The following is a 114,804-nucleotide window of genomic DNA, read 5'->3' on the forward strand; positions in this document are numbered from 1 at the left end:
CTCGAGGAGGAATTGGGGGTGGCGCTGTTCGAGCGCTCGCGGCGACGCGTCTTCCTGACGGCGGCCGGGCGGACATTCCTCGCGCGCGCGCGTCAGATCCTCGCGGATGCCGATGCGGCGCGCCGGGAAGTTCAGCAGATTGCCGGGCTCGATGCCGGGGAACTGCGCATCGCATTCACGACCTCGGCGCCGATGACGAATCTGATGAAGCGCGTGCTGACCGCTTATCGGCAACGATATCCGCGCGTGACACTCACGTTGAGCGAGTCGCCCTCGGAGCGCCAGCGCGATGCCTTGACCGAGCGCACGCTCGACATCGGTCTGCTGCGACAGGCGGAGGACGCACCGCCCATGTCAGGGTTGCATTTCGAAACGTTGATCGACGAAGCGCTGGTGGTCGTATTGCATCAGGGGCATGCACTGGCGCACCGGGAGAGCCTGTCGATCGCGGATCTGGCGAACGAGGCGTTCATCATGCATCCGCCCGACGTCGGGACGGCAGTCGATGGAAAGATCCGTCGCATGTGCGAGCGTGCGGGCTTCGCCCCGCGCGTCGTGCAGGAAGCGCGCGAGTCGACGACGATCGTCGCGCTCGCCGCCAGCGGCCTGGGCGTTGCGGTATTGCCCGAGGCGGTGCGTTGCATCCAGATCGAGGGCGTTCGCTTCAGGGCCCTGAGCGAGCCCGACGCCCATACCCCGCTGCTGCTGGCAAAGCGTCGCGACGACACCAGTCCGCTCGTTCAGGCCTTCGCGGCAATGTGCCGCGAAGTGGCCGGGCAGCTCGACGCGACGTCGCAGCAGGCAGACTGAGACGATCAGCCGCGCAGCGACGCGGCCAGCCCGATCACCACCACGCCGAGCACGAGATTGAGAATCACGAGGCGGCGAATGCCGTTCACCGCCGCCGCGCCGTCCGGCCACGACTGCGCCTGCACCGCCCGCTGCAGGCGCGGAAACAGGGCAAACCGGATGTGACCGAAGACGAGCATCATCACCACACCGATGCCGGCCATCGCATGCACTGGCCAGCGCGCGTGAAGGCCGCCCATGCCGAGCATCATGTGACCGCCCGAGAGCAGGATGACCACGATGGCCACCCCGACCCAGGTGAAGAAGCGCGTGAGCGCCGCCTCCCACAACGGCAGGCGCTGCTGCGGCGAGAGCTCCGACGACGCCGGGCGCAGGCACACCAGCGCGAAGAACATGCCGCCGATCCAGACGGCGACACTCACCAGATGCAGAAACAGACTGAAGGCATAAACGCTCATGCGTGACTCCCGTCAGGATGCCGAGGGCGCGGCGGGCAACACCGGCTCGAGCGAACGTGGTTTGAACGTCGCGAACTTGACGCCCGGCGCACGCCCCTTGCGCGCACGCTTGCCGATGTTCGGCGCTAGCGATGCGCCCGAGAGGGCCTCCGATTGCAACTTGCCGCCACGCACTTCGCCATGGACGATCACGCCGGCTTCGCTGATCGGCACTGCCGACACCAGCGTTTGCTTCGCTTCCAGTCCAATCAGCGTAACGCCGCGTCCACCGCCGGTGAGCGACTTCATTTCGTCCATGCCGAAAACGAGCAGGCGACCGTCGCTCGACAGGCACGCCACGGCGCTTGCCCCCTGCCAGATCGGCGTCGGGGCCAACGGCTCGGCGCCCTCGTCGATGGTCATGAACGACTTGCCCGCCTTCACGCGACTGACCATGTCGCCCAGTTTGGTGGTGAAGCCGAAGCCCGCCGTCGTGGCCAGCAGCAATGGCTGCTCGCCCGACGCCGCGTAGTAGTGCAACAGCCGGGAGCCCGATTCGAGCTCGATCAGCGACGTCAGGGGCACGCCGTCGCCGCGCCCGCCCGGCAGTTGCGACACCGCCACCGAGTAGACACGGCCGTTGCTGCCCCAGGCGATGAGCGGATCCACGGTACGGCATTCGAATGCGCCGTACAAGGCGTCGCCCTGCTTGAACGAGAAGCCCTGTGCATCGAGCCCATGCCCCTTGAGCGCCCGGACCCAGCCCTTGGCGGAAACGACCACCGTGACGGGTTCATCGACCACGCGCGCCTCGGCCACCGCACGCTTCTCCTCCTGGATCAGCGTGCGCCGCTCGTCGCCGAACTGCTTCGCGTCGGCTTCGATTTCCTTGATGATCAGACGCTTCATCGCGCTGTCGTTGGCCAGCAGCTCCTCGAGCCTGGTCTTTTCGTCGCGCAGCGAGGCGAGTTCCTGTTCGATCTTGATCGCTTCCAGACGCGCCAACTGACGCAAGCGAATCTCGAGGATGTCCTCCGCCTGACGCTCGCTCAGCTTGAACGCGTTCATCAGCGCGGCCTTCGGCTCGTCCGACTCGCGAATGATCCGGATGACCTCGTCGATATTCAGGAAGACGATCATGCGGCCTTCGAGAATATGAATCCGGTCGTCGACCTTGCCCAGACGGTGGCGCGAGCGGCGCGTGACCGTTTCGAAACGGAAGCCGATCCACTCGGTGATGATTTCGCGAAGCGACTTCTGTCCCGGGCGCCCGTCGGCGCCGACCATCACCAGGTTGACCGATGCGCTCGATTCGAGGCTCGTGTGCGCGAGCAGCATCGTGATGAATTCCTGCTGGTCGATGCGGCTCGACTTCGGCTCGAACACCAGGCGCACCGGCGCGTCCTTGCCCGATTCGTCGCGAACGGCGTCGAGCATGCCGAGCACGGACTGCTTGAGGTTCTGCTGCTCGGGCGTGAGCGACTTCTTGCCCAGCTTGACCTTCGGATTGGTGATTTCCTCGATTTCCTCGAGCACCTTCTGGCCGGACGTGTTCGGCGGCAGCTCGTAGACCACCGCCTGCCACTGGCCGCGCGCCATCTCCTCGATCTTCCAGCGTGCACGTACCTTGAGACTGCCGCGCCCGCTTTCATAGGCGGAGCGAATCTCCGCGGCGCTCGAGATCAGCTGGCCGCCACCCGGGAAGTCCGGGCCCTGCACGTGCGTCATCAACTCCGCGTCGTCGAGCTTCGGATTGCGGATCAACGCCACGGCCGCCGACGCCACCTCGCGCAGGTTATGCGACGGAATCTCCGTTGCCAGGCCCACGGCAATGCCCGAGGCCCCGTTGAGCAGCACGAACGGCAGGCGCGCCGGCAACAGACGCGGCTCTTCGGTCGAGCCATCGTAGTTCGGCACGAAATCGACCGTACCCGCGTCGATTTCATCGAGCAGCAGTTTCGCGATCGGCGTCAGGCGCGCTTCCGTGTACCGCATGGCCGCCGCGCCGTCGCCGTCGCGAGAACCGAAATTGCCCTGGCCGTCGATGAGCGGATAGCGCATCGAGAAGTCCTGCGCCAGGCGCACCAGTGCGTCGTACGCGGACTGATCGCCGTGCGGATGGAATTTACCGAGGACGTCGCCGACCACGCGCGCCGACTTCACCGGCTTGGCGTCGGCCGCGAGGCCCATTTCGTTCATCGCAAACAAAATCCGGCGCTGCACCGGCTTCTGACCATCGCAAACGTCAGGCAGGGCACGGCCCTTGACCACGCTGATGGCGTAATCCAGATAAGCACGCTCGGCGTATGCGCCGAGCGTGAGCGTGTCGTCATCCGACGGTTGCGTAAAGAGATCTTCTACTTGTTCCATAAAACCTGTGGGTTTGCTGCGAACGTTTGGCGAATGTTCGGGGAGACGTCGACCGCGAGATCATACCAAGCTCGTCGGCACATTTCGGCAAAAAGCATGGGCGAACGGCAAAGCAAGTCGCGAATTCAGATTCGTGCGGGGTTGGCATCCGGACGGCGTCGCCGACCATCCGTCGTGGCCCGGGGTCGGGACGTGCGCTAGTCCGTGGCCGGCGGCGACGACAGCGCCGACGCCGGCGCCCGTGCCGACGCGTTGGGCAGCGTTGCCGGCACGACCGGCAGACCGGAGGGCGCGCCGAGGATGACGTGAATTCGCCCGTCACGAGATCCGCTCACCCGCGCCCCGCCGACCTTCGCCGCGCCCGCACGCAGTGGCGCGCCGGCGGCAGCGATGACGGGCGCGTCCGGATTGAAGCGGCGGTAAAGCTCGAGCACCGCGGCGACGTAGTCGCGCGTCTCGGCGTAAGGGGGAATCTGATTGGCGTGGCGCGCCACGGCCCCTTCGCCGGCGTTGTAAGACGCGAGCACGAGTTCGAGACGATTCGGATAGCGCGATTGAAGATCACGCAGGTAACGCGCCCCCGTCAGGACATTCGTCCGCGGATCGGTCAGCTTGTCGGCTACTGTGCGTCGTGCGTCGGCACGCACGCCGTAGCGCTCGCCCGTGGTCGGCAGCACCTGCATCAGCCCGACGGCGCCCTTCGGGGATACGGCGTCGCTGTCGAAGCCCGATTCGGCGGCGATGACCGCCTTGAGCAGCGCCGCATCGACGTGAAACTGCTTCGACGCCTGCGCGATCAGGGGCGCGAGTTTCTTCAGGTTGGGATGGCGCGCCAGCGCGTCGTAGAGGCGCGACCGGTCCGCGCCGCTGACGACACCGCCTTGCGACGCACGCAGGTCCACATTGCCGCTCGTGCCGAGCACCAGGCGATAACGTGCATCGAGCTTGCGCGCCGCAAGGTGCGCGACACCGTTCTCGTCGACGTAGCCATAGAGTTCGGCGTGCGCGAGCGGTGTCGCGGCAAGCAGCGCGGCTGCCAGCGCGACGCCCGCAAAACGCCTCAGGGACGCGGGCCGACAGATCGCGCGAAGCCGATCCGTCACCGGAAGTTGATTATTGCTGGCCTTTGACATGCACCTTGATCGTCTGGCTCATGGCCGGACCGTACGACCGGTGCGCACCGTCGGCGAACTGCATCGTCAACGCGTGGTCGCCCGGCGTGAGATTGACGGTCGTCTCGGTCTGGCCCTTGCCGAAATGCAGATGCGAGTCGTCTGCGGGTACGACCTGACCTGCCGGAATCGGATCGCCGTCGATGATGAGATGGTGATGGCCGGTGTTGGCCACCACTTCCCCAGCCGGTTTGACCGTCATGCCCTCGACGCCGAACTTGACCACCACCGGGTTGCTCACCACGGCCCCATTGGCGGGCGCTACGAAGAAGACGCGCGGCTGGGCCGACTGTGCCAGAACGGCAGTGCTTGCGCACGCGAACGCCAACGGCACGACAATGCAACGCATGGAACGCAACATAACGCGACTCCCGGTAGGGTGGAGGTTGGATTATCCCATTATGTGAGCGCTCACGCTCGCCTGGACGTGCGCGAGGCTCCTATCGTGGGAAAGATTGCGAGCCGCTCAGATGTCGGCTTCGACTTCGTTGCCCTTGGCCTCGAGCCAGCTGCGGCGCTGGGCCGCCTCGCCCTTGCCCATGAGCATGTTCATGCGTGCGACCGTGGCATCGAAATCGAGGCCGCCGAGCGCCACCGGGCTCAGCCGGCGGGTATCGGGGTTCATGGTCGTTTCCCAGAGCTGCTCCGCGCTCATCTCGCCCAGCCCCTTGAAGCGGCTGATCGACCAGGCGGTCTCGCGCACCCCGTCCTTGCGCAGCTTGTCGAGAATCGACTCGAGTTCGCCTTCGTCCAGCGCGTAGAGTTTCTGCGCGGGCTTCTTGCCACGGGCCGGCGCATCCACGCGATACAGCGGCGGACGCGCAACGTAGACGTGGCCCTTGGCGATGAGTTGCGGAAAATGCCGGAAGAACAGTGTGAGCAGCAGCACCTGGATATGCGAGCCATCGACGTCAGCATCGGAGAGGATGCAGATCTTCCCGTAGCGCAGGTTCGACAGGTCAGGCGTATCGTTCGCGCCGTGCGGATCCACACCGATGGCCACGGCGATATCGTGCACTTCGTTGTTGGCGAAGAGGCGGTCGCGCTCGGTCTCCCACGTGTTGAGCACCTTGCCGCGCAACGGCAGGATCGCCTGAAACTCCTTGTCACGCCCCATCTTCGCCGACCCACCCGCCGAGTCGCCCTCCACGAGGAAGAGTTCGTTGCGCGTGATGTCCTCGGTCTCGCAATCGGTCAACTTGCCGGGCAGCACCGCCACCCCTGAGCTCTTCTTCTTCTCGATCTTCTGACCGGCGCGCGTGCGCGCCTGGGCCTGACGGATCACGAGCTCGGCGAGCTTCTTGCCGTGCTCGACATGATGGTTGAGCCACAGCTCGAGCGCGGGGCGCGTGAACGACGACACGAGACGCACGGCATCGCGACTGTTCAGGCGTTCCTTGATCTGCCCCTGGAACTGCGGATCGAGCACCTTGGCCGAGAGCACGAACGACACGCGCGAGAAGACGTCCTCAGGCAGCAGTTTCACGCCCTTGGGCTGGAGATTGTGCAGTTCGATGAAGCCGCGCACGGCCTGGAACAGCCCCTCGCGCAGGCCGGATTCATGCGTGCCGCCGGCAGGCGTGGGAATCAGGTTGACGTAAGACTCGCGCACTTGCGCACCGTCTTCGGTCCAGGCCACGACCCACGCGGCGCCCTCGCCTTCCGCAAAGCTGTCTTCGTTGCCGTCGGCGAAACGCTCGCCTTCGAACAACGGAATGAGCGGCTCCGCGCCGTTGAGCGATTCGACCAGATACCCTCGCAGGCCATGCTCATAGAACCAGCTCTGCGCTTCGCCGTTCTTCTCCTGGCGCAACGTGACGCGCACGCCCGGCAACAGCACGGCCTTCGAGCGCAGCAGGCGTTGCAACTCGCCCAGCGGCAATGTGGGGCTATCGAAGTATCGGGCGTCCGGCCAGACCGTGACACGCGTGCCACTCCTCTTCTCACCACGTTGCGCCGCTCGCGAATGCAGCGCCACGCTGACGTTGCCGCCGTCGGCGAATTCGAGCTCGGAGACCTGGCCATCGCGCCAGACCGTCACGGCCAGCCGCGTGGCCAGAGCGTTCGTCACCGACACGCCCACCCCGTGGAGACCGCCCGAGAAGGTGTACGCGCCCCCGGCAGCCTTGTCGAACTTGCCACCGGCGTGCAGCCGCGTGAAGACGATTTCGACCACCGGCACGCCTTCTTCCGGATGGATGCCGACCGGAATGCCGCGACCGTCGTCCTCGACGCTCACGGAGCCATCCCGGTTCAGGGTGACGAGAATCTCCTTGCCGTACCCGCCAAGCGCTTCGTCCGACGCGTTGTCGATGACTTCCTGAATGATGTGCAGCGGGTTTTCCGTGCGGGTGTACATGCCCGGGCGTTGCTTGACCGGCTCAAGGCCCTTGAGGACCTTGATGGACGCTTCGCTGTACTGGGCAGGCGTATTTTTTTTCGACATAGCGTGACTGAATTGGGGTTCGGCGCCCGCCGATTATCCACACTTCCTGTGGACAACCACGGGGAAAACCCATTAACACATGACAAAAGTGACGCCGGATCAACGACTTGAGTTGCGGCGCCCACATAATGGGCACTCGGTGCCCGTCCGACGTGCGGACGGCACCGCATGAATCGCGGCCTATTGTACTGTCACTCGCGGCGCCTTCGGGTTAGCGCGCCACGGTGCCAACGCAAGACGGCCGGACAACCGGCCGCCTGCGTGTCTTTCGTGTCGCGAAGGGAACCCCAACGCGACGAGCGCGATCAGGCGCTCTCGCCGCGCTGCTTCGCCTCGAGCACTTCCCAGCGTTCGAGCGCCTCGAGCAACTCCAGTTCAATCGCCTCGAAACGTTCGGACAGCGCCGCCCCGGCCGCCGGATCTTTCACAAAGATCGAACCGTCCTCGAGCCTGGCGGCCGCGTCTTTCTGCTCGTTCTCGAGCGCGGCGATGCGCTCGGGCAGCCCGTCGAGTTCACGCTGCTCCTTGTAGCTGAGCTTGACCGTGCGGTTCGTGCCGCGTCGGGTTGCGCTCGCGGCTTCCTTCGGCGCAACGTCCGCCGGCGCATGCTGTGCCGAAAGCGCCGCCGCGCGCGCGCTCTGCACCTGCCAGTCGGTGAAGCCGCCGACATATTCGCGCCAGTGGCCGTCGCCCTCGGCGGCGATCACCGAGGTCACGACGTTGTCGAGGAACGTCCGGTCGTGACTCACCAGGAACACCGTGCCGCTGTACTCCTCGAGCAATTCCTCGAGCAGTTCGAGCGTGGGGATATCGAGATCGTTGGTCGGTTCGTCGAGCACGAGCACGTTGGCCGGACGCGCGAACAAGCGCGCGAGCAGCAAACGATTGCGCTCGCCGCCGGAGAGCGACTTCACCGGCGAGCGGGCGCGCTCCGGCGAAAACAGGAAATCGCCCAGATAGCTCATGACGTGCTTGCGCGTGCCATTGATTTCGATCCAGTCACTGCCCGGGCTGATCGTGTCGAGCAGATTGCGTTCCGGGTCGAGTTGCGCGCGCATCTGGTCGAAGTACGCCACCTGCAGGTTCGTGCCCACGCGAATCTGTCCGCTGTCCGGCGCGATCTCGCCGAGGATCAGCTTGAGCATGGTGGTCTTGCCCACGCCGTTCGGTCCCACGAGACCGACCTTGTCGCCACGCATGAGCGTCGCCGAGAAGTCGCGCACGATCACGCGACCGTCGTACGACTTGGTGACGTTGGTCAGCTCCGCGACGATCTTGCCCGACTTCTCGGCCTGCGCCACGTCCATGCGCACGTTGCCCTGGATCTCGCGACGCTCGGCCCGTTCGTTGCGCATGGTCTTGAGTCGTTCGATGCGCGACACGCTGCGCGTGCGACGCGCCTCCACTCCCTTGCGGATCCAGACTTCTTCCTGCGCGAGCAACTTGTCGAACTTCTCGTTCTCCACGCGCTCGACCTCGAGCTGGGCCGCCTTACGTTCCTGATATTGCGTGAAGTTGCCCGGGTAGGAGAGCAAATGTCCGCGATCGAGTTCGACGATGCGCGTGGCAACGCGATCGAGGAAGCTGCGGTCGTGGGTAATGAACAGCAGTGCACCGCGATAGCCGATCAGCAACTCTTCGAGCCAGCGAATCGCCTCGAAATCGAGGTGGTTGGTCGGTTCGTCGAGCAGCATCACGTCGGGCTTCGCCACCCAGGCCTGCGCGAGCGACACGCGCTTTTGCATCCCGCCGGAGAGCGCGCCCACGCGGGCATGGCCGTCGAGGCCGAGCTGCGCGATGGTGGTCTCCACGCGCGTCTTGAGCTGCCAGGCGTCGGCGGCGTCGAGCGACGACTGCAAACTGTTCAGGCGGGCGAGCAGCGCGTCGTGCTCCGCGCCCTCGGGTGCGTCGGCGAGCGCCTCGGCCGTGTGGTCGTAGTCGGACAGCAGCACGTGCAGATCGCCCAGCCCGAGTGCAACGGCGTCGAACACGCTTTGCGCCGGATCGAACTGCGGCTCCTGCGGTACATAGACCGTATTCAGGCCGGCCTGACGCGCAACGAGGCCGTCGTCGGGCGCGGTCAGCCCCGCCACGATCTTGAGCAGCGACGACTTGCCGGCGCCATTGCGTCCGATAAGCCCGACGCGCTCACCGGCTTCGAGCGAAAAATCGGCATTGTCGAGCAATGCCACGTGACCGAACGCCAACTGGGCGCCGGTGATGGAGTACAAGGCCATGTGTCGGGAAACGCGTGAACTGCGATGGAAGATATTGTAGTGCCGGGTGCATTGCCCCGGCCGAAATTGCGGCACCCGCGGCGACAACATCCGCCGCGCCGCCTTGCCGACGCGCGTCTAGGGGCTCGCTGGCGCACGCAGCATTTCGATGTGCATGATGCCGTCTTCGTCATAGGGCTCGCTCGCCTTGACGAATCCGAAGCTACCGTAAAACGCCTCGAGGTGGGCCTGCGCACCGATTCGCAGTGGGGCTTTTGGCCATTTCGCTTCGGCGATGGCCACTGCGCGCGCAAGCAATTCGCGCCCGAGCCCGGTGCCCCGGTGCGACGCCGCCGTGATCACCCGCCCGATCGACGCTTCGTCGTAGGCCAGCCCCGGAGGTAACAGCCGCAGGTACGCGGCAATCTGTGGTTGATTCGACGCGTCACGCGATTGCGCGACAAGATGCAGGCTTTGAGGGTCGCGACCGTCGATGTCCTGATACGGGCATTGTTGCTCCACCACGAACACCGCGTTGCGCGCGGCCAGAATGCGGTACAGCAACGTGGCGCCCAGTTCATCGAACGACTTGCACATCCATTCCATTCCCGACTCTCCAGCCTCGCGACGCAAAGGCGGGACTATAGCACCGTCGCAAAACGGCGATGCCGCATCTCGCACACAAGGGGGAAGGGAAAAACCGGCTTACTGATAATAGACGATGCCCTGCTCGATATCGGCACGGGCGTTACGCTCCGCGTCGTCGAGGGCGTTGCCCTGCGTGGCGAAACCATAGGCGGTCTGCACCTGGTACGCCCCTACCTTCTCCAACCCCTGACGGGTCGGGCGATGAATCTCGTAGAACGCGTCCCAGCGAGCATTGTCGCGCTCGACGGCATGGACGACGTACTGGAATTCCTGATATTGGGTTGTTTTCATTTTGTATTCTTCCTACTGCAAAAAAATTGACTAATAACTATTCCTCTCGAATCGGCTTACGGTGGTGAGAGTGCAAATTTGCACAAATGTTTCCGTGAAGTGCACGCAGCGTAGCGACCGAATGTGACAAAGACACGACATTCGCATGACCGACACAAGCGACACAGGCCCACGGGGCTCACTGGGTCAGGCCATGTCGGACGCGCCTGAGCGCGAATTCGATGCAAGACGGTGCAGGCCGCGTGCGCACCTGAATTGCGCAAACCTGACGCAATGCGGGTGATCTGAACGACTTCCTGTTTCGGGGAACGATGACCGCGCATCCGGTACGGACGGCGGCGGGAGCGCCTGAGCGCTCGGAGCGGCGGCCACAACGCGTCGCGCGACACCTCTGTAGTGGTTTTCGTGTCGTGCGCTCGCTTTCGCCGGACAGGCAACGCTTTTGCCCGGCAAGGCATACCGCTGAAGACTGCCCTCAGGGCTCCCGGAATTAGCGGGAAATCGAGTGCAGTTGACGAATGATAGCAGAAATCGACGCACCGTGCCGTTTGACGCGTCGACTCGATGCCAAACGCCCGACGTCAGCGGCTTGCCGAAGGCTCGTCCATCTGCCGCAGGATCCAGTACATGTAGCCGGCGAACGCGCCGAAGATGACGTGTCCGGCGAGCATCGTCCAGCCTCGCGATTCGATGAACCACGGGAAAAGCTGCGTCATGACGTAGAAGTTCACGGCATACACGGCCAGACCGAACACGGCGCCCGCGACCGATACGGTCACTACGTCCGAATCCAGCCGGAACGGGGCGACGATCGCGCCCAGCACCACGCCGAGCACCACACCGATGGTGGCGTGGACGACCAGCGCCATGGCGACGATGGAAAGATCGAACGTGGCGGGCTGGGTAATGATGCCCGGCCCGAGGACGATGGCCGCCACCATGCGCGGCGGCACCCAGGGACTCTGGCCGGAGACCAGCAGCACCATGAGCATTTCCACGGCGGAGAAAAAGGCGCAGGCGACGAAACCGGCCACGGCGGCGGCGGCCCAGTCGGGCGAGCGGTGCGTGTAGCGATGCGAGTGGAGGTGTAGTTCCATGATGTCCTCCCGGAAGGGTCACTCACAGAGCCGCCGGTGGGACCGGCAGTGTTTTCAGGATAGGACAATCCAGCCGCGGTGAAGGGCGGGCGTACCGGGCGACGCTATATACTGGGTCACAACCCGCCGCCGGCGGGACTTCAGGGAGATATCGTATGTCCAGTCTGATTGGCTTGCTCGTCGCTATCGTGCTCGTCGGAATCCCCGTCTGGCGCATTCTGACCCGGCTGGGCCTGTCGCCGTGGTTCACGATATTGGCCTTCATTCCGGTGATCAACATCATTTCGCTGTGGCTGCTCTCCTATGCCAACTGGCCGGGGCAGCGCGCGTCCGCGCAAGCGCCGACGGTCTAGTCCCGCCGCGCGGGTGCCTCGCATGCGCGGGGCATCGCGCGGGCGCCCGGGGCGCCTGCGTGTCGGCGCATCGATGCTCGCCCGTGGTGCAGTGCGGTACGGTAGAATATTCGCCAAACTCCGAACACTGGACTGGCATGAGCACAGAGCTGAACGCGGCATCCAATTTCATCCGCAACATCATTGACGAAGACAATCGCTCGGGCAAATGGGGCCAGCGCGTCGAGACGCGCTTTCCGCCGGAGCCGAACGGATATCTGCACATCGGTCACGCCAAAGCGATCTGCCTGAATTTCGGCGTGGCGCGCGACTACGACGGCGTGTGCCATCTGCGCTTCGACGACACCAACCCCGAAAAGGAAGAGACCGAATACGTCGACTCGATCATCGACATGGTCAAGTGGCTCGGTTTCAGCTATCAGACGCCGCAAAAGGAACACCTGTACTTCGCGAGCGATTACTTCGAGCAGCTGTATCAGGGCGCCGAAATCCTGATCCAGCGCGGCAAGGCCTATGTCGACAGCCAGAGCGCCGAAGACATGCGCGCCAATCGGGGCACCCTCACCGAACCGGGCAAGGATTCGCCGTTCCGCAATCGCACCGTCGAGGAAAATCTCGACCTGTTCCGCCGCATGCGCGCGGGCGAATTCGCCGACGGCACGCACGTGCTGCGCGCCAAGATCGACATGGCGTCGCCCAACATCAACCTGCGCGACCCGGCGATCTACCGGATTCGGCACGCCCACCACCACCGCACGGGCGACGCGTGGTGCATCTACCCGATGTACACGTACGCCCACCCGCTCGAGGACGCCATCGAGAACATCACGCACAGCCTGTGCACGCTGGAGTTCGAAGACCAGCGCCCGTTCTATGACTGGGTGCTCGGTGAGCTGGCCGATGCGGGCATGTTCACGCGCCCCACGCCGCAACAGATCGAATTCGCACGCCTGCAACTGACGTATGCGATCACGAGCAAGCGCAAGCTGCGTCAACTGGTCGACGAGAAGTTCGTCGACGGTTGGGACGATCCGCGCATGCCCACGCTGGTCGGCCTGCGTCGCCGCGGCTTCTCGCCCGAGAGCCTGCAACTGTTCTGCGAGCGCATCGGCGTTGCCAAGTCGGCGTCGTGGATCGACATGAGCATTCTCGAGCAGGCATTGCGCGATGACCTCGATCCGAAGGCACCGCGCGCGACGGCCGTGCTCGATCCGCTCAAGCTGATCATCGACAACTACCCCGAAGGCCAGCAGGAAGACTGCCAGGCGCCGGTGCATCCGCACTTCCCGGAGCGCGGCATGCGCACGTTCCCGATCTCGCGCGAGCTGTGGATCGAGCGCGAAGATTTCCAGGCCGAGCCGGTCAAGGGCTTCTTCCGGCTCTTCCCGGGAAACAAGGTGCGTCTGCGCTACGGCTACGTGGTCGAGTGCACCGGTTTCGACACCGATGCCGACGGCAATGTCACGGCGGTGCACTGCAACTACTTCGAGGACAGCCGTTCGGGCACGCCGGGCGCGGACAACTACAAGGTCAAGGGCAACATCCACTGGGTGAGCGCGGCGCACGCGCTGGCCGCGGAAGTGCGCATCTACGACCGCCTGTTCCTGGACCCGCATCCCGATGCCGGCGAGAAGAACTTCCTCGACGCCCTCAACCCGAATGCGAAGCGCGTCACGCAGGCGTACATCGAGCCGGGGCTGGTGAGCGCGGCGCCGGAAGATCGCGTGCAGTTCGAGCGTCACGGCTACTTCGTTGCCGACCGCCACGACGCGGTCCCGGGCAAACCGGTGTTCAACCGCATCGTCTCGCTCAAGGACAGCTGGGCAGTGAAGCCGGCCAAGGGTGGCGGCAAGTAAGCCCAGGCGTCCCGCCCCTCAACGCAAAACCCGCGCTCCCGAGCGCGGGTTTTTGCTTTGTGCCTTCGCTCTCGCCTTCGCCTGAAATATCGACTATAAGGCGCGCGCACGCCCGTCTGCGTCGGTTCGGCGTATGCTCGCGACCGACATCGCCGGATACCCAGTCCGGCCTCGACTCACCGAATGCGCGTTCTCATTCGCCAGCCGCCGCTTCCGACGCCCGTCCATGCCCACGCTCCGCCCTTCGTCAATGCAGCCCGCTACGTCGACCTCGCCGGGGGCGGCGCCCTCACCGAGCTCACCGAGCTCACCGAGCTCACCGACATCACGGAACGCGTCGATCTCATCGACCGCACCGACCTTGCCGTCCGGCGGTGGGGTCCTCCAACGCCTGGCGGATGAGCTGCATGGACTGGCCGCGAACTTCGCGCAAATCTACTTCATTCCGTCGGCTGGCGCCGGTGTGTTGCTGCTCGCGGTCCTCGCGCTCGCCGATCGCCCTGCCGCCCTCACCGGGCTGGCGGCCAGCGCCATCGCCTCGGCGATCGCCATCGCGCTGCGACTGCCGGCCGAGCAGCGACGAAAGGGGCTCGTGGGTTACAACGCGGCGCTCACCGGCATCGCATTCGGCGCGCTTTGGCAACCCGGCGTCTCCGGCTTCGTCTGGCTCGCGGCATGCGTGGCACTGACCGTCGTCGTGTCCGCCGGACTCGCGCGCCGCCGGTTTCCAGCGCTCACAGGCCCCTTCATCGGCGTGATGGCGCTCACCTGGGTCGCACAGTCCTGGGTCGGTCTGGTGCCACGCGCGGGCGCGCTGGCCTGCGACGCCGCCACGCCCGGGTTCGTATTCTGCTCGGTGGGACAGGTGGTCTTCATCGCGCCGCTGGTGCTCGGCCTGCTGACCTGGTACGTGCTGGCACTCTGGAACGTTCGCGCCACGCTTTGGGCGCTCGCGGCGGCGGTAGCCGTCTGGGCAGGCCTCGTATCCGCCACCTCGCTCGTTTCACGGACATTGCCGACATGGCTGGCCTCGCTCAGCTCGCTCACCTCGTTCGGCCTGTCCTGGCCGTCGATCGCGGCGCAGGCCGGGGGCATGGGTGTCAATGCGTTTCTCGCCGCCCTGGGCCTCGGTGCCTTCGGTCGCCCGGCCTCCCAGCGCTTCGCGGGCGCTTGGCTGGCCAGCATCCTGTGTGTCGTGCTCGGTCACGCCCTCGCGCCGATCGGCTGGCCCTACTTCACCCTGCCGTTCAATCTTGCGGTGTGGACGGTGCTCGCCGTCTCACGAGCGCAGCCGTCGCCGGAAAGCGCATAAAAAAATGCCCGGAACGGTCGACGTTCCGGGCACTCGCTCATCGCTAACCCCGTTTCGAGAAGCTGCCGTCTGCGCGGCCGTGGAGATGACTCAGCTTCCCTGTGTGGTTTTGGCCTGCCCTCGCTCACGTTCGCGCCCTTTCGGGCGCCGGAGCATTTTCAACTACGGCTTGTTGTTATCGCTGCTTCTTCCCTGACGCCCGCCAACGCCCCCCGACGTTACGAACCGCTGCCGAAGCCCAGGCCTCTTGCGTGCCATACCTGTATCAACGGCTGTTGGCGGGAAAAGTTGACCGGGGTATACACCGATCCCTTCGCGGATACCTCGCCCGATCGGCGGTATCACCCGGCACCAGGCGCGCCACTCGCCTCGGCCGATGTCGCCGGCGATTTCACGACTGCATACCGCGTCAGCGTCTCCTGACGCGCCACGTCGTGCGCGACCAGCGGCTCCGGATAGTTTCGCCCCAACACCACGCCGGCGTCGCTCAAGGTCTGCGCATCGGCGCGCCAGGGCGCATGCAGCGCCTTGTTGGGCAGATCAGCCAGTTCGGGCACGTACTTTCGGATGAATCGCCCTTCGGGGTCGAACTTCTCCGACTGCGTGACCGGGTTGAAGATGCGGAAGTACGGCTGGGCATCGCAACCGGTCGAGGCGGCCCACTGCCACCCGCCATTGTTCGCCGCCAGATCGAAATCGTTGAGGGCCTGCGCGAAGTACGCCTCCCCGCGCCGCCAGTCGATGCCCAGATCCTTGACCAGAAAGCTTGCCGTCACCATTCGCAGGCGGTTGTGCATATAACCGGTCTGATTGATCTGACGCATCGCCGCGTCGACGAGCGGATACCCGGTGCGCCCCTCGCACCAGGCCAGGAACGCAGCGTCCGCCGCCTTGCCCGTCGCCCACTCGATCGCGTCGTACGCCGGCTTGAACGCCCGGCCGTCCACGTGCGGGTGATGATGCAGGATCATGAAATAGAAGTCGCGCCAGATCAGCTCGCCGAGCCATGTCTGCGCGCCGCGGCCGGCCTCCCCGCCGTGCTGCATGGCAGCGTGCGCCTCACGCGCGAGCGTGCGGATCGACACGGTGCCGAAGCGCAGGTGCACGGACAGATAGCTCGGTCCACGCACGGCCGGATAGTCGCGTCGTTCGTGGTAGTGCGCCATGCGTGGCAGGAAGTCGTCGAGCAGCTGCTGCGCGCCCGACTCCCCCGCGGGCACCGCGATGCGGCGCGACTCGGGCACATCGAAGCCCAGCGTCGCCAACGACGGTATCGCCCCGTTCCCGGCGCGCGGCGGTGGGGCCAACCGCTGGAAATCGGACGGCTTGCCGTGCGGTGCAAGGTCGACCGGCCTCACCTGCCTGAGCCAGGCACGCTGGTACGGCGTGAATACGCTGTAGGGCTCGCCCTGAGCGCTCAGAACCTCGTTCATCTCGAAGATCACGTGGTCCTTCACGAGTTCGAAAGCGATACCCTGATCGCCCAGCGACCGGGCGACGGCACGGTCGCGCCTGAGCGCAGCCGGCTCGTAGTCCCGGGCGGCGAACACCGCCTGCACGCCGAGCGTCTTCGCCAGTGCCGGAATCTCATGCGCCGGGTCGCCATGGCGCACGACCAGCCCGCCACCGCGCGCCCTGAGCGTTTCGTCGAGTTCGCAAACACTGTCGTGAAGGAAAGCGACACGCCGATCGTTGCGCGGCAGTCCGTCGAGAATGGTCGTGTCGAAAACGAACGCGACATAGACCTCGGCGCAACTCGCGAGCGCCTGCGCCAGCGAAGCGTTGTCCGCGCAGCGAAGATCGCGCCGCAGCCATACCAGACCTTTGTGGAATTCGCTCATGTCAGTTCGGCGCGACACATGCACGCCCAATTCGGTGGAATGCGAGGACGTCCCCGCCAAATCCCGTACCATAGCGAGATCGCGGACTTTTTGCCATCGGCCTCGATCACCTCATGATTCGGAAGTTTCCGATTTTGACTCAAATGCGCGCCGCTCCGCTCCTGGCGTGTCTCGCGGCGGCCCTGCTCGTCACCGGCTGTGCCAGCCCTTCAAAAACACAAGCCGGTGCGACACCCGCGCATGCCCCGGCGCCCGACGCCGCTACCCTGCGCGAGCGTCACCTGGCCGCCGCCGACGCCGCGGCCACCCAATACCGCTCCTGTCTATACGGACACGTGGCGCGTTACGTCAATCTCGTGCCCGACGCCGGCCGTTTGGCCGACGAAGCTACGGCGGAGTGCGCCCCCATCACCGAGCGCTTTCATCGGGAACGTCAGGCGGCGGTGCTCACGTACACGTCGCCGTCGGAGGCGTCGCAGCAAGCCGATGCCGCCACGCTCACGCTCCAGGCCGACGGCTTGCGAGTCGCGCGCGCACGTGCCACGGAGCTTCGGGCGCTGCGGTAAACCGACACCACGGGTCGATACGATGGGTCGCTGCGGTGTGCCTTACGTAGTCTCCCGAACGTGCTTTCCCTAATCGGGCAAGCCCCGATTGGCGAAAAACCGGCAGGTCACCAAAATGAAATCGCCCTCTTACGTCCTTTTGGGGGTACTGCGACAACGTCATTTGCCCGCTTCGGCGGGCATTTTTCTTCGGTATCCGCAACAATCGCGCCGCCAGTGGTCAGCGCGCGGGGAGGCCGCGATGTGCATCTTTTGCCAACGCACGATGGAGGTCACTTGTCGTCGCGCTCGCGCGGCGCCGGCGCGTCCGCATCCGCATTCGCATCCGCCAGGCCATTGCGGGGTTCGTCGTGTCCCAGCCATCGGTGCGCGAGCGCTTCGACCCGCCCGCCGACCGCCAGCACGATAAGCAGCAGCACCATCGCGGCCACGGCAATGTGCCAGCGGCCCAGACCGCAGATGATGCCGATCCCCGTGGTACTCCAGAGCGCCGCCGCCGTGGTGAACCCATGAACTGAGGCGCCTCGGCTGGGCCGGACGATGCAACCCGCGCCGAGAAAACCGATCCCCGCGACGATCCCCTGCACGACACGGCTGACCGACGAGTTGTCGTAGGTCAGCGCCGAGCCTGGAAACGGCACCACGGCCAGCACGAACAACGCCGAGCCGAACGACACGATCGCCAGCGTGCGCAAGCCGACTGACTTGTGATGCAGATTGCGGTTCAGGCCCACGAGCCCGCCCAGAATCAGGGCCGCGGTAAGCCGCAATGTGACTTCGATGATCTCCGTCATCCTTCACCTCGTCTGGGTGCGCATTGCTGCGCGAGTCATAAGTCCTGTGCGCTGTCGCGCGACGCGGCCATGGCAAGCCGCGCGCGTGCCACGTTCCCGTCATCGCCAGCGCGTCATCTACGCCTGTGATGCCGCATTATCGCCCGCGTTCGTGGGCATGGTGCGCTCAACGGCGTCCCAGTCGTCGAACAGTCGCAGTTGACGCGTCGCTTCGGCGTCGAGCATCCGCACGCCCACGCCCAGCAATCGCACCGGCCGACGCTTGCGGCCCACGGCTTCGGCCAGCAGTTCGCGGCATTGACGGGCGTCCACACCCAACGCCCCGGCCTCGGCCGTCGTGCGTGAGAAGTCGGCGAAACGAATCTTGACGAAGACCTTCGCAATGGCGAACGGCTCATTGCGGCGCGCGCGCTCGATACGCTCGGCAAGCAAACGAAGCAGTGGATCGAGGGCCGCCTCGCAGTCGGCCAGCGTGCGCAAGTCGCGCGTGTAGGTGGTCTCCACGCTGATGGATTTCCGCTCGCGATCGGGGCTGACTTCGCGCGTGTCGATGCCACGGCAACGCTCGAACAGCCGCTGCCCGAACACGCCGAAACGCTCGATGAGCTCGGTCAGCGAGTGGCTTCGCAAATCCGCGCAGGAATCCACGCCCAGCGCGCGAAGCTTCTCCGCGGTCACCTTGCCGACGCCGAACAGGCGCTCCACCGGAAGCGCCGCCACGAACGCGTCCACCTCGGCGGGCTTCACCACGAACAGGCCGTCGGGCTTGCGCCAGTCACTGGCAATCTTGGCAATGAACTTGTTGGGCGCCACGCCCGCCGAAACGGTGAGTCCCACTTCCGCGGCCACACGTGCGCGAATCTCGCGAGCCATCAGCGTGGCCGAGCCCTCGCAGCGATCGCCAAGGGTGACATCGAGATATGCTTCGTCGAGCGACAAGGGTTCGACGAGGTCGGTGTAATCGCGATAGATCGCCATGATCCGCCGCGATGCTTCCTGGTACCGCGCCATCGAAGGCGGGATGATGCGCAAGTCGGGACACAGCTTGACGGCCTGCGCGGAGGGCATGGCCGAGCGCACGCCAAAGGCGCGCGCCTCGTAATTGCAGGTGGCGACCACCCCGCGCTGATCCGGCTGGCCGCCTACCGCCAAAGGAATCCCGCGCAGCGACGGGTCGTCCCGCATCTCAACGGAGGCGTAGAAACAGTCGGCGTCGCAGTGAATGATCTTGCGCGTGGCGGGTGACATGGCGGGCAGCGAAAATACTGTGCAAATATACAGCATCCGCGTGAGATTTGCGCCCCATCAGCGTCTCCCATCGCACGCGTCACGCTCAGCGCACGGGCAGGAACTGGAGAAACTGGGCACCCAGCAAGTTTTGCACGTAGCCGATTCCGGCGCGGCGGAATTTTTCGTCCAGCATCTCGGCGAGCAGGTCGAGCCGGCCGACGATCTTGCCGAACTCGCGCTCGAAGCTCACGTTTCGCACCTCGGCGATTTCGTTCGCGAGCAACAGCGGATGTCCGGCCGTGTCCTGACGGCTCGCCAGCAGCCACGCCGCGATTTCCACGTTTCGCGCCGCGTTATAGATGCGCTGCGCATCGAGGCCGTCGCTCAGGTAGAACACCGTCGAGCCGCCATGCGCCGTGATGATCGTGTCCGACAGGCTGAAGATGAACGCGGCCACCCGATCCCCCTGGAACGCCGGGTCGAGCGACAGCGACAGCGCGCGCACGTCGCGCAGCGCCTTCAGGTCGGTCAGCGTACGGCGTCCTTCGACCGCCGCGCGAAGTTGCGCCATGGCCTGCGCTTGCGACGCGGCCCCCGACTTTCGCCATTCTCTCGGATTGCGCTTGTAGAGCTTGTCGGCCAGCCGATACAGGCTCTCGAGGTTGGCACGCATGCCCAGCGTCGCCATGCGATTGATGTCGGTCTGCGCCAGATCGCCGGTCGTCATCGGCGTGGAGCGCACCGCCCCGCGATCGGTCGGGACGTCCTGATACGACGCACAGCCGCCACACAATGCAGCGCCCGTGACGACGCCGAGCACGGTCATGGCGGTCCACGGGCGGGGCGCGAGTCGTGCGAAGTCCGCAAGCCAGTGTCGTCGTTCGGGAAGTGCAAGCCGTCGGGTCATCGGAGGTCGGGGCGCCAGGCGGTAAAGTCAGCGACGACTCTACGCGATCGCGCCCTGGACTTCGCAACTCCGCGGCCCGAAAAATTGTGACATTCGGTAACGCGCCGCCGATCAGGGCATCAGTGCATCGCGCACCTGCGCGAACAACGGATGCACCATCGCTTCCTCGAGCCGGAGCACCGGGGTGACGCAACAATCGGCGTGGGCGAAGCGCTCGACCCACTCGCGCTGCGACGCGCTCGCAAAGACCGCCGCCAACTCCGCCTGCAGCGCGCGTGCGTCATCGCCGCCCACGACCTGACCGAGCGACCAGTGACGCGACTTCCATTCGTCGCGCCCCAGTACGTCGCACAGGGTCTGCCAGAACTTGAGTTCGAGCGCCCCGACTGCCATGAAGCGATTGTCGCGCGTGCGATAGACCTGGTAACAGGGCACGCCGCCGTTGAGGAGATCGCCGCCGGCGCGCGCCGTGCCCCCCTGGCGATGCATCGCCACGGCGGGCACGATGTTCGAGCGAAATACCTCGTGCGTCATGGAAATATCGAGCCAGCGGCCACGACCGGTGCGTTGCGCCGACACCAGCGCCGCCAGCACGGCCTGCACCGCAGCCTGGCCGCCTCCGTAGAGGTCGCCGATCTGGAAGTTCGGGACGATCGGCGCATCGAGCGCGTCGCAGAGCTGATCGAGCACCCCCGCGTAACCGATGTAGTTGATGTCGTGCCCCGCCGCCTGCGACATCGGCCCCTGCTGCCCGTATCCGCTGATCGACGCCATCACGAGCGACGGGCGTCGCCGCGCCAGCGAGGCGTAATCGAAACCGAGCCGGGCCATCACGCCGGGACGAAACCCTTCGAGCAGGATGTCCGCGCGCGCCACCCAGTCGAGGAAAGTCGCCCGGTCGGTGTCGTCCTTGAGGTCGAGGCGCACCACGGTCTTGCCGCGATTGAGTAGCCGCCAGAACCCGCCCGGCGGCGTCTCCCCGTCGCCCAGCATCATCTCGCGCGCATAGTCGCCCGCGCCCTTGTCCTCGATCTTGACGACGTGCGCGCCCAGCGCGGCGAGTCGCATGCCCGCGAGCGGGCCCGGCAGCAAACGTGTGAGATCCAGCACGGTCACACCGTCGAGCGGCGCATCCGCGCCTGCATGGGAACCATCGGCTTCGGGCGTGGTGGTGGTGGCGGTGTCGGTCATGGCGTGGTGGCTGTCGGCGAACTCGGAGGCTCAACCGTACCGCGCCGCGTGGTTTGACCGCAACCGGCCGGCGAGCCGCTTTCGTTCGGAAAATGCCGATTGCGCGCGGCCCAGCGTTGACTTCTCACAAAACGGGACCTGCGCCGTCGCCCTCCCCGCCCTCCTTGCCCGCCTCGTTGGCGTCACCGGCGTCACCCGCGTCGCCGGCGTCTCGCTGTGTCGATGGGTGCGCGGGCCCGGCCACCACCCCCTCGTCGAACAGTCGGGCGATCTGGCTGTCGAGGTACCCCAGCTCGCGCAGAATTTCGGCGGTGTGCTCCCCGGTCGCGGGCAGCGCTCGGCGCGCCGGCAGTCGCTGGCCCGACATCGCGATCGGCAGCAGCGGCACGCGCGTGTGCTCGCCGTGCTCCGTCACCAGATCGCCCAGACCGCCGCTCGCGAGCAGATGAGGATCGTCGAACAACGCCTGCGGCTTGACGATCGGCGCGAACGGCAGGCCGTGGCGCTCGAACGCCGCCGCCAGATAGTCGGCGTCGAAGCCCTGCATCATCTCGCGCAGCAACGGCAACAGCCAGTCTCGCGCCAGCACCCGGTCGTTGTTGGTGGCGAGCCGCGCGTCCTCGGCCAGATCGTGACGGCCGAACACGTCGCAAAAAATCCGCCACTGCGAATCGCTCACCACGGCCAGAAAGATCTGCACACCGTCGCGCGCGGCGAAGACGTCGTAGATGCCCCACGCCGAGACCCGCGCCGGCATCGGATCGGGCGCCACGCCGGTGACGGCGAACTGCTGCATGTGCTGCGCGGCGAGCAGCACGCAATTCTCGAAGAGTGCACCCTGCACTTCCTGCCCGCGTCCGGTGCCCTTGCGCTCGTAGAGCGCCGCGAGCGCCGCGAGCGCACCGAACACGCCCCCCATGATGTCGTTGACCGACGCCCCGGCGCGCAGCGGCTGCCCGGGCGGCCCTGTCATGTACGCCAGCCCTGCCATCATCTGCACGACCTCGTCGAGCGCCGTACGCCCCGCATATGGCCCCGACAGAAAGCCCTTGAGCGAAACATAGACCAGCGCCGGATTCAGGCGCGAAAGCGTGGCGTAATCCAGTCCGATCCGACGCATGCGGCCGGGTTTGAAGTTCTCGGTCAGTACGTCCGCCCTGGCCGCCAGACGCAGGATCAGCTCGCGTCCCTGCGGCCGTGTCACGTCCACGGCAAGGCTGCGTTTGTTGCGGTTGAACGCGCGGAAGAAGCCGGCACCGGTCCCAAGCAGACCCCGCGTCGCATCGCCGCCGACCGGTTCCACCTTGATGACGTCGGCGCCGAGGTCGCCGAGCACCATGCCGCACGTGGGTCCCATGACCATATGGGAAAACTCCACGACACGAATGCCCTTCAATGGCATCGGTGCCGCCGGGGACGCGTCCTGCATCGCCTATCCTCCCCAACCCGTATGCGACGCCTCACGGTGCACCCGGTCCGGCACGCTCGCGGGGTGCGACGGGAATCCGCCGCACCGCGGTTGATCGAATCCGGCGATGTGCCCTGCCGGGGCACTCGCCGCCACCGTGGCCGGACGGCTCAGCCACCTCTGTCCAGGCCCCGAATTCAAACCTCCGTTCGTGGTCCGATGCTCAGGGATACTGGCGATTCGCCTGCACGGCGAAGGTATTGGTCCAGGTGTCGCCCAGCCGGATCTGCGACGGTTTGACTTCGGGCGAAAACGAGGCCAACGCCCTGAGCGCCGTGGCCGGGCCGCCGGCGGGCATCATGCCGTCGGGCGAGAACGCCTCGCGGCAGTTGGCAAACGCCTTCAGGTAGAGCGCCTGATTGCCGAGCAAATACGATTCCGGCACGGTCTTGATCAGATCGGCCGCCGACGCGTGCTGGAGCCATTTGTCCGCGCGCACGATCGCATTGGCGAGTGCCTGCACCGTGTGCGGATACTTCTGGATGAAGCCCTGCGGCGCGTACATCACGGCGGCCGGCATTGGGCCGCCGAACACGGCGCGCGTGCCCGCCTGAGTTCGCGTGTCGACGAGCACCTTGAGATCCCCCGACTCTTGCAGCAGCGTGATCATCGGATCGACGTTCGAGACGGCGTCAACCTGCCCGCCGCGCGCGGCGGCGACCACCGTTGCGTTGCTCCCGACGCCCACGATCGACACGTCGCCCGGCTTGAGTCCCGCCTTGGCCAGGGCGACATTGACGAGCATGTGCGTGCTCGAGCCCGGTGCGCTCACGCCGACGCGCAGGCCCTTCAGATCCTTGACCGACTTCACTTCGCCCGCCTTGGCCTTGACCACACCCAGCACCAGTTGCGGCGCCGCGCCCAGCACCACGAACGCCTGATACGTCAGGCCCTTGGTCTGCATGAGCAGCGTATGTTCGAACGCGCCGGCGCCCACGTCGGCGCTGCCGCCCACCACGGCCTGCAAGGCTTTCGAGCCACCGGCGAAGTCGTCGATGGTCACCTCCAGGCCTTCGTCCCGGAAGTAGCCGAGTTGTTCGGCGATGGTCAGCGGCAAGTAATAGAGCCCGGGCTTGCCGCCCACGGCGATGGTGATCTTCGGCTTCTCCAGCGGCTGTACCGACGCAGCGGACGCGGCTGTCGCGGCAGGCGCGCCGGGACTCAGGCTCAATGCCACGAGGCCCAACACCATCAGCGTGAGAACGAGGATCAGTCGTCCCACGGCATCGCGCACACGGCGCGTGTCGGCTTCTCTCATCGCGTGTCTCCTCCCGCCCGATGCGGGACACAGGCGCGCTCCGGCTCGCCGGCCGGAATCGCTATCGGCCTCGAAAGCATCGCCGCGCGATGCCGGGGCGACAAGTTGTGTTTCGGCATGCCACGCATCGCCGTTCGCGATGTCTCGAAGCACGCCTGCCGCCTCGACGCCTTTGCTCGATGCGTCGCCCTCCCCCCGCCGCAAACCCTTCGACCGTCTCGGTGACGCTTCGCGCCCCCGCACCCGGGCGAGGACTGCAAGGGTCGGGTTACGTCGCCCGACCGCTCGTGCCGTCATCGGGTGGGCTCGTGCGGCACATTTGCTCCGTCGGTTACGTTACGCGCGCACAAGTGATCGACCAGCATGCGCGAGGCTACCGGCAAAGCGTCGTAGCGTCGCACGCACACAATCAGCCGACGCTGCGCCCACGGGTCGGTAAGCGGCACGATACTCAGCGCCTCCCCGTCCGTCACCTGCGAGTAGATGCCCACCGCCTCGCGCGGGACCACCGCCAGACCGAGGTTGGCGCGCACCATGCGACACACCGCTTCGAAGGTCGAGACATGGATGCGGAACTTCACGGTCTTGCCCTGCTCGGCGGCCAGACGCCGCAGCACGGTGTACATGGCGCTGTCCGGATGCACGCCGACGTGGTCGTAGTCGAGCGTCTCCGCAAAGGCGAGTTGGGCAGCGCCGGCCAGCGGGTGATCGCGGTGGAGCACGGTGACGATCTGGTCGTGGCGGTAGGGAAAGACTTCGACGTCGCGGGTGTCCACGGCGTCCCAGCAGATGCCGATGTCGGTGGCGCCGTCGGCGACCCCGCGCACGACCTGCGCGCTGGTGTGCTCTTCGAGATCGACCTTCACGCCTTCGTGCCGGCGCAGGAACGCACCGAGTTCGTCGGGCAGCGTCTCCACGATGGACGACACGTTGGCGAAGATGCGGATGTGGCCGCGCACCCCGCTGGTGTATTCGGACAGATCGCCCTGCATCTTCTCGAGACTGCGCAGCACGTTGCGCGCGTGGTGCAGCAGCGCTTCGCCGGCGGGCGTGGCGCGCACCCCCCATTTATGGCGTTGCAGCAGCGCCGACCCCACCAGTGATTCCAGGTCGTTGATCCGCTTGCTGACCGCGGAAGGCGCGATGAACTCGCGCTCGGCCGCGCGCGCGATGCTGCTTTCCTCACACACCGCCACGAACAGCCGCAGCGACACCAGATCGATCCGCCATAGCGCCATGCCTGTCTCCCGGAGGCACTGCATTGACAGCGAAATTGCGACGTGTGTGGCAAAAACGCCACGCGGCGCCGCACCCGACGACACAGGAAAACACCACCGAACACACAAGGACAACCGCCGCCGACGGCATCCGCCTCGTGCAACGGCTCAGGAGGAAGGCGCCCTCGGCGCCCGGTGACACGAATCCGACTTCAGCCCGACAGGTTGCACGCCACCATCGGGCGTCTTGCGCCCGTGTCGACGTATCGTGCCTGTGCCGGTCCCTCCCAGGACCACCGCTAGCGCATCGCCCCCGCGAGCAGTACGGTGCTCCAGCCCCCGTCCGCCGTGTTGAACGATACCTCCGGCGGCGGTGCCGACGCCAAGGCCATGAACAGCCAACATTTGCAAATGATGATCGCAATCATTTTGTCGCCGCTCGGATATCCCGGTTTCGTCGCCGGGTCTGATTTGACTATAGTGCGGCGCTATCGGGGCGGCAACTCCCAATCGTTTCCGGAAACGACAGCGACAACGTGCGCGCCGCCGGTCGGGCTGTGGGTCTGGCGGGTCAGGAACGTCGGGCGATCGCGCGCGCGAGCACCAGTACTGGCAGCAGACCGACCAGCACGAGCGTGAGGGCCGGCACGGCGGCCTCGGCGAGCCGCTCGTCGGCGGCGAGATGGTTAGTGACGACCGCGAGCGTGTCCATGTTGAAGGGGCGCAGTGCGAGCGTGGCAGGCAGCTCCTTCATGACATCGACGAAGACCAGCAGCGCCGCGGTCAGCACGCTCCCGCGCAGCAGCGGCAGATGCACGCGACGCAGCATCGACCAACCGCCCACGCCGAGGCTGCGGGCGCTCGCGTCGAGATTCGGCGCAATGCGTGCGAATCCGGCATCGACGCTTTGCAGCGCCGCCGGCAGGAAACGCACGAGATAGGCGTAGATCAACACGCCGCCCGTGCCTGCGAGGACCAGGCCGTTGGCACCGAACATGTTGCCGAGCCAGGTGTCGAGGTGCAGCACCGGCGTGAGGATGCCCAGCGCGATGACCGCGCCCGGTATCGCGTATCCCACGCTCACAAGGCGCACGGCGATTCGCGTGACACGTCCCGGCGCCAGCCGCTTCGCGTAGCCCAGCACCACGGCAAAGACGCTGGCGACCAGCGCGGCGACCGCCGCCAGACGCACGGTGTTGTAGACCCATTCGCCATAACGGGGCCAGGGCACCTGATCGAGTTCGGACACCGCCAGCCGCAGCATGATGAACGCCGGCAGCACGAAGCCGATGACCAGCGGCAACGCGCAAACGACGGTGGCGAGCGCGGCCCGCGCGCCGCGCAGCCGGGTGCGGCGCATGGTCGTCGGCGCCCGGCCGGGCGTCCCGTAGTACCTAAGCCTTGCCCGGCTGCGTGCCTCCGCGATCAGCAGAACGAGCACCGCGAGCAGCAGGCAGGCCGAGAGCTGCGCGGCCGCCACACGGTCGCCCATCGAAAGCCAGGCGCGGTAAATGCCCGTGGTGAAGGTGGGCACGCCGAAGTACGCCACCGCGCCATAGTCGGCCAGCGTCTCCATGAGCACCAGCGCCACGCCGGCGACCAAGGCCGGTCGCGCCAGCGGCAACGCCACCCGCACGAAGGCCTGCGCCGGTGTGCAGCCCAGGGTTCGCGCGGCTTCGAAGAAGCGCTGGCTGTGCTCGAGGAACGCCGTACGCGCCAGCAGGTACACGTAGGGGTAGAACGCGCCGGCGAAGACCCAGGCCGCCCCGTACCACGAGCGCACCTCGGGGAACCATGCAACGCGATCGACGGCCAGCCACCGACGCAAGACACTTTGCACCGGCCCGGCGAACTGGAGAAAGTCGGTGTAGGCGTACGCGGTGACGTAGGCGGGCATTGCCAGCGGAAGGATCAACGCCCATTCGAGTACGCGCCGCCCGGGAAACGCGTAGTGCACCACCAGCCAGGCACTCGCCACGCCCATCGCCAGCACGCCCGTGCTGACGGCGAGTGAAATGCGCAGCGAGTTCAGGGCGTACTCCGGCAGCACCGTGTCGAGCATATGGGTCAGTACGGCCCGCGTGTCGGCATCGCCCGTCCCGAGCGCCGCCACGATGCCGATCATCGGCACGAGCACGATCAGCGCGGCGCCCCATGCCACCAGCCGCCACGTCCATTGACCCGCCCCATGTCGCGCACGCCGATGCGGTGCGAGAGGCGACACGCGCATTGGCGAGGCCGCGATCGGCGCCGCCCCTTCCGAGGGAACGGCAGGACAATCGGCGGAGACAGGCTCGGAGGCGGCGCGTGACACAGGCGTCGATGACATCGGCAATTCGGTAGTGGAAAACGTTGATCGGGGCACGGCGCGCGAAGGCCTAACACCTGACGCGGGCCCGGCAATTCGAACCTTGCCGAACCTTGCGTCGCCGTTTGGCATCGCCTGACGGGAACCGGCGCAGACTCATCGGTCTAAAGCGATGTAAATTATACGCATTCGCAATTGTGACTCTGACGCGGTGAGGTACGGAAAGTGCCCCGCCGGATTTCCGACACGTCGGCCCGCCCTGTCGAGCATCTGCCTCTCCCGCTTTCACGCCCATGCCGCTGCCTTATCTGTTGCTTGACCATATCTCGGTGAATTACGACACCGCCGGCCGCACCCACACCGCCGTGCGCGATCTGTCGCTGTCGCTCGCGCGCGGTGAGATCGGTTGTCTGCTCGGCCCCTCGGGCTGCGGCAAGACGACCGTGCTTCGCGCCGTGTGCGGCTTCGAGCCGCTGGCGGGCGGGCGCATCGTGCTCGACGGGCACGAAGTGGCCAACGCGCAGACGAGCGCGCCGCCGGAGCGGCGCCACGTCGGCGTGGTGTTTCAGGACTACGCGCTGTTTCCGCACCTGAGCGTCGCGCAGAACATCGGCTTCGGACTCACGCGCCTGCCGCGCGCCGAGCGCGAAGCTCGCGTGGAGATGCTGGCCGAGCGCGTCGGGCTGGCCGGGGCGTTGCGCAAGTATCCCCATGAATTGTCGGGCGGGCAGCAGCAGCGGGTGGCACTGGCCCGCGCACTGGCGCCGTCGCCGGCGCTGTTGCTGCTCGACGAGCCGTTCTCGAATCTCGATCTCGATCTGCGCGAACGCCTGGCGGTGGAGGTGCGCGAGATCATTCGCGCGAGCGGCGCGACGGCGATCCTCGTCACGCACGACCAGCACGAAGCGTTCGCCATGGCCGATCGCATCGGCGTGATGCATGCGGGCGCGATCGCCCAGTGGTCGCCCGCCCGGGAACTGTGGCGCACACCGGCCAATCGCGTGGTAGCCGATTTCATCGGGCGCGGCGCGCTGATCCCGGGCACCTTCCGGGGCAATGCCGACGGTGGCGGCATCGCGCTCGAACTCGGCGAAATCGCGATCCCGCCGTCGATGGCCGACAAGTTGCTGCGCAGCGCGCCGAAGGGCGCGTATCCGGTCGATGTCGACGTGCTGCTGCGCGCCGACGACGTTTCCCACGATCCGGCCAGTCCATTCGAAGGCACGCTGGTGCGGCGCGCCTTTCGTGGCGCCGACCAGCTTTACACGCTGCGATTGGCGTCGGGCCGCGAAGTCGTGGCCCGCGTCGACGGCGAACTGACACATGCGCCCGGCGAGCGGGTGGGGCTTCGCCTGACGGTGCAGCACCCGGTCGCCTTCACCACGCGGGACGCCACCGTCTGAAGGCCCTGGGGCGCCTTGGCGGGGCGCGCACCGCGCTCGTGACGCACGCGTGACGTGCCGCGCAGCACGCCGGCGCGCGGAGGCTGGTAGAATCCGCCAAAACGGATGGGCCTATGAAACAGTACCTCGACTTCATGCGCCATGTACTCGAACATGGCACAGACAAGACCGACCGAACGGGCACGGGCACGCGCTCGGTATTCGGTTATCAGATGCGCTTCGACTTGCAGGAAGGCTTCCCGCTCGTCACCACCAAGAAGGTGCACATCAAGTCCATCGTGCACGAACTCCTCTGGTTCCTTCAGGGCAGCACGAACGTGCGCTATCTCCAGGAAAACGGGGTATCGATCTGGAACGAATGGGCCGATGCCGACGGTGAACTCGGTCCGGTCTACGGGGCGCAATGGCGCTCGTGGCCGACGCCGGACGGCGGTCACATCGACCAGATCACGCAGCTGGTCGACCAGATTCGCCAGACGCCGGACTCGCGTCGCCTGATCGTCTCGGCCTGGAACGTGGGCGAGATTCCGCGCATGGCCCTGCCGCCTTGCCACGCATTCTTCCAGTTCTACGTCGCGGACGGCAAGCTGTCTTGCCAGTTGTATCAGCGCAGCGCCGACATCTTCCTTGGCGTACCGTTCAACATCGCCAGCTACGCCCTGCTCACGCACATGATGGCGCAGCAGACCGGGCTGGACGTGGGCGACTTCATCTGGACCGGCGGAGATTGCCATCTCTACAACAATCACCTCGAGCAAGTGAATACGCAGCTCGCGCGTGAGCCGTTCCCATTGCCCCGACTCGAGATTGCCCGCAAGCCCGATTCGATCTTCGACTATCGCTTCGAGGACTTCCAGATCACAGGATACGAAGCGCATCCGCACATCAAGGCGCCGGTGGCCGTATGACGATACTGACGCTGGTCGTCGCCCGCGCCGAGAACGGCGTGATCGGGCGCGACAATCAATTGCCGTGGCGCCTGCCCGAGGATCTTGCCCACTTCAAGCGCACCACGCTCGGCAAGCCGATCGTGATGGGTCGCAAGACCTACGACTCGATCGGACGTCCGCTGCCCGGTCGCCGCAACATCGTGGTCTCGCGCAACCCGGCGCTGACGATCGAAGGTTGCGACGTGGTCGGCTCGCTGATCGACGCGATGCGCCTGTGCGTGGGGGCCGAGGAAATTTGCCTCATCGGCGGCGCGCAGTTGTACAGGGAGGCCCTGCCGAGTGCCGACAAGGTGGTGGTGACGGAAATCGCCAAGGCCTTCGAGGGCGACGCGCACTTTCCCGACCTGCCTGCGGCGCAGTGGCGCGAAACGGCGCGCGAGACGCATCGCTCCCCTGCCCCCAACGACTTCGATTACGCGTTCGTGACCTACGAGCGGATCTGACATCCCGGCGCGCGCCACGCTCGCGCGCCTGCGCGATCCGGGGCGTTCCCGTTTTTCTGCTTCCCCCGCTCCCCCCACTCCCCCCGCTTCCCCCGCTTTCCCCACTTCCCACGCCCCGCTCCGCGCTTCGCGGCCCCGCTCGCGCGTTCAGGCGCTGAGATTTTCGTGCGGCGCGGCCGTCCCCGCTTCAAACGGACCGGCCACGGACGTCGACATGGCGCGCGAGACGAACACGCGATCGCGGCCCAGGCGTTTCGCCGTGTACAGGGCCTCGTCCGCAACACAAACGAGACGCTCCGGCGTGTCATTGAGCGCCCCCTGTGCTGGCACGTGCGTCGCGCAACCGATGCTGACCGTGACGAGCCCCGTCGGCCCTGTGCAGGGTTTGGCCAGCGCACGCACGCTTTGCGCCACGCGTTTTGCCACGAAACCCGCGCCGTCCGCGTCCGTTTCGGGCAGCACGATGACGAATTCCTCACCGCCGTAGCGAGCCACCATGTCGGCGGGCCGATGCGTTGCCCGCAGCAGGGCCAGCGCCACTTGCGCGAGACACTCGTCACCCACGACGTGTCCGAATTCGTCGTTGTAGCGTTTGAAGTGATCGACGTCGACCATGAGAATCGACAAGGGGTGCCCCGAGCGGCGTGCCTGTTCGAACTCGCGCGGGAAGCGTTCGTTGAAGTAGCGACGATTGAAGATGCCGGTCAATGCGTCGCGGTTGCTGTATTCGATCAGGCGCAGATGGGCACGCGTGAGCTCACGATACAGGCGCGTGACCTCCCATACCAGCACGCATACGAGCACGCCCGGCGCCGACATGCTGAACAGACGCGCGAGATACCATCCCAGCGAGAACTTGACGGTGCTCATCAGGCTGAGCACGGTGTCCGTCACACAGGCGAGTACCGCGAGCGCCACCCACAAGTCAAGCACCGTTCGCAGGCGTCCGAGCGCGAGCACGGCGCCCAGCGCCACGAGGTTGACCGCGAGCAGCACGACGCCCGCGCCGCTGGCGGAGAACGCGCCCGGCACGCTTGCGGGCGTCAACGCCGGCGGCAGCGGCACCGCCAGCGCCGTCAGGCATAGCAATATGCCCACGGCGACCGGCAGGCCGACATGGATCCAGACGGCGCGTCCGGCCGATGGCAATGGGGTGACGACCTGCGGCGTGAAGCGATGCCGCGCGATCATCGCGATCAGCACGAGCAGGGGGAACCCGGCGTGCCAGAAGACCCAGATCCAGCCCGATGTCGTCGGATGCGCGGCCAATAGGCCCTGTGGGGCGAACAGGCCGGGATAGGTGAGCAGTTGCATGGCGACGGTCAGTGCCATGAAGGCATAGGCGCCGGCCAGCCAACCAAACGCTGGCCAGCGATTGACCTGGAACTGGGCGCCAAGCAGGAACGCGGCAATGGAGGCGGTCGTGAAAACGGTCAGGCCGCACATCGGGAGAAAAGGCGCCACCGCGGGCAACGCCATCGTGGCATTGGGCGCGGCCAGTATCAGGGCGGCGAAAACGACGATCGCCAGGCAGCCGGCCAGCGCCCGCTGCCCGCGCGACGCTCGCTGCATCAGAAAGCCGTCCATGAAGGCCCCTCCTGCCCGCCGCGGGTCGGTGTCTGGATAGTGGTTGGAATGACACGCTTCTACGCAACGCAATCGAGTCCCGAACGGGACCGATGATTCGGGAAGGATGCACCAATTGCTGGTGAATGCCAACCGCCGAGACGGTGTGGGCACCCGCCGATGGCGCCGCTCGCCTCATGGTCTTCGTTCTCGCGACGCCCCCCCGTCCGGGAATCGCGTCGCAGGACAAGCGCCACGCTTACAAAAGCAAAGCGCGCCGCCCCCTGCTCCCAGGTGGGTCGACGCGCTTGCGTTGGGTTGCGTCAGCGAGTTGCCATGCGAAAACCGCCGGCCACTCGATCGGAGATCACCCGCCCAGGTACGCCTCCAGCACGCGAGGGTTGCCGAGCAGATTCCGCCCCGTGTCGTCGAGCACGACCTTGCCCGTCTCCAGCACGTAGCCGTGCTGGGCAATCTTCAGCGCCTGCCGCACGTTTTGCTCCACCAGGAAGATGGTCAGCCCATCGGCATTGATCTCCTTGAGCGTATTGAAGATGCCCTGCACGATGATCGGCGCCAGCCCCATCGACGGCTCGTCGAGCAGCAGCAAACGCGGGCGGGCCATCAGCGCGCGACCAATCGCCAGCATCTGCTGCTCCCCGCCCGACAGGTTACCCGCCATCTGGTCGATCCGTTCCGCGAGGCGCGGGAATCGCTCGAGCACCTTGTCCAGGTCCGGCTTCACGTTCTGCTTGTCACGACGCGTGTACGCACCCAGTTCCAGGTTCTCGCGCACGCTCATGGTCGTGAGCGTGGCGCGCCCCTCGGCAACCTGCACCAGGCCGCGCTGCACGATCTTGTTCGGCGCCAGCCCGCCGATCTCCTCGCCCTCGAACAGGATCGATCCCGCCTGCTTCCGGATGAGACCGGACAATGCGAGCAGCGTGGTCGACTTACCCGCCCCGTTGGCGCCCACGAGCGAGGTAATCTCATGCTCGCGCAGCGCAAAATCGACGCCCTTGACCGCCTCGATATGCCCATAGGCGACCTTCAGGCCCTTCACTTCGAGCAGCGCGCTCATGCCTTGTCCTCCGCGCCGGCCGCCAGTGCGGCCACATCGTCGTCGTCATCGCGCCCGAGATAGGCTTCGATGACTTGCGGGTTGTTCTTGATCTCGTCGGGATTGCCCTCGGCGATGATGCGCCCGAAGTTGAGCACCGCGATCCGCTCGCACAGGCCCATCACGAAACGCATGTCGTGCTCGATCATGAAGATCGTGTAACCGCGCGCCTTGATGTTCTCGATCTCGCTCATGAGATCGACCTTCTCGCCCGTATTCATGCCGGCGACCGGCTCGTCGAGCAACAACAGCTTGGGCTCCGTCGCCAGCGCGCGCGCCAGTTCGAGCTTGCGCTGATCGCCATACGACAGGTTGTCGGCAATGTCGTACGCCTTATGGTCGAGCTTGACCCAGGAGAGCAGCTCATGCGCGCGCTCACGCGAACGCTTTTCCATGTCGCGGAACCCCGGCAGCGAGAGCAGCAAACCGGCGGGTCCGTAGGAGAGATGGCGATGCATGCCGACCACCACGTTCTCGATGAGCGTCATCTCCTTGAAGATGCGGATGTTCTGGAACGTGCGCGCAATTCCGCGCTGCGTGATCCGGTGCGGCTTCTCACCCACGAGACTCTCGCCGTCGAACGTGATGCTGCCGCCCGTGGGCTGCAACAGCCCGGTGATCAGGTTGAATACGGTCGTCTTGCCGGCACCGTTCGGGCCGATCAGCCCGAAGATGGTGCCCTGCGGCACTTCGATGTTCACGTCCTGCAGCACGTGAAGACCGCCGAAACGCTTGGAAATGTTGGAAAGCTTGAGCATGTCGTGTCCCCTGTCCGCTTACGTGGAAGAGGCCGAGCGCGCCTTGCCGGCACGGAACCAACGGCGAAAACGCATCGGATCCCAGATACCCTTGGGCAGAAACAGCACGATCAGCACCAGGATCAGGCCGTTGACCACAAGACGGAAGTCATTGAACGCACGCAGCAACTCGGGCAGCAGCGTGAGAATGGTGCTGCCGAGCACCGGGCCCACCAGGCCATTGATACCACCGAGAATGGCCATCGTCAGAATTTCGACGCCACGATCGAAGCCAAACTCGTTTGGCCCGATGAAGAACGTCAGATGCGCATTGAGCGCGCCCGCCAGACCGGCCAGCACGGCGCCCAGCACGAAGGCGAGCATCTTGTAGCCGGTAACGTTGATCCCCATGAGACCCGCCGCCGTTTCATCTTCCTTGATGGCCTCGAACGCACGGCCCACCTTCGAGCGGCGCAGGCGCCACAGGACCGCGAGCGTGATCACCACCGCACCGGCGACGTGCCACCACTGCGTGAGCTGCGGAATGCCGTTCAGGCCCAGCGCGCCGCCGGTCAGGTCCTCCGTGTTCAGGATGAGCACGCGCACGACTTCGCCGAAGCCAAGCGTTGCCATCGCCAGATATACGCCGGACAGGCGCAGCGTCGGCTTGCCGATGATGAAGGCCACGATTGCGGGTGCGGCCATGCCGCCCGCGAGCGACACGGCAAACGACGTCTCGTAGTTCATCGTGAGCAACGCGGCGGTGTATGCACCGATGCCCATGAACGCGGCGTTGGCCATGGCCAGCATGCCGCACGAGAGGGTGAGATAAATCGACAGGGCCAGCAGCGCATTGGTGCCCAGAGTCAGCACCAGATTGCTGTAAACCGCCCAGAAATTATTGAACCAGTCCATTGCGCCCCCGTGATTACGCTTTGCGTTCGAGCACTTTGCCGAACAACCCCTGCGGACGCACCAGCAGGATCAGGAACAGCAGGCCGAACGCCACGGCGTCGCGCATGTTCGAGCCGATGTAGGCCACCGAGAGCACCTCGGCAAAGCCGAGGAACAGGCCGCCGATCATCGCGCCGCGAATGTCGCCCATGCCGCCCAGAATGATCACCGCGATCCCCTTGTGCAGCATCGGCTGCCCCATGAGCGGGAATACCGCATTCGAATACAGTCCGATCAGCACCCCCGCCATGCCCCCCAGGCCCGCCGCCGCAAATGACGTGGCCAGGAACAGACCCTCGACGTTGATGCCGAGCAGGTACGCCGCCTTCGGTGATTCGGCAATGGCGCGCAGCGCGCGCCCCAGTTGCGTCTTCTTGATCGTGGTGATCAGCACCGCCATGAGCGCGAACGAGATGAAGATGATCGCGAGCTCGAGCACGGTCATGTGCACGCCTGCCACCGTCAGGGTGTCCTGCGACACGACGTCGTAAGGAAAACGCAGGTTCTCGGCGCCGAAGATGCCCTGCACACCGTTGTTGATCAAGATGCCCACGCCGATGGTGGCGATCATCGGAATCAGGTGAGGCGCGCCGCGCTTGCGCAGCGGTTTGAGCACCAGCACGTCGATGAGCAGGCCGAGCAGGCCCGCGACGATCACCGCGGTGACGATGGCCGCCCACAACGGCAGGTGCAGACGTACGACAGCCTGCAGGGCGGCGTAGGCGCCGACCATGAAGACCGCGCCGTGCGAAAGATTGATGACGCCGAGGATGCCGAACACGAGTGTGAACCCGAGCGCGAACAAGGCGTACACGCACCCGAGGGAGAGCGCGTTGACGAGTTGCTGTTCCAGCATGGTGTGTATTCCAGCATGAGGGACAAAGGCGTGCGCCGCGCGGGGGTGCGGCGTGCGCCAGAAACGCCGATGGGCGTAGCGCCTTTCGGCCCTACGCCCATGCGGACTTCTTCAAGTACTGCCGGGCTGCTTACTTCTCGATGACGTACTTGCCACCCTTCGTCACGCTGACGATCGGTGCCTGTTGCGCATCGTAGCCGGCCGGCTTGCCGTTCTTGCCCATGGCCTGACGGAAAGCGAATTTGCCCGTCGCGCCGTCATGCGTGACCTTCGGCAGTGCGTCGCGCAGCGCCTTGCGGTCGGCTTCCAGGTTGCCCGAAATCTTCACGTTCTTGATCGCACCGGCGGCGATGTACATCGCGTCGTAGGCCTGCGCGGCGAACTGGTCAGGGGCCACGTTGTACTTGGCCTTGTAGGCACCGATGAACTTCGTGTTGGCCGGCGTGCCGTTCTCGATCGACCACGGGCTACCCACCCACAGGCCGTCCGAGCTGCCCTTGGCCAGGTCGAACACCTTGACCGAGTTCATGCCGTTGCCGCCGATGAACGGCACGTTGATGCCCAGTTGACGGGCCTGCACCATGATCGGCGCACCTTCGGCGATCAGGGCCGACAGCACGATGGCGTCGGGATTGCTTGCCTTGATCTTCGTGAGCTGTGCCTTGAAATCCACATCGCCCTTGGCGAACGTCTCGGTCGTCGTGACCGGGATCTTCAGGTCGGCGAGCGCCTTCTTGAAGTTGTCGTAACCGCTCTTGGTAAAGACGTCGTCGTTACCATAGAGCACGGCCACCTTCTTGATGCCGGTGTGCTTGGCCGCGACCTTGATCGTCTCGGGCAGCACATCGGCTTCGGTCACCGAATTGCGGAAGATGTAGTCGCCGATCGACGTGATGCCGTCAGCCGTATTCGAAGTGCCGAACGCCACCGTCTTGCCCGCCTGGGCGATCGGATCGGCAGCCTGTGCCGAGTTCGACAGCGTCGGGCCGAAGACCATGAGCACCTTGTCCTGGAAGATCAGCTTCTTGAAGACGTTGATCGCTTCTTCCTTCTTGCCCTGCTCGTCTTCGATCTGCAGCACGAGCTTGTTGCCGTTGATGCCGCCCGCGGCGTTGATTTCATCGGCGGCAAGCTGGAAACCGTTCTTGATTGCCGCGCCGTACTGCGCAGCGCCGCCCGACAGCGCTTCGGCCACGCCGATCTTCAGATCGGCTGCGTGAGCCGCGGCCACCATCCCCGTGGCGACAAGTGCGCTCAGCAACTTGGTCATGGTGCTTTTCATGAGTCCTCTTCCTCCAATACCTAGTCTCTAGTTATGAGAAGGCGCGCCTTATGAGCGCGCCCATTACCCTAACCACCGCATCCACTCTTAAGCCGTGGCTTAAGAAAACCCCTAAGCATAACGCAAACTGCTTGCAACGGACACGACAAATGGGGTTTTGCCCCGTTCTGGCGCATAAATGCAACGTGTTTATGGCGCCGAAATCGACTTTTGCAGCATCAATGACCGGCGATGGTCATTTGTTCAATCAGGATTGACCCGACTTCCTTGGTTCCGCGCACGAGCGCGTCGGCGCCAATGGCCACGATTTGCCGGAACATGTCGTTCAGATTGCCGGCCAGCGTGATCTCCTCCACCGGGAACTGAATCTCGCCGTTTTCGACCCAGAAGCCCGAGGCGCCCCGGGAATAGTCGCCGGTGACGTAATTCACCCCCTGTCCCATGAGCTCGGTCACGAGCAGGCCCGTGCCCAGCTTGCGCAGCATGGCACGGAAGTCGTCGGTCGGCGCGGTCAGCTTGCTGAACATGCGCAGGTTGTGCGATCCGCCTGCGTTGCCGGTCGTCTGCATGCCGAGCTTGCGCGCGGAATAGGTCGACAGGAAGTATCCCTGGACAACGCCGTCGCGCACCACGTCGCGCGCGCGCGTCTTCACGCCCTCCTCGTCGTAAGGCGCACTGCCCATGGCGCGCGGGACGTGCGGATCCTCGTGAATGCTCACGTGATCGGCAAACACCGGCTTGCCGAGCGTGTCGACGAGGAATGTGGCCTTGCGGTAGAGCGCCCCGCCGCTCACGCCCTGCACAAAGGCGCCGAGCAGGCCTGCCGCGAGCGGTGCTTCAAACAGAACGGCACATTTCCGGGTGGAAAGCTTGCGGGCATGCAGACGCGCCAGCGCGCGCTCGGCGGCATAGCGGCCAACCGCTTCGGGCGACGCGAGGTCGCTGGCCGCGCGCTTGGACGAATACCAGTCGTCGCGCTGCATGTGGCTGCCCGAACCCGCGATCGGCGAGACCGAAAGGTAGTGACGCGAATACGGATAGCCCGACAGGAAGCCCCGCGTCGTGCCCAGCATGAACTGGGAGTGCTGCGCCGATACGCCGGCGCCTTCCGAGTTGCGGATGAGCGGGCTCACGTCGAGCGCCGCCTTCTCGGCGCGTCGCGCCAGCTCCACGGCTTCGTCGGCGGTGATATCCCACGGATGGAACAGCGACAGGTCCTGCGGATGCATCTCGAGCAGTTCGGCCTCGGCGAGGCCCGCGCAGTCGTCCTCGGCCGTGAAGCGGGCGATGTTGAACGCCGCGTCGACGGTGTCGTGCAGCGCCTTGCGCGAGAAGTCCGACGTACTGGCGTTGCCGCGTCGCTGCCCGATGAAGACCGAGACGCCCACCAGCTTGTCGCGATTGCGCTCGATGGTCTCGACCTTGCCGCGTCGCACCGAGACCGACAGCCCGTCGCCCTCGGAGATCTCGGCCGCCGCGTCGGTGGCGCCGAGCGAACGGGCGTACTGCAATACGTCGCTGACGATTTCCTTGAGTTGATCCTGGGTATGCGTGAAGTGCTGGGTCGCTTGGGACATCGGCGCGATTCGGTCAGTGGCTGATTAGGAACCGCCATCTTAGCGCGAGTTGCGCGCCGTCGTGCACAGGCCGGGTAACTATTTGGACGCCGCGCGCCGCGCTACAATAGCGCCCATGACGCACATTCAACGCTTTAACCGTATCGCCCACAGCGAGCTTGCCGACGAAGGCCCGAGCAAATCCCAGCGCAAGCGCGAGTCGCATGCCTTGCAGGATCTCGGCGAGGAACTGGTCAACCTGGCCAAGGACGCGCTCGCGCGCGTGCCGATGCCCGAAAATCTCGAACAGGCGGTGCGCGACTGCCGCAAGATCACCGCGCACGAAGGCCGCCGCCGGCAATTGCAGTACGTCGGCAAGCAGATGCGCACCCTGCACGAGTCCGAAGTCCAGGCCATCAGGCAAGCCCTCGACGTCATCAAAGGGGTCTCGAAGGCGGAAACGGCCAAGCTGCACGCGCTGGAACGCTGGCGCGAGCGGCTGCTCGCCAAGGACGAGGCGCTTACCGAGCTGGTCGCCCAGCACCCGGGTGCCGACGCCCAGCAACTGCGCACGCTCATTCGCAATGCCCGGCGCGAACAGGCGGCGCAGAAGCCGCCCAAGGCGTTCCGCGAGCTGTTCCAGGCACTCAAGGATTTGCTGGGGACCGGTACGGCCGACACCGAAACTTCGGACGACGCGCAAAGCGATCTGCCGGAATTCCCAACCCGCGAGGAAGACTGATGGTTGCGCGCTCCCATCCGGACGAACTTCGCGTCGGCCTCGTGTCGATCAGCGATCGGGCGAGCCAGGGCACTTATGAAGATCAGGGCATCCCGGCGCTTCAGGCTTGGCTCGGCACCGCGCTCACGTCGCCGTGGGTGGCCGAGACCCGCCTGATCCCCGACGACGCCGACGGCATCACGGCCACCCTGATCGAACTTGTCGACACGAGGCAGTGCGATCTGGTGCTCACGACCGGCGGCACCGGACCGGCGCGGCGCGACGTCACACCCGAGGCCACGCTGCGCGCGGGCACGAAGGAAATGCCGGGGTTCGGCGAACAGATGCGCCAGATCAGCCTGCGTTTCGTCCCGACCGCGATTCTGTCGCGCCAGGTCGCCGTGATTCGCGAGACGCCGGCGCATGCCGCGCTCATCATCAACCTGCCCGGACAGCCCAAATCGATCAAGGAAACGCTCGAAGGGCTGCGCGACGCCGACGGCAAGCCGGTCGTGCCCGGCATTTTTGCCGCCGTGCCCTACTGCATCGATCTCATCGGCGGCCCGTACATCGAAACCGATGATGCGGTGTGCAAGGCATTCCGTCCAAAAAACGCCATTCGGGCGCCGAAATCGGCCTGATCTCGCGCGTCGGGACTGCCGGCCGGCCGCGCGATCGAATCGCGCGGCGCTTTCATGCAAAACGCCAGCGGGATCGCTGGCGTTCTTTTGTGTCCTGGCAGGACTCAGTCCGGGTTGGCCACCGGAACATCCGGGGCGCCGGGCACGGCAGTCTTCAGGAAGTGCTCGCGGTAATAGACCAGTTCGTCGATGGATTCGTGGATGTCGGCCAGCGCCGTGTGGGCGGCCCGCTTGGTGAAGCCCTTGTAGACCGTCGGTTCCCAGCGGCGGCACAGCTCCTTGAGCGTGCTGACGTCCAGGTTCCGGTAATGGAAGAAGGCCTCGAGCCTGGGCATGTAACGCGCCATGAAGCGACGATCCTGGCAGATGGAGTTGCCGCACATCGGCGACTTGTTCGGCGGCACGTACCGGGACAGGAACTCGATCAGTTGGACTTCGGCCGACGCTTCGTCGATGGTCGATGCCTTCACGCGATCGATCAGGCCCGAGCGGCCGTGGGTCGACTTGTTCCAGTCGTCCATGCCATCGAGCACGGCGTCCGACTGATGAATGGCGAATACCGGCCCTTCGATGCGCCGCGTGAGCGCCGAATCGGTCACGACCACCGCAACTTCGATGATCCGGTCGCTGTCGGGCTGCAAACCGGTCATTTCCATATCGAGCCAGACCAAATTGAACTCGGCGCGCGCGAGCGTCGTTTCGGCATCGGCGGGCGTGGGATTCTTGGATGGGATAACGGACATGATCGGAAGACTCTGGAAAACAGATCGATGGACGACCGGCACGGCGCCTCGCCGGTCGAAAGAACTTATAATTCTCGCATACTTCAGATTCCCCAAAAGCGCATGTTCACTTATCTCTTCGTGATCTTCCTGCTGGCGATGGTCATGACCAAGCTCTGGCTCGCGGCCCGTCAGGTCCGCCACGTGGTCGCCCATCGGGCGGCGGTACCCGAGCGGTTCGCCGACACGATCACGCTGACCGACCACCAGCGCGCGGCCGACTATACCGTGGCGCGCACGCGCCTGGGCATGGCGGAGATCTTCGCGCAGGCGGTACTGCTCGTGGCGTTCACGCTGCTGGGCGGGCTGAACCTGCTGCATGCCGGCATCTCCGCGTGGCTCGGCGAAGGCTATGTCGGCCAGATCGCGCTGATCGCCGCCGTCCTGTTGATCTCCGGCATCGTGGACCTGCCGTTCACGTATGTGCGACAGTTCGTCATCGAGCAGCGCTTCGGCTTCAACCGCATGTCGCTGGGTCTGTTCATTGCCGACATGCTCAAGGGCACGGCCGTCGGCGTGGTGCTCGGCCTGCCGCTGTTGTTCGTGGTGCTCTGGCTCATGGACCGCGCCGGCCCCATGTGGTGGCTGTACACGTGGGTCGTCTGGGTCGCCTTCAACCTCTTCGTCCAGTTCATCTTCCCGCACGTGATTGCGCCGATGTTCAACAAGTTCGAGCCGCTCACGGACGCCTCGCTGGCACAGCGCATCGAGGGCCTGATGAAGCGTTGCGGCTTTGCGGCGCGCGGTCTGTTCGTGATGGACGGATCGAAACGTTCGGCGCACGGCAACGCCTACTTCAGCGGATTCGGCCGAACCAAGCGCATCGTCTTCTTCGACACGTTGATCGAACGTCTGTCGCCGGCGGAGATCGAGGCGGTACTCGCTCACGAGCTCGGGCACTTCAAGCGTCGCCACATCACCAAGCGCCTGATCGTCGCCTTCGCCCTTTCGCTGGTGTTCCTGGCACTGCTGGGCTGGCTGACCGGTCGCACCTGGTTCTATACGGACCTCGGCGTAATGCCCTCGATGACCGGCAGCAACAACGCCCTGGCCCTGATCCTGTTCTTCCTCGTGCTGCCGGTGTTCGGCTTCTTCGCCAGTCCGCTGAACAGCCTGACTTCGCGCAAGCACGAGTTCGAGGCGGACGCCTTCGCCGCGAGCCAGACACAGGCCGGTGATCTGGTCAACGCGCTCGTGAAGCTGTATCAGGACAATGCGTCGACGCTCACGCCCGACCCGGTCTACACCGCGTTCTACTATTCGCACCCCCCGGCGTCGCAACGCATCGACCGACTGCTGGGGCACGCATGAAGCGCGGGTTCAAGGGCAAGGCCTCGCCAGTCGAGACGACGGCGACGGAACGACGTCTCGGCCGTGTGGCGGCGGCTCACGGCCGCCACTATGTCGTGGAAGCGGATGACGGCGAAACGGTGCTGTGCTTTCCGCGCGGCAAGAAGAGCGAAATCGCGGTCGGCGACGAAGTCGCCTGGGCACGCACGGGCGACCAGGGCGTGATCGAGGAAATTCTTCCGCGGCGCAATTTGCTCTATCGGTCGGACCAGTTCAAGAGCAAGCTCTTCGCGGCCAACATCGACCAGCTGGTCATCATGCTGGCGACCGAACCGTACTTCAGCGAGGACCTGCTCGGCCGTGCACTGGTTGCCGCGGAGGCCAATGCGTTGCGTCCGCTGATCGTGCTCAACAAGACCGATGTGACGCTCGCGTTGCCCGCCGCACGCGAGCGTCTGGCGCCCTATCGCGCCCTCGGCTACGAGGTGCTCGAGTTATCCGTGCGCGCCGACCCGGAGACGGCAACAGCCCTGCTGCTGCCGCGCCTCGCGCACCAGGCGTCCCTGTTGCTTGGGCAATCGGGCATGGGGAAATCGAGCCTCGTCAACCTCCTCGTCCCCGATGCGGATGCCGCGACGCGCGAGATTTCCACCGTGCTCAATTCCGGCAAGCACACGACCACGTTCACCCGCATCTTTCATTTGCCGGACGGCGGATTGCTCATCGATTCGCCGGGCTTTCAGGAGTTCGGTCTGCACCACCTCAAGGAAGGCGCGCTGGAGCGGGCATTTCCCGAGTTCCGCCCGCTACTGACAGGATGCCGGTTCTACAACTGCCATCACCTGAAAGAGCCCGGCTGCGCCATTCTCGAAGCGGTCGCCGACGGGCGAATCTCCGCGCAGCGCCACGCACTCTATGCACAACTGGTGCACGAGTCGGAGCAGCAGATTCCCTATTGAAACATCTCCGGATAGCGCTCCGGGTTGTGGACGGCCCTGTCGCCGCAGCAAAAAGAAAACCCCGCATTTGCGGGGTTTTTTGTCCGGTGCGGTGCTTATCCGGATCAGCCAAGCCAAACGGCAAGCGTCAGCAGCAAAAGCAGCAGCATCCATAGCAGCACGGCGCGCCACACGAGCCCCACGGCAGCCTGAAGCGTGCGAGGCGTACATTCGCTCCCCACCGGCAAGACCGCGTCGTCACCCTGATTGAGCGCGTCGACACTGGACACCTCCGCGAGCGGCCCGGTCAGCCGCGCACCGAGGGCGCCGCTGCCTGCCGCGAGCAGAATGCCTTCGTTTTCGTTAGGCCATTGCTTGGCATAGTGTCGCCACGCGTAAATGGCGTCTTCGAAATTGCCGACGATGGCAAAGCCGATGGCAGTCAGGCGCGCCGGCACCCAGTCGATGACGTAGAACGCCTTTCGCGCAAACGCGCCGAATGCCGGGCTGCGATCTGGCGCCGGTTCGGTCCAGCGGCGCGACAGGTATTCGGCCAGGCGGTACAGCACCGCCCCCGCCGGCCCGATGGGCATCAGGAACCAGAAGAACACGCCGAAGACATGCCGATGCGACGCGATAACCGCATGCAGCAGCGTGTGACGCACGATCTCGTCGACCGGCATGTCGACCGTGTCGATGCCGATCCATTGACGCAGGATCTCGCGCGCTTCATTCACATTGTCGTTGTTCAGCGCGACGTGAATGTCGGTGAAATAGTGGCTGAACTGACGAAATCCCATCGTCAGATATACGATGAGAACGTTCCACGCGAAGCCGAGGAAAATGTTGACCCGCATGAGCAGGTAGTAGACCACGGCGACAACCAGGACGAACGGCAGCACGACGACGAGCCACGCCAGCACGCCATGACGCGGTTGCCCGGCATCGAACGTTTGCGAAGTGTGCGTCGCGTGGGAGCGAATCAGGTTGTAGACCGGGTTTTGCGTGGAGAGGGCACGCACCTGCTCGAGGATCAGCGCGAGGAGTACTGAAAAGAATGTCATGCGTGCGATCAGATCATCGGACGGAATGGTGTAACGATAGCACAGCTAGCCGCGAATGCCCGTCCCATGCGGCTTGGCGACGCACAGCCCGGCAACTTCAGGCAGACAACCCGCGCAAACGCGTCGCACGTCGCGTCAGGCCCGCAAAAGCTGATAGAAGTTTCGCAGCATGCCAGCCGTCGCGCCCCAGATGAAATACTCCCCCCGGCAGGCTTGGGATAGGGCATCGCGTAAAAACGTCGCTCCCCGACCTGGTAATGGAAGACACGAATCTGGTGGTGCGCCGGATCCATCAGGAATGCGAGCGGCACCTCGAAGATTTCGTCCACCTCGCCGACGTCCGCCACCAGATCGAATGGCGGCTTGACCAGACCGACCACAGGCGCGACACGGAAACCGGTCCCCGTCACGTAATCTGGCAGACGCCCGATCACTTCCACCGCCCGCGAATCCAGACCGATTTCCTCGCGCGATTCGCGCAAGGCCGTCGCGATCAACGACGGATCGTCGGGCTCGCGGCTGCCGCCCGGAAAGCTGACTTGTCCGGCATGTGTACTCAGGTGCTGCGTTCGGCGCGTGAGCAGCACGGTGGTGCCGTGCGGGCGCATGACGATCGGCACCAGCACAGCGGCGGCACGAGGCGTGAACAACGGCGGGGAAATCAACTCGATGTTGCCGGTCTCCGGCGTCCAGACCGGTGGACTGGCAAGACGGTCGCGCAACGCATCGGGAGTCAGCCGCTCCGCCGGCACCGGCTCACCCTCGCCCGTCGAGACGATGGGTAACGCTTCTGGATGCAGGATGAGAGGTGGCGCCACGTAGACCTTTGAAAGATGAGCAACGTCGCTATTCTAGCGAGGAAGCAAAAAATGCGTGCACGCGAAGAAAATGCCAATTGCATGGCAATTCCTCGCATACCCCCGTCATGACGCAGCGCCGCATCAACGCAATGTCTCAATGTCGGGCCCACGACGAAAAAAGCACCCCGAAGGGTGCTTTTTCCATGCGGCTTTGGCTGCGCCCGACCACGAGGTTGCCGGGCGTAGCGGCGTCCGGCTTACTCGGCGGCAGCAGGCTTGCTCTTGAACGAGAGCTTTTCCTTGATACGTGCCGACTTGCCCGAACGCTCGCGCAGGTAGTACAGCTTGGCGCGACGAACGTCACCACGACGCTTGACTTCGATGCTGGCGATCAGCGGCGAGTACGTTTGGAACGTACGCTCAACGCCTTCACCCGACGAAATCTTGCGCACGATGAAGCCCGAGTTCAGGCCACGGTTACGCTTGGCGATCACAACGCCTTCGTATGCCTGAACGCGCTTGCGGTTACCTTCAACCACGTTCACGTTGACGATCACGGTGTCGCCCGGGGCGAATTCGGGGATCGTCTTGTTCGCGGTCAAACGCGCGATTTCTTCCTGCTCGATCTTGGCGATCAGATTCATTTACCACTCCTAGTGCCATCGTATCGGCGTTCCATACCGGCAATGCCGGCCCCGACAGAGGATGGGTTCAAACCGAATGCCGTCCCCATGACGACACCCGCTGCCTAGCCGGCCGACGCATCATTCGCATCGGCCTTCAGGCTTGCAAGCCATGCCTCATCGGCACGACTCAACAATCCGTTGGCACGCGCGCTCTCGATCAGGTCGGGGCGTTTGCGCCAGGTATTGGTCAACGCCTCGCGGCGCCGCCACTTCTCGATCTCGGCATGGTGCCCGCCCAGTAACACATCGGGCACCCGCACACCTTCGTACTCTTCCGGACGCGTGTAGTGCGGACAATCCAGCAAGCCGTTGACGAAACTATCCTGCTGCGCCGACTGCTCGTCGTTCAGTGCGCCCGGCAGGAGCCGGATCACCGAATCCATCAGCGCCATCGCAGGCAGCTCACCGCCGGACAGCACGAAGTCGCCGACGCTGACTTCCTCGTCCACCACACGATCGATCAAACGCTGATCGATGGCTTCGTAACGTCCGCAAAGCAGGATCAGTCCCTGCTCCTGCTCGCTGAACTCGACTACGCGACGATGCGTCAGCGGCTTGCCCTGCGGCGACATCAGCAGCACCCGCGCCCGCGGTACGCCGGCTTCGGCTTGCGCGGCCTTCGCGGCGGCGATCGCATCATCGAGCGGCTTGGCCAGCATCACCATGCCGGGGCCGCCGCCATAGGGCCGATCGTCGATCGTGCGGTAATTGTTGTGCGTGAAATCACGCGGATTCCAAAACCGCAGACCGTAGCGCGACTGCTTCAGCGCCCGGCTGGTGACGCCCCAGTCGGTCAGCGCCCGAAACATCTCGGGAAAGAGCGTGACGACGTCAAACTGCATCAGACCGGTTCCGTCCAGAGTTGCCCGGACGCAACTGCGGCCGGGCGATCAATCGGTAATTCAGTAATCGAGACCCCAGTCGACCACGATGCGCCCCGCGTCGACATCCACGGTCTGCACATACTGGCCGACGAACGGGATCAGACGCTCGGCAGTCTTCGCCGGTTTGTCGTCGGCGGCCGGACTCTCATAGGCGACCCGCAACACCGTGTGCACGCCGTTGTCGAGCAACCCGACGACCTTGCCAAGCGATTCGTCCTGCAAATTCGTGACCTGGGCGCCGATCAGGTCGACCCAGTAAAACTCGTCGTCGCCCGCACTCGGAAATGCACTGCGCGGCACCCAGACCTGAAGCCCCTTGAGCGCTTCGGCAGCCGTCCGGTTGTCGCTGCCGCGAAGCTGCGCGACGACGGTTCCGGAGTGCGCCCGGCTAAACATCACATCGGCCTTCGTATAGGTCGATTCGCCGGGGCGGCGAAAATACCAGCAATCCGCGGACAACAGGCTCTCGCCCTCGCCCGTATGCGGCTGCACCTTGATCCAGCCGCGAATGCCATAGGCGTCGCCGATGTAACCCAGCTCGACGAGATCGTCGGGCGCGTCGGTCACCGGGGCAAGCACCTGTTCGGCGCGTGTGCCGGCGGCACGTCGTGCCTCGGCACCGATTTTCAGCGGTACGCGCTCTCGCGCGGGTCGGGCAGAACGAACCATGCCAATCCAACGTTGTGACGAACACACGGCGATGCCCGCTCCGGATCACTCGGGAGCAGGCACCGCCGTTCAATTCTCATGCCATCGGCACGCCGACAGCAATGCGTACAGCTTGATCAGCGCAACGCTCAGGCAGCAGCCTTGGCGCCTTGCTTGATCAGACGAGCCACGGTCGGCGACAGTTGTGCGCCAACGCCTTGCCAGTACGTCAGACGGTCCTGAGCAATACGCAGACCTTCCGTGCCTTCGGCAGCGACCGGGTTGTAGAAGCCAATACGCTCGATGAAGCGGCCATCGCGACGATTACGCGAGTCGGTTGCAACGATGTTGTAGAACGGGCGCTTCTTCGCGCCGCCGCGAGCAAGGCGGATAACGACCATGATAAATCCTTGTGAATCCAGAAGTGTTCGGACAGAAAACGCGTGATTATAGCGCAAAACCCTCGTCAAAACAAACACTTCCCCAGGCACCGGACGCCCGGCGCCCAGCCCCGTCCCGATTGGGCGCGTCGCGCGCTCCCCCCAGGGCCCTTGGGACGGCGATGCTGGCCGCCGCAGGCGCTGGTCTACAATGCATCCATCCTTTGAGCGAAGCGAGTCCGGCATGCGACGAATTCCCGATGGACGGCACCGCGTCCGGCGCACCCCGACGGCGACATGGCTGGCACGGCTTGCAGGGCAGATCGCCGGACGCGTCCGCCACGCATCCCCGACCTATCTATTGGCCAGTGTCATATTCGCGCTGGCCCCCTCGCTTTCGAACGCTCGCGACGCCCTCCCCATCGAACGTCTGGCCCTCCCACCGGGTTTTTACGTCGAGGTGCTCTCCGATCAGGTTCCCGGAGCGCGCGGCATGTCGCTCGGACCGAAGGGCACGCTCTTCGTCGGCAGCCGAGGACAAGGCAAGGTGTACGCCATCACACTCGATCCGTCGCGCGCCTATGCTGCCAAGGTCAGGACCATCGCCTCGGGACTGAACATGCCCGTGGGCGTCGCCATGCGCAATGGCGCGCTGTATGTCTCTGCGGTGTCACGCATCCTCAAGTTCGACGACATCGAAAATCGCCTCGACAATCCGCCGAAGCCGGTGGTTGTCTTCGACAAGTTGCCGACCGACACCCACCATGGATGGCGCTATATCGCCTTTGGCCCGGATAAACGCCTGTATGTCGGCGTCGGTGCGCCGTGCAACAGTTGCAGGCGCGACGAGAACCGCTACGCCATGATCGGCAGTATGAAACCGGATGGCAGCGACTGGCGGGTCATTGCCCGTGGCGTACGCAATACCGTGGGCTTCGACTGGCAACCCGGCACGAACACGCTCTGGTTCACCGACAACGGCCGCGATGAAATGGGCGACGATGTCCCGGACGACGAACTGAACCGGCTCACGCGCGCCGGCGAGCATTTCGGCTATCCATACTGTCATGCGGGGGATGTCGCCGATCCCGAATTCGGACGCATGAGAACGTGTGAGGCCTTCACTCCGCCGATGGCCAGACTGGGGCCGCATGTGGCCGCCCTCGGCATGCGCTTCTATACAGGCAGGCAATTCCCGGAGAACTATCGCGGCAGTATTTTCATCGCGGAACACGGCTCATGGAATCGAAGCCGCAAGGTGGGCTATCGCGTCGTACGCGTGGTGCTCGACGCCAGGGGCGCCGTCACGAAACAAGAGGTGTTCGCGCAAGGCTGGCTGGCAGACGACGACACCGTCTGGGGCCGCCCGGTTGGCCTTCTGACGTTGCCCGACGGTTCGCTGCTGATCAGCGACGACTACGCCGGCGCGATCTACCGCATCACCTACCGAAAGCCATGAGGTGCCCGGATGACGAACCATCGACATGCCCGCCGCTTGCGGCAAAACGGCCACGAAGGAACTGACCCGCCCCCGGGCGGGTCAACGATTCACGGTACTCACGGCGCCGTTCGGACCTGCCACGCGCGGTCCATCGTGACCGCTTCGCCGTTCCTGCCCTCCGCGCAACCACTCCCATACAAAATCATGAACCAACGCCGACTCTCGCTCCTGCCCTCCTCGTTCGCGACCTATCTGGCCACCCTGCTGGTGCCTGCCGCCCTGCTGGCCGGCTGCGCGGCGCCCTCCGGCGGCGGCGGCGCCAATCCGGCAGCGGAACCGTCCGGCGGCACCGCAGCCGCCACCACCGCCGCCGATCTGATCGGCACGTGGCAACTCACGAAATGGGAAGGCCCGACCAACCTCCCGAGCCTGCCGGAAGGCCGCATGATCAACCTGACGTTCAATGACAAGGGCGCCTTTTCCGGCACTGGCGGCTGCAACCGCATTTTCGGGCAGTACAAGGTCGGGCCCGGCAATGGCCAATTGACGATCCAGGCGCCGGCTTCGACCCGAATGGCCTGCCAGGATTCGATGACGTTCGAAGACCGTTATCTGAAGACCCTGCCCACGGTCACGACGTTTGAGCGGCGCGGCACGCAGCTGACGCTGGCCACCACGAACGGCGAAAAGCTCACTTACGCATCCCAGACGCTGCTCAATCGCACCGTCGCGGGCGCGGGCGGCGCAGCCAGGACCGAAGACCGCGTGCTCGACGTCGACTCGCAAATGGCCGACTGCGTCGGCGTCGCGCCACGCAAGTGCCTGCGGGTGCGCAACGCCGACGATTCGCGCAATTCGCCCTGGGAACTGTGGTACGCCCACATCGATGGATTCGACTGGAAGCCGGGCGTAGAATACCGCGTGAAAATCCACGGCGAACCCGTCGTCAATCCGCCCGCCGACGCTTCGAACATGCGCTGGACGCTGGTCGAAGTCATCCGCGAAACGCCTGCCCGATAACCATTCCAAATGAACGCAGTCGCTTATAAATCCAAAACCCTGACCGCCGGCCTGGCGATGCTGTTCGGCACGCTCGGCCTGCATCGCTTCTATTTGTACGGTCTGCGCGATCGCTTCGGCTGGGCTCATATCGCGGGATCGGCGTGCGGTGTCGCCGGCTGGGGGCTTTTGGTCACGAGCGAGCTGCGTTCTCCCGCGGGCTGGGCACTGACGATCCTGGGCGCGATTTCGCTGTTCTCGGCGTTCCTCGCCGCCATCGTCTACGGACTTCGTCCGGACGAACGGTGGAACGCCCAGTTCAATACCGGCACCCCACTGAAGTCTCGTTCGGGATGGACGGCCGTCATCATCGTTGCCGTCTCGCTTTTCGTGGGGGCGATGCTCATGATGGTCGGATTTGCTGTCGCGTTCCAGACCTACTTTGAAACGCACGACACGCCGAACCGCCTCTCGCAGTAACTTACGCAACCGCCCAACGTGAGCACACCGCACACCCCCAACCCGAATGTCCGGCCGACACTCGGCTTCGTCGGCGCCGGACGTGTGGCCCGAGCACTCGCGAGCGCCTCGGCGAACGCGGGCTACGATGTGACGGTGATCGCCAGCCGCCGGCTCGACGCCGCGAAGCGCGTGGCCGACGCCACCTCGGGATGCCGCGCGATCGCGATCGACCGCCCGGAGGCAATGGGTGCCGTATTCGCGCACGCCGATCTTGTCTTCCTGACCGTGCCCGACGACGCCATCGCGTCCTGCGCCTCGCATCTCGCGCCTCGTGCCGGGCAGGCGCTGGTCCATTGCAGCGGGGCGTCGGAAGTTGCACTGCTGGCCCCAGCGGCGCGCCACGGCGCTGAGATTGGCGGCTTTCACCCCCTGTTCCTCTTCGCCGGCCTCGACGACGACGCCACGCGCCTGTCCGGCAGCACCATCACGATCGAGGCCGAGGGCCCGCTCAATGATGCGCTGCACGCGCTGGCGAATGCGATTGGCTGCCGCGCCCTGTCCATCCCTGCCGGGGAACGCATGCGGTATCACGCGGGTGCCAACTACGCCGCGAGCTTCCTGCTCTGCCTGCTCGAAGAAGCCACACAGCTCTGGCACGCGGTCGGCATGCCCGAAGACGCAGCGCGCGACGCGATGTGGCCGCTCGTCATGGGAACGCTCAACGCCGCGCGCGAACGCGGACTGTCTGGCGCGCTCGCCGGTCCAGTGTCGCGCGGCGACGCGGGCATCGTCATGCGGCATACGGAAGCCCTGGCCTCCATGGGCGGCAACCACGCCACCCTGTATTCGCTTCTCACGCTGCGCGCCATACGTCTCGCCCGCCAGCGCCCCGGCGCCGATGGCGCGGCCCTCGACGCCATTGCCCGCGCCATCGCACCTTATCTGCCCCCCGCCGCCGCGGCGCCCACGCCACACGACAGCGCCGAATAGTCGCCGCCAGGCACACCGGACCACCCCACCCCGCGCCACACGGCAAGGGGTCGCGTTCGTCCCCGAAGCCCGGCGCCCTTGACACAACCCCTTCGCCCCGCGATTTCCCGACATTGTCGCCTCGCCAAAATACTGTACAAAAACACAGTATAATGACAAGCATCCCTCGCGAATGCCGCACGTTCGCGTTCTGGACCGCCATCAAGGAGAGGTGTCATGGCTTCCTCATTCGCGCCGCCCTCGTCACGCAAGGGCCGAGGCGCCGTCGCCAACCTGGAATCGCGCTTTTCCGAATACCGCAGGGAGAGCGACGAAACCCGTCATGAATCGGACGCCGCCCAGGAATGTGAAGTCAAATTCGTCACGCAGGTCGCGCTCGAAAGTGCGAGAACGATCATCTCGCGCAACACGTCGGCGGACATTCCCTTCGATCGCTCGATCAACCCTTACCGAGGCTGCGAACACGGGTGCACCTACTGCTTCGCGCGCCCCACCCACGCCTACCTCGGCCTGTCGCCGGGACTCGACTTCGAAACCCGCCTGTACGCGAAGCACAATGCCGCCGAGCGGCTCGACGCCGAGCTGCGCAAGCGCGGCTATCGGCCCGCCATGCTGGCGCTCGGCGCCAACACCGATCCGTATCAACCGATCGAGCGCGAGTACCGCATCACGCGAAGCGTGCTCGAGGTGCTGGAGACGTTCGGCCATCCGGTAGGTATCACTACCAAATCGGCGCTGGTCACGCGTGACATCGATATCCTGTCGCGCATGGCGCAACGTGGACTGGCCCGGGTGTTCATTTCGGTGGGCACGCTCGACGCGGACATCGCACGCCGGATGGAGCCGCGCGCCAACACGCCGGCGCGCCGGATCGAGGCCGTGCGAAAACTCACCGATGCGGGAATCCCCACAGGGGTCATCGTGGCGCCGATCGTGCCGGCGCTGACAGATTTCGATATCGAGCGCGTGCTGAGCACGGCGTCCGAGGCGGGCGCGACCTACGCCGGGTATGTGATGCTGCGACTGCCGAGCGAGGTGCACGACGTCTTCGTCGACTGGCTGGAGGCGAATTACCCGATGCGGGCACGCCACGTGATGAGCCTCATCGAGCAAGTGCGTGACGGCAAGCACAACAGCGCCGAATTCGGCAAGCGCATGACGGGAACCGGCCTGCATGCCGAACTGATCCGCCAGCGCTTTCATCTTGCCGCGCGCAAGCTGGGGCTCAATCAGGCCAGACCGCCGCTGCGCACCGATCAGTTCAAGGTGCCGCCGCCGGCGTCCCCCGCCGTGCACGCCGACAGCCGTGCCAACCCGCAGATGCCGCTCTTCTGAGCACGCACGCTCACTCCTCGACAGCGATCGTCAGCGTCTCCTTGATCTCCTCCATCACAACGTAGCTCTTCGACTGCACCGCGCCGGGCAATTGCAGGAGGATGTCGCCAAGCAGCTTGCGGTATTCCGACATCTCCCGAATGCGCGCTTTGATCAGATAGTCGAAGTCCCCCGAGATGAGATGGCACTCCATCACCTCCGGAATGCGCAGCACCTCGCGGCGGAACTGGTCGAACATGTTGCCCGACTTGTGATCGAGCGTGATCTCGACAAAAACCAGCAATGCCGCGCCAAGCGCCGCCGGATTCACGCGGGCAAAGTAGCCCATGATCACACCGTCGCGCTCCATTCGTTTGACCCGTTCGATGCACGGCGTGATCGACAGCCCGACCTGCTCGGAGAGGTCTTTCATGGACATCCGGCCGTCCTGTTGGAGCAACGTCAGAATGCGCCGGTCGAGCCGGTCCAGCGTTCGGACCGATTGCTGCTGAACTCTCATTATTTTTTCCTGAATTCAGACCATATACATTAACTAAACCTACGAATCCGAGAATAGCATGCGAATTATTACTGGATAACCATGGTTTTACAGGAGTCAACGCAATGAAGGTCATCGTTCTCGGCAGCGGCGTCATCGGTGTCACCAGCGCGTACTACCTGGCAAAGGCCGGGCACGACGTCACGGTGCTCGATCGCCAGGCGGGTCCGGCGCTCGAGACCAGCTTCGGCAATGCCGGCCAGATTTCACCCGGCTACGCGTCGCCGTGGGCCGCACCGGGGATTCCGACGAAGGCCATCAAGTGGTTGTTCCAGAAGCACGCCCCCCTTGCCATTCGCCCCGACGGCACGCTCACTCAGCTCAAGTGGCTTTACCAGATGCTGCGCAATTGCACGCCCGAGCGTTACGCCGTCAACAAGGAGCGTATGGTGCGGATCGCCGAATACAGCCGCGACTGCTTCCGCGCGTTGCGTGCCGAGACCGGTATTCCGTATGAAGGCCGTCAGGCCGGCACGCTGCAACTGTTCCGCACCGAAGCGCAACTGGCAAACGCTGCGCGCGACATTGCCGTACTGCAAGACGCCGGCGTGCCGTTCGAACTGCTGGACAGCTCGGCGCTCGCGGGTGCCGAACCGGCATTGGCGGCCGTGTCGCACAAGCTCACCGGCGGCCTGCGTCTGCCGAACGACGAAACCGGCGACTGCCAGTTGTTCACTACGCGCCTGGCGGCCATGGCCGAGGCGCTCGGCGTGAAGTTTCGCTACGACATGCCGATCGACGGCCTGCAGGTCGCGGGCGACAAGATCGAAGGCGTGATGTGCGCCGGCATGATGCAGCGCGCGGACGCGTACGTGGTCGCCCTCGGCTCGTATTCCACGCCGTTCCTGCGCGGCATCGTCGACATCCCGGTATATCCGCTCAAGGGCTACTCGATCACCGTACCGATTGCGGACGCACAACGGGCACCGGTCTCCACCGTGCTCGACGAAACGTACAAGATTGCCGTGACCCGCTTCGACGACCGCATCCGCGTGGGCGGCATGGCTGAAGTGGTCGGCTACGACAAGACGCTCAATCCCGCGCGCCGCGCCACGCTGGAGATGGTCGTCAACGATCTGTATCCGGGCGCCGGCAACACGGCCGAAGCCTCGTTCTGGACCGGCCTGCGCCCGATGACGCCGGACGGCACGCCGATCGTCGGCGCCACCGCCCTGCGCAATCTGTTCCTGAACACTGGCCATGGCACGCTGGGCTGGACCATGTCGTGCGGCTCCGGCCAATTGCTGGCCGATCTGATGTCAGGTCGCCGACCCGCCATTCTCGCCGACGATCTGTCGGTGGCGCGCTACAGCGGCGCGCCCGATGCGCAGGCCCAACCGGCCTTCGCCTGATGTCACGAACGGCACCTTAGGGTGCCGTTTTTGTTTGGGGCACGTGCGGTCGTGAAGGTGCTCATATTGCCGTCACATCACAACAATGGAGACGCATCATGAAAATCGGTGTACCGAAGGAGATCAAGAACCACGAATACCGCGTAGGCATGACGCCCGCAGCCGTGCGCGAAGTGGTGGCACGCGGGCACGAGGTGTGGATCGAGACGCAAGCCGGTGCGGGCATCGGCATGGACGATACCGTCTACGCTGCCGCCGGTGCACACATTGCCGCCAATGCCGTCGACGTCTTCGACCGGGCCGAGCTGATCGTCAAAGTCAAGGAGCCCCAGGCCGTTGAACGGGCGCGGCTGCGTCCTCACCACACGCTCTTCACCTACCTTCACCTCGCTCCCGACCCGGAGCAGACCCGCGACCTCATCCAGAGTGGCGCAACATGCATCGCGTATGAAACGGTGACGTCCGCCAATGGCGGTCTGCCGTTGCTCGCGCCCATGTCGGAAGTCGCGGGACGCATGTCGATCCAGGCCGGCGCCACCGCGCTGGAGAAGACCCACGGCGGGCTTGGTCTGTTGCTCTCGGGCGTGCCGGGCGTGGAAGCCGGCAAGGTTGTCATTCTCGGCGGCGGGGTGGTGGGGACCAATGCCGCGACGGTCGCCGTCGGTATCGGCGCGCAAGTCACGGTGATCGACAAATCGGTCGACGCACTGCGCCGCATCAGCGCGCAGTTCGGCGGGCGCGTCCAGACGGTCTATTCGACGCAGCACGCCATCGAAACGCACTTGCGCGACGCCGATCTCGTGGTTGGCGGCGTGCTGATCCCCGGCGCCGCCGCGCCCAAGCTGATCACACGCGCCATGCTTGGCTTAATGCGCAAGGGCGCCGTGATCGTCGACGTTGCCATCGACCAGGGCGGATGCTGCGAAACGTCGCATGCCACCACGCACGCCGATCCGGTCTATGTCGTGGAGGGCGTGGTCCATTATTGCGTGGCCAACATGCCTGGCGGCGTGCCGCGCACCTCGACCTTCGCCTTGAACAACGTGACGCTGCCATTCATCCTGCAATTGGCCGATCATGGGCCGGTCGCCGCCATGCGCGCCGATCCCCACCTGCTGGCGGGCCTGAACGTGGCGCGCGGCCTGGTGACCAACCGCGGGGTCGCCGATGCGCTCGGCCTCGCCTATCACGAGCCCGGCGCGGTACTGGCGAACCTGCCTGCTGCCGCCTGACCGGCTCGCTATTTGACGCCCTCGCCATCTTCACGGTATTCGACGATGAGGCGTCGCGGTGCCGGTGAGCGTCCGACGGACGTTCGCCCGCTCGCTCGCGCGGCAAGGCACGCCGACGACACGCCACCGTTGCCTCCCTGCCTCCTGCCCGCGTGACACCGTCTTCCGACAAGCCGCGCCACGCCTTGCGCTTTGGACATGGGCGCACTCACTTCGTTATACTTCTCCCATCTCGACGGCGCGCCGGCGTCCCCGGCAACCGGGCACGCGCCACCGCGCGGCTCCCCGCCTGCCCGAAGCCGTCAATGTCCACGAGCAATTGATGAACGCCGATCCGCAAGAACTCAACAAATTCAGTGAACTGGCCCACCGCTGGTGGGATCCGCACAGCGAATTCAAGCCGCTGCACGAGATCAACCCGTTGCGCCTCGACTGGATCGAGCAACACGTGCCGCTTCAGGGCAAACGCGTGCTGGATGTCGGTTGCGGCGGGGGCATCCTGACCGAATCGATGGCGCGCCAGGGCGCTCGCGTCAAAGGCATCGACCTGTCGACGAAGGCGCTGGGCGTGGCCGATCTGCACAGTCTCGAAGCCGGACTTTCCATCGAGTACGAAGAAATTTCGGCCGAAGCCCTCGCAGCGCGCGACGCCGGCACGTACGACGTGGTGACATGCATGGAAATGCTCGAACACGTGCCGTCGCCCGCGTCGATCGTGGCGGCATGCGCCACGCTCGTCAAACCCGGCGGGCATGTGTTCTTCTCCACGCTCAACCGCAATCCGAAAGCCTGGCTGCTGGCCGTGGTCGGCGCCGAGTACCTCCTGCGCATGCTGCCTCGCGGCACCCACGATTACGCGAAATTCATTCGCCCGTCGGAGCTTGCGTCGTTTGCCCGTGCCAGCGGCCTCACGATCCGTGATTTACGCGGCTTGACCTACAATCCGATCAGCAAGCGCTACGCGATCAATCGCGATACCGACGTCAATTACCTGGTCGCGTGCACGCGTGACGCCTGATATGTTCGAACCCCCCGTCCTGGTTTCCGCTTCGTCTTACGGCGCGTCGGCGCGACTGCTCGACGGCGACGTGCGCGCCGTGCTGTTCGATCTTGACGGCACGCTCGCCGACACGGCGCCCGATCTCGTTGCCGCCGTCAACAAGGTGCGCATCGACCGCGGCATGCCGCCCGGGCCTTACGAAACCCTGCGCTTGCAAGCGTCGCACGGGGCGCGCGGTTTGATTGGCAGTGCATTCGGTGTCGCCCCGGAAGATGCCGCCTTTGCGTCGCTGCGCGACGCGTTCCTTGCCAATTACGAAGCCGCCCTGTGCGTGCGCAGCCAACTGTTCGACGGCATTCCGGCGTTGCTCGCCGCGCTGGCCGAGCGTGGACTGCCGTGGGGGATCGTCACCAACAAGGCGGCACGCCTGACCGATCCGCTCGTGAAGCTGCTCGGCCTCGCCGACGGCGCTGCCTGCGTGGTGTCGGGCGATACGACGCCACACAGCAAGCCGCACCCCGCGCCGTTGTTGTATGCCGCCGAGTGCATCGGCATTGCGCCTGCGCGGATCGTGTATGTTGGTGACGACCTGCGTGACATTCAGGCGGGCAAGGCGGCCGGCATGGCCACGGTCGCCGCCGCCTACGGTTACTGCGGCGACTCGCTCGCACCTGCCCAATGGCAGGCGGATGCCGTCGTCGAACGCGCGGGCGCGATCGCCCCGCTGGTCATGCCGCCGGCCTGACGGTCGCGTCATGACCTTCCGGGGCCCGTCCGCTGCCGCGGCCGGTCCCGGGTCTGTCCCGCCGCGCGCCAGTGGCGCGGCGCGTGCTTCACTGGCTGCTTACGGGAGACCGCATGGCCGAGCAAGCGAACGATCGCAAACCCTCAACGAATTCCTCCGCGGGCGGCAACCGTCTGCAACAAGGCGTCGCCCGCGCACAAGCGTTCGGGCGCGACCCCGACGTACGCCGACGCGCGCGCAAAGGCGGCCTGTGGGCCGCCGCGGTCATTGCGGTTTTCGGCGTCGTGGGCTATTTCACGGTGCCTGCGGTACTCAAGCACTACGCCGTCGACAAGCTCTCGACGTACCTGCAACGGCCGGTGAGCGTGGGCGACGTGAGCTTCAACCCGTACACGCTGCGCCTCGACCTTCATCAGGTGCACATCGGCGACAAGACGCCGGGCCAGCCCTTCGTGGACGTCGGCATGCTGCGTGTGAACGCGTCGTGGGGCTCGCTGTTTCGCCTGGCCCCCGTGGTCGACGAGCTCTATGTCGATACGCCGGTGATCAATATCGTGCGCACCGCGCCCCAACGCTTCAACTTCTCTGACATCATCGACCGCGCGACGGCGGGTCCGCCCTCGCCCGAGCCGTCCAAGCCGGCGCGCTTTGCACTGAACAACGTCCAGATCAGGAACGGCACGGTGCGCTTCGACGACACCGTGCAGAACGAGAAGCACGTCGTCGACAATCTCCAGATCGGCGTGCCGTTCATCGCGAACCTGCCGGCCGACACCGACATCTTCGTGCAGCCGTTGCTGCAGGCGTCCATCGACGGCTCGCCGCTGCACATTTCCGGGCAGACAAAACCGTTCGCCGACTCGCTCGAATCGACGGTCGACATCAAGCTCGACCGGCTCGACGTGCCGAAGTACCTCGGCTATTCGCCCATGACCGTGCCCGCGCAGATCAAGAGCGGCGCGATCAGCACCGATCTGAAGCTGCGCTTCACGCGAGACAAGGCAGGCAATCACGTTCTGCTCACGGGCACGGCGGGCTTGTCGGACGCGGTCGTGAAGGAACCCGACGGTTCGCCGCTGGTTGCCGTCAAGCAGATCGATGTGAAGCTTGGCAAGGTCGAGCCGCTGAGCAACATTTATCACATCGACAGCGTCCGCATCGACGGGCTCGACCAGCAGGTCACCCTGGAAAAGGATGGCTCGATCAATGTCGCCAAGGCCCTCGCGCCGCAGCGCCCCGTGATCAAGGCGGTGGGCAAGGCGGTCGATCAGGCGGCCGCGTCGCCGCAGGCAAGCGAAGCCGCCAAGTCGGCGCCCAAGGTGGCGGCGGAGCAAACGGCACGCCCGGCCACGCCCGCCTCTGCGGCCGAAGCCGCGCAGGCCAAGGCCATTGCCGCCGAGCAGCCCACGCCGCTCGACCTGCTCGTGGGCGAACTCTCGGTCGTGAACAGCAAGCTGCGCCTGACCGACGAGCGCGGCGCGAAACCCGCCAACCTCGCGCTCGAGAACATCCAGATCGGCGTGAAGCAGTTCTCGACGCTGGGCAAGGATCCGGCCACCTACGACGCGTCGCTCGGCCTCCAGAGCGGCGGCTCGCTGAAGGCGCACGGCCAGTTCAGCCTGCCGGCGTACAACGCCAGCGGTGAGCTCGACGCCGAGGCCATCGCCCTTGCTCCCTTGCTGCCCTTCGCGCAGGGCGCTCTGGCCGGCGACCTGAAGAGCGGCACCGTCGGCGCGCAGGCCAGGTTCACTGCGGCGTTCGCGCCCGACAAGCAACCGAACGTCCAGATTTCGCCCGCCACGGCGACGCTCGAGAAGGTCGAATGGCTCACCGGCATCAAGGGCGACGCACCGCTGCGGTTGGCCAAGGCGCAGGCGAAGCTCTCCCATTTCGATCTCGGGGCGCGGCAGGCCGTGCTCGACGACGTCACGGTGAGCGGACTCGACGTGTCCGCTCGCCGCGACAAGGACGGCAAGATCAACCTGCTGGCGTTGACCGGCGACGGAAAGCCGAAGGCCGCCACGGCCACCGGCAAGGGTGTCGATGCCCGCGTCGGTACGGAGCGTGGGCGCAAGACGTCTGCCAAGGCGGGCGGCTCGGGCGCGCCAGCCGCGAGTGGCTGGCAGTGGAAGGTCGGCAAGGTGGTGCTGGACAATGCGAGCATCGGCTTCGAGGATCGCGCCGTCAAAGGCCGTCCGATCAATGCGCGGTTTGCGCCGCTCAATGTCACGGTGCGAGGCGCGTCGCAGGACATGGGCAAGCCCTTGCAGCTCGAAGTCGCGGGCACCCTCAACAAGAAGGGCACGCTCAACGCCTCGGGCAACGTCACGCCACAGCCGCTCTCGGGCGATCTGCAGGTCAAAACCCAGCAGCTCGACCTCGCCGCGTTCGACTCGTACATGAGCGACGAGCTCAATGCCAGTATTGCCAGCGCCCTGCTCTCGAGCAATGGGCGCGCGACGTTCGCGATGAAGGGCGACACGCCGCAGGTGACCTATCGCGGCGATGCCACGCTGGGCAATGTGCGTCTGCTCGACAAGGTGACGACGGACGACTTCATGCGCTGGAACGCCCTGTCGGTGCAGCAGATCAACCTCGCGGTGGGCAGTGGCAAGCCGAACGTGAAGCTGGGCAGCATTGCGCTGTCGCGCTTCTATGCGCGGTTGATCATCAACGCCAACGGGCGCCTGAACCTGGCCGACGTGGTGGGCAACAAGCAAGCGGCGCCGCGCTCGCTTACCCGGGCGAACGAGGGCATTCCGCTTGACGGCGCACCGGCCAGGCCGCCGCTCGACGCCGCGGCGTCGGCGGTCGAGGCCGGGCAGCCGACCGAAGTCGAGAAGAAGGAACAGAAGCCGGGCGAGACGACCGTGCAGCGCGGCCCGGGTTACGGCACGGGCAAGGCGCTGCCGGCCGACGTCCATATCGGGCGTATTACGCTGCAGGGCGGCAACATCAACTTCACCGACAACTTCGTCAAGCCGAACTACACCGCCAACCTGACCGACATCGGCGGGCGCATCGGGGCGTTCGGCACCGCGACGACCGAGCCGGCCGAGGTTGCCCTGCAGGGCAAGGTCAATCGCAACGCGCCGATCGACATCAGCGGCAAGATCAATCCGCTCGCGCCGATGGCGTTCGTGGATCTGGGCGCCAAGGCCGACGGCATCGAGTTGACCAACCTGACGCCCTATTCCACCAAGTACGCCGGCTATCCGATCGAAAAGGGCAAGCTGACGGTGGACGTGCACTATCTGCTCGACCAGGCGAAGCTCACGGCGAACAACCACATCTTCATCGACCAGTTGACATTCGGCGACCGCGTGGAGAGCCCCACGGCGACGAACCTGCCAGTGCGGCTGGCAGTATCGCTGCTGAAGAATTCGCGCGGCGAGATCGACGTGGACATTCCGATTTCCGGTTCGCTTGAGGATCCGCAGTTCAGTCTTGGCGGCGTGATTTTCCGGGCGTTCGTGAACTTGATCGTCAAGGCGGTCACGGCGCCGTTCAGCCTGTTGGCGTCGGCGTTCGGCGGCGGCGATCAGGAACTGGGCTACGTGGAGTTCGCGCCGGGCAGTGCCCGTCTCACGCCGGAGAGCGAGAAACGTCTGGAAACGCTGGTCAAGGCGCTCAACGACCGTACGGCGCTGAAGCTGGACATCGAGGGCCGGGTGGATCCGGCCAAGGACACTGACGGATTGCGTCGCGTTGCCGTCGAGCGGGCCATCAAGGCGCAGAAGGTGAAGTCGATGGTCGGCAAGGGCGAGAGCATCGACGTGGACAGCGTGACGGTGAGTCCCGAGGAGCGCAGCAAGTACCTGACGGCGGCCTACAAGGCGGCCGATTTCGCCAAGCCGCGCAACATGATCGGGTTCGCCAAGTCGCTGCCGGACGACGAGATGGAGAAGCTGATGGAGACGAACATCAAGGTGGGCGACGACGACCTGCGGGCGTTGGCGGAGCGCCGGGCGCAGCGGGTGAGATCGTGGCTGGACGGCAAGATTGCATCCGACCGGTTGTTCGTGGTGGCGCCGAAACTGAACGCTGACGGCATCAAGGACAAGGGGGCGACGACGCGGGTCGACTTTGCACTGAAGTGAGCCATTTGTGTCATAATTGGTCACTCCACGGGGCCGACATGGTTTCGACGTGGGTAGCGAAGCGATTCAGGGCATACCGAGGACCCGTCACCTCGTTAATCAATGGGAAAAAACGTAACTGCAAACGACGAAACGTTCGCACTGGCAGCCTAAGGGCCGCCGTCCTCTGCCTAGTTCACTGACGGACTAGCGTCGCAAGACCGGTAGCAATACCGCCAGAGGTCATACACGTCAGTTAAGCCTTGGCGGCGCCACGACGCCGAGGTCGAAAACTTAGTGGATCGCTGTTGCGTAGCGTGTTCGTCCGCGACAATACGGTTAAATCAAATGACAGAACTAAGTATGTAGAACTGATCGTGGAGTACTTGCGGACGCGGGTTCGATCCCCGCCGGCTCCACCATTTGATAGTTCAGCGTGATACGCTGAATACCAAAACCCCTAGGAAAATCAGCCTCCTAGGGGTTTTTTACATCCAAGGTCGTCCGGCAAGATACGGTTGAAGCCAACGCTTCATTAGGGTAACTTCTGGGGTAACGGGATAACGCATCAAATCAGTTACCCCAACACCCTAGCTACCCCTGACCCTGCCTCGTTTCCACGTACAGTAGATCATGCTGCGATCAACGCGGCCTCGTAGTCGACAGGGGTAAGAAATCCTATAGAGGTGTGCAAACGCTCTCGATTGTAATAGCCCTCGATCCAGTCGACGATATCCAAACGAGCCTGCGCTCGAGTTTCGTAGTGGACCTCATAGATTCTCTCGACTTTCAGGGTCTTAAAGAAGCTTTCCATAGGGGCGTTGTCCCACGCATTGGCACGACGGCTCATAGAGATCGTTGCCTTGTATCCGGCAGCCAGCTTTTGGTACGCCCGGCTTGCATACTGGGCCCCTCTGTCGGAATGTAACAGCAGTCCTGGCGCCGGTTTGCGTTGCCAGCACGCGCTGCGCAGTGCCTGGCAAACAAGCTCGGCGTCGATGCGTTCGGACATTGACCAGCCCACTACGCGTCGGCTCGCCAGATCGAGTATCGCTGCGAGATACAGCCAGCCTTCGCCGGTCCTGACAAACGTGATGTCGCTAACCCAGGCACGATCAGGCTGCCATCCGTTGAAACGACGATCGAGCAGGTTCGGCGCTACGGGCAGGCTGTGCGCCGAGTCCGTCGTGACCCGATAGGCACGCCTGTAGACCGGGCGCAAGTCCTGACGTCGCAAGCTACGTCGCACACGCTCCTCGCTCGCCGTGCGACCCTGGGCTCGCAATTGACGCACGATGCGGGAGCGGCCATAGGTGCCACGATGCTTGCGGTGGATCGCCGCGACTTCCACATCCAGGGCCGCGTTCGCTTGCGCCCTCGCGCTGGGTGGGCGAACGCGCCACTGGCAATATCCGCTGCGTGAAACGCCCAGAATCTGGCATAGACGGGTGATACTGTACTGGTCGCGGTGATCGTCGATCCAGGCGTACTTCACCGCGACCCCTTCGCGAAGTACGCCGTCGCTTTTGAGAGAATTTCAATATCCAGTTTTGCGCTGGCGAGTTCCTTGCGCAGCCGGCTGTTCTCTGCCTCCAACTCGCTGATCGGGCGCGTAACACGTGCAGCGCTCACGTCACGACCACTCGTCTCGATACCGCCTTCGAAACTGCGGCTACGCCGACTCCAGTTCCCTAACGTTGCCACTGGCACCCCGAGCCTGCGCGCCGCTTCATGCTGCCCGACTGTTTCGGCAAGCCTGATGGCCTCAACCTTGAACTCGTTCGTGTATTGCCTTTTCGGCACTGACTTCTCTGACATGCAATCCTCCGTACAAACAGGAAATTAACAAAATTCCTGCTGAACCGCACCGGGAATCGTGGAGGCTGGTTGGTTTAAGTTAATGCGGACACGTCAGCGGCATTTCTGAGTTGCCTGTAGTAGTTTGCCTCAGCTTCAGCAGGCGGGATATAGCCGAGCGGTTCCATCAGCCGATGATGGTTGTACCAGGCGACCCATTCCAGCGTTGCCAGTTCGACGGATTCCCTCGTTTTCCAAGGGGCGCGCCGATGAATCAGTTCCGTCTTGTACAGGCCGTTGATCGTCTCGGCCAGCGCATTGTCGTAGCTGTCGCCCCGGCAGCCGACCGACGGCTCGATGCCGGCCTCAGCCAGCCGTTCGCTGTAGCGGATGCTGACGTATTGAGACCCTCTGTCGGAATGATGAATCAAAGTCCCGTCCTCACCCGGTTGGCGGGCGTACAGCGCTTGTTCAAGTGCATCCAGAACGAAGTCCGTGGTCATCGACGAGCTGACGCGCCAGCCAACAATACGGCGGGCAAACACGTCGATCACGAATGCCACGTACAGCCAGCCTTGCCATGTCGAGACATACGTGAAATCCGACACCCAGAGCTGATTCGGTCGGTCAGCCTTGAACTGCCGGTTGACTCGGTCCAGCGGGCGCGGCGCGGTCACCTCGGGAATCGTCGTGCGAACACGCTTACCGCGAACTGCGCCACGCAAGCCCTGCAGTTTCATCAACCGTCCGACCGTGCAGCGTGCCACTGCAATGCCTTCCCGGTTCATCTGCTTCCAGACCTTCGGCACGCCGTAGACCTGCATGTTGGCCTGCCAGACACGCTTGATCTCCGGTTGCAAAAGCTCATCGCGTTTCGCGCGGGCGCAGCGCTTCGACGGATCGCGAAGTTGTGCTGCATGGCGTCGGTAGCCCGACGGGGCAATCCGCAAGACCTTGCAGATCGGCTCGACCCCGAAGGTGTCGCGATGCTGATCAATGAAGGCCTTCAGGACTTGAAACGGCGGTCGAGCTCCGCCTGGGCGAAAAACGCGCTCGCCAGTTTGAGAATCTCATTGGTCCGGCGCAGTTCCTTGACCTCGCGCTCCAAGGCCTTGATGCGTTCACGCTCGGCCGTACTCACGCCATCGCGCTCTCCACGGTCGACCTCGTCGCGCTTAACCCAATCCAACAGCGTCTGCGGCGTGCAGCCGATCATCGGCGCAATCGATTCGACTGCCGCCCACATCGAAGGATGCTCGCTACGCTGCTCGCGTACCAGGCGCACTGCGCGCTCTCGGACTTCCGGGGAAAACTTGCTTGGCTTCTTGTTCATTGCTCCATTCTCTCAAGAGTTGGAGCCTCCACAAAATCCGGTGCGATTCATGCTGTACGCGAAATCGAGGCATGGTCAGCCTTGCTGGAGGTGGCAGCATGAATCTCCAGCATGAACGCATTGCAGGGCTGTGTGACGAACTGAAACTGGACCGCATCGGGAACGACTGGAGCGTGCTGGCCCAGAACGCTGCCAACGCTGATGCCAGTCACGCCGACTTCCTCGAACAGCTACTGCTGACCGAACGGGATGCCCGAGAGGAACGCAAGCGCCAGACGCTGACCAAGATGGCCTCCCTGCCGGGCATCAAGACGCTGGAGCAATACGACTTTGGCTTCGCCAGCGGCGCACCGCGAGCCCAAATCCAGGAGCTGGCCGGGCTGGCGTTTATCGAACGGGCCGAGAATGTCGTGCTGCTCGGGCCATCTGGCGTGGGCAAAACGCACATCGCCTGCGCCCTGGCGTATCGGGCGACACAGGCAGGAATCAAGACGCGCTTCACGACCGCCGCCGATTTGATGATGCAGTTGGCCACAGCCCGGCAGCAGAACCGGCTGAGGGAGTTTTTTAACCGCGCCGTGGTTGGCCCGAAGCTGCTGGTTATCGATGAAATCGGCTACCTGCCGTTTGGACGCGAGGAAGCCAATCTGTTTTTTAACGTGGTGGCCAAGCGATACGAGCGCGGAGCCATCGTGCTGACGAGCAACCTGCCATTTACGCAGTGGGCCACGGCATTTGCCGACGACCAGACGCTGACTGCGGCGATGCTCGACCGGCTGCTGCATCACGCGCACATCGTGCAGATTGCAGGCGAAAGCTATCGGCTGAAGGACAAACGGAAAGCTGGACAAACTACACGCGCAGGCGCGAAAGCCGCCGCGTGACACGGAGCCTGGGTGGGTCAGATTTACTTCGGCGATACGCCGGAAGGTGGGTCAGATTTAAACCGGCGTTGACATTTATGGAGCAACGCCGCGCCATGATGCAGACGTGGGCAGGTCACCTTGTGAAAGACGCGAAAAAGGGCGATTTGGTCAAGAGCCTAGTCGGAAGCCAAGCATTCAGCAATCTGGCACGTCACGTACTGATCGCGATGCGGGTTGAGCTTCCCAACTACGACGAAGACGGCCCTTCCGTGGGCGTCTTGATTCGCGCCAAAACCAATATCGGAAAGACGGGGGGCGGACGCCTCTACGAAATCCATCCGGCATGGGTAAATGACCGAGACGGCCGAGAGATCGACACAAGCCGCCTCATTTGGCACAGCAAGGTACTACCCGCCTCGCCCTCGGATCTTCGCGAGTGGGCGGCAAGCAAGAAGAACGAACTGGCCTCCAGTCCACGTAACAGGGCACAGGAGTTCTTGATGCGGCTGTTGGTGGACGGGCCGGTGCCAGTCCGAGAAATCAATTCTCTCGCAGAGGATGATGGCATCACGCCAAAGATGCTGCGAAGTGCCAAGGAAAAATTGGGCGTGGTCTCGGAAAGGGTGAGCAACGGACGAGGGGACGTTTGGCACGAGTGGGCATTGCCCGCAGATGCGATTGGAGATCCTGCTCGCCCGCTCGACGCTGATCCCGAGGAACTTGGGCAACTTGGGCAACTTGGGCAACCGGGGCAATCTCAAGAAACGTATGAGCTTGGCGACCCGAGTGCAATGCAGAAACTTTTTGACAGCTATATGGCGAAGAACGGAAAGCCTTGGTGAGATGATCTGAGCACACATTGCCTAGCCAGTTCCTCCGTCGAACTGTGGGAGTCGTCTAGCTGGGCATAAGCAGCCTCAAATCGCGCAACTCAGTTCGGCCATCCATTTGGACGCCCCGCTCAAGACATTGAGTCGTTACAGTTCGACGTCCGTTTGGGACGATTTTAGCTCTGAACTGAACAGGGTGGCTGGCTGAGTTCACAAACTGGCCGCTCGACTCGCACTAGTCGATGAGCACGTGAACTCGGGGGCGAACTGCGTGATTAGCCACGGCACCGCAGCACCAAGGAACGCAGCGACCGCAAGAAAGAAGTCGAGGCGGTATTCCCCCTCGCCATACGTGTATCGCTTGTTTGGCCTCTTTTGCGGCAATTCGATCCAGCGGCGCTCAACTGGTTGTAAATCAGGGAGAAGAGTACGCACGGCATTGACTGTGCGTACTAACTGCTTTACGGCGTCGGGGTTGATGGTCGCCTTATGCTCATGTGCAAGACGATTGCGAATTGAGTTGACCTCCTTCGCGACGGAGGCGAAAGATAAAGGCAAGCCCAAAGCTACCGAAATAGACAGCTTTCCGCTGAAGTCGCGAGGTTCCCGAACAAATGGAGCGATGTCGGCCGTGCGCTTTATGCTGAGATAGAAGTCGAGCATCTGCTCGACCTGAAGGTGGAGACGCAAGATACACCCAATATCATCTTCCGTTTCTGCGGCGAGAATCAGGATATCTCCGTCGAGAAGAGTGCCTAAATCGAAATTGACAGTGGTTGGTGCATTGTTCATTGTTGTTCTCAAAGAGGGATGACCGCTTCTGCCCTTGCCTACCGCTATCAGTCATCACCCATTAAATAATACGAGCAAAATTACACCGAGGAAGATCGCAATGTGCAACTTATCAAACGCTCTTAACTTACCCTTCCCCAAGAATCGGTATCCACGACCATTGGGAATTACACGGTAGCGAGTTATCGGCATGAGCGGAATGGCAAAAAACACAAAATAATAGGTTGCCATATATGACCCGTCAGGCTTTGGGTCAGTTCTTCCATAAAGAGTTACCCCGATTCCATTTATTGTATATAAAGACGGGGCACTCTTGATCGGCTCAAGATCTCCAAAATTATCTTGATTTCCTTGAGCGACAATCAGATTGTCGTTAATTTTCTTTCTGAGGCTTGCATCCGTCGCCAACCCCAAGGCCTTATTCAGAAGGGAAATGCAAATCGCCCATTTTGAAGTTTCATTTCCGAAAGCGATCGCACACTGCATCACACCTGCGGCAATTATGTCCTGACCTTCACGGTACGTCAGCGAATCAGCCTTAAGAGATGCGGCCTTCAGGAGGGACATCCCCTCGATCAACAAACGATCTCCATCACTGTTCGCCGTATTCGGATTTTGATCAACACCCTTCAATACAGTTTCAACAAGATTCCTGACAGGATTAATCGCATCTGCTTCATTTCGGCGTTGCTGAATATCCGCAAGTGCTTCCGAATCTTCCCTCACCCGATCAGAAACATCTGGCACTTCGGAAAAAAGTTCTTGGAGTAGGCTCGTGAGTCGCTGAGACTGCTTCAGTATGCCGTGGTCATTGAAGATGTCAATCGCGAGGCTGCGAATGGACCATGCCAGCTTTCGGCTCGGATCGTGATCAATGCCGCGAGCTTTGAAGCTAACTTGAATGGGTTGTGCGACCTTATCCCAATTGCGTGCAACGGCCTCGAGCTTGTCCACATACGGTTTGACGGCAGCCTCGCCAGAGCCCGCCGAACCACGAGCAATTTCGATAAGCTTGTGAAGATTTTCAGCTTCTGCCTGAAGGAAACCTTGGGTTTCCACCTCATAGCTGTCAACAAGTTCATCAAGCAACTCAGGCGCGTGGTTCTCGCCACCAGCCGTAACCCGATCGACAACGTCCGTCATGACCTGGACCAGCGCCGTTGTCGGCAACCTATCAAGCGCGCCTTTGATGACGCTGCAGTAGTACCGCTTGCGTTCTGCAAGTTCGGCTTCGATCTGATCGATTGCTCGTACTTCCGGGAAGCCGGAGACTGCGCGATCTTCATTGATATCCCGCAGAACATCTTCGGGATCAAGGTTATCGGCGAGGTACGCGACTTCCTGTATGAAACCAGCCAAGTCCGCCGCATCGTGTTCGTCGTCCACCTGCCCGAACGCAGCAGCCAGCAGATTCAGATGAGCGAGCGTAGGCAGACCCGATTCTCGCCTTACGGCCATTGGATTGCTAAGCAAGCTTTCGAGCAACTGGGTTGCTTTCCGTGGAGAAACGCCGGGAAGCCATGCGATCTCCGCGCTCAGTCTGTTTCGCGGATTTGTCAGGTCGGAACGCGCCTTCTGGCAAACGTCGTGATCCAGCTCCAAAGACAACTCTTCCGCTACCGCGACTATACGCCTGCGGTCGTCGCGGGTCGTTACGCCTAATATGGCAAAAGGCGACACATGCAGAGTTGTCTTCATTTGGAAGTTACATCCCCAGTCTGCGAAATCTTGGTCAGAATGTCTTTTTGATAGGCATACCACGCAGCCACACACTGCTTGTCACTGCAATGCTTCTCCCTGTAGTTCCACTGCTTGCGGGTTCTGTCTGCAAATGCTTGCTTATCGTAAGCGGCAGTTTTCGCCTGTTGATAAATACCGGCCAACTCCACATCGGCCGCGGCTAACTCAGGGTCGTGACAGATCAGGTATTCAGGAATTGAGCGCGCTTTCGTGCAATCAAAACTTGTGGGATATGTGGTACCGATACTTTCAGGCGTTGCAGAAGCCGCGTTAACGCTGGCATTAGCGTCAGGCTGAATCCCTCTCGCAACTCCGGTTGTGGTCGGCGCTGGGGCGAAGCGCATCATCCCTTCGGCGCGAAGCTGATTTCGGTACGGCTCGATATCTCGTCGAGCACTTTCCAGCGCACCATTTCGATAGCGGAAACTCCCACAACGGCTGTTGTAATCTGCCACCATTGCATTGAACCTATCCACGTCGTCGCTGCTGTAATTGTTGAGTGCAGATTTCGCACCGTCCATGCGGATGTTCTCTGCCTGGCAATATTGAATTTGCTCCGTCGAAAGGACGAGGTCTTGTCCGATCGGGGGTGTTGATTCAGTCGGACGCGACGGCACCTGCTGCAGTTCCGAAGGAGGCGAATAACTGGGCGTCGCCGTCTGCGCAGGGGGCGCGTATGTGGGAGCCGGTGCTGGGGCGGTCTTATAAAGCAGGCCGATGAGCGCGAGCACCCCGATCACAGTTGAAACTCCAATCATCCATTTCCCACTGGATGAACCGCCTCCGGATTGTTTCGCCGGTGTGTAAGGCTCCTGCTGTGCGGATTGCGACTTGGGAGATGTTGGTTGAGAATCCGGACGTCTAGCTTCCGACGCGGTCTCAGGTGAGCCAGCGGTCACCCTCTCTGCCGCATGCGGAAACGTTGTATCCACGTCGGATACGAGTTCATTCAGTCCCGCGAAGCCCTTACCTTGCTTCTTCTTATCGTTTTCGTCCACTGCCACGAGTCTCCTAAACGAACCCGATTCGATGGGTTGTTGTGTCACCTTGGCTATCACGCACGGGGGTTTGTTCGAGCGCAGCGAGAAGACTGGCTTGATCCAAGTAATCCTTGCCGGAGCGGGCTGCGAGACGAGCACCTTCGCGTACGACAAAGGTGACATCAGACAAGGGTCTGCCCGCAAGCTCCTTTGCCAGAGGTTTGGAATCCACACACGACTTCTTCGGCAAAGAGGAAAGCAGCTTTTCTAGTAGTGCCTGCACTTCGACTTCACTGGCGAAGTCCACCTTGATGACGTGATCGAAGCGTCCACGGCGCTGGATGGCCGGGTCGATCATTTCGATACGGTTCGTCATGGCGATGATCAACACGTCTCGCTGCACCGCCTCCGGAATGCGGCGCAAAAACTCGGCTACTTCCTCGACACGGTGATGGCCTGACCCCATCTCGCGATCGGCAAGGAACGCTTCCATCTCGTCGATCACGAGGACTGAGGGGGCGTTCGCCATCGCCTTGTCAAACACCTGCGCGACCTTCTTGCTGGTTTCGTGGATATAGGGACTGGCGACGCTGGACGCGTCGATCTGGAAACTCGGCCAGCCAAGGAAGTCCACCAACCGGTCGACAGCGAAGGTTTTGCCGCAGCCCGGAGGGCCGTGAAGAATCACCGCTGACGGAAACTCTATGCCAAGCGCCTTGTAGCGGTCGCGGTGCAGGATGATGTCTACGACGTGCTCGTTGAAGAAGGACGCGAGTTCCGGACGACCGGCCAACTCGAACACCTTGTTCGGCTCTGGCGCGGTGCGTCTGACTTCGATCTCTTCGTCGGCAGGTGACGCATCGGTTTTCTCGGGCGGAGTCCCGGTCTTGCGTTCGAGCGGAATCATCTCCCCGACCTCGAAGCCTGCCGCCTGCACGACATCCTTCAAGTGAATCGCGCCGAGCCAGCTCATAGTCTGGTGTAGGCGTCGAAAAGAGGTCGCCGGAATACTTGTGCCGCCCGTCAGCCAGTAGCCGAGTACGACGTCGTCGCCAGTTCTGGAACTGATGCTATAGGTCGGCAACAAGCGGGTGATTTTCTCGACGTAGATCGCATCTTGAAGTGGCGATTCCGCATCGATGTTGCGCGTCGCTTTCAGTCCCAAAGCAAAGGACAGCGCCTCAGATTTGCTGTTCGGAGACTTTCCTTCGCTGACCGGGCAAAGTGTCTGGCTTGGCGCGCAGGAAATCGCCCGAAGCGGGAGGTCGCCGAACTGGAAGACGTCCAGCACCATTTCGTCGATCAAGCCCGAACCCAGCCAGTGCTGCACCAGAGACTCTTGTGCCACCAGCGCGCGACCACCACCCATCGTCTCGTAAATCTGCCAGTCCGCACCTTCGAACAGCGCGATACGCACCTTCGCGCCATCCGGCAACTTGAACCCGACAGGCAGCCATGAGTCCAAGGCCATGATCAGCTCCGCACGATGTTCGCGCCCGCCATCATGTCGCCCTCGCCCGCGGAACCGATGCGGATAGAATCGAGATGGGCGACGGCAGTACGCAGTTTGTCGATGTCGTTAGCTTTTAGCGCCTCGGTACCGACGGCGACCAACTGCGCGTGCTCGCGCTGGTCGGCGAAGAGATAGATGCCCTGTGCCAACCACTTGAAGCGATCGATCACGAACCAGTCCTGACGCCACAGAATCATGAAGTTGCGCCCGCGCAGATCGTCCAAGTACGATTCAAAGTCACCGCTTGGATTTGGAATAGCGCGCTGTGCCGTTTTCACCAAATTGTCGAACGACGTGACCTCGGTCGGGCGCGCGTGCTGACGCACATTTTTTTCAAAGAAGTCGACAGTCCTGTCCAACTCAAGCTGGCGGATATCTTTCAGATTCTCTTTGCGGGTCAGCGCCAACAGGCGCTTGGCCTCCTGAACGTTGTCCATAGCCTGCTTGGCTGTTTCAGGATCAGTCTCGCCAGATTCGATCCTGCTCGCCTGCTCCAACTTCTCACGGGCCTGTTCCAGACGCGAATCGCCCACCTTGGATGCCATTTCTTCGAGACGCTCCAACGTATGTTCCGACTGCTCCTGAATGTTCCTGGCCTGACTGGTGTAGTCGATCTTGCCTTCCTGACTGGAGTAGTAGTTGCGCCCGCTCTGAAACGAACCACTGATAGACGGCACCGAGACTTCCAACTGGATGTTGCCGGAGTCGAGCACTTCAAACTCACAAATCAGTTCTGCGCCAGCGGTGATAACGCCGTCGTCGAAGTCCGACCCCCTGATCTCGAACATGCCGATGAAGCGGTTGTCGTTGATGGAGTCGGAGATTTCGCCCTCCCACAGCTTGAACTTGAGCGAACCGGCGCTTCCAGCCTTGAGCGACTCGCCGGCCTTGAAGGTTTTCTTGCCCTTCTTCGGCAATTGGTCGCCTTCGCGAACAAGGTAGTCGAGCACCAAGCGCCCGCCGACCTTATCACGGACTTCGACGCTGATGGAGTGGGACGCGGGAATCGCATCAATACTGGCGGCGGTGCGGGCGATAACGATCTTGTCTTCGCGCAAGGCAACGGGTGCGCCGTTCGAGTCGAACACGAACACTTTGAACACGTTATCGCCGGGCTTGGTCAGGCTGAGTTCAATGCTCGCACCATCCTTCAGCGCGACGCGCCCAGACGACCAGCCTGTGTCGAGACAATCGATCTGGAGCTCGATGCCGGCAGGAGCTCGCGACAGCTTGGCGACGATCTTGGCCTTGGGCTCTGGCGTGCGGGCAATGTAGTTAAACGAAAGGTCGAGCGCGCCACCGGCGCTGAGTGCACCACGGGAACTCTTGCGCCCACGACTCTGCGAGGTCCAGTCGATGGACTCGGCAAAGACCGCAGCACCCTCAGCGACCGCCGTCATCGGGTTCACGTCGGTGGACGCCGCAATACCAAGCTCGAAGGCGACCTTGTCGCGCAAGTTTTTGTATTGAGCTGGGCCGCCGACAAAGACCAGCCGCTCCACGTCATGAGGGCTCAATCCTGCCTTTTCGAGACTCTCTCGGGTGGCCTGAATGGTTTCATCAACTTTTGATGCAATCAAACCGTCATACTGGTTTCGGTCGATGGGAATATCGAGGTAAATCTCCTCGCCAGCCAAGTCACGCGCACCAAGCTCGTTTTCAGCAAGGCTGATAACAGCCCCATCGTTCTGTGACAACTCGATTTTTGCTTTTTCAGCAGCCCAGGTCGCAATGGTACGCAGCGACTTGTAATGCGGATCGGATGCGAGGTCTTCTGGCAAGTCAAAGTTATCAAGCAACCACGGCTTGACGACGTTATCAAAAAGGATTCGGTCAAAATCTCGGCCGCCGCACATGGCTATACCGCCGTGTGCCAACAGATTTACTCGGCCAGAGATGCTCTCAGCAATGGCAACATCTAACGTTCCACCACCAATGTCGTACACAATAAAAATGCCGTCGTTCTTTCGCTGGCGCATGACGCTCATCACGGCTGCGACTGGCTCCTGCATCAGAGCAACGCGCCCAAGGCCAGCCATATCGGCAGCAGACATCGTGGAGTCCTTCTGCATTTGGTTAAACGCGGCCGGAACCGTGATGACCGTGCCTGTATCGCCATCAGCGCGGATTTCTTCCGGCAAGTACCCGAACAGTGCGCGCAGCACCTCGGCGGAGCATTCTTCCGGCGTCATGGTGAGGTTAACTGCGGGCATCTTCACCGGCGTGCTGGTGCCCATGAGCCGCTTGAATAACGTCGCGGCATTGTCCGGGTTGCGTGCAGCATTGTTGTACGCACGAGAGCCGACGTACTTGTTCCCACGACGATCAATAAAGATGGCTGACGGTGTGACGTCGTACTGTTCCGGGCTTTTATACAGGCGAATGGACTCGCCATCGAAGGAGCAAATGGCACTATTGGTCGTGCCGAGATCGATCCCGACGTATTTCATGCGTCCACCTTTTTCAACATCACGGTCCCCTCTTTACGCAAGCCATCCCGCCCCATGATGATTGGCTCTAACATTTGATCCACGATCAAGGTATCTTCCGCGCCGAAATCGCCCAGATTTAGGGCAGAGGCAGCCATGCCGGGGTCGTAGGGTTGCCCTTCTACATTGACCAATTTGAGGTCGTTGGCGTCAAGGATTTCGTCAACCTTCTTCTGGAAGTAGCGAAGTTGGTTCAGGTAGCGGCCAGACTCGCCAGCATCAAGTTTGCTGACTACTCGCGCAAAAACGCGGGAAAACCGCCAGCCTTCTACGGCCATGTCGATTAACGACTGTTCTGCTTGGTTATCCTCGCCCCGTGTCACCGAAATCCCCTATTTAATGGCTTCTGCCGTTGCTCAGCGGGTATAAGCCCTTGAAAAGGCTATCTAACACCCTGCTCTGGATGTGCTATCAATCGATCGACATCCTGTCGAGCACCCGCCCGGGTTGCTTAGGTAGATCGTTCCGCCCAAAACCTTCATGTGTTGGCCACTACGCCAGGCCGTTCTTATATGGCACCGCGACATTTCATTTTCGTAATATTACCCGATCCAAGGTCCAGTGCGACTGGCAGTAAGTCAGCGAACGTACGTTCAGCGAGCGGTCGAAGTCCTGCGCCTCCCTCGCGCAGAAAAATCAGGCCCATCAATGACATAAAGAATTCGTTGCTGGCGTAGCCGGAGCTGGCTCATGGCATCTGTTGTTGGACCGTGCTTAGATTTTATCGTGGCGCACTGGCTCCAGCTTGTTATCAGGTCTTCTATCGTGATGTAGTTCTTTTCATCGATATATCACCTCATTGAGCATACCGCCGGAATGCCTGGGCAACGCCGTTTGCCCTGAACCCTCTTGAGGCTGATCCATGAACCATTCGCTTTCCTGTCCACGCTGTAATTCGTCACGCATCGCCACGCGCGACTACGCCCGCAAAGCCGGTGGTGCGGTCGGTACCGTCGCCGGTGCTGCCGGGAGTGCCGCCGCAGCGTTTGGCGGTGCCGAAGCTGGCGCGGCGCTCGGCATGATCGCCGGACCAGTCGGCTCGATCTTCGGCGGCCGGGCTGGTGGAATCCTCGGTGCACTGTTCGGCGGCGCTGCCGGGTGTGCAGCAGGCTCCGCTGTCGGAGAACAGATCGACGAACGCGTGCTCGACAACTACGCCTGTCTGGAATGCGGTCACACGTTCAGCAAGCCGTCCGCAACCTGACACCCCCCCGCTCTTTCGCTTCTCCCCTCGTCCACTCAATGCCTACAGCCCTGATGGGCTGTAGGCATTTTTGCGTTCTGTTTCTCTCACTCATTTAAATCAGGAGTACATCATGCATCTGGTGCAATCCATGGCATTCGTCGGAGACACCCCGTGGCACGGCCTCGGCAACCAGCTCGCCCCCAACCAGCCCATCGAAGTCTGGAAGAAGCAATGCGGCATGGACTGGAGCATCGAGGAAGCCGAAGTCCGTTTCGTCTCCGGTATGGCAGGCTCATCCCTCGGCTCGATCCACGCATTTCCCGAACAGAAGGTGCTTTACCGCAGCGACACAAAGTTGCCGCTCTCCGTCGTCTCATCGCGCTATCAGGTAGTACAGCCGGAATCCATTTTGGAGTTTTATCGCGATTTGACGGAGGTCGGCGGGTTCGAACTGGAAACTGCCGTGACCTGCCCCCTTCGGTAGGGCCAAGGGGCTTCTAGCAAAGTCCCATTCAAACATGCTCCTGAACGGCAGGAACGGCCGCTGTTGCCCGTTGCTTGGCCGCGAATTCGGCCGGCGATTGGTAGTTCAATGCGCTATGTGGCCGCGCCTCGTTGTAATCCTGGCGCCATGCCGCGATGACCACCCGGGCTTGGGCGAGCGTCGTGAACCAGTGCTCGTTGAGGCACTCGTCGCGGAATTTGCCGTTAAACGACTCGATATAGGCATTCTGCGTCGGCTTGCCCGCCTGAATCAGTTTCAAGGTGACGCCGTTGGCGTAGGCCCACTGGTCGAGCGCGCGGCTCGTGAATTCCGGCCCCTGGTCCGTGCGTAACGCCTTGGGATATCCCCTGAAGCGAGCCGCCCGGTCCAACATACGCGCCACGTACAGACCCGAGATGCCGTGGTCCACGACGATGTCGACGGCTTCCTTGGTGAAGTCATCGACGATGGTCAGGCACTTCAGACGGCGTCCATTTGACAATGCATCCATCACGAAATCAATCGACCATACCTCGTTTGGCGCGCTCGGCAAGGCGAGTTGCTCGCGCTCGACCATCACGCCGTGGCGCCGGCGGCGACGCCGCACGGCCAGTCCAGCCTCGCGATACAGCCGGTGCACGCGCTTATGGTTCGCGTGAGTTCCTTCGCGCTCGAGCAGCGCGTGTAGCCGCCGATAACCGAAGCGGCGACGCTCGTGCGCCAGCGCCACCAGACGCGCCGTGAGCGCCTCATTCTCGTGGTCCGGCTGCACTTCGTAATGCAGTACGCTGCGGGAAAGCCCGACAAGCCGGCAGGCGCGACGCTCGGAGATATTGACCTTCTGCCGAATCGCCGCGACCGCCTCGCGTTTGGCCTGTGGGCTCAGGGCTTTCCCTTTACGACCACCTTCAACGCTTCCATGTCGAGCATCGCTTCGGCCAACAGCTTCTTGAGCCGCGCGTTCTCCGCCTCCAGGTCCTTCAGCCGACGAGCCTCCGAGACCTCCATGCCGCCAAACTTCGCACGCCATGTGTAGAACGATCCATCACTGAAACCATACTTTCTGCACAGTTCCTTGACCGGCAGACCCGCCTCGGCCTCCTTCAGGAAACCAATAATCTGCTCTTCCGTAAAGCGCTTCTTCATGTCCGTCTTCCTCTCTGAAAACGGACTTTACTAGATTGCCGGTGGCCCGGTTTATCGGGGGCAGGTCAGGTCACTCATCAAGCTGGAGTAGAGCCATCGGGCGGCCTCGGATGGCGATGGTAAGCCGCCTGCCGCTAACAGATCGGTCCACTGTTGCGCCAAGGTCGAGGCGATCAAGTTGACGAACTTTGCCTCGCCTTCGGGCAGCAACTCTGACACACCATTCTGTAGCATATGGCTGAGAGATGCATGCGCATGTAGGTTGTCGTTGAGATCGATCGTCAGAGGCGTTTTCTCCGCCAAGACTATCGGGGCGATCTTTTGCAGGGCTGCGGCGAAAGGTAGGCGACCTGCCGCCCAGATGGCGACGCGCCGAACCAACCATGTAACCGAAGTGTCAGTCGCAAGCTTGACGAGCTGTGGTGCGAAGCTTTCGTCCCGAGTCCGCATCGCGATGAAGCACTTCCATAACGCAACGTCAGGTGAGGCGAACTCGCGTGCCAAATCATTGGTCGACGTTGGTCCGCATGCGGTAATGGCCTGAGCGAGATGCGGGACTACTTTGGAATCCGTTTCGACGGCATATTGACACCGCAGTGCCTCCGCCGCGAGCCGGGAGCGACGGCGAGCGAGCCCCGCGGCGGAGGCACTTCGGATCGACGAGTCACCGTGCCTAATGCCTTGCACGAGGAGATCGGTAACCTCGGGCCAAGGAGCTTCCGCAACTGCGATAAGGCTGGGTAGCAGGAGCTTAGGTGTCAGCGAGGTGCCTGATGGCGAGGCCAACTCCCCACTCAATATCGGCACGCCGGCGGCGAACGGTTGCTTCGCAAAAAGTAGTACAAACAAACTGTTCCAGAAGCCGGCTAACGGGTCCACTGGTAAATCTGCCAGACGACTCCGTAGTGCCCCAAAATCTACATTAAGGTAAAGAAGCACCGTGAGTGCCGCTTGACGATTGGAGAGCGGCGCCGAAGGATTAAACAAAAGCGCCTCATATCGCCCGACATCGTAAGCTGTTGGTGCGAAGGCTGGCCCCAGAAGAGCGTAGTCTAGCGGGATAGGTCCAGGTGCCAGGGGATCGACCAAGGCCTCAAATCCCGGGTGACCGATATAGATGAGAACCCGCCAAGCTGCGGCTTTGAGCTCGGTATCGCCGCCCTCTGCTTTGATGATGTCGACGCAGAACGGACGTAGCTGACGCCGCGCCGTCCAGATGAGGGATCCAATCAGGCCGAATCCGAGCGATCGAGTCGCGATCATTACCGAAGGTGACTCTTTGGGCAGCGCCGCTAGAATTTCTAAGACATCTTCTTCGCCGTCGACCTTCAATTTCACGCCGCTCCAAGGGGCGTTGCGACGAGTTTCGTCATCTGTTGAACGGGAGAAGATTTCGAAGGCAAGCATAAGCGCGGCGCGCCCGCCGTCACGCAACAGGACCGGCAACAGCAGGCGCTGGATGTCCTCAGGTTGGGACTTTGCGAAAGCTACTATCTCGGGTACAGACGCTCTGCGTCCATCGCGGGCGGCAATCAAAAGCCATGTCAATCCCTGCCGACGCTCCTCGGCGTTTGCCCCTTGGCTTACGGTAAATACGATGAGGTCGTGAAATCGAAGAGGATTCAGCGTGAGGATCGCTTCGACCACGGGGCGTGCCCATTCATGGTCGCTGAAGTAGCGAGAACGCTGCTCGGCCAGGATGTCCATGAAAAGGCTATCTACGCCTTCCGGAGCACACTCCGGCAGAATGGATCGAAGGAGATAAAAATCCGAAATGCGCTCGGGACGTGCTGCGACCGCAACGATCTCTTCCGCAGTGACCAGCGCCCGCCGCGTCACATAGCCAGCGAGACTACGCCACGCTCCCCCTTGCAGGAACGTTTCTCGAGCAAGGAAATCGGCTTCAGCGGTGCGGTCCGCTTTGCCGAGATGGAATATCCTGGCGGCGGTGTCGCCCTCTCCGGCATACCACTGCGCCAAGGCGTCGTGGGCGCTCTGCCGCACGGCTGGCGCAATGCCAGACTCCAACCCAGCACGAACGGTTTCATGCATCTCCAGAAGGCCTTCGGCCTCCGTCCGGAGCAGCCCGAGACTAACGAGCGCCTTGATAGCAGCGCCAACATTTTCATTTGGGAAAGCCGCTTCGGCGTCGCTTCGTCTAAATGGAAGAGCAAAGCAGACAAGCCGTTCTGCCGCAGACCTGACACCGGCTGCGAGCTGATCGAAACGGCTTTGCTCAGCAGCAGATACCATATCTTCCGGTGGCCTACTCGCGATAGCGAGCATCGCCTGAAGCGACGGTTGACGGGCAAGAGCCTCAGCCAGCTGCGCGTAGAGACCAGCTGGCCGGCCAACGGTGACCCGGTTGAATATTTCCCACAGCGTTTGTCTGTCAGCGTCGACGTGATAGTGGCCTACGAGGCTTACAAACTCATCCCAGCGGAAACCGCGCATATTGATGGCGAGGATGCCTGCGCTTTCGGTTTCCACGGGACTTAGCGCGCCGAAACTGCTCTGCTGGCCAAATACCACGAGGCGGCACGAACCAGGCGTTAAGGCGCGGGCAAACCGCCCAAGGTCGCGGCCGAACTGGGCGCTGGCCGCTCCTTCGGTCAGATCCAGCAGCAACTGCACCGGCCGAGGCAGGCCACTGCATATTTCCGCCAGGCGGTCGATCACTGTCTCATCGGCAGGCTTGCTTTCCACCGCGAGACCGAACAGTTCAGGAATCCCCCTTCTTAAAAGGTGGAATGAGACCCCGGACATAACGTCGCGAAACGCCGCGTCCGCCCGCACACGGACGTAGATGGGAAGTCGACAGGGATCGTGGTCCCCTAGCGCGGAGGCTGCCTGAGCCGCAAGCGTTGTCTTGCCAGACCCGGAGATACCAATCACCTCGATGACCGTGGCAGTTCCGGGCTTGACCAATTTATCGGTCAGATCCGGTCGCAAGACTCCGCCTGCTGGCAGATCAGGCGGCTCGGACGCAGCACTCATTTGCGGCCAAGCGCTGCGGAGCTGTGCTTCGAAACCCCGCCGGTCAATCGTTTCTTCAGGCCGCTTGGCGATGTCGTTGATAAAGGATCGGAAATTACCGAACAGGTTGTGTTCCACGACATCGGCAGGCAACCCATACTCACGTTGCAACCTGTCACGAAAGCGCTGACCTACCTCAGCCTCAGACCCATAATCATCCAGAATTTCGATCCGTGCGAGTACACCTGGAAGCTGCTGGTCGATACGGACAACCTGCTCCTGGTAGCGACGCACAACTTCGGCGCTGACATTTGCAGCGCCCAATATCTTGCTGTATGCGGCAATCAGAAGACCGCGCGCTTCATCTGCAACATTTGGCGGGTTTTTGAAGACCCATTTAAGAACGGATCGACGCTTCGTACTGGAGAGTTCATCGAGTATCTTCGCACGAGCCACTCGATGAACCGTCGACCAATAGAGGTCGGCCTCGCGGTTCGCCGCTGCGCTACCGGCTTCAACAAGACGTCGAACCTGCGGATCTACCGTGTCGCCCAAAATCCAAGCCTGCTGGCTGGTAGCTGTCGCGAGCTGGTCTAAGGTGTTTGGCAGGAGTTCCGCCGCAACTTCGGAAAGCCGCCACGGCTGTTTCTTGAGGGTGCCTTGACCTGTTGCGCGCGGCTTCTTGACCTGTACGTGCCGGCGACGTTCAAGGCAATTTTCAAACCAAATCAAGTCCAGATCATCCTGGCCTTCGGGGCGCGCACGTGCGTCACCAGGATGCTGGTCAAAGTGATCGAACAATTGGTCGAGTATTACGATTGCCTGGTAGTCGAAGCCGCTGATTGCAATCCGTCCGCCGGACATTTTTCCCCGTGGCATTGAAGTCAAAGTCCTTTTTAAGATTGTTTTAGTGAACGAACGCTGTTCGTGCTGCACGAGCCTTGGATTGATGTGCATGTCCAACATCGCTGACCTTGAAGCATAGCGCTGTTACGCTGAACATAGGTATCGTCTGGCGGCGGCAGGAGTAACGCCCGGACCGGCAAAGAAAGCCGTCGTCAAGGGAGCAGTGGCAAATAAGATCGCTGCGAGGCTAGTGGGCGATGCCGACAATGTCGGCAATGCGCCACATTGCTGACTGAGAATCCGATCTGCTCCAATGTCAGCTGAGGGTGGCGTGCTGCCGATCGCGGTCTTTCGGGACTCGGCGCAAGCTCTCGTTGTTCCATAGACTAATCATCCACGGCGAACTAGTTACGTTCTTGTATTTTATTTATTTGCTTTCTGGGCAGCGTGAGATGGCTTCGGTTTTTTCGAAAGTCCAAAGTGATTAAATAACATTCGATATTTGTATTCGCTCGGCCCGCGATGAAACCAAGCCCTCAGCATGTCAGAATCCAAGCCGATACGATAAAGTAGTAGCGCATGATACAGATCGAGTAGAAGTGTGGTGATATCACGAAGCCGTGCGCTAAATTCCGCATACGCACCACCCCTGTCTCCACCAAAATGTGAAATGTCGTTTCTTCTTTTCGCACATTCTTTGCTAAATTCACGTAGCCCACCCAAATCAAAATCAAGAGGAAGCTCGCTAAAAAGCTCAAAAAGTCGCTCCTCTAGAGAGGGCTCACCAGCATTTTTTAGTTTTTTTGAAAGCCAATTCCTATCCTTCTCTAGGCTTATTTGACCAATGATGCGATCGATCTTTTCTTGCAGCGGGGATCGCTCACTTGCCCTTGGCTGCGCTGTTCTTCGATGTAGAGACTCTAGACCCCAAATGAGGTTGGTAAAGCGATTCTCGACGAATAGCGTCGATTGTCGGCGTGTGCCAAGATACAGATGCAAACCCGGACCGAAATCGTCGCTCCCTCGTTTAAGTGCGTTGTAAAGTGTACCAAAGGCACCACTCACCCTTGTCCACGATGTCCAACAGTCGAGCAGTTTCAACCGTGGAAGCTCTTCGAAGCTGCGACCAAAATAATACTTACATGATCCGTCTCGACCATTTATACGTGGCCACGGAAGGTTCACGCGATGTCCAGTTAAAAGTGTAAAGAGGTTCTCGACATGTTGTACTTCGTCTCGATAATATTCAAGCTCAAGCGACTTTGTATTTTTAATCTCTAACAGCGTGAACTGTTTAATATCCAAGGTGCGAACACTTGCGATGGGAACCGAGAAAGAAGGGGATGCTCGATGATACACGGTGAGACGCACGTCATCTACCTTAAATGACTGTGCTCGAGGCATTTTGACAGAGACTTTGTACATTCGGCGCCCGTTCGATATAACAATGCCGTCGTTACCAAACCACTCAGCCAAGCCTGAGACGTCCAACGTCATAGTGCGGAATCGATGAATTTTTGCTGGACGAAACGACTCTTTAGAAAAGAGGCAATCTAGCGCGCGAAATGCCTCAATTGATATTCCCGAGTTTGCGATCGTGCTACCGTTCCGCTGCAGCCGGCCGAGAACGACGTGCCCTTTTCCTCCGGTCAAAATACCGTGAATAGTAAGATTTTCGTTTAAAATTTCACTTGGTTTGAACACCGTAGTGAAAGCTTCGGGACCAGGCGTTAATAACCCAAGTAACTGTAGTTCAGTCACACCTGATGCATTGACAGTTAGATGGCCGGCTATCGAAGCCGATGGCGCGACGAATCCATCAGGGACAACTGTCCCCCCCCACCAGAAGATACCCTGTGAATCAAGGAGATTACTCACTCTCTATCCTTTATGGATTTTTGACTAACCACTATATCGGCCTTCTGCAGCTGATCTTGAGTATTCAAACTTGTGCTCGCGTTTGTCCAGATGGCATACATATCGAATACGCTTGCCGCTGACGTTGATCTATGAAAAGGGACGAAAGACCGTTGTAATCATTGGAAGGGGCGGCGGGCGAGTAATTGATGAACGGCGGCTATGGGTCGGAGGACTAAACCGCTCGCGCGGTAGGGGGTTCCGGCCGGCGCAGGTGGTTCATGGGAGGGCCATCGCGCGGTTCCGTATGTCGGCGAATGAGGCAATCCGCCTCGTTCTTCGACAGGAGCCGAATCATGGCCCCCTCACAGTTAAATGCCAGTCCACTGCGCCAGCGCATGACCGACCACATGCGCACGTGCCATGCTTCGCCGCAGACGCAGGGCGCCTATCCGAAGTACCGCCTTCCTGACAGTTTGTCGTCCTCGTCGCTTTCGGTAGGAGCCTGCGTCACCTTGCTCATGTACAGACCGATGACCTTACGCAGCGATTCACGCTTTTCCTCATCGTCGCGGTGTAGATAACCTACGGCTACGCCCCATTTGTTCTTGTAGGAATGCGCATAGCGATTGCCGTTGTCGTAGTCGCCCCAGCCACGCGTGAGCGCTACCCAGTACGCTCCCAACTCATCGCAAGCCGTTACGTGGTCACGACGACTGACCGAAACGAAAACGACCAGATGTAGGTGATGATTTTCATCGCCGTTACCACCGCTCTCCTGCCGCCATATCAGACCATGAATCTCAAAGAGGATTCCACGAGTCGCATCCTTGATACGCTGAAACAATTTACGACGAAGTATCTGCATCGTTTCAAAGTTTACATCGTCACGTAGATATTTCTTGATAACCAGCGTGATGAATAGGATTTGATAGCTCTTACGGCGATCAAGCATCTCCAACTCAAAATTCAAGTTCTTGACACTGCACCTATCGAAGCGTTGCTTCTTGCGTCTCCGGGTATTGGAATCATCGTCTCTATCGAGCCAATATTTCTTCGTCCTATCAGACATGGTTGACCTCATTGGTTGTTATGCCAATTGATCAATTCATGCGATAAGAAATTATTTTTCTTTCTATATCGAATATTTATTCTATTTTTAGTTATCGTCTAAAACCTATTACATAGGGACCGCAATTTATGGCAAGCCATTGCGCGCATAAACGAACGATGTTTTACAGTGAAGGATTGTGAAACTGCATGGTCTAGGCAGTTTTTTCCTCCTCCAAATATGCAACTGGAAAAGGTGAGCCATACCTGCTGCCCACGCTTGACTTCGTGTCTGACGTGCGCAGCGAAAACCAATGCGCTCCAGTACAATCTCGCAGCAGTTTCGCGTAAGCCCGATCATGCGGCATGGCGCGAAGCTGGCCGGGGCTGTTCCCCGGCCATGCCATTCCTGTTGGGAGACACAATCACATGTGCGATGATCGCGACCAAGCACATCGCGAGGCCTCATGGAGCGAGGCTTGGCGTTTGGCAGCTAACGATTTGGGGCTTGATCCGGATGACGAAGATCCCGGAGTACTCGATCTTATTTGGGACGAAACCGAGAAGCTGATGAAGAATTGGGGAATTCCGCTACCGAAATCGGTATCGGGAGGGGAAGCCGCATAAAGCGGCAGGATGCCTTGGATCCGGGATTTCCTGCAATGGTCGATTCCGCACGCTTCGCCAAGACAGCAAATAGTAGCGGATACGCAACACTTCACAGCTAGCCAGTATCAGAAGGGGTAACTTTCGGGGTAACTAACAACCTCGAACGGAATCCAAGCCAATCTGGACAAGGCTTAGCGGGCGAAATTCAATTGACGCCGGCCCACCAAACACCTGGCCGTCAGACGAAAGACGGTTGCAAATCGCGATTGAAAACGGGCCTTCGGGCCCGTTTTCATTTCAGCGCCGGGCCCGTCAACACTCGACGCGAAGGTCCGCATTCACGGCGCTTGTCGTCGCCAGCGCTTGCCGACGGCGCGCAAGGCGCCCCCCGTGCGCTCATGGCTTCACGTCGTGGCAGAATGGGTACACCGCGCCCCTGCCCGCCATCGGAGTCGACCCGATCGTGAATCCGGCCCCGCCCACCCCACGTCCTGCCATTCCCCGCACCGTCTGGGCGCTCGGCTTCGTCAGTCTGTTCATGGACTTGTCGTCCGAGCTGATCCATGCGCTTTTGCCGATCTATCTGGTGACGACCATGGGCATGAGCGTGGCCGCTCTCGGTGTCCTGGAAGGCGCCGCGGAAGCCACCGCGATGATCGTCAAAGTCTTCTCGGGCGCGATCAGCGATTGGCTGGGCCGCCGAAAGGGGCTGCTGCTCCTCGGCTACGGCCTCGCCGCCGTTTCCAAGCCCCTCTTCCCCCTCGCCGGAACGCCAGCCATCGTCGTCACCGCGCGCTTGCTCGACCGCGTCGGCAAAGGCATCCGCGGTGCGCCGCGCGACGCCCTGGTCGCGGACGTCGCCCCCGCCGAGATCCGCGGTGCCTGCTTCGGACTACGCCAGTCCATGGACACCGTCGGCGCCTTTCTCGGCCCGCTCCTGGCGATCGGACTGATGGTCTGGTTCGCCGATCACATCCGCGCCGTCCTGTGGTTCGCCGTGATCCCGGCATTCATCGCCGTCGCCCTCATCCTGTTCGGCGTCAGCGAACACGACCACGCGCCGGAGACGCGCCGATTTCGCTCGCCGCTTCGCTGGCAGGCGCTTGGCGAATTTTCCGCACATTACTGGTTCGTCGTGGCAATCGGGGCCATCTTCACGCTCGCGCGATTCAGCGAGGCATTTCTTATCCTGCGCGCCCAGCAGACCGGACTCGACCTCGCGCTGATCCCGTCGGTCATGGTCGTGATGAGCCTCGCCTACGCCGCCTCCGCCTATCCGGTCGGCATCCTCTCCGACAGGATCGACCGACGGGGCCTGCTCGCCTGTGGCCTCGTACTGCTCATCGTGGCCGATCTGCTGCTCGGGGCGTCCACATCAATCGCGGCCATGTTCGTCGGCGTCGCGGTGTGGGGGCTTCATATGGGATTCACGCAAGGCATTTTGGCGGCAATGATCGCGCAGACCTCGCCTGCCTCGCTGCGCGGCACGGCATTTGGCGTCTTCAATCTGGCCAGCGGCCTGTGCATGCTGCTGGCGAGCGCGATCGCCGGTGTGTTGTGGGATCGATTCGGCGCGCCGACGATGTTCTTCACCGGCGCGGGGCTCGTCATTTTGCCCCTCGTCATGTGCTGGTTTGTTCCTCACGAACCCGTGCCGACCGCCGAGGCGCAACCGTAGGCCCGCGGCGCCGTGACGGGTGCGACCGTCCCCCGAGCCCGGCGCCCGGCCCGTCCGGAAGTCTTGGACCGTGCGGTTCAGTGCGCCTTTGCTGCCGCCCGCTGACGAAACACCAGCAAGCTGGTCAGAATGAATGCCAGCAAGGTGAGCGAGGCCGAATAACGGCTCAACTCGAGTCCGCCGGCGCTGACCGGTTTGTCGAGAAAATCCCCCACCACGGCCCCCAGCGGACGCGTCAGAATGAATGCCGCCCAGAACAGGAAGGTGCGCGACAGACGCGTCCAGAAGTATGCGGCCACCAGCATCAGCAGCAACGCGCCGAACACCATCGCCGCGCCGGTATATCCCAGCCCGGCCGTGTCCGCCGTCCAGTCGCCCAGCGCCGTGCCCAGCGTCTGGGAGAACATGATCGTGACCCAGTAGAATGCCTCCGCCCGCGGCGTGGTGATCGAACTCACCGACACGGAACCCGTCGTCCGGTACCAGAGCCAAAGCGACGCCCCCAGCAACGCCAGGAGAATCGCCGATCCGCCAGCGTAACCGATGCCCAACGACCGGTCGGCAAAGTCCGCCAGTGTCGTCCCCACCGTCGTCGTCGCAATGATCGTGGCCCAGTACAGCAGCGGATGAAACGCCCTCGCCCGGATCTGCGCGGTCACGGCAACCGCGAATATCACGGCGAAGATCGCGGTCCCCACCAGATAACCCAGATTCATCGACATGGAGACGGCGTCGCCGCCCGTCTCCCCCAGGGTGGTCGCAGCAATTTTGATCACCCAGAATACGAGCGTTACCTCGGGCACCTTGCTCAGCGCGTGCTGGTTGCTTTCCGTCATGACGAACTCTTCCCGTTGCTGTGACGCATGCCAGGTGCATGCGCCAATGGATAACAGGTTAAGTGTCGCGCGGAAAAGTTAGTTGCCCCATAGCCCGTCGACGACGCGTCGAGTGCCCCGTGTTAGCTCGACTTGGCGTCCTGCAGCCCGAGGAATGGGAACGGCGGCGCCACCTTGAACTGGCCGGAGACCTCGCCGCTGAACGTATTGCGCTGGTCCTTGCCCAGGTCCAGCCGCTTGACGGGTGCGCCCACGGCGAAGTCCAGCTTCTTCACATCGACCCAGAATGTGTTGGGGGTTAGCGCGGACTCGAAAAAGTACAGCATGCGCTTGTGATCGACGACCGTGCGCCAGCGCGTGGACGAAATGTTCGGCTGGTCCGGCGTGGTGATGCCGAACGGCACCGACGCATTGCGAATCACGCTGAACACACTCGCCAGCGCCTCGACCGGATCCTCGCTCTTCGGAATCGCATTGACGTAGAACGACGCGCGGGCAAACCGGTCCGACGCGCGATTCGTGCCCGGCAGAAACGTCGTGCCGCCAATCTGCTTCCAATAGGTGTTGAGCGCGAGCTGCTCGTCGAACGTCGGCGAATTGGTCATCACCTGATACTGCCGCCCATGATGAATCACCTGCCGGCCGTTGATGTATTCGACGATCGCGCTGTCGCCCGTCTTGTCCGACATCGACAGATGCAGCGTCGTGAGACGGTCCTCGCCAGGCACGTTGGCCGTCACCACGGTGAACGGCTCCTTCTCGAGCGCCTTGACCGCCTCGTCCACCGTGGCGAAGTTGTCGAGCACGTACTGCGCCCATGCGGCGATGGTCAGCCCCGGCTTCGCGTTGCGGTCGAACTTCGGATATTGCGACTCCACCAGCCAGAGCAACTGCGCGGACAGCCCTTTCTCGTTGACGCCGTCGGTCGTCGACACGTCGTAGCCGGTCGCCACCACACTGCCGTACTTCGCGGTCCAGCGAATCGAGTTGGGGCCGGCCTCGCCGTTGCGCGCGATGCCGCGAGGCAGCACGTAGAGATTGGTCGCGACATCGAGCTTCCAGTCCATGGAGCGCGCGGTGATCACGTCGTCGTTCGCGCCGAGATACACCACACGGGTGCAGGCAAGTGCGGAAAGCGGGGAAAGGGCAAGCGTCGCGGCGGCGACAAGACACGGCAGGGTTCTGGCGAGCGTGCGGGGCATGGCGATACCTCACGTTGGGGGGGGAAGCCGCAAGAATCGTCAGTATAACGATGGAGTGCCCGTATGCAATTGTGATGCGCGGCCCCCCTGTCGCACGTTCTTGCGCCCTCATCCGCGTCGGCCCGCCGGCTCACTCGAACAAGATCGGGTAGAGCGACGCCACGAGCAAGGCGGCGGCGAAGCCGTTGAAAATCCGTACCGAGCGCGCATCGGTGAGCACCCGGCGCATCGCCACGCCGAACCCGGCCCACACACCGATACATGGCGCGCCGAGCACGCCGTAGATCAAGGCGAGCGCCGCCACGTCGGGCAAGTGCGATGCATTCGGCAAATAGGTGCTGATCGCCCCCACGGCCATGACCCAGGCCTTCGGGTTGACCCACTGGAACGCCGCCGCGCCGACGAACCCCATCGGACGCTCGCGGGCGCGCCTCGCATCGTCCATCGGACCGGAGCGCGCAAGATGCCACGCCAGCCACAGCAGATACGCGGCCCCCACATATTTCAGCACGGTGTGAATCACGGGGAATTGCAGGAACACCGAGCGCAGCCCGGCGCCGGTGAGGAACACCATCAGCGCAAAGCCGAAGGCAATGCCGGCCAGATGCGGCAATGTGCGCACGAAGCCGTAATTCAGCCCCGAGGCGAGAATCATCATGTTGTTGGGTCCCGGCGTCACCAACGTGATCACGGCGAAGGCACAGAAGGCCAGCAGTTGTTCGGTCGTCATGGTCGAATGCAATGGATACCCGCGCCGGCGCGGCCTCAGTCGTGGGCTTGCGCGTTCGCGGAGTCACAGCATAGGCAAGCGCGACGCCGCGCACCCGGTACAGTTCGCCGATTCCGGACGGGCCTGTACCGGCCGCCGGCCATGACAGTTGCCACCCCGCCTCCCCGGTCAGCATGCCGCCGCGCGTCATGCGAGAATCGACACCAACCGAACAACGCCCGCGGTGCGTCGCACCGCCGCCCGCTCCGCCGATGCCGCCTCGCCTGCCACCGCTGTCCGCCCTGCGCCTGTTCGAAGCCGCGGGACGTCACCAGAGCTTCAAGCGTGCCGCCGCCGAACTGCATCTCACGCCGAGTGCGGTGAGCCACGGCATCGTCGGACTGGAGCAGGCGCTGGGTGTCGCGCTGTTCACGCGCTCGCCGCAGGGGCTGACGCTCACCCCCGAAGGCGTCGACTATCTCGCGTACGTGACCGAAGCGTTCTCGCTGTTGCTGACCGGCACGCGGCGCCTGCCGACGCCCGACGCGTCCCGCGCCATCGCCATCACGTGCGCGCCCACGCTGGCCTCGCGGTGGCTGTTGCCGCGCCTGAGCGGCTTTCTGCAGAGAATGCCTGGCGTGGACATTACGGTCGACACCTCGCGCCGCCAGGTCGGTTTCCCTGCCGATGGCTTCGACTTCGCCATTCGCCTCTCACGCGCACCGGTGGCAAGCGATGCATGGCATCGGCTCTTCGGCGAACGGTTCGTGCCCGTGTGCAGCCCGGCATATTTGGCCAGACACGCGAGCGCCGATGGCAACCTCGACTTGCGCAGCGCCTCGCGCATTCACGTAAGCAGCGCCAGCGAAGACTGGCAAGTCTGGGTCGAAAGCGCCGGAATCGACGATTTCGACACCCGGGGCGGCCTGAGCTTCGACAGCATTCAAATGGCCTTCGATGCCGCCAAGTCGGATCTGGGCGTCGTGATCGGTCGCCGCCCGCTCGTCGACGACTATCTCGCCAGCGGTGCGCTGGTGCCGGCCCACGGCGTGACCACGCCCTCGCAGGGCGCCTATTGGCTGATCTGCGCGCCCGAGATCGAAGCGCACCCCGAATGCCTGGCGTTTCGCGATTGGATGATCGAACACGCCCAAGCGCACCGAGATGAATAAAATTCACCCGGCTGCACACACAACTCCTTTGCCACACGGGCATTTCATTGCGAGACTTTGGTGAGGAGGACTCTTCACCATGTCGAACACTGCCATTCCCGCATCGCCCTCGCTACAGGGCCGCGTCACCCTGATCATCCTGGCCGGCGCCCTCGTGCTGAGTGCCGCCATGGGCACGCGCCAGACCTTTGGGCTGTTCATCAATCCGTTTTCCTACGATCGCGGCGTACCGGTCACGCTCGTCGCGTTCGCCATCGCGCTGCACAACCTGGTCTGGGGATTTGCGCAGCCGTTCGCGGGTGCGATGGCCGATCGCCTCGGGCCGGCGCCCGTGGTCGCGTTCGGCGCCGTGGCCTTCGCCGCCGGGCTCGGCATGGCCGCACTCGCACCGTCGGGTCTTTGGCTGGTCATTGGCCTGGGCGTGCTCGTCGGGCTGGGTATCAGTTGCACGACGTTCGGGGTGGTGCTGCCCGCCGTGAGCCGCGCAGTCACGCCCGAGAAGCGCACCATGGCCATGGGACTCGTCAGCGCGGGCGGCTCGCTTGGCCAGGTCGCGCTCGTGCCGATCGCCCAAGGGCTGCGTCAGACCTACGGCGTATCGACGTCGCTTTTCGTGCTCGCACTGATCCTGTGCTGCGCCGCGCCGCTGGGCCTGCTCATGACGCTGCACCGACGCAACGCGCGAATGGACGCGGCAAGCGCCAATGCGGTACCGGCGCCGCCGACCGCCGCCGCGCACCACGACGGCGAGCACGTGTCGCTGCGTGAGGTGCTCGGTCAGGCGCGCACGCATCGCGGCTTTCAGTTACTCACGCTTGGCTTTTTCACCTGCGGCTTTCAGCTGGCCTTCATCGCCACGCATTTGCCGGGCTATCTGGTGATGTGCCACATGCCGATCGGATTGGGCGCCACGGCACTTGCACTGATCGGCCTGTTCAACATGCTCGGGAGCTGGGCGTGCGGCTGGCTAGGCGGACGTTATCGCCAGCACCATGTGCTCGGCTGGCTGTATCTGCTACGCGGCGCGGCCATCGCATTGTTCTTCCTGCTGCCGAAGACCGATGCGAGCGTGGTGATCTTTGCCGCGGTCATGGGGCTCACCTGGCTGGGCACGGTGCCGCTGACGAGCGGGCTCGTGGCCAAGGTGTTCGGCACCCGGCATCTCGGCACGCTCTTCGGCGTGTGCTTCATGAGCCATCAGGTCGGCTCCTTTCTCGGCGCATGGCTGGGTGGCTACGTGCTCGACGTCACCGGTTCCTACAACCTCATCTGGGCAGTGACCGCGATCCTCGGCGCGGCGGCGGCCGCCCTGCACTTCCCCATCGACGACGCGAGCGTCGTGCCGCCGATACCCCGGGCAGTCCCGGCGAGCGCCTAAGTCTCATACGACGACGACGGCGAGACGAAATACGTGGCGCGCTCCGCGCGATGACAAAAAACCCCGCGCCGGCATGGCGTCCGGGCGGGGCTTCATTTCACCACAGGCCGATCCTGCGCGCCGCCGATCACCGGCGGCGCGGCCCGGCGTCAACGCTGCGGCTGCGCGGCGGCGCCGACGTCCTTGCGCACCTTGGCCACCTGTGCCGCGGTCACGGCCGGCGCCTTGTTACCCCAACTCGAGCGCACGAAGGTCAGCACGTCCGCCACGTCCTGATCGGTCAGGCGGTCGTCGAAGCCCGGCATCGCATATTGCGTCGGTGCCGATTTCGTCCACGGCATCTGGCCGCCGCGCAACACGATGTGGATGAGCGAGGTCGGGTCGGCCGAATTCACCGTCGAGCTCAAGGCAAGCGTCGGGAACGTTTGCGTGTACCCCTTGCCCGTGCTGCGGTGGCACGCCGCGCAGTTATCGAGGAACGTCAACGCACCGTTGCTCTTGTCGGTCCCGGTGCGCAAGGCCTTGGCCACGGTATCGTCGTAGGCGAGCGCCTTGGCGTTCGGGTCGACAGGCTTGAGCGTCTTCAGGTACTTGGCGATAGCCGTGAGGTCGTCGTCGTTCATGTACTGAGTGCTGTGCTGCACGACGTCCGTCATGCCGCCGAACGCGGCCGAGTGATCGTTGCGCCCGCCCTTGAGGAACGCCGTGATGTCGCCCTCGGACCAGTTGCCCAGCCCGTCGGTCACATCGCCGCGAAGGTTCTTCGCGAGGAAGTTGTCGACCACGCCGCCCGAGAGGAATGCGGTGCTGTCGTCGGTCAGCGCCTTTTCCTGCAACGCGAAGCCGCGCGGCGTGTGGCAGGCACTGCAGTGGCCCAGCCCCTCCACGAGATAGCGTCCGCGCGAAATCGGGTCGTTATCGGTCGAGGCGGCGTCGGCGACGACGGCCGGCGCGAACATCTTGCGCCAGATCGACAGCGGCCAGCGCATGGACATCGGCCAGGGAATGTCCGCTGCCTTGTTGGCCTGCGCAACCGGCTGCACGCCGCTCATGAAATACGCATAGAGCGCTTTGACGTCCGCCGGGCGCACCTTCGCGTACGAGGTGTAAGGCATGGCCGGATACAGCGTGTCGCCGTTCTTCGCAACGCCGTGGCGCACGGCCTTGTCGAAGTCTTCGAGGCTGTAATTGCCGATACCGGTGTCCTTGTCCGGCGTGATGTTCGTCGAGTAGATCGTGCCGATGGGCGAGGCAATCGGCAGACCGCCCGCGAACGGCTTGCCCTTGGGCGCCGTGTGGCACGCTGCGCAGTCGGCCGCGCGCGCGAGGTATTCGCCCTGCCTGACGAGCTGCGCCTGCGGATCGTTGGCCGCGGGCGCTTGCGTGCCCGCGGTAGTCACCGCCGAGGCGCCGACCGACGGCGTCGGCACCGGCGACACACTCGGCGATGCCGGTGGCGTGGCATTCTGCGCCCACACCGCTGCGGCGGCGAAGGCAAGCGCGCCGAGCGTGAGCGCGCCGGCAGAGCGTTTCATCATCGTTTTGCGGATCATGGTGGCGCTCCTCAGGCCTGCACCAGCGGGCCGGCGTTCTTGAGGTACTGCTCGCGAATCGCCTTCGCGGACCAGTACGCCAGCGCCGCCACCACGCCCGTGGGGTTGTAACCCATGTTCTGCGGGAACGCCGACGCGCCCATCACGAACACGTTCGACACGTCCCAGCTCTGCAGATACTTGTTGACCACGCTGTTCGACGGGTTCGTGCCCATGATGGCGCCGCCCGTCGTGTGCGTGCTCTGATAGATCCGCGTGTCGTAACGCGTGCCTTTCTTGCGAATCGCGCGGAAGACCTTCTCGGGATTCATGGCCTTGCCGACTTCCTCCATCCGGTCGCCCATGTAGCCGAGCATGGCGTACTCGTTGTCGTGCCAGTCGAAGGTCATGCGCAGCAGCGGCACGCCGTAGGCGTCCTTGTACGTCGGGTCGAGATCGAGACAGGCGTCGCGATACGACATGACCGACCCGGAAATGCCGATGGTCATGTAGCGCTGGTATGCATCGGCAATGCCGGCCTTCCACTTGCTGCCCCACGCGGGCGTGCCCGGCACGGTCGGCGTCATCTTGATGGGTCGGCCACCGTAGCGCACGTGGCGGATGCTCGCACCGCCGATGAAGCCTAGCGGACCGTGATCGAACTGGTCGCCGTTGAGGTCGTCCATCGACACGCCGCCCGCGCCGGTGCCGATGAACGGATTGAGCTGCGTGCCCTTGGGCAGCAGCACGTTCACGGCGCCGTTCATCTGGTAGGCGTAGTTCTTGCCGACGACGCCCTCGCCCGTCTTCGGGTCGTAAGGCTTGCCGATGCCCGAGAGCAGCAGCAGCCGCACGTTGTGCAACTGGTACGCGGCCATGATGACGATGTCCGCGGGTTGCTCGACCTCGCGGCCCTGCGCATCGATGTACGTCACCCCCGTGGCCTTCTTGCCCTCACTGTCGAGATTGACCTTCACGACGTACGAATGCGGGCGCAATTCGAAGTTGGGCTTCTTGAGCAGCACCGGCAGGATGGTCGTCTGCGGCGAGGCCTTCGAATACATGTAGCAGCCGTAGTTCTCGCAGAAGCCGCAGAAATTGCACGGCCCGAGGCGCACGCCGTACGGGTTCGTGTAGGGCTGCGACGTATTGGCCGCGGGTGCGGGATAGGGGTTGAAGCCGACTTCGCGCGCTGCCTTCTCGAACAGCGTGGCGCCATAGGTATTCTGCAGCGGCGGCGTGGGATATTCGCTCGATCGAGCCCCTTCGCGCGGGTTGCCGCCCGGGACGATCTTGCCGTTCAGGTTGCCGGCCTTGCCCGACGTGCCGAACACTTTCTCGGCAAAGTCGAAATGCGGCTCGAGTTCCTCGTAGGTCACACCGAAGTCCTGAATCGTCATGCCTTCGGGGATGAACTTCTTCCCGTAGCGCTCTTCGTAGTGGCTGCGCAACTTGAGCTCTTCGGGCAGGATCCGGTAATGCATGCCGTTCCAATGGAAACCCGCGCCACCCACGCCATTGCCCAACAGGAACGAACCGTTCTGACGGTAGGGCACGGCCAGGTCATCCGGCGTGTGACGAATCGTGACCGTCTCGCGCGCCAGTTCCTGGAACAGCTTGCCGCGCACCGAGTATTCGAGTTCGTCGATCACCTTCGGATATTGCGCGTCAGTCGGCGTGTCGCGCATCGCGCCGCGTTCGAGCGCCACCACGTTCAGCCCCGCATCGGTGAGCTCCTGGCCGAGGATCGCCCCGGTCCAGCCGAAGCCCACGATGACGGCGTCGACCTTGTCTTTCTTGATTGCCATGGTTTAGCCCCGCTTTCCGGAAATCGACACGGGCCCGTACGGGTACTTGACGTTGGGTTGATCCACCCAGTCCATAAAGTCGGCGCGCGCGCCGGGAAAGCCCACCAGCTTCCAGCCGACCATGTCCTTGTTGCCGCCATGGATCGGGTCCGAGAGGAAGCCCTCCTTGGTGTTGGCCAGCAGATACGAGAAGAACGTGCGCGCGGGCACGCTTTCGAATTCGATCTTCGCGTGCTCCATATCGCCGAGCACGGCCTCCTGCGTGGCGTGATCGAGATCGGCGAACGCCTTGTTGAACTGCTTCTTGCAGTAGGCGTCGCATGCCGCAATGCCGTGGCGGTAGATGTCGCGCGGCACGAGACTCAGCTGGTAACCCATCTCGGGCGGCTGATCGGTATGGAACGGCCCCTGCATGTACCAGAGCTTGCCGTGACCGAACGGGGTCTCCATCTGGCGATCGATGAACTGCGGCACGTCGGCCTGCAGCGCGCCCGGGCCGAGCTCGTCGGCGGGAATGAGTCGATCGACGGCCGCGTTCACGAAACGCCATTCGTCGGCGGTGAAGTACTTGGGCTCGTAGGATGCGTTGGAGGCGGCGGGGGCAGCGGGTTTGTCGCCGCTACAGGCGGACTGCGTAAGCGTCGCACCGGTGGCGAGGGTCGTGGCAGGCACGATCGCCAGCACCTGGCGCAAAAAGCGCCGGCGCGGTTCCTTGTCCTGTGACATGGAGTTCTCCGTTTTTGGGGGGACGAATCACGCATGACAGTCAAGCGATGGCTCGCCATGCGTGAGGAAAACCTGACAGGCTATTCACCTCGCGTAGCGCATTTAACGCGGCCATTCTACTGACAAGTTCCCTACATGGCAAAGCCAGAGATCGTTGCGCAAATTGCGCAACGCATTGATTAAAAAGGCTTGCGGATAATTAAAATATTTACTATCACGCGCGCATGAAGCGTTTTGGAAGACGAAACGTGCGGGGGTCATGTTCGCGACGGAAAGTCAGGAATGCCGGCCACCGACATGCGAACGGAAATCGGGCCGTCCCCACCTCGCGGCGGGAGGCGGCCCGGCGCCCGGCGAATGCCGGTCAGACGTCGGATGGCTCGTTGGGCTTGCCAGGGGGATTCAGCGAGTTCGGTGAATCCGGCGGCGGCGATTTCGGCAACGGCGGCGGGGTCGACCCGCGCCGCGAGAGCACGACGGGCACCGCCACCGACGGCCTCGGGCTGGTGCGCGGGTGCGCGCTGGCGCGGTGCCACGCCATCACTTGTTCCACCTGCTCGTTGAATCGATCCAGGCGCCCGCCGTAGGCCCCGTCATGCGACTGCGGCGCGCCCGCATCCACCGTATCGAACCCGAAGCGCGTGCTTGACGCGGGACGAGACTCCGGCGATGCGGAACAGGCCGACGTCACGCCCGATCGCAACGAGAGACTGGACGTCGACGATGCGTCGTCGCCCTCCTCCCGGAGCTCCGGGATGACATCGACCGGCGCATACCGGCGCAGGCGCGTTTCACGGTCCGGCCCGAACACCGGCTGCGGCGACGCCACGGGCTTCCGCCCTCGCGCCTCAGTCCGGCGCTCGCTCCGATGCCCGGCCCCGCGCCGTTCCGACGCCGCATCGTCCACGCTCGGGCTGCGCCGATACGAGGCATCGTCCGGCGCCGCACTCGCCCGCCCTACCTTCGCCAGACCGGCATGCCACTCCGAAGCGCGCGCCGACATCGGCGGCACGCGCTGCACGTCGCCGTCGACCACGCCTTCGACGATCCCCTTGGGCGTGGTGTATGCGGGTGGTAACGCCGACGTCGCTGTGCTTCGCATCTGCGAGAGAACCTCGTCCGCCTGCTGCCGGCTCCGCTCCATCTCCCGGATGCGGTTGAAAAACCATGAAGTGTGATCGCCCGCGGCGGCGTACGCCGATTTCGCATCGTTGAGCACGACGGTGTTTTCGTGGCATCCGAAGCCGCGGGCACGCAGCGTATTGAGCGTGACGGCGGTGCCCGTCGGCAGACCGATCAGCATCGCCAGATCGCCGGCTTCGCGTTTCGCGCGATGCGTCCCGCTTGCCAGCCAGGCGCGCGACTTCGCCGGCTTCAATACGCATCGGTCACCGCGAAACGCCAGACGCAGCGGCACATCGGCCCCGCCACGGGCGCGCTCCTTTTCCGCCTCGCGGGCCATCTCGTTGAGCAGGAACAGATCCCGGCGGTCGTACGCGATTTGAGTGAGCTTATTGTTCAGCGATTTCGTGGTGAAGGCGGCCATTTCGTCGCGCAGCCTGGCCAGGTCTTCGCGCACGAGGGTCAAGCGTGGCGCCAGCGGATGGTTCACCGCGTCGCCCAGCGCCGCATCGAGTTCGGCGATCAGTTGCCCGATGCCCGCCACCGATGCCGCCTGCACGCCGTAAGCCGCCATGTCGAAGCGTCGTAGTCGAGGCACGTCCTCGGGCACCTCCCCGCGCGCGATGCCGCTGAGCGCCTCGTATCTCGCCGTCTCGAATGCCCGATCGACGTCGGCGGCCGCAAGATACGAAGTGCGCCACGCCTTGAGGTGACTGCGCGCATCGCGCGATGCGCCCGCCAGATTGCGCACCGCCTGAATGTCGCGAGACGAGTCGAGCAGCCACGCGTTGAACGTCACCTGCGACGTTCCGGCGATCTCGACGCGCGAGCGCGACGGACAGTTGCGCCATGCACGCGCATTGCCAAGCGCGCCTGGCACCCCGCCAAGCCGTTGAAAATCACTGCCGAAGCTGTCGTGCACCTCCGGCGACTTCGAATGAAAAGCTTGTAATACGACGGGCGCGCACGCGCGCGGTGAAAACAACCGAGCCAATCCCATATGAGTGATCTCCTTGTCGCCAGACCGAACGGTCTTCAGGCGCAGGGAGACTAGAGGGCATGGCGCACGCGGTATGTCGATTGTGTCGGGAGATTTCGCTTTGTGGCACAGGCTCATCCCTTTCCCGCACGCTGGGCGCGTGGCTGGCCGCGCACCCGCCGCATCGCGCGGCCCGCCAGGGAATCAAGACGGGGATGACAATGACAGCGGCACCGACCGTATATCAGAACCGTGCGAGCAATTGGCCGAGCAACGCAGCACCTTCCTTGCCCTTGGCCGAATCGGCCCAAAGCCGATCGATCATCGCGCGGTACATGCCAACGCCGTCGGGCGACGTCGTGATCGTCGCGATGCCAGTACGCAGATTCGGCAACTCACCGAGACGGAACGGCGAGACCGCCACATAGGCTTCGCCCTGGGCTTCGAAAATCTGGAATGTCTCGTTGGGCATGTTGTCGCTCACGATGCCGATCTGCACACCCGTGGTATCGGCCTCGAGAAACTCGACAATACGCGCGACTTCGCGCCGCGCCGCCATCTTGCGTTCGAGCTGCACGCCCGGCGGCAGCCCCAGACGCCCTACCAGGCCATGATGCAGGAACTGCTCGATCTGCCGCAGGCCGATGAGACTGGTCACGGCCAGCCGCTGACGCGAAAAACTCGACTTGCGCTCCTGCAGAATGCCGAGCACACGATCGATGGTGTTGCTCCAGTGCTTGTCCGCAAGCGTGGGCGGAATGCTTTCGTCGAGCATGTGCCGCAGCCAGACGTCGTAGTCGTCCGAGGTCAGCAGAAACGAAATCGGGTCGAAGTGCGCGACGATGCGATCGGAGCGGCTCTCGAGCTGGCGCATGCGTTCGAAGTAGCTCACGGCCGAGTCGTGATATTCGACTTCCACGCCCAGCAGATTCGCCAGCGATACACCCAGCAGCGCCGCGAGCCGCTCGAGCGTGTCGATTTTCACGATCTCGCCGCGCTCCAGCTTGTAGATGGCCGCGCGCGAGATATCGAGCTGCTCCGCCACATCCTCACTGCGTAACTCCGCCGCCAGACGGTACGCGCGCAGGCGCTCTCCAATGGCCCGGAAATTGAAACGCGCGCCTCTCGGCGCCCGCGATGCATGAGTTGCTGCCGCTGCTCGATTCAAATCGCCCCCTGTCAGTTGCCCGCGCGAGACCCGGCCAATCGTGCCGCGCCCGCATCGCAGTGCCGGGATTATACCGGTGGCCGACGACCCTTCGGCCCTCGCTCGACCGTCGTCCCGCCCTCGTGCGGTGCCCCGCGGATGCGCGCTCGACGGGCGCTCGGCCGCGGGTCGGCGCACGTTCGATGCCGCCCCCTCGCCGGGGCGCCCCAAGCACACCGGTGCGCAACGCCTGGCAACTGTGTCGATTTCGGCACGCGGAATATTTTTCCGATTGTCTATTTTTTTAGACATTGGCACGATCCGATGCACGCGCCCCCCCCGGTGGGATGCGTCTGACTGTCTCGTGGGCATGCGCCCGCCCCGTAATGGGGGGCCAACGGGTGACCGCAAGCGCCGACAGTGATAGTCTGCGCGCCGTCCACAAATTTATACAAACAAAGAGGGAATGATGAACACCTGGCACAAACTGGCTGGCGCCGCGGCGCTGAGCGCTGCGGTACTCGCGCCTGCCGCGCACGCCCAATCGAGTGTGAATTTCTACGGTCTGGCCGACGCTTACGTCGGCTCTGTCAAGAATCCGGGCGGGAATGCGGCCGTGGTGCAGCAAGGCGGCGGCATGACCACGTCGTTCTGGGGTCTGTCGGGCAATGAGGATCTTGGCGGCGGCAACCACGCGCTCTTCGTGATCGAGAGCTACTTCCAGCCGAACAATGGCACTTACGGCCGCTTCGCGGGAGACAGTTTCTTCTCGCGCAACGCCTACGTCGGTCTGTCGAACGGCGCCGGCACGCTTCGCCTTGGCCGCATCACCACGCCGCTCTACCTCGCGACCATCCAGTTCAACCCGTTCAATAACTCGTACACGTTCTCGCCGATGATCTTCCACACCTACAAGGGTCTGGGGACGCAAGGCGTGGTGGGGGACTCGGCCTGGAACAACGCGATTGCGTACACCTCGCCGGCATTCGCGGGCCTGACCGGCACGCTGCTGTATGCCACCGGCAATAGTGCGGCCGACCACAGCGCGAAGAAATGGGGCGCCGCGCTCAACTACAGCAACGGTCCGTTCGCCGCCGCGTTCAACTATCAGTACGTCAACTTCAGCGCCACGCCGGGCGACTTCGGCTCGCAGTTGCCGGGCGTGACCGGGCTGACGAACCAGAACACGGCGCAACTCGGCCTGTCGTACGACTTCGCCGTGGTGAAGGTGTTCGCCCAGTACATGCTCGTGGCGAGCCAGGCCGCCAGCGGCAACTTCCACGCCAATACGGGGCAGTTGGGTGCATCGGTGCCGCTCGGGCGCGGCAGCGTGCTGGCGTCGGTTGCGTACACGGGATCGAACGGTTCGGGCGACAACCAGCGCCGCACCACGTGGGCGCTCGGCTATGACTATCCGCTGTCCAAGCGCACCGACATCTATGCCGCCTACAAGTACGACCACATGAGCGACATGTCGACCGGGCAGACCTACGGCGCCGGCCTGCGCATGAAGTTCTAAGCCACCGCGCCCGGGCGACGCCGCTCGCCCGGAGCGCTTGCCGCACCCGCGCCGGCGGCGCATCCACGCCGGAAACGACGGCCGCCGCCGCACCTCGCCATCAGGGTATGACCCGATAATTTTCGTCTTGCCTGCCCTGCCCGGTTCGTTTAGTCTAAATATTTAGACAAAGGAGAGCATGATGGATCTGCAACTCGCCTGCGCCTGGCTACAGCGCGACACCGTCGGTTTGTCCGACATCGAAGACTTCGCCGCGCGTTGCCTGACTGCCTCACGCACCGCCACGCGCGAATCCGCCGCCCTGCTGTTGCTCGCCCAGGCCGCGCAAACGTTTGCGGAACGTCAATCGGGTGTTGCCGTCAACGGCGAGACATTCCAGGCATTCCTGACCGGCACCAAGGCACACGCCACAACGCTTCGCGACGCCGCATCGGCATCCGACGCCCGCTTCCTCGAAGCGCTCAACGACTTTGCCGCCCAGTCGACGGCCGACGTCTACGCCTGACGTACGATGCGGCCGACACACCGATCCGGGTATTTTTTTATCTCGACAGTCTAAAAAATTAGACAATCGGACGAAACTCGCGGGGCCACGGGCGCTGCGTTGATTCGCCGTCCCCACAGGAACCGATCATGGAAGCCAACCTGAACACACCGAGGGCGCAACGTGCGGTTGCCGCGTCCGACGACACCGTCACCCCTTATGCATGGAAGGCGCTCGCCGGCTCGGCCATCGGCTACGCGATGGACGGCTTCGATCTGCTGATCCTGGGCTTCATGCTGCCCGCCATCACCGCCGGGCTTCAGTTGTCGCCCGGTCAGGCCGGTGCACTGGTGACGTGGACGCTCATCGGCGCCGTGGCGGGCGGCGTCCTCTTCGGTGCGCTGTCGGACCGTTATGGCCGCGTGCGCATGCTGACCTGGACGATACTGCTGTTCGCGGTATTCACGGGACTGTGCGCGCTCGCGCAGGGCTTCTGGGACCTGCTGGTGTACCGCACGATCGCGGGCATCGGGCTCGGTGGGGAATTCGGCATCGGCATGGCACTGGCGGCAGAGGCCTGGCCGGCGGCCAAGCGTGCGCGCGTCTCGTCGTACGTGGCACTCGGCTGGCAGACCGGGGTGCTCGCGGCCGCGCTGCTCACGCCATTGCTGCTCATGCATATCGGCTGGCGCGGCATGTTTGTCGTGGGCGTGCTGCCCGCGCTCGTGGCCTGGGTGCTGCGCAACAAGCTGCACGAACCGGAAGTCTTTGTGCAACGTGACAAGGCACCGAAGACCGGCGGGTCGAACGCCTTTCGTCTGCTAGTGAAAGACGCGCGCACCACGCGCGTGAGCCTGGGCATCGTGATTCTGTGCTCGGTTCAGAACTTCGGCTACTACGGCATCATGATCTGGCTGCCGACGTTCCTCTCGCAGAAGCTCGGCTTCTCGCTCACGAAGTCCGGTCTGTGGACGGCCGTCACGGTCCTCGGGATGATGTTCGGCGTATGGGTTTTCGGACAGTTGGCCGATCGCATCGGACGCCGGCCGACCTTCCTGCTGTATCAGGCGGGCGCCGTAGTGATGGTGATCGTCTACTCGCAGTTGACCGACCCGACGATCATGCTCTTCGCCGGCGCGCTCATGGGCATGTTCGTCAACGGCATGGTCGGCGGCTACGGCACGCTCATGTCCGAGGCCTACCCGACCGCCGCTCGGGCCACGGCACAGAATGTGCTGTGGAACATCGGCCGCGCCATCGGCGGCCTGGGTCCCGTGGTCGTCGGCGCCCTTGCCGCACGCTATTCCTTCCAGATCGCCATTGCGCTGCTCGCGAGCCTCTATGTGCTCGACATGCTCGCCACGCGCTTTCTCATTCCCGAACTCAAAGGCGTCGAACTCGAATGAACGTTATGCATGATGCGGTTTGCCGCACGCCCGCGGTCGCGACACATCGCTGCCGCGTGCTGAGTCATCGCGCCGTGAACGCCCGCTATCGCTATTTGCGCCTTCAGGCCGATGCCCCCGTCGCGCTCACCACGCAGCCCGGACAGTTCTACCAGCTCAAGTGCCCGGTGACCGACAGCGACGCGCCGTTCCTGCTGCGCCCCATGAGCGTGTACGGCACGGGCCCGGAACCGGACACCATCGAGTTCCTGTACAACGTGACCGGCGTGGGCACACGCGCGCTCGCCACACTCGCCGAGGGCGCCATGCTCGATATCGTCGGCTCGCTCGGCAACACCTTCTCGCTCGACACCGCCTGGCAACGCGTGATGTTCGTCGCGCGGGGCGTGGGGCTCGCCACGATGGCGCCGCTCGTGCAGCGCGCCGCGGCGGCCGGACTCCGGCTGACCGTCGTGATGTCCGCGCGCAGCGAAGCCGATCTGATGCGCGACGAATTCCTGCGTTCGCCGCAGGCTCGCGCACTGGCCGACGTGCACTGCGTCTTCGACAGCGACGGTTCTTCCAGCGTCGAAGCGCTCGAGCCCCGCGTGCGCGCCCTGCTCGACGCGGCACCGCACGACGCCGTTTACACCTGCGGCTCGCATCGCTTGCTGATGCTGCTCCAGCGCGTGCTTGCCGCGCATCCGCATATCACGGGCGAAGTCGCCATGGAGCAGCGCATGGCGTGCGGCATGGGTGTCTGTCTGTCGTGCGTGCGCCTGTTCGATTGCGACGGCGAAAAGCAATTCCTTCGCGTGTGTCGCGAAGGCCCCGTGTTTCCCATTCGCGACGTGGTCGGGGAGGTGGACTTTGGCTGATCTTTCCGTCCGTATCGGTGCGCTGACGCTGCGCAATCCCGTGATGCCCGCATCGGGCTGCTTTGCGGTCGAATACGCCGAAGCCCTCGATCTCGATCGCCTCGGCGCGCTGGTGATCAAGAGTGTCTCGCCCGCCACGCGGGCGGGCAATCCGACGCCCCGCGTGGCCGAGACCGCCAGCGGCATGCTCAACTCCATCGGCATTCCGAGCAAGGGGCTCGACGTCTACCGGCGCGACGTGCTGCCCGCCTACACCCGCTTCGACACCCCCGTTGTGGTGTCGGTCTCCGCCGACACGGCTGAATCGTTCGGGCAGGCGTGCGCAACGTTGTCGCTGCCGGAAGTGGCGGCCATCGAAGCGAACATTTCATGCCCGAACCTGGAGGCCGACGGCATGGCCTTCGCCATGCAGCCGGAGACGACGTACAAGGCGGTGAGCGCGATTCGTCGACGCACCACGCACCCGCTTTGGGTCAAGCTCACGCCGAACGCCGGTCAGATCGCGCTCATCGCGCGCGCCGCGGAAGATGCCGGTGCCGACGCCATCGTCATGGGCAACACCGTGCTCGGCATGGCGATCGACGTGCGCACTCGCAAGCCCAAGCTCGGCAACGTCATGGGCGGCCTGTCCGGGCCGGCGATCAAACCGCTCGCGATACGACTCGTGCACCAATGCCACCGTGCGGTGCGGATTCCGATCATCGGATGCGGCGGCATCGAAACGGCGGACGATGCCGTCGAGTTCATGCTCGCCGGCGCCACCGCCGTGCAGGTGGGCACCGCTTCGTTTCGCGATCCTGCCGTGATGGGACGCATCGTCGATGGTCTCGACGCGTACTGCAACACGCAGGGCGTCGAGACCATCGCCTCGCTCACCGGCGCCGTGGCGCTCGACGCACAACTGACCGATCGCTGGCTGCGCTTCGCGCAACAGTCGGGCTGAAACGAAGGGCACGCGTGCGGCTTGACGCACAGCACGCGACACGCAAAACGCGGAGCGACATCCGCAACGACCTACGCAACGAAATACGCAACCCCAGCGGCTCCGGTCGCGACAAGAAGCATACTCATGGAACTCAACGCGCTGGCCCCGATGGCCGAGCAACTCTTCGACGACCTTCGCCGCCTGGGCGACGACGGCGTCGGCATCACTCGCGACAGCTACGGCGAAGGCGAGACGGCGGCGGCTTCCTATCTGACGGAATGGGCGGGTCATCAGGGGCTGACAGTCTCGCGTGACCGGGGCGCCAACCTGGTGTTCACCCTTCCCGACGACGATGGCCAGGCGCCGGCCACCTGGATCGGCTCGCACCTCGACTCCGTGCCGCAGGGCGGCAACTACGACGGTCTGGCCGGCATCGTCGCCGGCCTGCTGTGTCTTGTGGATCAACGACAGGCGCAGCGCCCCACGTCCACGCCGGTACGCGTGCTCGCCTTACGTGGGGAGGAGAGCGCGTGGTTCGGGCGGGCCTACATGGGATCGAGCGCGCTCTTCGGCAAGCTGAGCGAGGCGGATCTCGCCATGACGCATCGCTCGCACGGACGCACGCTCGGCCAATGCATGGCCGAGGCGGGCGCCGACGTGCAGGCCATTCGCGAGGGGCAGACGCTGTTCGACACATCGCGCGCCCGGGCGTGGCTCGAACTGCACATCGAACAAGGACCGGTGATGCTCGCGCGCGACATGCCGGTGGCGATCGTGCCCGGCATTCGGGGAAATGTGCGGCACAACCGCGTGACGTGTGTCGGCGAGGCGGGACACTCGGGTGCGGTGCCGCGCTGGTTGCGGCATGACGCCATGTTCGCCGTGGCCGATCTCATCACGCGACTCGACGAGCATTGGCGAGCCCTGCTCGAACGCGGCATCGATCTCGTGGTCACCACCGGCATCGTTGGCACCGACCCCGCCGAGCATGCCATCTCGCGCATTCCCGGCAAGGTGGATTTCAGTCTGGAGGTCCGCAGCCAGAGTCCCGACACGCTCGACGTGTTCTACGAACTGATGCGTACCGAATGCCGCGCCATCGAGCGCGACCGCGGTGTGCAATTCGTGTTCGACCGCCGGTTGTCGTCGGCCCCGGCGATCATGGATGCGCACGTGTCGTCGCTGCTGGTCGACGCGTGTCGTGCGCTGGATCTGCCGCAGGAGCGCGTGCCCAGCGGCGCGGGCCACGACGCCGCTATCTTCGCCAACGCTGGCATTCCCAGCGGCATGGTGTTCGTGCGCAACGCCAACGGTTCCCACAATCCCCACGAAAGCATGGCAATTGATGACTTCATGCGCGGCGTGCAAGTGATGGCAGACACCACTTACCGGCTCTGATGGCACCACGTCGCGCGCCTTCCCGCGCGCGACGAGGCGACGCGTCAGGGCGCCAGCGCAATGACCTCCGCCACGGCCGCCGTGAGCTTCTTCGCATACGGCACGTGCAGGAACTCGTTCGGACCATGCGCATTCGACTTCGGCCCGAGCACGCCGCACACCATGAACTGCGCACTCGGGAAGCCGGCTTGCAGCGTGTTCATCAGCGGAATCGTGCCGCCCTGCCCGATGAAGGCAACGTCGGCGCCGTAATGGCGTTGCGACGCGACGCTCAGCGCCGACGACAGCCAGGGCGCCACCTCCGGCGCGTTCCAGCCGGAGGCCGCGCCGGCGTCGGGCTTGAACGTCACTTTGGCGTTGTAGGGCGGATCGACTTCGAGCAGCGACTTCAGCTCGCTCACGGCCTGCACCGCGTCAACCAGCGGCGGCAGCCGCAGCGAGAGCTTGAATGCCGTGCGCGGGCGCAGCACGTTGCCCGCGTCAGGCAGCGCGGGCATGCCGGCGGCACCGGTGACCGACAGCGACGGGCGCCATGTCGAGTTGAGCAGCGCTTCCTTGGGATCGGTCGTGGTGGGCAGCACGGACAGACCGTCCTGGCCGCAGGCCCACGGCAGCTTCTTCCAAACGTCGTCGCCAAGAATGCGCGCCGTCGCCTCGGCTTCATCCAGGCGCTGCAGCGGAATGGCAGTGTGAAAACCCTTGGGCAGCACCGTGCCGCTACCCGCGTCCTCCAGGCGCTCGAACAGCTGGCGCATGATGCGGAAGCTGGACGGCGCGATACCGCCATAGCCGCCGGAGTGAATCCCCTCGTCGAGCACCTGCACCTCCAGACTTCCCGAGATCAGGCCACGCAACGACGTGGTCAACCACAACTGATCGTAGTTGCCGGCGCCAGAATCGAGGCACACGACCAGTCCCACACGCCCGAGCCGGTCGCGCAGCGCGTCGACGTATGGCAGCAGATCGTAGCTGCCTGACTCTTCGCACGTCTCGATGAGACCGACGCAGCGCGGGCGCGCCACGCCCTGCGCGTCGAGGGCGGCCAGCGCGGTAATGCTCGAATAGATGGCGTAGCCGTCGTCGGCGCCACCACGGCCGTAGAGCTTGCCGTCTTCGAACTTTGGCGTCCACGGGCCGAGATCCTTGCGCCAGCCGTCGAACTCCGGTTGCTTGTCAAGGTGCCCGTAGAGCACGATCGTTTCGCTGCTGCCCGAGCGCGTTGCCGGTGCTTCGAAGAAGATGACCGGCGTACGGCCTTCGAGACGGATCACTTCGAGCGTCAGCCCCTTGACTGGCTGCCGCTCCGTCCACTGCGCTGCGTCGCGCACCACCCGGTCGATATAGCCGTTGCGCGCCCAGTCCGCATCGAAGCCGGGGCTCTTGGCCGGCACGGCAATGTAGTCGGTCAGCGCGTGGAGGATTTCATCGTTCCATTTGCGCTCGACGAACTCGCGCAATGCGGCCGTGTCGAGCGACGGCTGGGTCGGGGTGACGATATCGTTCATGGGGGGCGTGTCCTTGGGAAGGTCCGGCGCACTCACCGGGACGAATGCCGGCGCACCGTATGGCGTCATGATAGCCATTCCGGCACCGGCTGGCGACCGGCCGACCGACGCTCACGAGGCCTTGGCACGGACTCGGCAGACCGAACGGACCCGCGGGCGGAACGGTGGGGACCGTGGGAACGGATGGAAGGAAATGTCCGCAAGGGACAAGCTGCCACACTCAGTTGCCGGTGCCCGGCGGGTCGAATCGGAAGACGATTTCACCGGCGGCGCCGCTGGCCTTCACGCACTGCGCCGTTTGCCGGCCTTGAGCGGGTACGTCGAGCGTGTGTTCGGTGTCCGCCGCATTGCAGCGCCAGAAGAAGGTCACTTTCCGCGCACAATGGTTCGTCACCTCGTAACGATAGTGCGTCACGTCCGCGGGCAACGCACGCAGTGCGCCGCAGGGCTGGCCCGAGGCGTCCAGCGGTTCGGTGGGCATCGCCGGCACCGACGACGCCTGCGCGCACGCCGCCCCGCTCGCGACAAGCGCGAGTGCGAGCAGGCAACCTGAGATCCCCGAGCGGTAAATTCCGATGCGGTCCATCAGATCCAGCGCCAGGCGATGGCCACGGCACCGACGGCAACGCCGATTCCGATGACCACGCCGAACCACGCCAACTGCGCGCGCCGCGCCCGTCGACGGCTCGATTCCGAAGTGTCGTAGAAACGACCCAATCCGCCCGAGTACAGCTTTTCCCAGCGAATTTCCATGACGCACCTCACAAAACAATCAAACCGGCCCGCACAATCTGTTCTTTTCTTCTTTATCGAAAGTTTTGAGGCGCAAGACAATTCGGGTCAATCCGGGCAAATTCCGATAGGTGAAATACCCAAAATTCCGACATTGCGCCTTCGCCTCAAGATCGCACTATTCTTTCGGAATTGCAATAGCGTGAACTTGCGGAATGCAGCCATCAAACCACGACAAACCTTTTCAATGACGACGGTTATCGTCTTGCTTAACGCTGCCTTAGATGACTTTGGTCCGATTTTTTCGAGCGATGTGGCGCTCGCTGTGCTGGATATTTAATTCCCGCCACCTCGACATAGGTACGCCAATTCAATCACACCGGCATTTCCGAAACGCAATACAGATGTAACCATACGTTTCAAAAATGCACGACCGTTCGTTTAGATCGGGGGATGGAAGGCGCGCGGCGAGACGGCCGCACCGCCCGGCATTGGAGGGCGGCTGCAAGCGTTTCCGGCGAAAGGGAAGCCTGATTTCAGGCGGCGCAACGATGCGCGGCAACCCGCCGTAAGCGGGGCCGCGCACGAAAAAGAAGATCGGGAAGATCGGTGACTTTAGCGTCCCAGGAAGGCCGCGCCGACAGACAAAAGGACGAAACCGCCGACGCTGCAAGCGATCGCGATCGCCAAAAGGCGTTGAAAGAGCTGCTCGCGCTCAGTGGCGCTGCGATGGGAACGGGGTACTTCGTGATGAATCGTTCCCCAACCACTCGAATACACTTTTTTCCAACGGATGTGCATATGTTACCTCGCGTTGTTTAGTGTTCGTAGCCTTGCCGGTCATCGACTCTCGCTATCGGAATCGACGAGACGCAGGGCTAGTATGCGCTTTGTCGGACAGCCGTAAACCCCTCATCCGTGGTGCGTCGCGGCATGCCGGATCACACATTCGCGGCAATTGCGAAACAAGTCGTCGGCAAGAAGAAAACCGACAAGGTGACGCGATTCGCGATTTTTGTAGGACCCTGTCAATGCGACAGAATGTCGCAGGTGCGACAAGTTGTCGCGCAACCCGCATGGACGCTCGCATACGTAATTTTTCAGGGTGCGACAGAGGGAACGTTGTCGCAGACGCGACCGGACGAGAACATGCGCATTTGCGGCGCGGACAACGGTGGCGCGACGCGGCGGCGATCGCGTCGTGCGGCGCAACATCGATTTTTGGGTTTTACGACAAATCTCGGGTAAATCCGGGGGGCCGGGGCGCCCCCTTCCCGTTCGACTCAGGATTCGAATGGGTTTTGGACCTGCCGCGCCGTTGTGCTGTCCGTGGCCGGCGTCGGCGTCGCCAGTTCGGCGCCCGCGAGCGAAGCCACGACGGCGTCGAGCACGGCCTTGAGCGCCTGGGCCTGGCGCAGGCCTTCGACGTCGCGGCGAATCTCCAGGTTGCCGAAAAGGGCAATGTGGTCCGTGTGATTTTCCACGTTCAGTTCGCCAAGCGTGAGCGCGTCGGACTCGTTGGCGAAGGGGGCGAAGGGGACCAAGGCGACGTCGGGGACACGCTGCGTGGATGACGGGTTGGCGGGAGACGATGCGGACATTGGGGGGCTCCTGAATCGTTGGAAGAAAGGTGGACGAGGCGTTTGCCCCCCGACCCGAGATGGAGTCGCGGTGGCGAGGCGGCCACGGCAGCGCTTAGCGGATGATCGTACGCAGGAAATCGAGCACCGTCTGCACTTCGCGGTACGACGGTACCTCCGGATCGCGCTTGCGCTTGCCGCCGGCGGCCTTCGGCCTGGGCAACGTCATGGCAGTGGCCTTCACGTCTGCCGCCATACCCGGGAAAAAGTCGATACCGGCGATCTTCTCGAGTTCGGCCACGCTCACGACCGAATAGTCGCCTGTCGCCTCGTTCGCGACAAGATAGGCCCCCGCCTGCTTTCGCTTCGGATCGTAGACGACCTTGTACAACTGCGTGGGTACCATCACACGATCACCGACCTGCGTGATCGTCTTGCCCTTGAAGAGGGGTCCGGTGATCACGTACAGCTCACCGCGATCCTGCGCCAGCTTGCGCACGCTCGATTCGATGCCGGCCCACAGGTAGCGGTTGTTCTCGCTGTTCTGCGGCACCATGTTCGCCAGGGAGAAGCTCTCCGACTGCGTGCGCGAGTCCGGCATGTCGGCCGATGGCGCCATGTGGCCCCGGTCATAGCCTGAGCGCACGTAATCGCGCAGCTCGGCGCGCTCGCTCGCGGGCAGGCGCGATTCGGCGTGGAAGTTGTTCACGCGCGAAATTTGCCGTGCGTCACTCAGCCCCGCGCGCGTGAGGTGCTCGGCCGACCAAAGTGGCGTGCGCGTCACGCCCGAGTGCATGACCCCGAAGGCCCCGAAGCACACTTCGCGCGCACTGCGCGTCAGCGCGGCCTGGGTGATGTCGGGTGCGGCGCCCGACCAGTAATGATCGCTGCAAGCCGAGGCTGCCGCGAGCGCCGACAGGGGCGTCGCCGCGACGGCGGCGACACAGAAAAGCGTGGCAAGGGAAACTGCCAACTGCCCGGCCATCGCGCGCAGTTCGCCTGCGCGCACCGCGGTGACCGTCCTTCGAGACTGCTTCATCGCACTGCTTGGGGTAAGACTTGAGGGGGTGCGATTGTAGCGGATGAACGGCTATTCGGGGGCCACGCTTCCCGCACCATAGGCGGCGCATTGCAGGGTCTGCGCGGGGCCGAGGTTGCCGCACTCGTCCGCCTGCGCGCTCGGCAGCCAAGCCTGCTCCAAAAAGAGCAGGCAGAGCGTCAGGGCGATCATGAGAAGCAGCGTTTTCATTGCGGCATCCGGGTCGGGTTGCCGCATTGTATGCGCCCGCATCATCAGGCAGACCGTCGCGCGCACCATGAAATTGTTTCGTTTCGTTACCAGCGACGCCCTGCGAGCCGTCACGCGACAGTCTCGCGCCGCGTTGCCGACCGGCGTCAAGCGTCGGGGACGTCGCCACGCAAGGCGACGAGCGCCGCGAGCGGTTCGTTCGGCACGCGCTCGGCGCGCAGGCCCCGAACCACGCCGACCCGATCGGGCATCGCGCGATTCTGCGACATCTTGAATTTGCCCTCGATGCGCCGAATCGGAATCTCCACACCGATGATGGCGCGCAGCATGCCGTCGATAAAATCGGCCGGCGCGTCATCGACCGCCCATGGCGTCGCACGCCCATGCTCCTGCGACTGCGTGAGATCGCCCACGAGATTTCGCAACCACGCAGTGTCGTCGATCACGCGCGGCGGCCCCTGAACGTGTACGGCCGCGTAGTTCCACGTGGGCACCACCTTGCCGTGCTCGGCCTTGGCCGCATACCACGACGGCGTGATGTACCCCTGTGGCCCGGTGAAGGCAACCAGACAGTCGCTCGCATCGCGCAGCGCGGCCACGTGCGGATTCGCGCGCGCCAGGTGAGCGCGCAAGACACCCGTCTCGCCTTCATCCGGGTACACCAGAAACGGGATCGAATCGGCCATCAGTCCGTGCGAACCGGCGCTCACCAGCAAGCCGAGCGGAGATTGACGAATGAGTTCGTGCAGGACTTCGGGACGGTCCTCGGTGAAGGCGGCGGGCTGGTACATCGATGACTCCGGGCAAGACGGCGGGGAAGGAATGAATGCCGGATAGCGTACGGCCGGGCGTGGCCCGTGGCAAAGACCCAATATCGATGATTTTTTTGATGCCACGAGAATGCCCGGCGGCATCGCGGCGCGAAAACAAGGCGCCGCGCCGCGGGGCACGACGGATGCCGGCCGGCGCCCCTGCGCCACTGCGGCTCGAGCCGCTCGAGCGACGGGAGCGGATTGAGAGGTGTTAGAGGAACGACTTCGCCTGACTCAGGATCTTGTCGCACACCTGACGCGTGAGTTGCTCCTTGAGGCCACCGCCGTTCAGGTCGACCGTCTTGCCGTCGGGCGACGACAACAGGCCCTTCGCGCCGTCGAGATATCCGGGACTCGCCTCAGGCGAGCCCGACTGCGTGCCGATCTTGCCGAGGAGCTTGTCTTTCACGTCCGTGGCCGAACCGAGGTTCGCACCGCTCAGATAATTGTTCTTGATGCAGAACTGCAACACGCCGGTCGCGTTGCCGATGCTGCCCGAGGTCAGCGAGCCGGGCGATGCCAGGCCGCCCAGGCCACCGGCCAGACCACTGGTGTTGCCGCCGCCCGAGTTACCGCCGCCCACGGCGTTTCTGAGCATGTCGAGCTGGGCCTGCGCCGGCATCGGCGCCCCGAGGGTCAACGCCAGCGCGACGCCCGCGCTCACCGCGCCGAGCTTCGACCATCCCTTGAAGCCTGCATTTGCCGAATGTTCCGTGCTTCGCGACATACGCTCCTCCGTGAGGTGAATGACGTGGGGTCAGGTCGACTCACTATAGCAGGCCGTCGGCCGGGCACCTCGCCCTACGGTGCGAATGTCACGCGCCGCGGCTCGCGACTAAGCCAGCGCGGCGAACGTGTCGACGGTCTGCGCCAGGCTAACGCTGGCGTCAACGCCAGCATTCTCCTTGAGCAGGAAGACCAGGTGATGGCCCGCCAGCAACTCGATGCGACGATCGCGCGCAAATTCCTCAACGCCCTCGTCGAAGTTGCCGGTCGTGATCAGCATGCCGCGCGCCGCGCCGATCTGCTGCATCTCGGCGAGGATGGCGCGCGCTGCGGCCAGTGTCAGGCGCGCCGCCGGGTCCATCTCCCGATAGATGCGAACGACGACATCGCCGCCAAAAATCGGATGCGGATCCCACGCACGGCACGTGAGCATGCCTGGCTCGTCGCCCGGCAGCAGCGGTGGCCCTTCGAACCCGTGCGAGCGCAGCAGGTGGAACATCACCTGGGTGAAGTCCTTGTCGGGGAGCGTCATCAGATTGAAGCGCCGGTCCACCGCGACATCTTCGTCGGTGACGACCTGCGTCATGTCGACGCCCGCGACCGGCGCCACCGCCTCCAGCGCTTCCGGACGTGCCGACACACGCGCTCCCAGCCTGACCAGATGGGTTGCCGCGTCGCCTTCGCCCAGCGCGAGTGCCGCGAAATCGCCACGCGCCGCGTGCACGCTCGCCAGACACACGCGGTTCTCGCCATCGCTGGCGTAGACATTGAAAACGATCGCGTTCACGTTGCGCAGCGGATCGGCCGAAAAGAGTTCATGCAGCGAGCGCAGCACGATCTGGCGCAACGCCTCGCCGTATGCCTTGGCGCGAATCGCTTCGCTTGCGGGCACACCGTGTATGGCGGCTTCGGCGACGTTGTACCGATATTCGAGGGCGACGGGCACGGCCGCGTCGAGCGACGGCACGTCGTAACCGATGGCGAGCAGCTTGTGGTTCTCGACGAAATGCGCCGCCAGCGTTTGACGGAAGGCTTCGGGATACGGGCTTCGGCTGAGCACGATGCGCGCGTAGCGGGTGATCGCCGCGGCTTCGCCGCGCAGCAGCGCGCCTTCGAAGTCGGCTACCGCCGCGTTGTGATGCGCGCTCTCCACACGCGCCGCTTCGGTCGCCTTCTGCTGTGCGATCTGGAGAATCATCGAGCCCTGGGTACGACGGATTTTCGACGCCTCGTACTCGCGCTCCGCATGCACGAACTCGCTGCGCGCCTTCGCGACGGCCTGCTCGTACCGACTCGCCGCGCCGGGCATGGCCAACGCGAGACGCCCCGGCTTCTCGGGCGCGAACGTTTCCCACTCGGGCTTGGCCAGAATCTTCGGAAGATGCCGCGTGTCGAGGACCGGCGGCGTATTGCGGGCGCGCAGATCGGCGGGCGGGATACGCAAATCACGTGCAAGGCCATCGGCAAGCAAACGCTCCAGCCGCGCGACTTCAAATTTTGCGCGCGCGCCCAATGCCGCCGCTTCGGCCTGCCGCAGGGCAACCTGCACCTTCTCGCGGGCGGCCGGATCGGCGGCCGGCGCGTCGTCGGCGGCGCGCTGGGCCTGTTCCAGGGCGCGGACTTCCGCCAGCGAGCGCGCCTGCGACTGGGCGTGTTGCTGCTCACGCGTGTGTGCGGCGCGCCAGAATTCCCGCGCCAGACGATCGATGCTGCTCTCGAATCCCCGGTTCACTACTGCCCCCGCATGCGATATAGGTATTGTTCTGTCCGGTCAGGTGCCACGCCCGAACGGCTGATTATTATGTCGGGGCCGTGCGCCGGCGTTCCGTCCCGACCGGCAAAATCTGATATTTACGTAGGGGACGATTGTAGGACGATGCCCCCTGAACTCGCAAAGAAATCTTTCCGGGAATTTCCGCCAGCCCCGATGCAACATGACACAACTGCAACGCACTCGCGCTGACCGTCATCAAATCGCCACGGCGATCGCGCAAGCTCACTGCGTCTTCCGGGTCATCGCACTATGAACGATCCTGCTTCCGCCCCCCGGCCTGCGACGCCGCCATCGCGAACGGCCAGGCGCGCCCCAGGCGTGCACGACAGGTCCGACACGCCCGACACGCTCGACGGCCCCGACATGACCCGAACGTTCGGGTCGATCGATGCGGCCATCCTGCGTGCGGCATGGGTCAGTGCGCTGGCCTGCCTCGTGCTTGCGATGGCGGCCATCGTCTGGATCGACCGGCCGGTCGTGGATTTCGTGCATCTCCATACCCAAGGCAACCCGTGGATCCAGCACGTTGCCGAGTTGCCCTCGATCTTGTTCGTGCTCGCCTGGCCGACGTTCGCCGTCCTGGGGGCCATGCAGATATGGCGCGGCCGCCTGCCTGCGTGGGTGACCACCCTCTGGCTCGCCGGCGGCGCGGTGGGCGTTGCCAGCGTGCTCAAGCAGGCTTTGAAATTCGTGTTCGGCCGGACCTGGCCGGCCACCTGGATCCACGACAACCCCTCGTACCTTCGCGACGGCGTATTCACATTTCGCTTCCTCGCCGGTGACGGTTCGGCCTACGCATCGTTCCCGTCGGGCCATCTGAGCGTGATGCTCGCGTTCGCGACGGTGCTGTCGCTGCGCCATCGTTCACTGCATTGGCCCTGCGCGATCGCCGTCGCGCTCACCGCATTCGGGCAGATCGCCGCCGCCTACCACTGGACCAGCGACGCGCTCGCCGGTGCAGCGCTGGGGATCGCGGTCGGTACCGCGGTCGTGACGGCCTGGCAGCGATGGACGGCGCGCTGAGGGAATTCCCCTTTCGTGAATCGGTGGCGCCCCCGCATAATGGCGAATTGCCTACGCGCACCGGTATGGCGCGCCGCCTGATTCATGACTGCCGATCTGTTGCTCCCGCTTGTCGCCGGCGCCTGCGTGGCCGGATTCGTCCAAGGTCTGTCCGGCTTCGCGTTCAGCCTCGTCGCGCTCTCCTTCTGGGCGTGGTCGCTTCCTCCGACGGTCGCCGGCCCGCTCGCCGCCTTCTGTTCGCTCGTGGGCCAGTTGCTGGGGCTTCGCGCCGTGCGTCGGGCCGTGCCCCTCGAGCGGCTCGCGCCGTTCGTGCTTTGCGGACTCGTGGGCGTGCCGTTCGGGGTGTGGATTCTGCGCTACCTCGACCCG

The 114,804-nt window shown here is 63.5% G+C and carries 101 protein-coding genes, 1 other RNA gene, 2 pseudogenes and 1 other annotated feature (2 of these 105 running past the window's edge); of the genes and pseudogenes, 41 read left to right on the top strand and 63 right to left on the bottom strand.

What is annotated here, in order from left to right; genetic code table 11:
• Nucleotides 1-810: the 3' portion of a LysR substrate-binding domain-containing protein gene (locus LV28_RS39675; protein WP_025249379.1), read on the top strand. It extends 114 nt beyond the left edge of the window; 810 of the gene's 924 nt are visible here — the last part of the coding sequence; its start codon lies beyond the left edge, outside the window; it ends in the stop codon at nt 808-810.
• 5 nt (nt 811-815) lie between these two features.
• Here LV28_RS39675 and LV28_RS39680 read toward each other — a convergent pair whose 3' ends face one another.
• From LV28_RS39680 to LV28_RS39720, 9 genes are all read right to left on the bottom strand, one after another.
• Complete coding sequence (locus LV28_RS39680; protein ID WP_023596734.1) at nt 816-1,268, bottom strand: CopD family protein; 453 nt, start codon at nt 1,266-1,268, stop codon at nt 816-818.
• A 12-nt stretch (nt 1,269-1,280) separates the two neighbouring features.
• Nucleotides 1,281-3,617: a DNA topoisomerase IV subunit A gene (gene parC, locus LV28_RS39685; RefSeq protein ID WP_023596735.1), complete on the bottom strand. Its 2,337-nt coding sequence runs from the start codon at nt 3,615-3,617 to the stop codon at nt 1,281-1,283.
• Nucleotides 3,618-3,814: 197 nt separating this feature from the next.
• A complete protein-coding gene (locus LV28_RS39690) occupies nt 3,815-4,750 on the bottom strand; it encodes a lytic transglycosylase domain-containing protein (RefSeq protein WP_069106837.1) in 936 nt (311 codons plus the stop codon).
• Entirely contained in the window at nt 4,731-5,138 is a 408-nt protein-coding gene (locus LV28_RS39695; protein ID WP_031627326.1) for a DUF4399 domain-containing protein, read from the bottom strand. The genes LV28_RS39690 and LV28_RS39695 overlap by 20 nt, the downstream gene beginning before the upstream one ends.
• A 117-nt stretch (nt 5,139-5,255) precedes the next feature.
• Entirely contained in the window at nt 5,256-7,235 is a 1,980-nt protein-coding gene (locus LV28_RS39700) for a DNA topoisomerase IV subunit B (protein ID WP_023873793.1), read from the bottom strand.
• A gap of 305 nt (nt 7,236-7,540) precedes the next feature.
• Nucleotides 7,541-9,472: an ATP-binding cassette domain-containing protein gene (locus LV28_RS39705; protein WP_023596739.1), complete on the bottom strand. Its 1,932-nt coding sequence runs from the start codon at nt 9,470-9,472 to the stop codon at nt 7,541-7,543.
• A 117-nt stretch (nt 9,473-9,589) separates the two neighbouring features.
• Nucleotides 9,590-10,057 carry a GNAT family N-acetyltransferase gene (locus LV28_RS39710; RefSeq protein ID WP_023596740.1) on the bottom strand — a complete coding sequence of 156 codons (468 nt, stop codon included), beginning with the start codon at nt 10,055-10,057 and terminating at the stop codon, nt 9,590-9,592.
• A gap of 99 nt (nt 10,058-10,156) precedes the next feature.
• Complete coding sequence (locus LV28_RS39715; RefSeq protein WP_023596741.1) at nt 10,157-10,390, bottom strand: hypothetical protein; 234 nt, start codon at nt 10,388-10,390, stop codon at nt 10,157-10,159.
• A gap of 581 nt (nt 10,391-10,971) precedes the next feature.
• Nucleotides 10,972-11,487, bottom strand: coding sequence for a hypothetical protein (locus LV28_RS39720; RefSeq protein WP_023596742.1), 516 nt, complete (start codon nt 11,485-11,487; stop codon nt 10,972-10,974).
• Between the two features lie 155 nt (nt 11,488-11,642).
• Between LV28_RS39720 and LV28_RS39725 the strand changes: the two genes are divergently transcribed.
• The 4 genes from LV28_RS39725 (at nt 11,643) to LV28_RS39740 (ending at nt 15,008) form a co-directional block, all read left to right on the top strand.
• Entirely contained in the window at nt 11,643-11,840 is a 198-nt protein-coding gene (locus LV28_RS39725; protein ID WP_023596743.1) for a hypothetical protein, read from the top strand.
• Between the two features lie 137 nt (nt 11,841-11,977).
• Entirely contained in the window at nt 11,978-13,696 is a 1,719-nt protein-coding gene (locus LV28_RS39730; RefSeq protein WP_023596744.1) for a glutamine--tRNA ligase/YqeY domain fusion protein, read from the top strand.
• A gap of 183 nt (nt 13,697-13,879) precedes the next feature.
• Nucleotides 13,880-14,098 carry a hypothetical protein gene (locus LV28_RS49000; RefSeq protein ID WP_025249382.1) on the top strand — a complete coding sequence of 73 codons (219 nt, stop codon included), beginning with the start codon at nt 13,880-13,882 and terminating at the stop codon, nt 14,096-14,098.
• Complete coding sequence (locus LV28_RS39740; protein WP_023596746.1) at nt 14,058-15,008, top strand: urea transporter; 951 nt, start codon at nt 14,058-14,060, stop codon at nt 15,006-15,008. The genes LV28_RS49000 and LV28_RS39740 overlap by 41 nt, the downstream gene beginning before the upstream one ends.
• A 341-nt stretch (nt 15,009-15,349) precedes the next feature.
• On the opposite strand, the gene LV28_RS39745 is transcribed toward LV28_RS39740, so the two are convergent.
• Nucleotides 15,350-16,849, bottom strand: a complete 1,500-nt coding sequence (locus tag LV28_RS39745; RefSeq protein ID WP_048806587.1) for a cryptochrome/photolyase family protein — start codon at nt 16,847-16,849, stop codon at nt 15,350-15,352.
• Nucleotides 16,850-16,992: 143 nt separating this feature from the next.
• Between LV28_RS39745 and LV28_RS39750 the strand changes: the two genes are divergently transcribed.
• Nucleotides 16,993-17,415 carry a hypothetical protein gene (locus tag LV28_RS39750; protein ID WP_141571207.1) on the top strand — a complete coding sequence of 141 codons (423 nt, stop codon included), beginning with the start codon at nt 16,993-16,995 and terminating at the stop codon, nt 17,413-17,415.
• 272 nt (nt 17,416-17,687) lie between these two features.
• Here the strand turns inward: LV28_RS39750 and LV28_RS39755 are convergent, their stop codons facing one another.
• The 8 genes from LV28_RS39755 to LV28_RS39790 form a co-directional block, all read right to left on the bottom strand.
• Nucleotides 17,688-18,209, bottom strand: a complete 522-nt coding sequence (locus LV28_RS39755) for an MgtC/SapB family protein (RefSeq protein ID WP_048806586.1) — start codon at nt 18,207-18,209, stop codon at nt 17,688-17,690.
• A 117-nt stretch (nt 18,210-18,326) separates the two neighbouring features.
• Complete coding sequence (gene dinB, locus LV28_RS39760) at nt 18,327-19,457, bottom strand: DNA polymerase IV (protein ID WP_038622359.1); 1,131 nt, start codon at nt 19,455-19,457, stop codon at nt 18,327-18,329.
• Between the two features lie 85 nt (nt 19,458-19,542).
• Nucleotides 19,543-20,346 (bottom strand): hypothetical protein, encoded by an 804-nt coding sequence (locus LV28_RS39765; RefSeq protein ID WP_369798637.1) that lies wholly within the window; start codon nt 20,344-20,346, stop codon nt 19,543-19,545.
• 111 nt (nt 20,347-20,457) lie between these two features.
• The gene (locus LV28_RS39770) at nt 20,458-21,537 is read right to left on the bottom strand and encodes a CaiB/BaiF CoA transferase family protein (RefSeq protein ID WP_038620654.1); all 1,080 of its coding nucleotides are present in this window, start codon (nt 21,535-21,537) and stop codon (nt 20,458-20,460) included.
• Between the two features lie 124 nt (nt 21,538-21,661).
• Nucleotides 21,662-22,966 (bottom strand): CaiB/BaiF CoA transferase family protein, encoded by a 1,305-nt coding sequence (locus LV28_RS39775; RefSeq protein WP_038620651.1) that lies wholly within the window; start codon nt 22,964-22,966, stop codon nt 21,662-21,664.
• A gap of 202 nt (nt 22,967-23,168) precedes the next feature.
• On the bottom strand, nt 23,169-24,197 hold the full coding sequence (locus LV28_RS39780) for an ABC transporter substrate-binding protein (RefSeq protein ID WP_371328146.1): 1,029 nt from the start codon (nt 24,195-24,197) through the stop codon (nt 23,169-23,171).
• 359 nt (nt 24,198-24,556) lie between these two features.
• On the bottom strand, nt 24,557-25,501 hold the full coding sequence (locus LV28_RS39785) for a LysR family transcriptional regulator (RefSeq protein WP_048806585.1): 945 nt from the start codon (nt 25,499-25,501) through the stop codon (nt 24,557-24,559).
• Between the two features lie 550 nt (nt 25,502-26,051).
• Entirely contained in the window at nt 26,052-27,710 is a 1,659-nt protein-coding gene (locus tag LV28_RS39790; protein ID WP_023596757.1) for an ABC transporter permease, read from the bottom strand.
• 371 nt (nt 27,711-28,081) lie between these two features.
• Between LV28_RS39790 and LV28_RS39795 the strand changes: the two genes are divergently transcribed.
• The 3 genes from LV28_RS39795 (at nt 28,082) to LV28_RS39805 (ending at nt 30,584) form a co-directional block, all read left to right on the top strand.
• On the top strand, nt 28,082-29,191 hold the full coding sequence (locus LV28_RS39795; protein WP_023596758.1) for an ABC transporter ATP-binding protein: 1,110 nt from the start codon (nt 28,082-28,084) through the stop codon (nt 29,189-29,191).
• Between the two features lie 113 nt (nt 29,192-29,304).
• Nucleotides 29,305-30,099 carry a thymidylate synthase gene (locus tag LV28_RS39800; protein ID WP_023596759.1) on the top strand — a complete coding sequence of 265 codons (795 nt, stop codon included), beginning with the start codon at nt 29,305-29,307 and terminating at the stop codon, nt 30,097-30,099.
• Nucleotides 30,096-30,584, top strand: coding sequence for a dihydrofolate reductase (locus tag LV28_RS39805; protein WP_038620647.1), 489 nt, complete (start codon nt 30,096-30,098; stop codon nt 30,582-30,584). Before LV28_RS39800 ends, LV28_RS39805 begins: the two co-directional genes overlap by 4 nt.
• Nucleotides 30,585-30,731: 147 nt before the next feature.
• On the opposite strand, the gene LV28_RS39810 is transcribed toward LV28_RS39805, so the two are convergent.
• The 7 genes from LV28_RS39810 to pmbA form a co-directional block, all read right to left on the bottom strand.
• Nucleotides 30,732-32,171 (bottom strand): sensor domain-containing diguanylate cyclase, encoded by a 1,440-nt coding sequence (locus LV28_RS39810; RefSeq protein WP_023596761.1) that lies wholly within the window; start codon nt 32,169-32,171, stop codon nt 30,732-30,734.
• 346 nt (nt 32,172-32,517) lie between these two features.
• Nucleotides 32,518-33,231: an ABC transporter ATP-binding protein gene (locus LV28_RS39815; RefSeq protein ID WP_023596762.1), complete on the bottom strand. Its 714-nt coding sequence runs from the start codon at nt 33,229-33,231 to the stop codon at nt 32,518-32,520.
• Complete coding sequence (locus LV28_RS39820) at nt 33,228-34,028, bottom strand: ABC transporter ATP-binding protein (protein ID WP_038620644.1); 801 nt, start codon at nt 34,026-34,028, stop codon at nt 33,228-33,230. The genes LV28_RS39815 and LV28_RS39820 overlap by 4 nt, the downstream gene beginning before the upstream one ends.
• Before the next feature lie 18 nt (nt 34,029-34,046).
• On the bottom strand, nt 34,047-34,922 hold the full coding sequence (locus tag LV28_RS39825; protein WP_023596764.1) for a branched-chain amino acid ABC transporter permease: 876 nt from the start codon (nt 34,920-34,922) through the stop codon (nt 34,047-34,049).
• 13 nt (nt 34,923-34,935) lie between these two features.
• On the bottom strand, nt 34,936-35,817 hold the full coding sequence (locus tag LV28_RS39830; RefSeq protein ID WP_023596765.1) for a branched-chain amino acid ABC transporter permease: 882 nt from the start codon (nt 35,815-35,817) through the stop codon (nt 34,936-34,938).
• Between the two features lie 130 nt (nt 35,818-35,947).
• Complete coding sequence (locus tag LV28_RS39835) at nt 35,948-37,099, bottom strand: ABC transporter substrate-binding protein (RefSeq protein WP_025249388.1); 1,152 nt, start codon at nt 37,097-37,099, stop codon at nt 35,948-35,950.
• 218 nt (nt 37,100-37,317) lie between these two features.
• Nucleotides 37,318-38,676 carry a metalloprotease PmbA gene (gene pmbA / locus LV28_RS39840; protein WP_023596767.1) on the bottom strand — a complete coding sequence of 453 codons (1,359 nt, stop codon included), beginning with the start codon at nt 38,674-38,676 and terminating at the stop codon, nt 37,318-37,320.
• 115 nt (nt 38,677-38,791) lie between these two features.
• Between pmbA and yjgA the strand changes: the two genes are divergently transcribed.
• On the top strand, nt 38,792-39,397 hold the full coding sequence (gene yjgA / locus LV28_RS39845; protein WP_023596768.1) for a ribosome biogenesis factor YjgA: 606 nt from the start codon (nt 38,792-38,794) through the stop codon (nt 39,395-39,397).
• Nucleotides 39,397-40,017: a molybdopterin adenylyltransferase gene (mog, locus tag LV28_RS39850; protein WP_038620640.1), complete on the top strand. Its 621-nt coding sequence runs from the start codon at nt 39,397-39,399 to the stop codon at nt 40,015-40,017. The genes yjgA and mog overlap by 1 nt, the downstream gene beginning before the upstream one ends.
• Before the next feature lie 104 nt (nt 40,018-40,121).
• On the opposite strand, the gene orn is transcribed toward mog, so the two are convergent.
• Complete coding sequence (gene orn, locus LV28_RS39855) at nt 40,122-40,760, bottom strand: oligoribonuclease (protein WP_023596770.1); 639 nt, start codon at nt 40,758-40,760, stop codon at nt 40,122-40,124.
• A gap of 102 nt (nt 40,761-40,862) precedes the next feature.
• Here orn and LV28_RS39860 point away from each other — a divergent pair, with 102 nt between their 5' ends.
• Nucleotides 40,863-42,110: a M48 family metallopeptidase gene (locus tag LV28_RS39860; RefSeq protein WP_038620637.1), complete on the top strand. Its 1,248-nt coding sequence runs from the start codon at nt 40,863-40,865 to the stop codon at nt 42,108-42,110.
• On the top strand, nt 42,107-43,048 hold the full coding sequence (gene rsgA, locus LV28_RS39865; protein WP_038620634.1) for a ribosome small subunit-dependent GTPase A: 942 nt from the start codon (nt 42,107-42,109) through the stop codon (nt 43,046-43,048). Before LV28_RS39860 ends, rsgA begins: the two co-directional genes overlap by 4 nt.
• A 104-nt stretch (nt 43,049-43,152) precedes the next feature.
• Here rsgA and LV28_RS39870 read toward each other — a convergent pair whose 3' ends face one another.
• From LV28_RS39870 to rpsP, 6 genes and pseudogenes are all read right to left on the bottom strand, one after another.
• Nucleotides 43,153-44,091 (bottom strand): CobD/CbiB family protein, encoded by a 939-nt coding sequence (locus LV28_RS39870; RefSeq protein ID WP_023596773.1) that lies wholly within the window; start codon nt 44,089-44,091, stop codon nt 43,153-43,155.
• A 135-nt stretch (nt 44,092-44,226) separates the two neighbouring features.
• A pseudogene (locus tag LV28_RS39875) lies at nt 44,227-44,894 on the bottom strand (CoA pyrophosphatase).
• Nucleotides 44,895-45,148: 254 nt separating this feature from the next.
• Nucleotides 45,149-45,535, bottom strand: coding sequence for a 50S ribosomal protein L19 (rplS, locus tag LV28_RS39880; RefSeq protein WP_023873771.1), 387 nt, complete (start codon nt 45,533-45,535; stop codon nt 45,149-45,151).
• 104 nt (nt 45,536-45,639) lie between these two features.
• The gene (gene trmD, locus LV28_RS39885; RefSeq protein ID WP_023596775.1) at nt 45,640-46,419 is read right to left on the bottom strand and encodes a tRNA (guanosine(37)-N1)-methyltransferase TrmD; all 780 of its coding nucleotides are present in this window, start codon (nt 46,417-46,419) and stop codon (nt 45,640-45,642) included.
• A gap of 60 nt (nt 46,420-46,479) precedes the next feature.
• Nucleotides 46,480-47,130, bottom strand: coding sequence for a ribosome maturation factor RimM (rimM, locus tag LV28_RS39890; protein WP_023596776.1), 651 nt, complete (start codon nt 47,128-47,130; stop codon nt 46,480-46,482).
• 128 nt (nt 47,131-47,258) lie between these two features.
• Complete coding sequence (rpsP, locus tag LV28_RS39895; RefSeq protein WP_017234865.1) at nt 47,259-47,510, bottom strand: 30S ribosomal protein S16; 252 nt, start codon at nt 47,508-47,510, stop codon at nt 47,259-47,261.
• 223 nt (nt 47,511-47,733) lie between these two features.
• Here rpsP and LV28_RS39900 point away from each other — a divergent pair, with 223 nt between their 5' ends.
• The 5 genes from LV28_RS39900 to LV28_RS39920 all read left to right on the top strand — a co-directional run bounded on the left by LV28_RS39900 (nt 47,734) and on the right by LV28_RS39920 (nt 52,716).
• On the top strand, nt 47,734-48,948 hold the full coding sequence (locus LV28_RS39900) for a PQQ-dependent sugar dehydrogenase (RefSeq protein WP_080685392.1): 1,215 nt from the start codon (nt 47,734-47,736) through the stop codon (nt 48,946-48,948).
• A 186-nt stretch (nt 48,949-49,134) separates the two neighbouring features.
• Nucleotides 49,135-49,950, top strand: a complete 816-nt coding sequence (locus tag LV28_RS39905; protein WP_038620625.1) for an META and DUF4377 domain-containing protein — start codon at nt 49,135-49,137, stop codon at nt 49,948-49,950.
• Nucleotides 49,951-49,959: 9 nt separating this feature from the next.
• Entirely contained in the window at nt 49,960-50,409 is a 450-nt protein-coding gene (locus LV28_RS39910; protein WP_023596780.1) for a TM2 domain-containing protein, read from the top strand.
• Between the two features lie 18 nt (nt 50,410-50,427).
• On the top strand, nt 50,428-51,381 hold the full coding sequence (locus tag LV28_RS39915) for a Rossmann-like and DUF2520 domain-containing protein (RefSeq protein WP_023596781.1): 954 nt from the start codon (nt 50,428-50,430) through the stop codon (nt 51,379-51,381).
• A 216-nt stretch (nt 51,382-51,597) separates the two neighbouring features.
• A complete protein-coding gene (locus LV28_RS39920; RefSeq protein WP_048806584.1) occupies nt 51,598-52,716 on the top strand; it encodes a PA0069 family radical SAM protein in 1,119 nt (372 codons plus the stop codon).
• A 10-nt stretch (nt 52,717-52,726) separates the two neighbouring features.
• Here LV28_RS39920 and LV28_RS39925 read toward each other — a convergent pair whose 3' ends face one another.
• Nucleotides 52,727-53,215, bottom strand: coding sequence for an Lrp/AsnC ligand binding domain-containing protein (locus LV28_RS39925; RefSeq protein WP_023596783.1), 489 nt, complete (start codon nt 53,213-53,215; stop codon nt 52,727-52,729).
• Nucleotides 53,216-53,319: 104 nt separating this feature from the next.
• Between LV28_RS39925 and LV28_RS39930 the strand changes: the two genes are divergently transcribed.
• From LV28_RS39930 to ssrA, 6 genes are all read left to right on the top strand, one after another.
• Nucleotides 53,320-54,606, top strand: a complete 1,287-nt coding sequence (locus LV28_RS39930; RefSeq protein ID WP_023596784.1) for a D-amino acid dehydrogenase — start codon at nt 53,320-53,322, stop codon at nt 54,604-54,606.
• A 98-nt stretch (nt 54,607-54,704) separates the two neighbouring features.
• Entirely contained in the window at nt 54,705-55,838 is a 1,134-nt protein-coding gene (gene ald / locus LV28_RS39935) for an alanine dehydrogenase (protein ID WP_025249392.1), read from the top strand.
• A 319-nt stretch (nt 55,839-56,157) separates the two neighbouring features.
• Nucleotides 56,158-56,856 carry a bifunctional 2-polyprenyl-6-hydroxyphenol methylase/3-demethylubiquinol 3-O-methyltransferase UbiG gene (gene ubiG / locus LV28_RS39940; protein ID WP_023873764.1) on the top strand — a complete coding sequence of 233 codons (699 nt, stop codon included), beginning with the start codon at nt 56,158-56,160 and terminating at the stop codon, nt 56,854-56,856.
• A 1-nt stretch (nt 56,857) separates the two neighbouring features.
• Nucleotides 56,858-57,583: an HAD-IA family hydrolase gene (locus tag LV28_RS39945; protein ID WP_081255971.1), complete on the top strand. Its 726-nt coding sequence runs from the start codon at nt 56,858-56,860 to the stop codon at nt 57,581-57,583.
• Between the two features lie 113 nt (nt 57,584-57,696).
• The gene (locus LV28_RS39950) at nt 57,697-61,683 is read left to right on the top strand and encodes a DUF748 domain-containing protein (RefSeq protein ID WP_048806583.1); all 3,987 of its coding nucleotides are present in this window, start codon (nt 57,697-57,699) and stop codon (nt 61,681-61,683) included.
• A 29-nt stretch (nt 61,684-61,712) separates the two neighbouring features.
• Nucleotides 61,713-62,084: a transfer-messenger RNA gene (ssrA, locus tag LV28_RS39955) on the top strand.
• A gap of 209 nt (nt 62,085-62,293) precedes the next feature.
• Here ssrA and LV28_RS39960 read toward each other — a convergent pair.
• The 3 genes from LV28_RS39960 to LV28_RS39970 all read right to left on the bottom strand — a co-directional run bounded on the left by LV28_RS39960 (nt 62,294) and on the right by LV28_RS39970 (nt 64,792).
• The gene (locus LV28_RS39960) at nt 62,294-63,157 is read right to left on the bottom strand and encodes an IS3 family transposase (protein WP_025249651.1); all 864 of its coding nucleotides are present in this window, start codon (nt 63,155-63,157) and stop codon (nt 62,294-62,296) included.
• A complete protein-coding gene (locus LV28_RS49595; RefSeq protein WP_023597417.1) occupies nt 63,154-63,480 on the bottom strand; it encodes an IS3 family transposase in 327 nt (108 codons plus the stop codon). The genes LV28_RS39960 and LV28_RS49595 overlap by 4 nt, the downstream gene beginning before the upstream one ends.
• A 74-nt stretch (nt 63,481-63,554) precedes the next feature.
• Nucleotides 63,555-64,792, bottom strand: a protein-coding gene (locus tag LV28_RS39970) for an IS3 family transposase (RefSeq protein ID WP_115344378.1) whose coding sequence is annotated in 2 segments (ribosomal slippage) — nt 63,555-64,501 and nt 64,501-64,792 — 1,239 coding nt in all. Because the reading frame shifts where the segments join, the coding sequence is not laid out codon by codon here.
• Nucleotides 64,395-64,511 (bottom strand) — a sequence feature (AL1L pseudoknot). (Overlaps the previous gene by 117 nt.)
• Before the next feature lie 98 nt (nt 64,793-64,890).
• Here LV28_RS39970 and istB point away from each other — a divergent pair.
• Both istB and LV28_RS39985 read left to right on the top strand, forming a co-directional pair.
• Entirely contained in the window at nt 64,891-65,676 is a 786-nt protein-coding gene (gene istB, locus LV28_RS39980) for an IS21-like element helper ATPase IstB (protein WP_038618124.1), read from the top strand.
• 77 nt (nt 65,677-65,753) lie between these two features.
• On the top strand, nt 65,754-66,500 hold the full coding sequence (locus LV28_RS39985; protein ID WP_038620621.1) for a hypothetical protein: 747 nt from the start codon (nt 65,754-65,756) through the stop codon (nt 66,498-66,500).
• A gap of 198 nt (nt 66,501-66,698) precedes the next feature.
• Here LV28_RS39985 and LV28_RS39990 read toward each other — a convergent pair whose 3' ends face one another.
• From LV28_RS39990 to LV28_RS40010, 6 genes are read right to left on the bottom strand one after another with little or no spacing between them, the layout of a single operon-like run.
• The gene (locus tag LV28_RS39990; protein WP_048806582.1) at nt 66,699-67,280 is read right to left on the bottom strand and encodes a hypothetical protein; all 582 of its coding nucleotides are present in this window, start codon (nt 67,278-67,280) and stop codon (nt 66,699-66,701) included.
• Nucleotides 67,281-67,334: 54 nt separating this feature from the next.
• On the bottom strand, nt 67,335-68,978 hold the full coding sequence (locus tag LV28_RS49170; RefSeq protein WP_218026219.1) for a hypothetical protein: 1,644 nt from the start codon (nt 68,976-68,978) through the stop codon (nt 67,335-67,337).
• Complete coding sequence (locus tag LV28_RS49540; RefSeq protein WP_306629260.1) at nt 68,975-70,024, bottom strand: lysozyme inhibitor LprI family protein; 1,050 nt, start codon at nt 70,022-70,024, stop codon at nt 68,975-68,977. The genes LV28_RS49170 and LV28_RS49540 overlap by 4 nt, the downstream gene beginning before the upstream one ends.
• 7 nt (nt 70,025-70,031) lie before the next feature.
• Nucleotides 70,032-71,471, bottom strand: coding sequence for an ATP-binding protein (locus LV28_RS40000; RefSeq protein ID WP_038620615.1), 1,440 nt, complete (start codon nt 71,469-71,471; stop codon nt 70,032-70,034).
• A gap of 2 nt (nt 71,472-71,473) precedes the next feature.
• Complete coding sequence (locus LV28_RS40005) at nt 71,474-73,963, bottom strand: Hsp70 family protein (RefSeq protein WP_038620611.1); 2,490 nt, start codon at nt 73,961-73,963, stop codon at nt 71,474-71,476.
• Entirely contained in the window at nt 73,960-74,280 is a 321-nt protein-coding gene (locus LV28_RS40010; RefSeq protein WP_048806884.1) for a hypothetical protein, read from the bottom strand. Before LV28_RS40010 ends, LV28_RS40005 begins: the two co-directional genes overlap by 4 nt.
• 584 nt (nt 74,281-74,864) lie before the next feature.
• Here LV28_RS40010 and LV28_RS40015 point away from each other — a divergent pair.
• Nucleotides 74,865-75,206, top strand: coding sequence for a hypothetical protein (locus LV28_RS40015; protein ID WP_038620605.1), 342 nt, complete (start codon nt 74,865-74,867; stop codon nt 75,204-75,206).
• A gap of 112 nt (nt 75,207-75,318) precedes the next feature.
• Nucleotides 75,319-75,651, top strand: a pseudogene (locus LV28_RS40020) (DUF932 domain-containing protein); the annotation flags it as partial.
• A gap of 49 nt (nt 75,652-75,700) precedes the next feature.
• Here the strand turns inward: LV28_RS40020 and LV28_RS40025 are convergent.
• The 4 genes from LV28_RS40025 to LV28_RS40050 form a co-directional block, all read right to left on the bottom strand.
• Nucleotides 75,701-76,818 (bottom strand): IS3 family transposase gene (locus tag LV28_RS40025; RefSeq protein WP_115344501.1). Its coding sequence is split into 2 segments (ribosomal slippage): nt 75,701-76,572 and nt 76,572-76,818, totalling 1,119 coding nucleotides; the frame shifts between segments, so codons are not numbered across the junction.
• A 51-nt stretch (nt 76,819-76,869) separates the two neighbouring features.
• On the bottom strand, nt 76,870-80,760 hold the full coding sequence (locus tag LV28_RS40035; RefSeq protein WP_147291622.1) for an ATP-binding protein: 3,891 nt from the start codon (nt 80,758-80,760) through the stop codon (nt 76,870-76,872).
• Between the two features lie 303 nt (nt 80,761-81,063).
• On the bottom strand, nt 81,064-82,518 hold the full coding sequence (locus LV28_RS48805; protein ID WP_147291621.1) for an ApeA N-terminal domain 1-containing protein: 1,455 nt from the start codon (nt 82,516-82,518) through the stop codon (nt 81,064-81,066).
• A 427-nt stretch (nt 82,519-82,945) separates the two neighbouring features.
• A complete protein-coding gene (locus tag LV28_RS40050; protein WP_069106839.1) occupies nt 82,946-83,569 on the bottom strand; it encodes a hypothetical protein in 624 nt (207 codons plus the stop codon).
• A 344-nt stretch (nt 83,570-83,913) separates the two neighbouring features.
• Between LV28_RS40050 and LV28_RS48810 the strand changes: the two genes are divergently transcribed.
• The gene (locus LV28_RS48810) at nt 83,914-84,174 is read left to right on the top strand and encodes a hypothetical protein (RefSeq protein ID WP_147291620.1); all 261 of its coding nucleotides are present in this window, start codon (nt 83,914-83,916) and stop codon (nt 84,172-84,174) included.
• A 445-nt stretch (nt 84,175-84,619) separates the two neighbouring features.
• Entirely contained in the window at nt 84,620-85,834 is a 1,215-nt protein-coding gene (locus LV28_RS40055) for an MFS transporter (protein WP_081326907.1), read from the top strand.
• A gap of 77 nt (nt 85,835-85,911) precedes the next feature.
• Here LV28_RS40055 and LV28_RS40060 read toward each other — a convergent pair whose 3' ends face one another.
• From LV28_RS40060 to LV28_RS40070, 3 genes are all read right to left on the bottom strand, one after another.
• Nucleotides 85,912-86,670: a COG4705 family protein gene (locus LV28_RS40060; protein ID WP_023596790.1), complete on the bottom strand. Its 759-nt coding sequence runs from the start codon at nt 86,668-86,670 to the stop codon at nt 85,912-85,914.
• Between the two features lie 122 nt (nt 86,671-86,792).
• On the bottom strand, nt 86,793-87,872 hold the full coding sequence (locus tag LV28_RS40065) for a linear amide C-N hydrolase (protein ID WP_023596791.1): 1,080 nt from the start codon (nt 87,870-87,872) through the stop codon (nt 86,793-86,795).
• Nucleotides 87,873-88,002: 130 nt separating this feature from the next.
• The gene (locus LV28_RS40070) at nt 88,003-88,602 is read right to left on the bottom strand and encodes a LysE family translocator (RefSeq protein ID WP_023596792.1); all 600 of its coding nucleotides are present in this window, start codon (nt 88,600-88,602) and stop codon (nt 88,003-88,005) included.
• A gap of 251 nt (nt 88,603-88,853) precedes the next feature.
• Here LV28_RS40070 and LV28_RS40075 point away from each other — a divergent pair, with 251 nt between their 5' ends.
• Nucleotides 88,854-89,753: a LysR substrate-binding domain-containing protein gene (locus LV28_RS40075; RefSeq protein ID WP_038620587.1), complete on the top strand. Its 900-nt coding sequence runs from the start codon at nt 88,854-88,856 to the stop codon at nt 89,751-89,753.
• Nucleotides 89,754-89,832: 79 nt separating this feature from the next.
• On the top strand, nt 89,833-91,131 hold the full coding sequence (locus LV28_RS40080) for an MFS transporter (protein ID WP_023596794.1): 1,299 nt from the start codon (nt 89,833-89,835) through the stop codon (nt 91,129-91,131).
• A 149-nt stretch (nt 91,132-91,280) separates the two neighbouring features.
• On the opposite strand, the gene LV28_RS40085 is transcribed toward LV28_RS40080, so the two are convergent.
• The 5 genes from LV28_RS40085 to LV28_RS40105 form a co-directional block, all read right to left on the bottom strand.
• Nucleotides 91,281-92,684, bottom strand: coding sequence for a c-type cytochrome (locus LV28_RS40085; protein WP_169834580.1), 1,404 nt, complete (start codon nt 92,682-92,684; stop codon nt 91,281-91,283).
• 11 nt (nt 92,685-92,695) lie between these two features.
• Nucleotides 92,696-94,471: a GMC family oxidoreductase gene (locus tag LV28_RS40090; protein WP_023596796.1), complete on the bottom strand. Its 1,776-nt coding sequence runs from the start codon at nt 94,469-94,471 to the stop codon at nt 92,696-92,698.
• A gap of 3 nt (nt 94,472-94,474) precedes the next feature.
• Nucleotides 94,475-95,197, bottom strand: a complete 723-nt coding sequence (locus LV28_RS40095; protein ID WP_023873663.1) for a gluconate 2-dehydrogenase subunit 3 family protein — start codon at nt 95,195-95,197, stop codon at nt 94,475-94,477.
• A gap of 364 nt (nt 95,198-95,561) precedes the next feature.
• Nucleotides 95,562-97,241: a hypothetical protein gene (locus LV28_RS40100; protein WP_069106840.1), complete on the bottom strand. Its 1,680-nt coding sequence runs from the start codon at nt 97,239-97,241 to the stop codon at nt 95,562-95,564.
• A 301-nt stretch (nt 97,242-97,542) separates the two neighbouring features.
• Nucleotides 97,543-98,385: a helix-turn-helix domain-containing protein gene (locus tag LV28_RS40105; protein WP_223272210.1), complete on the bottom strand. Its 843-nt coding sequence runs from the start codon at nt 98,383-98,385 to the stop codon at nt 97,543-97,545.
• Between the two features lie 526 nt (nt 98,386-98,911).
• Here LV28_RS40105 and LV28_RS40110 point away from each other — a divergent pair.
• The 6 genes from LV28_RS40110 (at nt 98,912) to LV28_RS40135 (ending at nt 105,034) form a co-directional block, all read left to right on the top strand.
• Nucleotides 98,912-99,964: a porin gene (locus LV28_RS40110; RefSeq protein WP_023596800.1), complete on the top strand. Its 1,053-nt coding sequence runs from the start codon at nt 98,912-98,914 to the stop codon at nt 99,962-99,964.
• Between the two features lie 178 nt (nt 99,965-100,142).
• Nucleotides 100,143-100,469 carry a hypothetical protein gene (locus LV28_RS40115; protein WP_223272130.1) on the top strand — a complete coding sequence of 109 codons (327 nt, stop codon included), beginning with the start codon at nt 100,143-100,145 and terminating at the stop codon, nt 100,467-100,469.
• Nucleotides 100,470-100,597: 128 nt separating this feature from the next.
• Nucleotides 100,598-101,854: an MFS transporter gene (locus LV28_RS40120; RefSeq protein WP_038620582.1), complete on the top strand. Its 1,257-nt coding sequence runs from the start codon at nt 100,598-100,600 to the stop codon at nt 101,852-101,854.
• The gene (locus LV28_RS40125) at nt 101,851-102,711 is read left to right on the top strand and encodes a dihydroorotate dehydrogenase electron transfer subunit (RefSeq protein WP_038620579.1); all 861 of its coding nucleotides are present in this window, start codon (nt 101,851-101,853) and stop codon (nt 102,709-102,711) included. The genes LV28_RS40120 and LV28_RS40125 overlap by 4 nt, the downstream gene beginning before the upstream one ends.
• Nucleotides 102,704-103,654, top strand: a complete 951-nt coding sequence (locus LV28_RS40130; protein WP_038620576.1) for a dihydroorotate dehydrogenase — start codon at nt 102,704-102,706, stop codon at nt 103,652-103,654. The genes LV28_RS40125 and LV28_RS40130 overlap by 8 nt, the downstream gene beginning before the upstream one ends.
• A gap of 126 nt (nt 103,655-103,780) precedes the next feature.
• Complete coding sequence (locus tag LV28_RS40135) at nt 103,781-105,034, top strand: hydantoinase/carbamoylase family amidase (protein WP_023596805.1); 1,254 nt, start codon at nt 103,781-103,783, stop codon at nt 105,032-105,034.
• 44 nt (nt 105,035-105,078) lie between these two features.
• Here LV28_RS40135 and LV28_RS40140 read toward each other — a convergent pair whose 3' ends face one another.
• From LV28_RS40140 to LV28_RS48815, 3 genes are all read right to left on the bottom strand, one after another.
• Complete coding sequence (locus LV28_RS40140) at nt 105,079-106,539, bottom strand: M20 family metallopeptidase (protein WP_023873655.1); 1,461 nt, start codon at nt 106,537-106,539, stop codon at nt 105,079-105,081.
• 220 nt (nt 106,540-106,759) lie between these two features.
• On the bottom strand, nt 106,760-107,125 hold the full coding sequence (locus LV28_RS40145; protein ID WP_023596807.1) for a hypothetical protein: 366 nt from the start codon (nt 107,123-107,125) through the stop codon (nt 106,760-106,762).
• Nucleotides 107,125-107,292 carry a hypothetical protein gene (locus LV28_RS48815; RefSeq protein ID WP_023596808.1) on the bottom strand — a complete coding sequence of 56 codons (168 nt, stop codon included), beginning with the start codon at nt 107,290-107,292 and terminating at the stop codon, nt 107,125-107,127. Before LV28_RS48815 ends, LV28_RS40145 begins: the two co-directional genes overlap by 1 nt.
• Here LV28_RS48815 and LV28_RS48820 point away from each other — a divergent pair.
• Nucleotides 107,291-107,611 carry a hypothetical protein gene (locus LV28_RS48820; protein WP_141571179.1) on the top strand — a complete coding sequence of 107 codons (321 nt, stop codon included), beginning with the start codon at nt 107,291-107,293 and terminating at the stop codon, nt 107,609-107,611. The two genes, LV28_RS48815 and LV28_RS48820, sit on opposite strands and share 2 nt — an antisense overlap.
• Nucleotides 107,612-108,554: 943 nt before the next feature.
• Here the strand turns inward: LV28_RS48820 and LV28_RS49090 are convergent.
• The 6 genes from LV28_RS49090 to LV28_RS40180 all read right to left on the bottom strand — a co-directional run bounded on the left by LV28_RS49090 (nt 108,555) and on the right by LV28_RS40180 (nt 113,370).
• The gene (locus tag LV28_RS49090) at nt 108,555-108,872 is read right to left on the bottom strand and encodes a hypothetical protein (RefSeq protein WP_176582412.1); all 318 of its coding nucleotides are present in this window, start codon (nt 108,870-108,872) and stop codon (nt 108,555-108,557) included.
• 94 nt (nt 108,873-108,966) lie between these two features.
• Nucleotides 108,967-109,890, bottom strand: coding sequence for a DNA/RNA non-specific endonuclease (locus LV28_RS40160; RefSeq protein ID WP_255315217.1), 924 nt, complete (start codon nt 109,888-109,890; stop codon nt 108,967-108,969).
• Between the two features lie 51 nt (nt 109,891-109,941).
• Nucleotides 109,942-110,100: a hypothetical protein gene (locus LV28_RS40165; RefSeq protein WP_155765757.1), complete on the bottom strand. Its 159-nt coding sequence runs from the start codon at nt 110,098-110,100 to the stop codon at nt 109,942-109,944.
• 146 nt (nt 110,101-110,246) lie between these two features.
• Nucleotides 110,247-110,891, bottom strand: coding sequence for an FMN-binding negative transcriptional regulator (locus LV28_RS40170; RefSeq protein WP_023873645.1), 645 nt, complete (start codon nt 110,889-110,891; stop codon nt 110,247-110,249).
• Nucleotides 110,892-111,123: 232 nt separating this feature from the next.
• Nucleotides 111,124-111,639, bottom strand: a complete 516-nt coding sequence (locus LV28_RS40175) for a YjjA family protein (protein ID WP_023596815.1) — start codon at nt 111,637-111,639, stop codon at nt 111,124-111,126.
• A gap of 108 nt (nt 111,640-111,747) precedes the next feature.
• Nucleotides 111,748-113,370 carry a restriction endonuclease gene (locus LV28_RS40180; RefSeq protein WP_038620569.1) on the bottom strand — a complete coding sequence of 541 codons (1,623 nt, stop codon included), beginning with the start codon at nt 113,368-113,370 and terminating at the stop codon, nt 111,748-111,750.
• Between the two features lie 360 nt (nt 113,371-113,730).
• Here LV28_RS40180 and LV28_RS40185 point away from each other — a divergent pair, with 360 nt between their 5' ends.
• Both LV28_RS40185 and LV28_RS40190 read left to right on the top strand, forming a co-directional pair.
• On the top strand, nt 113,731-114,435 hold the full coding sequence (locus LV28_RS40185) for a phosphatase PAP2 family protein (RefSeq protein ID WP_048806581.1): 705 nt from the start codon (nt 113,731-113,733) through the stop codon (nt 114,433-114,435).
• Between the two features lie 84 nt (nt 114,436-114,519).
• Nucleotides 114,520-114,804: the 5' portion of a sulfite exporter TauE/SafE family protein gene (locus tag LV28_RS40190; RefSeq protein WP_023873640.1), read on the top strand. It continues 468 nt past the right edge of the window; only the first 285 of its 753 coding nucleotides appear in the window; the start codon lies at nt 114,520-114,522; its stop codon lies off the right edge, out of view.

It is taken from the genome of Pandoraea pnomenusa, assembly GCF_000767615.3.
Lineage (GTDB): Bacteria > Pseudomonadota > Gammaproteobacteria > Burkholderiales > Burkholderiaceae > Pandoraea > Pandoraea pnomenusa.

Excerpts from the sequence above, each read along its gene's own strand:
- LV28_RS39680 (WP_023596734.1), bottom strand. The coding sequence starts at position 1,268 with ATGAGCGTTTATGCCTTCAGTCTGTTTCTGCATCTGGTGAGTGTCGCC.
- parC (WP_023596735.1), bottom strand. The coding sequence starts at position 3,617 with ATGGAACAAGTAGAAGATCTCTTTACGCAACCGTCGGATGACGACACG.
- LV28_RS39690 (WP_069106837.1), bottom strand. The coding sequence starts at position 4,750 with ATGTCAAAGGCCAGCAATAATCAACTTCCGGTGACGGATCGGCTTCGC.
- LV28_RS39695 (WP_031627326.1), bottom strand. The coding sequence starts at position 5,138 with ATGCGTTGCATTGTCGTGCCGTTGGCGTTCGCGTGCGCAAGCACTGCC.
- LV28_RS39700 (WP_023873793.1), bottom strand. The coding sequence starts at position 7,235 with ATGTCGAAAAAAAATACGCCTGCCCAGTACAGCGAAGCGTCCATCAAG.
- LV28_RS39705 (WP_023596739.1), bottom strand. The coding sequence starts at position 9,472 with ATGGCCTTGTACTCCATCACCGGCGCCCAGTTGGCGTTCGGTCACGTG.
- LV28_RS39710 (WP_023596740.1), bottom strand. The coding sequence starts at position 10,057 with ATGGAATGGATGTGCAAGTCGTTCGATGAACTGGGCGCCACGTTGCTG.
- LV28_RS39715 (WP_023596741.1), bottom strand. The coding sequence starts at position 10,390 with ATGAAAACAACCCAATATCAGGAATTCCAGTACGTCGTCCATGCCGTC.
- LV28_RS39720 (WP_023596742.1), bottom strand. The coding sequence starts at position 11,487 with ATGGAACTACACCTCCACTCGCATCGCTACACGCACCGCTCGCCCGAC.
- LV28_RS39725 (WP_023596743.1), top strand. The coding sequence starts at position 11,643 with ATGTCCAGTCTGATTGGCTTGCTCGTCGCTATCGTGCTCGTCGGAATC.
- LV28_RS39730 (WP_023596744.1), top strand. The coding sequence starts at position 11,978 with ATGAGCACAGAGCTGAACGCGGCATCCAATTTCATCCGCAACATCATT.
- LV28_RS49000 (WP_025249382.1), top strand. The coding sequence starts at position 13,880 with ATGCGCGTTCTCATTCGCCAGCCGCCGCTTCCGACGCCCGTCCATGCC.
- LV28_RS39745 (WP_048806587.1), bottom strand. The coding sequence starts at position 16,849 with ATGAGCGAATTCCACAAAGGTCTGGTATGGCTGCGGCGCGATCTTCGC.
- LV28_RS39750 (WP_141571207.1), top strand. The coding sequence starts at position 16,993 with ATGCGCGCCGCTCCGCTCCTGGCGTGTCTCGCGGCGGCCCTGCTCGTC.
- LV28_RS39755 (WP_048806586.1), bottom strand. The coding sequence starts at position 18,209 with ATGACGGAGATCATCGAAGTCACATTGCGGCTTACCGCGGCCCTGATT.
- dinB (WP_038622359.1), bottom strand. The coding sequence starts at position 19,457 with ATGTCACCCGCCACGCGCAAGATCATTCACTGCGACGCCGACTGTTTC.
- LV28_RS39765 (WP_369798637.1), bottom strand. The coding sequence starts at position 20,346 with ATGACCCGACGGCTTGCACTTCCCGAACGACGACACTGGCTTGCGGAC.
- LV28_RS39770 (WP_038620654.1), bottom strand. The coding sequence starts at position 21,537 with ATGACCGACACCGCCACCACCACCACGCCCGAAGCCGATGGTTCCCAT.
- LV28_RS39775 (WP_038620651.1), bottom strand. The coding sequence starts at position 22,966 with ATGCAGGACGCGTCCCCGGCGGCACCGATGCCATTGAAGGGCATTCGT.
- LV28_RS39780 (WP_371328146.1), bottom strand. The coding sequence starts at position 24,197 with ATGGTGTTGGGCCTCGTGGCATTGAGCCTGAGTCCCGGCGCGCCTGCC.
- LV28_RS39785 (WP_048806585.1), bottom strand. The coding sequence starts at position 25,501 with ATGGCGCTATGGCGGATCGATCTGGTGTCGCTGCGGCTGTTCGTGGCG.
- LV28_RS39790 (WP_023596757.1), bottom strand. The coding sequence starts at position 27,710 with ATGCGCGTGTCGCCTCTCGCACCGCATCGGCGTGCGCGACATGGGGCG.
- LV28_RS39795 (WP_023596758.1), top strand. The coding sequence starts at position 28,082 with ATGCCGCTGCCTTATCTGTTGCTTGACCATATCTCGGTGAATTACGAC.
- LV28_RS39800 (WP_023596759.1), top strand. The coding sequence starts at position 29,305 with ATGAAACAGTACCTCGACTTCATGCGCCATGTACTCGAACATGGCACA.
- LV28_RS39805 (WP_038620647.1), top strand. The coding sequence starts at position 30,096 with ATGACGATACTGACGCTGGTCGTCGCCCGCGCCGAGAACGGCGTGATC.
- LV28_RS39810 (WP_023596761.1), bottom strand. The coding sequence starts at position 32,171 with ATGGACGGCTTTCTGATGCAGCGAGCGTCGCGCGGGCAGCGGGCGCTG.
- LV28_RS39815 (WP_023596762.1), bottom strand. The coding sequence starts at position 33,231 with ATGAGCGCGCTGCTCGAAGTGAAGGGCCTGAAGGTCGCCTATGGGCAT.
- LV28_RS39820 (WP_038620644.1), bottom strand. The coding sequence starts at position 34,028 with ATGCTCAAGCTTTCCAACATTTCCAAGCGTTTCGGCGGTCTTCACGTG.
- LV28_RS39825 (WP_023596764.1), bottom strand. The coding sequence starts at position 34,922 with ATGGACTGGTTCAATAATTTCTGGGCGGTTTACAGCAATCTGGTGCTG.
- LV28_RS39830 (WP_023596765.1), bottom strand. The coding sequence starts at position 35,817 with ATGCTGGAACAGCAACTCGTCAACGCGCTCTCCCTCGGGTGCGTGTAC.
- LV28_RS39835 (WP_025249388.1), bottom strand. The coding sequence starts at position 37,099 with ATGAAAAGCACCATGACCAAGTTGCTGAGCGCACTTGTCGCCACGGGG.
- pmbA (WP_023596767.1), bottom strand. The coding sequence starts at position 38,676 with ATGTCCCAAGCGACCCAGCACTTCACGCATACCCAGGATCAACTCAAG.
- yjgA (WP_023596768.1), top strand. The coding sequence starts at position 38,792 with ATGACGCACATTCAACGCTTTAACCGTATCGCCCACAGCGAGCTTGCC.
- mog (WP_038620640.1), top strand. The coding sequence starts at position 39,397 with ATGGTTGCGCGCTCCCATCCGGACGAACTTCGCGTCGGCCTCGTGTCG.
- orn (WP_023596770.1), bottom strand. The coding sequence starts at position 40,760 with ATGTCCGTTATCCCATCCAAGAATCCCACGCCCGCCGATGCCGAAACG.
- LV28_RS39860 (WP_038620637.1), top strand. The coding sequence starts at position 40,863 with ATGTTCACTTATCTCTTCGTGATCTTCCTGCTGGCGATGGTCATGACC.
- rsgA (WP_038620634.1), top strand. The coding sequence starts at position 42,107 with ATGAAGCGCGGGTTCAAGGGCAAGGCCTCGCCAGTCGAGACGACGGCG.
- LV28_RS39870 (WP_023596773.1), bottom strand. The coding sequence starts at position 44,091 with ATGACATTCTTTTCAGTACTCCTCGCGCTGATCCTCGAGCAGGTGCGT.
- rplS (WP_023873771.1), bottom strand. The coding sequence starts at position 45,535 with ATGAATCTGATCGCCAAGATCGAGCAGGAAGAAATCGCGCGTTTGACC.
- trmD (WP_023596775.1), bottom strand. The coding sequence starts at position 46,419 with ATGCAGTTTGACGTCGTCACGCTCTTTCCCGAGATGTTTCGGGCGCTG.
- rimM (WP_023596776.1), bottom strand. The coding sequence starts at position 47,130 with ATGGTTCGTTCTGCCCGACCCGCGCGAGAGCGCGTACCGCTGAAAATC.
- rpsP (WP_017234865.1), bottom strand. The coding sequence starts at position 47,510 with ATGGTCGTTATCCGCCTTGCTCGCGGCGGCGCGAAGAAGCGCCCGTTC.
- LV28_RS39900 (WP_080685392.1), top strand. The coding sequence starts at position 47,734 with ATGCGACGAATTCCCGATGGACGGCACCGCGTCCGGCGCACCCCGACG.
- LV28_RS39905 (WP_038620625.1), top strand. The coding sequence starts at position 49,135 with ATGAACCAACGCCGACTCTCGCTCCTGCCCTCCTCGTTCGCGACCTAT.
- LV28_RS39910 (WP_023596780.1), top strand. The coding sequence starts at position 49,960 with ATGAACGCAGTCGCTTATAAATCCAAAACCCTGACCGCCGGCCTGGCG.
- LV28_RS39920 (WP_048806584.1), top strand. The coding sequence starts at position 51,598 with ATGGCTTCCTCATTCGCGCCGCCCTCGTCACGCAAGGGCCGAGGCGCC.
- LV28_RS39925 (WP_023596783.1), bottom strand. The coding sequence starts at position 53,215 with ATGAGAGTTCAGCAGCAATCGGTCCGAACGCTGGACCGGCTCGACCGG.
- LV28_RS39930 (WP_023596784.1), top strand. The coding sequence starts at position 53,320 with ATGAAGGTCATCGTTCTCGGCAGCGGCGTCATCGGTGTCACCAGCGCG.
- ald (WP_025249392.1), top strand. The coding sequence starts at position 54,705 with ATGAAAATCGGTGTACCGAAGGAGATCAAGAACCACGAATACCGCGTA.
- LV28_RS39945 (WP_081255971.1), top strand. The coding sequence starts at position 56,858 with ATGTTCGAACCCCCCGTCCTGGTTTCCGCTTCGTCTTACGGCGCGTCG.
- LV28_RS39950 (WP_048806583.1), top strand. The coding sequence starts at position 57,697 with ATGGCCGAGCAAGCGAACGATCGCAAACCCTCAACGAATTCCTCCGCG.
- LV28_RS49595 (WP_023597417.1), bottom strand. The coding sequence starts at position 63,480 with ATGTCAGAGAAGTCAGTGCCGAAAAGGCAATACACGAACGAGTTCAAG.
- istB (WP_038618124.1), top strand. The coding sequence starts at position 64,891 with ATGAATCTCCAGCATGAACGCATTGCAGGGCTGTGTGACGAACTGAAA.
- LV28_RS39985 (WP_038620621.1), top strand. The coding sequence starts at position 65,754 with ATGGAGCAACGCCGCGCCATGATGCAGACGTGGGCAGGTCACCTTGTG.
- LV28_RS39990 (WP_048806582.1), bottom strand. The coding sequence starts at position 67,280 with ATGAACAATGCACCAACCACTGTCAATTTCGATTTAGGCACTCTTCTC.
- LV28_RS49170 (WP_218026219.1), bottom strand. The coding sequence starts at position 68,978 with ATGAAGACAACTCTGCATGTGTCGCCTTTTGCCATATTAGGCGTAACG.
- LV28_RS40000 (WP_038620615.1), bottom strand. The coding sequence starts at position 71,471 with ATGGCCTTGGACTCATGGCTGCCTGTCGGGTTCAAGTTGCCGGATGGC.
- LV28_RS40005 (WP_038620611.1), bottom strand. The coding sequence starts at position 73,963 with ATGAAATACGTCGGGATCGATCTCGGCACGACCAATAGTGCCATTTGC.
- LV28_RS40010 (WP_048806884.1), bottom strand. The coding sequence starts at position 74,280 with ATGGCCGTAGAAGGCTGGCGGTTTTCCCGCGTTTTTGCGCGAGTAGTC.
- LV28_RS40015 (WP_038620605.1), top strand. The coding sequence starts at position 74,865 with ATGAACCATTCGCTTTCCTGTCCACGCTGTAATTCGTCACGCATCGCC.
- LV28_RS40035 (WP_147291622.1), bottom strand. The coding sequence starts at position 80,760 with ATGTTGGACATGCACATCAATCCAAGGCTCGTGCAGCACGAACAGCGT.
- LV28_RS40050 (WP_069106839.1), bottom strand. The coding sequence starts at position 83,569 with ATGTCTGATAGGACGAAGAAATATTGGCTCGATAGAGACGATGATTCC.
- LV28_RS48810 (WP_147291620.1), top strand. The coding sequence starts at position 83,914 with ATGGCGCGAAGCTGGCCGGGGCTGTTCCCCGGCCATGCCATTCCTGTT.
- LV28_RS40060 (WP_023596790.1), bottom strand. The coding sequence starts at position 86,670 with ATGACGGAAAGCAACCAGCACGCGCTGAGCAAGGTGCCCGAGGTAACG.
- LV28_RS40065 (WP_023596791.1), bottom strand. The coding sequence starts at position 87,872 with ATGCCCCGCACGCTCGCCAGAACCCTGCCGTGTCTTGTCGCCGCCGCG.
- LV28_RS40070 (WP_023596792.1), bottom strand. The coding sequence starts at position 88,602 with ATGACGACCGAACAACTGCTGGCCTTCTGTGCCTTCGCCGTGATCACG.
- LV28_RS40075 (WP_038620587.1), top strand. The coding sequence starts at position 88,854 with ATGCCGCCTCGCCTGCCACCGCTGTCCGCCCTGCGCCTGTTCGAAGCC.
- LV28_RS40080 (WP_023596794.1), top strand. The coding sequence starts at position 89,833 with ATGTCGAACACTGCCATTCCCGCATCGCCCTCGCTACAGGGCCGCGTC.
- LV28_RS40085 (WP_169834580.1), bottom strand. The coding sequence starts at position 92,684 with ATGATCCGCAAAACGATGATGAAACGCTCTGCCGGCGCGCTCACGCTC.
- LV28_RS40090 (WP_023596796.1), bottom strand. The coding sequence starts at position 94,471 with ATGGCAATCAAGAAAGACAAGGTCGACGCCGTCATCGTGGGCTTCGGC.
- LV28_RS40095 (WP_023873663.1), bottom strand. The coding sequence starts at position 95,197 with ATGTCACAGGACAAGGAACCGCGCCGGCGCTTTTTGCGCCAGGTGCTG.
- LV28_RS40110 (WP_023596800.1), top strand. The coding sequence starts at position 98,912 with ATGATGAACACCTGGCACAAACTGGCTGGCGCCGCGGCGCTGAGCGCT.
- LV28_RS40115 (WP_223272130.1), top strand. The coding sequence starts at position 100,143 with ATGATGGATCTGCAACTCGCCTGCGCCTGGCTACAGCGCGACACCGTC.
- LV28_RS40120 (WP_038620582.1), top strand. The coding sequence starts at position 100,598 with ATGGAAGCCAACCTGAACACACCGAGGGCGCAACGTGCGGTTGCCGCG.
- LV28_RS40125 (WP_038620579.1), top strand. The coding sequence starts at position 101,851 with ATGAACGTTATGCATGATGCGGTTTGCCGCACGCCCGCGGTCGCGACA.
- LV28_RS40135 (WP_023596805.1), top strand. The coding sequence starts at position 103,781 with ATGGAACTCAACGCGCTGGCCCCGATGGCCGAGCAACTCTTCGACGAC.
- LV28_RS40140 (WP_023873655.1), bottom strand. The coding sequence starts at position 106,539 with ATGAACGATATCGTCACCCCGACCCAGCCGTCGCTCGACACGGCCGCA.
- LV28_RS40145 (WP_023596807.1), bottom strand. The coding sequence starts at position 107,125 with ATGGACCGCATCGGAATTTACCGCTCGGGGATCTCAGGTTGCCTGCTC.
- LV28_RS48820 (WP_141571179.1), top strand. The coding sequence starts at position 107,291 with ATGACGCACCTCACAAAACAATCAAACCGGCCCGCACAATCTGTTCTT.
- LV28_RS48815 (WP_023596808.1), bottom strand. The coding sequence starts at position 107,292 with ATGGAAATTCGCTGGGAAAAGCTGTACTCGGGCGGATTGGGTCGTTTC.
- LV28_RS49090 (WP_176582412.1), bottom strand. The coding sequence starts at position 108,872 with ATGTCCGCATCGTCTCCCGCCAACCCGTCATCCACGCAGCGTGTCCCC.
- LV28_RS40160 (WP_255315217.1), bottom strand. The coding sequence starts at position 109,890 with ATGAAGCAGTCTCGAAGGACGGTCACCGCGGTGCGCGCAGGCGAACTG.
- LV28_RS40165 (WP_155765757.1), bottom strand. The coding sequence starts at position 110,100 with ATGAAAACGCTGCTTCTCATGATCGCCCTGACGCTCTGCCTGCTCTTT.
- LV28_RS40170 (WP_023873645.1), bottom strand. The coding sequence starts at position 110,891 with ATGTACCAGCCCGCCGCCTTCACCGAGGACCGTCCCGAAGTCCTGCAC.
- LV28_RS40175 (WP_023596815.1), bottom strand. The coding sequence starts at position 111,639 with ATGTCGCGAAGCACGGAACATTCGGCAAATGCAGGCTTCAAGGGATGG.